The organism is Cobetia sp. 5-25-4-2, from assembly GCF_013374075.1.
Lineage (GTDB): Bacteria > Pseudomonadota > Gammaproteobacteria > Pseudomonadales > Halomonadaceae > Cobetia > Cobetia marina.
Window position 1 is genome coordinate 1 of sequence record NZ_BLWK01000006.1, and the last position, 115,343, is coordinate 115,343.

The 115,343-nt window shown below is 62.2% G+C and carries 85 protein-coding genes and 1 riboswitch (1 of these 86 running past the window's edge); of the genes, 44 read left to right on the forward strand and 41 right to left on the reverse strand.

Annotation, left to right across the window (positions count from 1 at the left end):
* The coding region (locus HXS65_RS12790; protein WP_176494055.1) for a VCBS domain-containing protein at nt 1-13,535 on the reverse strand (13,535 nt) is incomplete at its 3' end.
* Nucleotides 13,536-13,814: 279 nt separating this feature from the next.
* The gene (locus HXS65_RS12795; protein ID WP_077375822.1) at nt 13,815-14,255 is read right to left on the reverse strand and encodes a phosphotyrosine protein phosphatase; all 441 of its coding nucleotides are present in this window, start codon (nt 14,253-14,255) and stop codon (nt 13,815-13,817) included.
* Between the two features lie 345 nt (nt 14,256-14,600).
* Between HXS65_RS12795 and HXS65_RS12800 the strand changes: the two genes are divergently transcribed.
* Nucleotides 14,601-15,983 (forward strand): NAD-dependent succinate-semialdehyde dehydrogenase, encoded by a 1,383-nt coding sequence (locus tag HXS65_RS12800; protein WP_176494057.1) that lies wholly within the window; start codon nt 14,601-14,603, stop codon nt 15,981-15,983.
* 200 nt (nt 15,984-16,183) lie between these two features.
* On the opposite strand, the gene HXS65_RS12805 is transcribed toward HXS65_RS12800, so the two are convergent.
* Nucleotides 16,184-17,023 carry a cation diffusion facilitator family transporter gene (locus tag HXS65_RS12805; protein ID WP_255304508.1) on the reverse strand — a complete coding sequence of 280 codons (840 nt, stop codon included), beginning with the start codon at nt 17,021-17,023 and terminating at the stop codon, nt 16,184-16,186.
* A gap of 386 nt (nt 17,024-17,409) precedes the next feature.
* Here HXS65_RS12805 and HXS65_RS12810 point away from each other — a divergent pair, with 386 nt between their 5' ends.
* From HXS65_RS12810 to HXS65_RS12820, 3 genes are all read left to right on the forward strand, one after another.
* Nucleotides 17,410-18,339, forward strand: a complete 930-nt coding sequence (locus HXS65_RS12810; protein ID WP_084208522.1) for a DMT family transporter — start codon at nt 17,410-17,412, stop codon at nt 18,337-18,339.
* Between the two features lie 94 nt (nt 18,340-18,433).
* Nucleotides 18,434-19,540: an endonuclease/exonuclease/phosphatase family protein gene (locus HXS65_RS12815; RefSeq protein WP_077375811.1), complete on the forward strand. Its 1,107-nt coding sequence runs from the start codon at nt 18,434-18,436 to the stop codon at nt 19,538-19,540.
* Nucleotides 19,541-19,647: 107 nt separating this feature from the next.
* Nucleotides 19,648-20,223, forward strand: a complete 576-nt coding sequence (locus HXS65_RS12820; protein ID WP_308483186.1) for a DUF1456 family protein — start codon at nt 19,648-19,650, stop codon at nt 20,221-20,223.
* Nucleotides 20,224-20,330: 107 nt separating this feature from the next.
* Here the strand turns inward: HXS65_RS12820 and HXS65_RS12825 are convergent, their stop codons facing one another.
* Nucleotides 20,331-21,194, reverse strand: a complete 864-nt coding sequence (locus tag HXS65_RS12825) for a PA4780 family RIO1-like protein kinase (RefSeq protein WP_084208521.1) — start codon at nt 21,192-21,194, stop codon at nt 20,331-20,333.
* 150 nt (nt 21,195-21,344) lie between these two features.
* Nucleotides 21,345-22,415 (reverse strand): NAD(P)-dependent alcohol dehydrogenase, encoded by a 1,071-nt coding sequence (locus tag HXS65_RS12830; RefSeq protein WP_077375804.1) that lies wholly within the window; start codon nt 22,413-22,415, stop codon nt 21,345-21,347.
* Between the two features lie 18 nt (nt 22,416-22,433).
* Here HXS65_RS12830 and HXS65_RS17685 point away from each other — a divergent pair, with 18 nt between their 5' ends.
* Nucleotides 22,434-22,868 carry a hypothetical protein gene (locus tag HXS65_RS17685; RefSeq protein ID WP_255304509.1) on the forward strand — a complete coding sequence of 145 codons (435 nt, stop codon included), beginning with the start codon at nt 22,434-22,436 and terminating at the stop codon, nt 22,866-22,868.
* 418 nt (nt 22,869-23,286) lie between these two features.
* Nucleotides 23,287-23,781 carry an NYN domain-containing protein gene (locus HXS65_RS12840; RefSeq protein ID WP_255304510.1) on the forward strand — a complete coding sequence of 165 codons (495 nt, stop codon included), beginning with the start codon at nt 23,287-23,289 and terminating at the stop codon, nt 23,779-23,781.
* Nucleotides 23,782-23,931: 150 nt separating this feature from the next.
* On the opposite strand, the gene HXS65_RS12845 is transcribed toward HXS65_RS12840, so the two are convergent.
* Nucleotides 23,932-24,702, reverse strand: a complete 771-nt coding sequence (locus HXS65_RS12845; protein ID WP_176494060.1) for a UTRA domain-containing protein — start codon at nt 24,700-24,702, stop codon at nt 23,932-23,934.
* 574 nt (nt 24,703-25,276) lie between these two features.
* Here HXS65_RS12845 and HXS65_RS12850 point away from each other — a divergent pair.
* From HXS65_RS12850 to HXS65_RS12880, 7 genes are all read left to right on the forward strand, one after another.
* Nucleotides 25,277-26,365: an ABC transporter substrate-binding protein gene (locus tag HXS65_RS12850; RefSeq protein WP_240704327.1), complete on the forward strand. Its 1,089-nt coding sequence runs from the start codon at nt 25,277-25,279 to the stop codon at nt 26,363-26,365.
* A gap of 92 nt (nt 26,366-26,457) precedes the next feature.
* Nucleotides 26,458-27,282, forward strand: coding sequence for an alkaline phosphatase family protein (locus tag HXS65_RS12855; protein ID WP_176494061.1), 825 nt, complete (start codon nt 26,458-26,460; stop codon nt 27,280-27,282).
* Entirely contained in the window at nt 27,282-28,130 is an 849-nt protein-coding gene (locus tag HXS65_RS12860) for an ABC transporter permease subunit (RefSeq protein WP_176494211.1), read from the forward strand. The genes HXS65_RS12855 and HXS65_RS12860 overlap by 1 nt, the downstream gene beginning before the upstream one ends.
* On the forward strand, nt 28,114-29,079 hold the full coding sequence (locus tag HXS65_RS12865; RefSeq protein ID WP_218015083.1) for an ABC transporter permease: 966 nt from the start codon (nt 28,114-28,116) through the stop codon (nt 29,077-29,079). Before HXS65_RS12860 ends, HXS65_RS12865 begins: the two co-directional genes overlap by 17 nt.
* The gene (locus HXS65_RS12870) at nt 29,079-30,278 is read left to right on the forward strand and encodes an ABC transporter ATP-binding protein (protein ID WP_176494062.1); all 1,200 of its coding nucleotides are present in this window, start codon (nt 29,079-29,081) and stop codon (nt 30,276-30,278) included. The genes HXS65_RS12865 and HXS65_RS12870 overlap by 1 nt, the downstream gene beginning before the upstream one ends.
* Before the next feature lie 7 nt (nt 30,279-30,285).
* Nucleotides 30,286-30,987 (forward strand): HAD family phosphatase, encoded by a 702-nt coding sequence (locus tag HXS65_RS12875; RefSeq protein ID WP_176494063.1) that lies wholly within the window; start codon nt 30,286-30,288, stop codon nt 30,985-30,987.
* Between the two features lie 91 nt (nt 30,988-31,078).
* Nucleotides 31,079-32,371, forward strand: a complete 1,293-nt coding sequence (locus tag HXS65_RS12880; protein ID WP_176494064.1) for a GAK system CofD-like protein — start codon at nt 31,079-31,081, stop codon at nt 32,369-32,371.
* A 118-nt stretch (nt 32,372-32,489) separates the two neighbouring features.
* On the opposite strand, the gene chrA is transcribed toward HXS65_RS12880, so the two are convergent.
* From chrA to HXS65_RS12900, 4 genes are all read right to left on the reverse strand, one after another.
* The gene (gene chrA, locus HXS65_RS12885) at nt 32,490-33,785 is read right to left on the reverse strand and encodes a chromate efflux transporter (protein ID WP_176494065.1); all 1,296 of its coding nucleotides are present in this window, start codon (nt 33,783-33,785) and stop codon (nt 32,490-32,492) included.
* A gap of 105 nt (nt 33,786-33,890) precedes the next feature.
* Nucleotides 33,891-35,210: an organoarsenical effux MFS transporter ArsJ gene (gene arsJ, locus HXS65_RS12890; RefSeq protein WP_176494066.1), complete on the reverse strand. Its 1,320-nt coding sequence runs from the start codon at nt 35,208-35,210 to the stop codon at nt 33,891-33,893.
* Between the two features lies 1 nt (nt 35,211).
* Entirely contained in the window at nt 35,212-36,315 is a 1,104-nt protein-coding gene (locus HXS65_RS12895) for an ArsJ-associated glyceraldehyde-3-phosphate dehydrogenase (protein ID WP_176494067.1), read from the reverse strand.
* A 104-nt stretch (nt 36,316-36,419) separates the two neighbouring features.
* The gene (locus HXS65_RS12900) at nt 36,420-36,869 is read right to left on the reverse strand and encodes an ArsR family transcriptional regulator (RefSeq protein WP_176494068.1); all 450 of its coding nucleotides are present in this window, start codon (nt 36,867-36,869) and stop codon (nt 36,420-36,422) included.
* A 400-nt stretch (nt 36,870-37,269) separates the two neighbouring features.
* Here HXS65_RS12900 and trxA point away from each other — a divergent pair, with 400 nt between their 5' ends.
* The 6 genes from trxA to dkgB all read left to right on the forward strand — a co-directional run bounded on the left by trxA (nt 37,270) and on the right by dkgB (nt 43,387).
* On the forward strand, nt 37,270-37,593 hold the full coding sequence (gene trxA, locus HXS65_RS12905; protein WP_077375765.1) for a thioredoxin: 324 nt from the start codon (nt 37,270-37,272) through the stop codon (nt 37,591-37,593).
* Between the two features lie 192 nt (nt 37,594-37,785).
* The gene (locus tag HXS65_RS12910; protein WP_176494069.1) at nt 37,786-38,904 is read left to right on the forward strand and encodes an L-dopachrome tautomerase-related protein; all 1,119 of its coding nucleotides are present in this window, start codon (nt 37,786-37,788) and stop codon (nt 38,902-38,904) included.
* Nucleotides 38,905-39,116: 212 nt separating this feature from the next.
* Nucleotides 39,117-40,298 carry an MFS transporter gene (locus tag HXS65_RS12915; protein WP_024952175.1) on the forward strand — a complete coding sequence of 394 codons (1,182 nt, stop codon included), beginning with the start codon at nt 39,117-39,119 and terminating at the stop codon, nt 40,296-40,298.
* A 108-nt stretch (nt 40,299-40,406) separates the two neighbouring features.
* On the forward strand, nt 40,407-41,321 hold the full coding sequence (locus HXS65_RS12920) for a TIGR03571 family LLM class oxidoreductase (RefSeq protein WP_176494070.1): 915 nt from the start codon (nt 40,407-40,409) through the stop codon (nt 41,319-41,321).
* A gap of 73 nt (nt 41,322-41,394) precedes the next feature.
* Nucleotides 41,395-42,405 carry an alcohol dehydrogenase catalytic domain-containing protein gene (locus HXS65_RS12925; RefSeq protein WP_176494071.1) on the forward strand — a complete coding sequence of 337 codons (1,011 nt, stop codon included), beginning with the start codon at nt 41,395-41,397 and terminating at the stop codon, nt 42,403-42,405.
* A gap of 175 nt (nt 42,406-42,580) precedes the next feature.
* Complete coding sequence (dkgB, locus tag HXS65_RS12930; protein ID WP_141392489.1) at nt 42,581-43,387, forward strand: 2,5-didehydrogluconate reductase DkgB; 807 nt, start codon at nt 42,581-42,583, stop codon at nt 43,385-43,387.
* Between the two features lie 122 nt (nt 43,388-43,509).
* On the opposite strand, the gene cydC is transcribed toward dkgB, so the two are convergent.
* The 5 genes from cydC to HXS65_RS12955 form a co-directional block, all read right to left on the reverse strand.
* On the reverse strand, nt 43,510-45,225 hold the full coding sequence (cydC, locus tag HXS65_RS12935) for a thiol reductant ABC exporter subunit CydC (protein WP_176494072.1): 1,716 nt from the start codon (nt 45,223-45,225) through the stop codon (nt 43,510-43,512).
* On the reverse strand, nt 45,206-46,975 hold the full coding sequence (cydD, locus tag HXS65_RS12940) for a thiol reductant ABC exporter subunit CydD (RefSeq protein ID WP_176494212.1): 1,770 nt from the start codon (nt 46,973-46,975) through the stop codon (nt 45,206-45,208). The genes cydC and cydD overlap by 20 nt, the downstream gene beginning before the upstream one ends.
* The gene (gene cydB, locus HXS65_RS12945) at nt 46,968-47,966 is read right to left on the reverse strand and encodes a cytochrome d ubiquinol oxidase subunit II (protein ID WP_077375744.1); all 999 of its coding nucleotides are present in this window, start codon (nt 47,964-47,966) and stop codon (nt 46,968-46,970) included. Before cydB ends, cydD begins: the two co-directional genes overlap by 8 nt.
* Nucleotides 47,967-47,970: 4 nt before the next feature.
* Nucleotides 47,971-49,377: a cytochrome ubiquinol oxidase subunit I gene (locus tag HXS65_RS12950; protein WP_141392484.1), complete on the reverse strand. Its 1,407-nt coding sequence runs from the start codon at nt 49,375-49,377 to the stop codon at nt 47,971-47,973.
* 626 nt (nt 49,378-50,003) lie between these two features.
* Complete coding sequence (locus tag HXS65_RS12955) at nt 50,004-51,287, reverse strand: histidinol-phosphate transaminase (protein ID WP_255303278.1); 1,284 nt, start codon at nt 51,285-51,287, stop codon at nt 50,004-50,006.
* A gap of 598 nt (nt 51,288-51,885) precedes the next feature.
* Between HXS65_RS12955 and HXS65_RS12960 the strand changes: the two genes are divergently transcribed.
* The 5 genes from HXS65_RS12960 to HXS65_RS12980 all read left to right on the forward strand — a co-directional run bounded on the left by HXS65_RS12960 (nt 51,886) and on the right by HXS65_RS12980 (nt 58,291).
* A complete protein-coding gene (locus HXS65_RS12960) occupies nt 51,886-54,078 on the forward strand; it encodes a TonB-dependent siderophore receptor (protein WP_176494073.1) in 2,193 nt (730 codons plus the stop codon).
* A 161-nt stretch (nt 54,079-54,239) separates the two neighbouring features.
* Nucleotides 54,240-55,304 carry an iron-siderophore ABC transporter substrate-binding protein gene (locus HXS65_RS12965; RefSeq protein ID WP_255304512.1) on the forward strand — a complete coding sequence of 355 codons (1,065 nt, stop codon included), beginning with the start codon at nt 54,240-54,242 and terminating at the stop codon, nt 55,302-55,304.
* Nucleotides 55,264-56,316 carry an iron ABC transporter permease gene (locus HXS65_RS12970; RefSeq protein WP_176494214.1) on the forward strand — a complete coding sequence of 351 codons (1,053 nt, stop codon included), beginning with the start codon at nt 55,264-55,266 and terminating at the stop codon, nt 56,314-56,316. Before HXS65_RS12965 ends, HXS65_RS12970 begins: the two co-directional genes overlap by 41 nt.
* Nucleotides 56,313-57,470 carry an iron chelate uptake ABC transporter family permease subunit gene (locus HXS65_RS12975; RefSeq protein ID WP_255304514.1) on the forward strand — a complete coding sequence of 386 codons (1,158 nt, stop codon included), beginning with the start codon at nt 56,313-56,315 and terminating at the stop codon, nt 57,468-57,470. Before HXS65_RS12970 ends, HXS65_RS12975 begins: the two co-directional genes overlap by 4 nt.
* A complete protein-coding gene (locus HXS65_RS12980; protein ID WP_176494074.1) occupies nt 57,467-58,291 on the forward strand; it encodes an ABC transporter ATP-binding protein in 825 nt (274 codons plus the stop codon). Before HXS65_RS12975 ends, HXS65_RS12980 begins: the two co-directional genes overlap by 4 nt.
* Nucleotides 58,292-58,420: 129 nt before the next feature.
* Here HXS65_RS12980 and HXS65_RS12985 read toward each other — a convergent pair whose 3' ends face one another.
* On the reverse strand, nt 58,421-59,095 hold the full coding sequence (locus HXS65_RS12985) for a DUF6998 domain-containing protein (RefSeq protein ID WP_218015084.1): 675 nt from the start codon (nt 59,093-59,095) through the stop codon (nt 58,421-58,423).
* Between the two features lie 207 nt (nt 59,096-59,302).
* Nucleotides 59,303-60,097: a hypothetical protein gene (locus HXS65_RS12990; protein WP_176494076.1), complete on the reverse strand. Its 795-nt coding sequence runs from the start codon at nt 60,095-60,097 to the stop codon at nt 59,303-59,305.
* A gap of 309 nt (nt 60,098-60,406) precedes the next feature.
* Nucleotides 60,407-60,515, forward strand: a riboswitch (guanidine-I (ykkC/yxkD leader).
* A 53-nt stretch (nt 60,516-60,568) separates the two neighbouring features.
* On the opposite strand from HXS65_RS12990, the gene HXS65_RS12995 reads away from it, so the two are divergent.
* From HXS65_RS12995 to atzF, 7 genes are all read left to right on the forward strand, one after another.
* Nucleotides 60,569-61,726 carry a putative urea ABC transporter substrate-binding protein gene (locus HXS65_RS12995; RefSeq protein ID WP_218015085.1) on the forward strand — a complete coding sequence of 386 codons (1,158 nt, stop codon included), beginning with the start codon at nt 60,569-60,571 and terminating at the stop codon, nt 61,724-61,726.
* A gap of 109 nt (nt 61,727-61,835) precedes the next feature.
* Nucleotides 61,836-62,660, forward strand: coding sequence for an ABC transporter permease (locus HXS65_RS13000; RefSeq protein WP_077371317.1), 825 nt, complete (start codon nt 61,836-61,838; stop codon nt 62,658-62,660).
* Nucleotides 62,657-63,553 (forward strand): ABC transporter ATP-binding protein, encoded by an 897-nt coding sequence (locus HXS65_RS13005; protein WP_176494077.1) that lies wholly within the window; start codon nt 62,657-62,659, stop codon nt 63,551-63,553. Before HXS65_RS13000 ends, HXS65_RS13005 begins: the two co-directional genes overlap by 4 nt.
* Entirely contained in the window at nt 63,537-64,295 is a 759-nt protein-coding gene (locus HXS65_RS13010; protein WP_176494078.1) for an urea amidolyase associated protein UAAP1, read from the forward strand. Before HXS65_RS13005 ends, HXS65_RS13010 begins: the two co-directional genes overlap by 17 nt.
* 91 nt (nt 64,296-64,386) lie before the next feature.
* Nucleotides 64,387-65,097: an urea amidolyase associated protein UAAP2 gene (locus HXS65_RS13015; protein WP_176494079.1), complete on the forward strand. Its 711-nt coding sequence runs from the start codon at nt 64,387-64,389 to the stop codon at nt 65,095-65,097.
* A 194-nt stretch (nt 65,098-65,291) separates the two neighbouring features.
* Complete coding sequence (uca, locus tag HXS65_RS13020; RefSeq protein ID WP_176494080.1) at nt 65,292-69,113, forward strand: urea carboxylase; 3,822 nt, start codon at nt 65,292-65,294, stop codon at nt 69,111-69,113.
* Nucleotides 69,113-70,945, forward strand: a complete 1,833-nt coding sequence (atzF, locus tag HXS65_RS13025; protein ID WP_255304515.1) for an allophanate hydrolase — start codon at nt 69,113-69,115, stop codon at nt 70,943-70,945. Before uca ends, atzF begins: the two co-directional genes overlap by 1 nt.
* A 221-nt stretch (nt 70,946-71,166) precedes the next feature.
* On the opposite strand, the gene HXS65_RS13030 is transcribed toward atzF, so the two are convergent.
* Together HXS65_RS13030 and HXS65_RS13035 are read right to left on the reverse strand one after the other, a co-directional pair.
* Entirely contained in the window at nt 71,167-71,850 is a 684-nt protein-coding gene (locus HXS65_RS13030) for a type 1 glutamine amidotransferase domain-containing protein (protein WP_176494081.1), read from the reverse strand.
* 210 nt (nt 71,851-72,060) lie between these two features.
* Complete coding sequence (locus HXS65_RS13035; RefSeq protein ID WP_240704314.1) at nt 72,061-72,765, reverse strand: SDR family oxidoreductase; 705 nt, start codon at nt 72,763-72,765, stop codon at nt 72,061-72,063.
* 169 nt (nt 72,766-72,934) lie between these two features.
* Between HXS65_RS13035 and HXS65_RS13040 the strand changes: the two genes are divergently transcribed.
* Nucleotides 72,935-73,876, forward strand: coding sequence for a LysR substrate-binding domain-containing protein (locus HXS65_RS13040; RefSeq protein ID WP_176494082.1), 942 nt, complete (start codon nt 72,935-72,937; stop codon nt 73,874-73,876).
* Nucleotides 73,877-74,000: 124 nt separating this feature from the next.
* Here HXS65_RS13040 and HXS65_RS13045 read toward each other — a convergent pair whose 3' ends face one another.
* Nucleotides 74,001-76,193, reverse strand: a complete 2,193-nt coding sequence (locus HXS65_RS13045; RefSeq protein WP_176494083.1) for an OsmC domain/YcaO domain-containing protein — start codon at nt 76,191-76,193, stop codon at nt 74,001-74,003.
* A 345-nt stretch (nt 76,194-76,538) separates the two neighbouring features.
* Here HXS65_RS13045 and HXS65_RS13050 point away from each other — a divergent pair, with 345 nt between their 5' ends.
* From HXS65_RS13050 to HXS65_RS13060, 3 genes are all read left to right on the forward strand, one after another.
* The gene (locus HXS65_RS13050) at nt 76,539-76,778 is read left to right on the forward strand and encodes a hypothetical protein (protein ID WP_077371300.1); all 240 of its coding nucleotides are present in this window, start codon (nt 76,539-76,541) and stop codon (nt 76,776-76,778) included.
* A gap of 10 nt (nt 76,779-76,788) precedes the next feature.
* Nucleotides 76,789-78,315 (forward strand): sodium:solute symporter family protein, encoded by a 1,527-nt coding sequence (locus HXS65_RS13055; protein WP_176494084.1) that lies wholly within the window; start codon nt 76,789-76,791, stop codon nt 78,313-78,315.
* A 92-nt stretch (nt 78,316-78,407) separates the two neighbouring features.
* Nucleotides 78,408-79,826, forward strand: coding sequence for an amidase (locus HXS65_RS13060; protein WP_176494085.1), 1,419 nt, complete (start codon nt 78,408-78,410; stop codon nt 79,824-79,826).
* Nucleotides 79,827-80,033: 207 nt separating this feature from the next.
* On the opposite strand, the gene HXS65_RS13065 is transcribed toward HXS65_RS13060, so the two are convergent.
* Nucleotides 80,034-80,495 (reverse strand): DUF2846 domain-containing protein, encoded by a 462-nt coding sequence (locus HXS65_RS13065; protein ID WP_218015086.1) that lies wholly within the window; start codon nt 80,493-80,495, stop codon nt 80,034-80,036.
* A gap of 670 nt (nt 80,496-81,165) precedes the next feature.
* Between HXS65_RS13065 and HXS65_RS13070 the strand changes: the two genes are divergently transcribed.
* Nucleotides 81,166-81,750 (forward strand): NAD(P)H-dependent oxidoreductase, encoded by a 585-nt coding sequence (locus HXS65_RS13070; protein ID WP_176494087.1) that lies wholly within the window; start codon nt 81,166-81,168, stop codon nt 81,748-81,750.
* Nucleotides 81,751-81,911: 161 nt separating this feature from the next.
* On the opposite strand, the gene HXS65_RS13075 is transcribed toward HXS65_RS13070, so the two are convergent.
* The 4 genes from HXS65_RS13075 to HXS65_RS13090 all read right to left on the reverse strand — a co-directional run bounded on the left by HXS65_RS13075 (nt 81,912) and on the right by HXS65_RS13090 (nt 86,877).
* Nucleotides 81,912-83,921 carry a TonB-dependent receptor domain-containing protein gene (locus tag HXS65_RS13075; protein ID WP_176494088.1) on the reverse strand — a complete coding sequence of 670 codons (2,010 nt, stop codon included), beginning with the start codon at nt 83,919-83,921 and terminating at the stop codon, nt 81,912-81,914.
* Between the two features lie 173 nt (nt 83,922-84,094).
* Entirely contained in the window at nt 84,095-85,612 is a 1,518-nt protein-coding gene (locus tag HXS65_RS13080; protein WP_176494089.1) for a PepSY domain-containing protein, read from the reverse strand.
* Nucleotides 85,613-85,723: 111 nt separating this feature from the next.
* Nucleotides 85,724-86,197: a hypothetical protein gene (locus HXS65_RS13085; RefSeq protein ID WP_077371284.1), complete on the reverse strand. Its 474-nt coding sequence runs from the start codon at nt 86,195-86,197 to the stop codon at nt 85,724-85,726.
* Nucleotides 86,194-86,877, reverse strand: coding sequence for an SCO family protein (locus HXS65_RS13090; RefSeq protein ID WP_176494090.1), 684 nt, complete (start codon nt 86,875-86,877; stop codon nt 86,194-86,196). Before HXS65_RS13090 ends, HXS65_RS13085 begins: the two co-directional genes overlap by 4 nt.
* Before the next feature lie 255 nt (nt 86,878-87,132).
* On the opposite strand from HXS65_RS13090, the gene HXS65_RS13095 reads away from it, so the two are divergent.
* Nucleotides 87,133-87,555: a VOC family protein gene (locus tag HXS65_RS13095; protein ID WP_136939296.1), complete on the forward strand. Its 423-nt coding sequence runs from the start codon at nt 87,133-87,135 to the stop codon at nt 87,553-87,555.
* A gap of 67 nt (nt 87,556-87,622) precedes the next feature.
* Here the strand turns inward: HXS65_RS13095 and HXS65_RS13100 are convergent, their stop codons facing one another.
* From HXS65_RS13100 to HXS65_RS13140, 9 genes are all read right to left on the reverse strand, one after another.
* Nucleotides 87,623-88,789, reverse strand: coding sequence for a hypothetical protein (locus HXS65_RS13100; RefSeq protein WP_176494091.1), 1,167 nt, complete (start codon nt 88,787-88,789; stop codon nt 87,623-87,625).
* Nucleotides 88,790-88,839: 50 nt separating this feature from the next.
* Nucleotides 88,840-89,721, reverse strand: coding sequence for a type II secretion system F family protein (locus HXS65_RS13105; RefSeq protein ID WP_176494092.1), 882 nt, complete (start codon nt 89,719-89,721; stop codon nt 88,840-88,842).
* Nucleotides 89,718-90,581 (reverse strand): type II secretion system F family protein, encoded by an 864-nt coding sequence (locus HXS65_RS13110; protein ID WP_167592994.1) that lies wholly within the window; start codon nt 90,579-90,581, stop codon nt 89,718-89,720. Before HXS65_RS13110 ends, HXS65_RS13105 begins: the two co-directional genes overlap by 4 nt.
* Nucleotide 90,582: 1 nt before the next feature.
* Nucleotides 90,583-92,019, reverse strand: coding sequence for a CpaF family protein (locus tag HXS65_RS13115; protein ID WP_176494093.1), 1,437 nt, complete (start codon nt 92,017-92,019; stop codon nt 90,583-90,585).
* Nucleotides 92,016-92,783, reverse strand: coding sequence for a M48 family metallopeptidase (locus tag HXS65_RS13120; RefSeq protein ID WP_084208468.1), 768 nt, complete (start codon nt 92,781-92,783; stop codon nt 92,016-92,018). Before HXS65_RS13120 ends, HXS65_RS13115 begins: the two co-directional genes overlap by 4 nt.
* A gap of 10 nt (nt 92,784-92,793) precedes the next feature.
* The gene (locus HXS65_RS13125) at nt 92,794-94,776 is read right to left on the reverse strand and encodes a pilus assembly protein N-terminal domain-containing protein (protein ID WP_176494094.1); all 1,983 of its coding nucleotides are present in this window, start codon (nt 94,774-94,776) and stop codon (nt 92,794-92,796) included.
* Nucleotides 94,777-94,909: 133 nt separating this feature from the next.
* Entirely contained in the window at nt 94,910-95,656 is a 747-nt protein-coding gene (locus tag HXS65_RS13130) for an SAF domain-containing protein (protein ID WP_176494095.1), read from the reverse strand.
* A gap of 80 nt (nt 95,657-95,736) precedes the next feature.
* Entirely contained in the window at nt 95,737-96,117 is a 381-nt protein-coding gene (locus HXS65_RS13135) for a hypothetical protein (protein WP_084208465.1), read from the reverse strand.
* A 270-nt stretch (nt 96,118-96,387) separates the two neighbouring features.
* Complete coding sequence (locus HXS65_RS13140; protein WP_176494096.1) at nt 96,388-97,158, reverse strand: extensin family protein; 771 nt, start codon at nt 97,156-97,158, stop codon at nt 96,388-96,390.
* Between the two features lie 232 nt (nt 97,159-97,390).
* Between HXS65_RS13140 and HXS65_RS13145 the strand changes: the two genes are divergently transcribed.
* Nucleotides 97,391-98,401, forward strand: a complete 1,011-nt coding sequence (locus HXS65_RS13145; protein ID WP_176494097.1) for an LLM class flavin-dependent oxidoreductase — start codon at nt 97,391-97,393, stop codon at nt 98,399-98,401.
* 102 nt (nt 98,402-98,503) lie between these two features.
* On the opposite strand, the gene HXS65_RS13150 is transcribed toward HXS65_RS13145, so the two are convergent.
* The gene (locus tag HXS65_RS13150; RefSeq protein WP_077371258.1) at nt 98,504-100,135 is read right to left on the reverse strand and encodes a BCCT family transporter; all 1,632 of its coding nucleotides are present in this window, start codon (nt 100,133-100,135) and stop codon (nt 98,504-98,506) included.
* A gap of 375 nt (nt 100,136-100,510) precedes the next feature.
* Between HXS65_RS13150 and HXS65_RS13155 the strand changes: the two genes are divergently transcribed.
* Nucleotides 100,511-100,942, forward strand: a complete 432-nt coding sequence (locus tag HXS65_RS13155; RefSeq protein WP_255304516.1) for a hypothetical protein — start codon at nt 100,511-100,513, stop codon at nt 100,940-100,942.
* 269 nt (nt 100,943-101,211) lie between these two features.
* Here the strand turns inward: HXS65_RS13155 and HXS65_RS13160 are convergent, their stop codons facing one another.
* Together HXS65_RS13160 and HXS65_RS13165 are read right to left on the reverse strand one after the other, a co-directional pair.
* The gene (locus HXS65_RS13160; RefSeq protein ID WP_176494098.1) at nt 101,212-102,264 is read right to left on the reverse strand and encodes a capsular polysaccharide synthesis protein; all 1,053 of its coding nucleotides are present in this window, start codon (nt 102,262-102,264) and stop codon (nt 101,212-101,214) included.
* A 230-nt stretch (nt 102,265-102,494) separates the two neighbouring features.
* A complete protein-coding gene (locus HXS65_RS13165; RefSeq protein WP_176494099.1) occupies nt 102,495-103,223 on the reverse strand; it encodes an HAD family phosphatase in 729 nt (242 codons plus the stop codon).
* Nucleotides 103,224-103,485: 262 nt separating this feature from the next.
* Between HXS65_RS13165 and HXS65_RS13170 the strand changes: the two genes are divergently transcribed.
* Nucleotides 103,486-104,277, forward strand: coding sequence for an OBAP family protein (locus HXS65_RS13170; protein ID WP_176494100.1), 792 nt, complete (start codon nt 103,486-103,488; stop codon nt 104,275-104,277).
* Between the two features lie 161 nt (nt 104,278-104,438).
* On the opposite strand, the gene HXS65_RS13175 is transcribed toward HXS65_RS13170, so the two are convergent.
* Nucleotides 104,439-104,633, reverse strand: a complete 195-nt coding sequence (locus HXS65_RS13175) for a DUF3008 family protein (protein ID WP_077371330.1) — start codon at nt 104,631-104,633, stop codon at nt 104,439-104,441.
* Between the two features lie 275 nt (nt 104,634-104,908).
* On the opposite strand from HXS65_RS13175, the gene HXS65_RS13180 reads away from it, so the two are divergent.
* A complete protein-coding gene (locus HXS65_RS13180; RefSeq protein WP_176494101.1) occupies nt 104,909-106,357 on the forward strand; it encodes an amidase in 1,449 nt (482 codons plus the stop codon).
* A gap of 203 nt (nt 106,358-106,560) precedes the next feature.
* Here HXS65_RS13180 and HXS65_RS13185 read toward each other — a convergent pair whose 3' ends face one another.
* On the reverse strand, nt 106,561-108,393 hold the full coding sequence (locus HXS65_RS13185) for a dipeptidase (RefSeq protein ID WP_255304517.1): 1,833 nt from the start codon (nt 108,391-108,393) through the stop codon (nt 106,561-106,563).
* A gap of 267 nt (nt 108,394-108,660) precedes the next feature.
* The gene (locus HXS65_RS13190; protein ID WP_084208457.1) at nt 108,661-109,551 is read right to left on the reverse strand and encodes a LysR family transcriptional regulator; all 891 of its coding nucleotides are present in this window, start codon (nt 109,549-109,551) and stop codon (nt 108,661-108,663) included.
* Between the two features lie 134 nt (nt 109,552-109,685).
* Between HXS65_RS13190 and HXS65_RS13195 the strand changes: the two genes are divergently transcribed.
* The 3 genes from HXS65_RS13195 to HXS65_RS13205 all read left to right on the forward strand — a co-directional run bounded on the left by HXS65_RS13195 (nt 109,686) and on the right by HXS65_RS13205 (nt 114,200).
* Nucleotides 109,686-110,801, forward strand: a complete 1,116-nt coding sequence (locus tag HXS65_RS13195; RefSeq protein WP_218015087.1) for a 4-oxalomesaconate tautomerase — start codon at nt 109,686-109,688, stop codon at nt 110,799-110,801.
* Between the two features lie 206 nt (nt 110,802-111,007).
* Nucleotides 111,008-112,141 (forward strand): tripartite tricarboxylate transporter substrate binding protein, encoded by a 1,134-nt coding sequence (locus tag HXS65_RS13200; protein WP_077371246.1) that lies wholly within the window; start codon nt 111,008-111,010, stop codon nt 112,139-112,141.
* 79 nt (nt 112,142-112,220) lie between these two features.
* Nucleotides 112,221-114,200 (forward strand): tripartite tricarboxylate transporter permease, encoded by a 1,980-nt coding sequence (locus tag HXS65_RS13205; RefSeq protein ID WP_084208455.1) that lies wholly within the window; start codon nt 112,221-112,223, stop codon nt 114,198-114,200.
* A 131-nt stretch (nt 114,201-114,331) separates the two neighbouring features.
* Here HXS65_RS13205 and HXS65_RS13210 read toward each other — a convergent pair whose 3' ends face one another.
* Nucleotides 114,332-115,343, reverse strand: partial view of a helix-turn-helix transcriptional regulator gene (locus tag HXS65_RS13210; protein WP_176494102.1) — the 3' portion only. Its footprint extends 5 nt past the window's final position; the window shows 1,012 of its 1,017 coding nt (coding positions 6-1,017); its start codon lies beyond the right edge, outside the window; it ends in the stop codon at nt 114,332-114,334.

The window sequence follows — 115,343 nt, forward strand, 5'->3', positions numbered from 1 at the left end:
ACCTGCTCAGCGGTCACACCCTGGCTGTCGGTGACGACCACGGTGTAATCCAGCACCAGGCTCTCGCCGACGGCGAGATGATCGAAGGCTTCGCCAGCGACACTTGAGCTGTCGAAGGTCCAGTTCAGCGTGCCGTCGTTGCTGACACCATCGATGATGGCATCGGCGTCGACACTGAGCATGCTCAGCAGCTGATCGTTGCTCAAGCCATCAGTGTCACCAATGGCGGTCACGGCGGTGACGCTCGGCGTCACTTCGTCGGTGGTATCAAGATCGCTGACAGAGAGCGTGCCGGCGGTGGTCAGCGGTGCATCGGTTTCTGTCAGTGACTCGACCGCGCTGTCGTCGCCTTCGATGGCGATGACTGGCGCATCGTTGCTGCCATTGATGGTGATGCTGACAACCTGCTCGGCGGTCACACCCTGGCTGTCGGTGACGACCACGGTGTAGTCCAGCACCAGGCTCTCGCCGACGGCGAGGTGATCGAAGGCTTCACCGGCGACGCTTGAGCTGTCGAAGGTCCAGTTCAGCGTACCGTCGTTGCTGACACCATCGATGATGGCATCGGCGTCGACGGAGAGCATGCCCAGCAGCTCGGCATTGGTCAGGCCGTCGGTGTCACCGGTGGCGGTCACGGCGGTGACGCTCGGCGTCACGTCGTCGGTGGTATCAAGATCGCTGACAGAGAGCGTGCCGGCGGTGGTCAGCGGTGCATCGGTTTCTGTCAGTGACTCGCTCGCGCTGTCGTCGCCGTCGAGGGCGATGACTGGCGCATCGTTGCTGCCATTGATGGTGATGCTGACGACCTGCTCAGCGGTCTCGCCCTGGCTGTCGGTGACGACCACGGTGTAGTCCAGCACCAGGCTCTCGCCGACGGCGAGGTGATCGAAGGCTTCACCGGCGACGCTTGAGCTGTCGAAGGTCCAGTTCAGCGTACCGTCGTTGCTGACACCATCGATGATGGCATCGGCGTCGACGGAGAGCATGCCCAGCAGCTCGGCATTGGTCAGGCCGTCGGTGTCACCGGTGGCGGTCACGGCGGTGACGCTCGGCGTCACTTCGTCAGTGGTATCCAGATCACTGACGGAGAGCGTGCCGGCGGTGGTCAGGGTGGCGTCCGTCTCGGTCAGCGACTCAGCCGCACTGTCATCGCCTTCGATGGCGATGACCGGCGCATCGTTGCTGCCATTGATGGTGATGCTGATCAGCGCCGTGTCAAAGCCGCCTTGACCATCGGAAATCTGGTAAGTGAAGGTCTCGTTGAGGCTTTCTCCGACAGCCAGCGCCTGAACATCCGCGTTGGTGTTGTCGAGCGTGTAGGTATAGCTGCCGTCTTCAGCGACGGTGATGCTGCCATAAGTGCCAGTCACCTCAGTATCCACTGCGCTGGCAGTGCCGGTGTTGGCGCCTGCACCGATACCACTGACGATCAGAGCATCGCTGTCATTGCCACCATCCGTATCGGTATCCGGTTCCGCATCGGTCAGGACATTGCCGGTGGTAGTGCTGCTATCACCGGTTGCGATGCCCTCTTCGAGGTCCGCCACGTTGTCGTAGGCTTCCGGCGCGACATTGGCCACGGCCCAGGTAAAGGTCGTCGTGACAATGGCGCCATTCTCATCCGTCGCGGTCAGGGTGACGGTGTAGATGCCGTCAGCGTTGTCACCGCCGATGGAGGCATCCGGAGACAGCGTGCCGCTTATCTCGCCACTGGTCGGATCAATCGCGATACCGTCCGGCAGGTTGTCCGCAGAGAAGCTCAGCACGGCATCGTTGTCGACGTCAGTGAAGGCATCCGTGACGAAGAACGGCGTGATGGTATCGCCATCGTTGTCGCTCTGACCTGCCGGCTGTTCGTCAGTCACCAGCACCGGCGCATCGTTGGTGCCGGTGATGGTGATGGTCACGACCTGTTCGGCCGTCGCGCCCTGGCTATCGGTGACGACCACGGTGTAATCGAGTTCGAGCGTCTCGCCGACAGCGAGATGATCGAAGGCTTCACCTTCGACACTGCTGCTGTCGAACTCCCAGTTCAGCGTACCCTCGGTGCTGGCGTCACCGATGATGGCATCGGCATCAACAGAGAGCATGCTCAGCAGTTCAGCATTGCTCAGGCCATTGGTGTCACCGGTAGAAACGACAGAGGCGACGCTGGGGGTCACTTCATCGGTGGTATCGACATCACTGACCGACAAGGTGCCAGAGGCATTCAGAGTCGCATCGGTTTCCGTCAAGGAAGCGGATGCACTGTCATCCACATCAATGTCGATGACCGGGGCGTCGTTGGTGCTGTTGATGGTGATGGTGAGCAGCGCGGTATCAAAGCCGCCCTGGCCATCGGAGATCTGGTAAGTGAAGGTCTCGTTGAGGCTTTCCCCGACAGCTAGCGCCTGAACATCCGCGTCGGTGTTGTCCAGCGTGTAGGTGTAGCTGCCATCTTCTGCAATGGTGATGCTGCCGTAGGTGCCAGTCACCTCAGTGTCAACGGCACTCGCAGTCCCGGCGTTGGCGCCAGCACCGATACCACTGACGATCAGAGCATCACTGTCATTGCCGCCATCCGTGTCGGTATCCGGTTCCGCATCGGTCAGGACATTGCCGGTGGTGGTGCTGGTATCGCCAGTCGCGACGCCCTCTTCGAGGTCCGCCACATTGTCGTAGGCTTCCGGCGCGACGTTGGCCACAGACCAGGTGAAGGTCGTGGTGACGGTGGCGCCATTCTCATCCGTCGCGGTCAGGGTGACGGTGTAGCTGCCATCACCGTTGTCACCGCCGATAGAGGCATCCGCAGACAGCGTGCCGCTTATCTCGCCACTGGCCGGATCAATCGCGATTCCGTCCGGCAGGTTATCCGCAGAGAAGCTCAGGACAGCATCGTTGTCGACGTCAGTGAAGGCATCCGCCACGAAGAACGGCGTGATGGTATCGCCATCGTTGTCGCTCTGATTTACCGGCTGTTCATCCGCTACCAGCGCCGGCGCATCGTTGGTACCGGTGATGGTGATGGTCACGACCTGTTCGGCGGTCGCGCCCTGACTGTCGGTGACCACCACGGTGTAATCGAGCTCGAGCGTCTCACCGACAGCGAGATGATCGAAGGCTTCGCCCGCAGCACTGCTGCTGTCAAACGTCCAGGTGAGAGTACCGTCATTGCTGGCAGCATCGATGATCGCATCAGCATCCACGCTGAGCATGTCGAGCAACTCGGCATCGGTCAGATCATTGGTATCCCCGGTGGAGAGGACGGAGGCGACACTCGGAGTGACCTCATCGCTGGTATCGAGATCACTGACGGAAAGCGTGCCGGTCGCGTTCAGCGGTATGTCAGACTCGGTCAGTGCAGCGGAAACGGAGTCATCACCTTCGATGGCAATGATCGGTGCATCGTTGGTGCCATTGATGGTGATCGAGACGACCTGCTCGGCGGTCGCACCCTGGCTGTCAGTCACGAGGACGGTGTAATCCAGCACCAGGCTTTCGCCGACGGCGAGGTGATCGAAGGCTTCACCAGCGACGCTCGAGCTATCGAAGTCCCAATTCAGGGTGCCATCATTGCTGACGCCATCGATGATCGCATCGGCATCGACGGAGAGCATGCCCAGCAGCTCGGCATCGCTCAGGCCATCGACATCGCCGGTCGTGGCCACGGATTCGACAATCGGCGTGACGCTGTCCGAGGTATCCAGATCACTGACTGACAAGGTGCCAGACGTGGCGAGGGTATCGTCTGTCTCGGTCAGAGATTCCGCCGCGCTGTCATCACCTTCCAGCGCAATGACCGGGGCATCATTGGTGCCATTGATGGTGACAGTCAACAAGGCGGTATCGAAGCCACCCTGTCCATCAGATACCTGATAGGTGAAGGTCTCACTGAGCACCTGACCGACCGCGAGCGCTTGAACGTCCTCATCGGTGTTGTCGAGACTGTAGGTATAGGAGCCATCGTCCAGAATGACGACGGAGCCATAGTTGCCGGACACACTGTCACCCGCAGACGAGAACGCGGCCGGCACTGCACCGAAGGCGACACCACTGACGATCAGAGCATCATCATCGTTACCGCCATCACTGTCGGCCTCATCATTGGCACCGGCACCAGTCGCGCCCAGCACATTGCCGGTGACGTCGCTGGCATCGCTGCTGGCGACACCTTCATCAATGAAGGCAGCATCGTTCTCGGCGACAGGATCGACGTTGGCAACGGTCCAGGTCAGCGTGGTGCTGACATCTGCACCGAATTCATCCGTGGCGGTCAGCGTGATGGTGTAGACACCCTCCACACCGCCCTGAGAGGCATCGCTGGTCAGGGTGCCGCTGATTTCACCGGTAGCGGAGTCGATGGACAAGCCAGCCGGCAGCACATCAGCGCTGTAGGTCAACGTCGCGGTGGTATCGATGTCCGTGAAGGCGTCAGCCACCGTGAAGGGCGTGATGGCCTCACCGTCGACATTGGATTGATCTTCCGGCTGGTCATCCGGGTCCGCAGAGAGCACCGGCGCATCATTGCTGCCAGTGATGGTGATGGTGACAACCTGCTCGGCAGTCGCCCCTTCGCTGTCTGTCACCAACACGGTGTAATTCAGTACCAGCGTCTCACCTTCTCCCAGATAGTCGAAGGCTTCCGCATCAGCGCTGCTGCTGTCGAATGCCCAGTTGAGAGTGCCGTCATTGCTGGCACCGTCAATGATCGCATCAGCATCCACGCTGAGCATGGCAAGCAGCTCAGCATTGGTCAGGTCATTGGTATCACCGCTGGAGGCGACGGCCGTGACGCTCGGCGTCACTGTATCGCTGGTGTCCAGGTCGCTGACAGAAAGCGTACCCGTCGCACTCAGCGCAATATCTGACTCATCCAGCGCGGCGGTTGCGGCGTCATCCCCTTCGATGGCAATGACCGGCGCATCATTGGTGCCGTTGGTCGTAATGGTGAGCAGCGCGGTATCGAAGCCACCCTGGCCGTCAGAGATCTGATAGGTGAAGGTCTCGTTGAGGCTTTCGCCGACGGCCAGCGCCTGAACGTCCGCGTTGGTGTTGTCCAGGGTGTAGGTATAGCTGCCATCCTCGGCGATGGTGACGCTGCCGTAGGTGCCAGTGACTGCAGACCCCGCTGTCGTGTCAGTCCCGGCATTGGCGCCGGCGCCCACTGCGCTGACGATCAGCGTATCCGTGTCGTTGCCGCCATCGACATCCACATCGCCATTGGTGTCGCCATCGCTCAACACATTACCGGTGGTGGTGCTGGTATCACTGATGGCAACGCCTTCATCAAGCTCAGCAGTGTTGTCGAAGGCTTGCGGCGCGACGTTGGCCACGGCCCAGGTGAAGGTGGTGGTAACGGTGGCACCATTCTCGTCAGTGCCAGTCAACGTGACGGTGTAGATGCCATCATCATTGTCACCGCCGATCGAGGCATCCGGAGACAAGGTACCGCTGATCTCGCCGGTGGTCGGATCAATCTCGATACCGTCCGGCAAATTGGAGGCCGAGTAAGTCAGTACGGCATCGTTATCGATATCAGTGAAGGCATCGGAAACGGTGAACGGCGTGATGGCTTCACCATCATTGCCACTCTGATTCTCCGGCTGCTCACCCGCCACCAGCTGCGGTGCATCATTGCTGCCGGTGATGGTGATGGTCACGACCTGTTCGGCCGTCGCGCCTTCGCTGTCAGTCACCAGCACGGTGTAGGCGAGCTCAAGGGTCTCGCCGACGGCGAGGTAGTCGAAGGCGTCACCCCCGACACTGCTGCTATCGAATTCCCATGTCAGGGTGCCATCGTTGCTGCCGTCATCGATGATCGCATCCGCATCCACGCTGAGCATGCTCAGCAGCTCGGCATCGGTCAGATCATTGGTATCACCAGTGGAGGCAACCGATTCGACGCTCGGCGTCACTTCATCCGTGGTATCGAGATCACTCACCGAGAGAGTGCCGGACGTGCTCAGCGGCGCATCGCTTTCCGTCAATGCAGCGGAATCACTGTCGCCGTCCTCAAGGGCGATGACAGGCGCGTCATTGGTGCCGTTGATGGTGATGGTGATGTCTTGCTGGGCCGTCCCTCCCTGAGAGTCCTCCACCTCGACGGTGTAGGTCAGCACCAGACTTTCCCCTGCCGCCAGATGATCGAAGGCCTCCCCTTCGACGCTTGAGCTGTCGAAGCTCCAGCTGAGAGTGCCGTCATTGCTGGCAGCATCCACGAGGGTGCCTTCATCGACACTCAACATGCCCAGCAGATCAGTATTGTCGAGAGTATCCGTGTCACCTTCCGCAGTTACCGTGGTGACACTGGCAGTCACGGTATCAGCGGTATCGAGATCACTCACGGACAGGGTGCCGGAGGTCGCAAGCGATGCATCCGTTTCGGTCAACGATTCCGCTGCGCTGTCAGCACCTTCCACGGCAATTTCAGGAGCATCCTGAGCGCCGGTGACAGTGATGGTCAGGGTATTGCTGGATTCAGCGCCGTTGTCGTCACGCACGGTATAGGCAACGGTGGTGGTCGCAGCCTCACCCACGGCGAGATCATCGAAGTCGGTGCCCGGCGCAAAGACATAACTGCCATCTGCAGCGATGGCGACAGTGCCACCGCCCGTCATGGCGACAGCGGTGCCTATGCCAGAGCTAGACCCCGCGACCTGGCTGACAGTGCTGGTGGAGCCCGTATCGATATCGGTGTCATTGGCCAGCACGCCAGCGGCAGCCGCGACGCTCAGATCAGCGTTTTCTGCGGTCGTGCCAGTATCCGCCACAGCGACCGGTGCATCATTGACGCCGGTAATGGTGATGCTGACGGTGGTCTGGGTGACACCGTCCGCATTGGTGACCGTCAAAGTATCCGTCAGGGTGGCACCCAGGTTGAGCTGCTGGATGACAGACTGAGTATTGTCGGCACTGTAGGTCCAGTTGCCATCGGCATCGACAGTCAGTTCGCCGTAGGTGCCGGTCACGGTCTCAGCGCTGAACTTGTCTTCCCCGGTGTCGCCACCGGTGCCAGCATCCAGCGTGCCACTGGTGGTCAGCTCATCATCCGCTGACACATTGGTGTCTTCGGTGACATTGCCGGTGTCCAGGGTCAGCGTGGGAATGTCATCCACACCATTGACGGTCACGCTGACAGTGGCGGTAGAGACACCACCCTCGCCATCGCTGACCTGATAGGTAATGGTGGTGACGGCACTTTCACCTTCAGTGAGGCCATCAAAATCGGCGCCCGGATCAAAGCTCCAGGTGCCATCGGCGTTGACCGTGAAGGATCCACCGGTGCTGCCCGAGACAGCGCTGCCGACTCCGGCAGTGTTGCCATTCACCTGAGTGATGGTGAAGTCGGCAGTGGGCGTGTCCAGGTCGGTGTCGTTGTCGAGCAGACTGGTAGTATCAGCGGTGGACAGCGCGACGCCTTCATCGGTTGAGTCGGCATCCGCCACGGCTACCGGGTCGTCGTTGTTGTCGACGACTTTCAGATAGCCGGTCAGCGTATTGCTGGCCAGCGAGTCGCCGTCGATTTCGGCCAGTCCATCATTGTTGCCGTCATTGACGACCACGGTGTAGGCGCGTGTGTCGGTGTCGGGGTCATCGCTGGTGTTCTGGTAGGTCAGTGAATCGATCAATGCCGAGACCTGAGCTGCCGTGGTACCGGAGTCGAGCGTCACCGTCAGGGTGCCATCGACCAGTGACGTACTGGCAATGCCATCCAGAGAGTCATCGACGGAGAACACATCGGCATCCGTCGCCGCATCGATGCTGACCGTGATGGCGCCACCACCGAAGTTGTCGCCGACCAAGGCAGTATCGACATCCGAAAGCGACGCGCCTGATACCAACGCTACCTCGGCACTGCCAGTGCCTGCGCCATCATTCTCTGCAACAGAGATGGCAAAGGCTTGCGGCGCCGTGATGCCAGTGAGCACCGGTGCATCATTGATGGCATTGACGGTGGTGGTGAGCGTGGCGGCGGATGCGACATCCGACCAGATACCTTTCTGATCAAAAATGGAAACATCAACACGGGTTCCTGACGTCACAGCACCACTGCTATCGTCAGCCACGACATAATCGAGCCCTGTCGGCTCACCGTGATAATTCTCTATCGATACAAACCGCAGAGAGTCAGTGGGTGACAGAACAAGTGCATTGTCAGCGCTGACATCGGCCGGTAGATCAGCCCAGGTGACCCCGGTATCCGTGGAATACTGCCATGTGCCCTCACTCGCAACTGACGGGTTGGAGATGATCGCAACGCCGGCGAAATCATCGGCCTTACTACCGCCAGAAACCGCCTCATCGGTCTGATCATCAGCACTGTCATCATCGAAATTGTCCGCCATCAGATTGGCAACGGTGTCGCCTGCCGGATTGGGGGTATCTTCGTCGATGGATACCAGACCAACGCTGTCGAAGCGAGTGGTCGGGGCGTCGTTGGCCTCGATGACGCTGGTACCTATGGCAATTTGAACATCCGACCAGACGCCCGTCTGATCGCCCAGGTTACCGTTGGATTCACCAGCCAGATCTTTCAATTCGCCAGCGGAACCGCTGGTCTCGATGCTGGTATTACTGCCGTCACCAAGACGGACGGTCAACGAACCCGGTACGCCATTGAAGTCATCAGCCAGAACGAAGCGGATATCGGCATCTGCCGATACGATCATTGCACTGCTATCGGATAGCCCCGAGGGAATGTCGACCCATTCAGCATCGATGAATACCTGCCATGTGCCCTGATCACTGGTCGCAGTGTTGCCGGAAATGGCGACATAAGTCAGCAAGGTGGCTTCGCTGTCAGCCGTGAAACCATTTTCGTCGACTTGATCATCAGTCGCGTCATCGTACTGATCGACCAGCAGGGTATAGAGATCCGTTCCGGCGATCGCATCAGCTGCAGTATCTTCATCGACGGCAACGATGTATTCATCGGTACCATCGGCCACCGGTCGATCATTGACCGGCGTCACCGTGAGAGTGATGTCACGGCTCGCCTCCTCTGCACCGCCCTGTCCGGTATTGCCGGCATCATTGAGCACGATGCTGAGGGTATCCTCACCATAGAAGTCAGCTGCGGGGGTATAGACCTCGCTATCCAGTGAGGCCTGAAGCGATGCGACGGTACCCGTCAAGATGATGGTGTTGGTGCCATTGCTGAAGGTACCGTGATCCACGCTCAGCGTGAGCGTCAGGTTGTCAGCACCGAAATCATCAGAATCATCAAGGGTGACTCCGAGCGCTGACAGCGAGAGACTGCCGTCCTCGACCAGGGTGGTTGTACCGGTCGGGGCAGAGATGGTCGGTGCATCGTTGGTGCCAGAAACATTGACCGTTATGGCGGTGGAGATAGCAAAGGCATTGGCTAGAGCCAAGTTACCATTTCCATCATCACTGAACTCGACATCAAGTATCACTGACGTATCTGCATTCACTTCAGCGGCAGTCAATACGAGGTCATCAAGCGCGGCATTGATTTCGCTTAGCGTCCCCGTCAGGGTCACTTCACTGGTACCGTTGCCAGTGACTCCGACAGCATCCATATTCAAGGTGCCGCCGGTTTCACCCGTGGCGCCGCCCCGCACAGTCACTGTCACGGTCTGGCTATCAGTGAAGACTTCTTGACCGACATCATTGATGTCTGCGACGGAAAGGCCAGTGATAGTCAGGGGCTGACCATCATCCATCGTCTGCACCGGCGTAGTGGAGGTCAGTACCGGCTCATCATTGACGGCAGTGATGGTGATATCTGAGGTGGCGGCCGTGGTGAGTGCGGTGCTGTCACCATGAAGGTCGGTATCCGTCGCGGTGACGGTCAGCGTCACAGTGCCATTGTCATTGGCATCCGGCTGGTACTGGACGTTTGCCAAGGCGGTCGCGAGCTCTTCCTGAGTTCCCACCAGGGTGATGGTGTCAGTGCCATCGTTGCTGACAGTCGCATCACCCGCATCCGTGATCTGCAACGTGCCATTCGGGACGCTCAGCACGACGGTGATATCGGTATCGAAGCTGTCGGCGTCCGTCACCGTGATGGTGCCGATATCCTGATAGCCGCCGTCTTCGGTCACGGTCAATTCAGAAACATCAGACGGCATTGTCACGACCGGTGCGTCGTTCTCGGTGGATGCCCACAGCTCGACACTGGCCGTTGCCGTATTGAAGTCATCGCCGATGGCTTCGCCGCCTTCATTGTCAGGGCCACCGTTCGGACTGCCACTCTCAAGACGATCGTCCACTACGGCTTCGAGAGTCCAACGAGCGTCGGGGTCTGCTTCACCATTGAGAGTATCCAGAACCATCTGCACAGATAATGTCTCAAGGGAAGCCTGAACAGCCTCCAAGGTACCCTCAACCACCAAGGTATTGGCATCAGTGATGACAGTGGAATCGGTACCACTCGGCAAAGCCGTCAGTACAGCAGTGGTAAACGGGACAACAGCCCCACCTGCATCCTTGAGCGAGAGTGATACCTTGATGCCATCAGTCTCGCCAGCATCGATACCCAAATTGGAATCGGGATCCAGAACGTCGACATCACCGATGGTGAAGACATTTCCCAGATCAAGGGCAGACAGCGCCGTAGAGGGCGGGATCAAACGATCAGATGGCTGCGTCGAGGCGATCTCAGGCGAATCATTCAGTGGTGTAATCTCGATACTGAACGTCGCGACTTCCGTCGTCAGCGGCCCATCACTGACGGTAAAGGTGAAGTCGTCGGCGCGAGTTTCCCCGCCATCGTGCACATATTCCAGCAGACCATTGTCGATATCGGCCTGCGTGAAGGAGCTACCCACACGCAATATCTTGCCATTCAGCGTCAGATTGCCGTTTTCCGGCAGGCTCTTGATCACGAAGGTCGACTGACGCGTGGTGTTGTCGCTATCAACGGCTTGCAGCAGGCTGTTGTCGATGACAGAAGACTCACCTTCCCCCAAGGTCAGCACATTGTTGGCGGAGGTGGACGATTGATCGAGTGCATCGACGACGGTCTGATCCGCAGCATCGGAAGTGAGCGGGATCAACGGCGCATCATTGAAAGGCGTCACGGCAATGGTGACGTTGCCGATATTGGACACGACACTGGTGTCGAGTCCGTTGTCAGTCGGTGTAGAGGAGTTCGTCGCGAAGGGATCAGACGGCGCTGCCAGGTCATCCCGCACGATGAATGTAAAGCTGTCGTTCAGGGAGTCGACACTTTCACCACCATCGTGGACGTAACGCAATCCCCCTGACTGGCCATCCGCCTGTGCGGTCAGAATCGCCTGGGAGTACCAGACATCGGTGGAGGCTGCCTCCCAGCTGTCGCCATTCCAGACCTCGAGTGATCCTCCGCTCAGCTCGGTGCTGGTGATCTGGAACCAGAGGTCATCACTTTCACCCTCGCCGACCAGATCCTCCAGACTGCCATCCACATCCGACATCACCAGATTGGTGATACGAACGATGCCGTCCGTCGTATCGGTCTTCTCGAGCAGACTGACACTCGAGTTACCCACGACCGGCGCATCATTGACGGGTGTTGCGTCGATGGTGAAGACATCAGTAATGGGGTCGAGCGTGGCGGGATCCTTGTCGAGGTCCGTCGGCAGGAGGGTGAACGTGAAGCTGGACTCATGACCTTCGCTGCCATCGTGCAGGAAGGTGACCAGCCCGTTATCGATATCTTCCTGGGTGAAGCTGCCGAAGTCGGAAATCGCCTGACCATCCAGGAACAGCGTCCCGTTGGTCGGTATGTTCGTCACGGTGTAGACGATCTGGGTCGCAGGCAGCACGTAGCCGTCCAACTCGGCGCCATACTTGAGCATGGCGTCTGTGATGACCACCGCAGAGGAAGCAGGATCGGACGTGCTTTCGCTCACGGTGACGCCGGTATTGTTCACTTTTTCGGCGTAGATGGTCTCCTGTTGCTGCTCCCCGGAGCCACCGGCCACATTGTCAATCAGGAAATTCAGCGTGCCGACGGTCGGTGAATCCGTACCGCCCCAGGTCCCTGCGTCTCCTGCCTCTTCAAACGCCTTGAATTCGGAATCCACCAACGTGAAGGTGAAATCGTCCGCCGTGCCTCCAGTGCCATCCACGAGGGTCTGTTGATAGCGGACCTCGCCCGCCGTGACCTGCGCCTGCGAGAAGGTGCCACCCACCGGCAGCTTGACCCAGTCAGTCCCATTGAGAATCTGGATCTCACCAAAGCTCGGCAAGGTCTCGATCTTGTAGCTCAGCTGATCATCGGTGCTGTCAGGATCTATCGCGTTCAGGGCAGATGCATCGATCAATACCGCCTCGCCAGTGGCATCCAGCACCTCTGTGGTGGGCGTCAGCGTCGGGTCATCGTCATTCTCGAGAATGCTGATCTCGACGGTGCGGTCACTGGAAAGCTCATTTCCCGCCCCTTCGCCACCGCCGGCGTCGGTCACCCTGAGGGTGAAACTGGGCAAGTCATCAACGTCCGGTTCATCGCCATCATGGGCAAATGACAGGTACTGGAGCTTGTCCGCGGTAAAGCTGGCGGCATCGCTCGAAGGGCTGGAGATGATTTCATCCGCATCCGCGATACCGTCCTCGTCGAAATCCAGGTAGAGGGTGCCACGGTCCGCAAGATTGCCCAGGTCGGTGATCTCCACCGTGGCATTCTCGGCAGCATCGGCATGGCCGGACTCTTCATCGGTGTAGCTCAGGCCAAGCCGAGCATTTTCGCCCTCGAACTGCTGCGGGTCGCCCGTGATGGTCGGCGCGGCATTGTCAGGAATCAGCTCGATATTGAGAGAATTGGAGGCCTCACCACCCGCGCCATCCACCACCGTGATGGCGAAGCTGTCATTGTCCCCGACGGCGACATCGCCACCGGCATGGGTATAGACCAGCTTGCCGAGCTGGTCGGCATCGAAACTTGAACCAATCGCTACCGGCGAACCATTGAACGTCAGCGAGCCGCCCGACGGCAGGCTATCGATCTCGATGATCAGCTGGTCGGTGTCCTGCTCACCGCTGACGATATCCGGGTCACTCAGACCCAGCGCCTCGATGGAGAAGGTGAAACTCCCCGCTTCCGTGACCGTCGCTCCGCTGTCCCCGAATACCGGGTCATCGTTCACTGGCGTCAGAGTGACGACGAAATCGAGGCTGCCTCGGTCAGGATCCACGACGCCGTCCGTGGTTTCCGTGAGACTCAGGCTCAAGGTGATATCGTCGGTGTAATCCGCACCGGGAGTTACCAAGAGATTCGCGAGCTGAGCGGTGATCTCCTCAGCCGTGCCGGTCAACGTGGAGCTGCTGCCGCCATCATCGAAGGCTGCCCCGGCATCAGCCGCTGCCTGATCCAGATTCAGCGTCAGCGAGTACTCATCCGTGGCGTTGCCTTCATCGTCCACATTGCCACTGTCCGTGACACTCAGACTCGACAGACTGAAGCTCGAATCCTCCGTTCCCGACAGCGTGGCGCCATCGCCGGTGGCCTTCACCTGATCACCTTGACTATCGGCGCCCTCCGCAATGGTCACGGCGGCAGCGGCATCCAGCAATAGACGGGGCTCAAGAGCCTGGAGATCGAGTTCGCGCATGGATGGGCACCATTGTAAATTTGTGAAATTATCAGTTACACAAAGATACGTTATGCCTTGCGTCGAATGGAACGTAACAAAAATTCACGTTCCTTCCACGCTTGAGAATTCGATCCATTGAAACAGTCAAAATTTCAGGATCTTGGATCAAGAGGTACTCGCAGATCAGTCCCGTGGTGACTGTACCAACATGAAAAAGAGACTATGCGCATCGCACTTAGCCTCTCTCTAAAAACTATACAGGTCATCTTTTGGATTTCGACAAAAGCTGGACCTTGGTTACGACAGTTTCTTGACCCACAGCGCCGCAGCGTCCACGAGTTTCTGGTGCGCGTGCCGGAAGGCCTCTTCACTCTTGCGATAGGGATCCGGAATCTCTTCGCCCTGCCCCCCCGCCAGCCAGCGGCCGAACATCATCGTCTTGCCACTGACTTGCGGTGCCATCTGGTTGATGGCACGACGATGACCATCGCTCATGACCAGAATCAGATCCGCCGCCGTCAACATCTCGACCGATACCTGCCGCGCACGATGCCCATCAACCTCCAGACCGGACTCGAGAGCGAATCTAGCCGCCGTGGGTTCGACAGGATGATCGACCAATGCGCCCACACCCGCCGAGTGAACCGTCTTGCCCGGCAACGCTTGCTTCAGCAGTGCCTCACCGACCGGACTGCGACAGATATTGCCGGTACACACCACCAGAATATTGTTGAACACGCTGACTTCCTCTTCCTTGTGACGCTTACACTCATGTCGATGGCCCGGGGGGAGACGCTTTCCCGCGCCCGGACACCAGAGGGCCATTGTCGCATGCTGGCAGCCCGTGCGGCAGGCTTGCGAGGCTCGATGGACGCAGCCTGTGACGTTTCAAGGGGGAAGCGCGTGCTCGAATGGCAACACTGAGATGACGCCAGATCGATCACCTCGGCTCTTGAAGGTCAGCGGCGGCATCTCCAACTCTTGTCGTGTAGCCAATGAGGTGGCTGATCCAAGGTCGATGTCGCTCATGTGACATCCGCCGCTCGGCCACTCGCTGAACCAGCACCCAGATAGGGAGGCAAGATGAGCAACAAGACACTGACCGCGACCAATCCGGCCAATGACAAGGTTCTCAATGAATACGCCACGCTGAGCAAGGACGAGGTTCAGCAGAAACTGGAACAGACGCGCACTGCCTATCCGCAATATCGTCAGCTCTCGCTGGAAGAACGTGCGAAACGTCTGCACGCACTGGCAGACCTGATAGATCAGCGCCAGCAGGACATTGCCACCTTGATCGCCCATGAGATGGGCAAGCCGTATCAGCAGGGCATCAGCGAGACGCAGATCTCCTCCAGCATCGCGCGTTTCTACGCCGACAACCTGCCCACGTTGATGGAAACCGAGCAGCGCGACGTCGAGGGTGCCGTCAGAGCGAAGATCGTCAAGGACCCCATCGGCGCAGTGCTGGGCGTAATGCCGTGGAACTATCCGCTCTATCAGGTCATCCGCTTCGCGACCCCGGCACTGGCAGGTGGCAACGTCTGCCTGATGAAGCATGCCTCCAACGTCCCAGGTTGCGCTGAGCTGATCACCCAGCTGTTCCATGAGGCCGGTTTCGAAGATGGCATCTTCACCTGGCTGCCGGTGGGCTCCGAGATGATCGAAGACATCATCAATGATCCTGTCGTGCAGGGCGTGACCCTCACCGGCAGCGAAGAGGCAGGCCGCAAGGTCGCCGAGCAGGCCGGTGCGGCGCTCAAGCCCAGCGTGCTGGAACTGGGGGGTATCGATCCGTTGATCGTGCTGGATGACGCCGACATCGAGCGCGCGGTGGATCTCGCCATCGCCGGACGTTTCGACAATACCGGCCAGAGCTGTGCCGCCTCCAAGCGCTTGATCGTCGACAAGTCGATCGCCGAGGACTTCTCCAGACGTCTGATCGAGAAAGTGAAGGACATGCGCATGGATGACCCGCTCAACGAAGGGGTCGACATCGGTCCGATGTCACGCAAGGACCTGCGCGATGACCTGCATGATCAGGTGCAGCGTGCCATCAAGGCTGGCGCCAAGCTGGAATGCGGTGGCGAAATTCCGGATCGCGAGGGTGCCTGGTATCCGCCGACGGTGCTGACCAACGTCACCCAGGGCAATCCAGCCTTCAATAAAGAGCTGTTCGGCCCGGTCGCTTCCGTGGTGGTCGCGGAGAACGAGGCGCATGCCATCGAGCTCGCCAACGACTGCCCCTACGGTCTGGGCAGCACGGTGGTGGCCAAGGACGACGAGCGCGGCGAACGTGTCTCGCGTCAGCTGGAAGCCGGCATGAGCTTCGTCAATCGCCCGACCACGCCTTTCGCCCAACTGCCCTTCGGCGGTGTCAAAGGCAGCGGCTATGGTCGTGAGCAGAGCGAATATGGCTTCGGTGCCTTCATGAACATCCGCACCGTCTATGTCGCCAAGCACTGAGGTGACACGTCATCGATGTCCTTGAGCACTGAGCTCTCGAGGCATCGATGTCACGAGGTCAGGCAGCCCATGGGCTGCAATCAACAACGCCCCGCTTTTCAGCGGGGCGTCTTGCGTCAGAAGGCTCCCAGGCTCTGCACGAGCGCCGGCATCACTTGTCCTGTCTGCGTGCCGTCAGCCGTCTCCATCAACCGTCTCCATCAACGAGACACGCAGCCCTGCAGACAGGCTTCGCCTTCCAGCTGCACCGTGACGTGCGAGATCGCATGGGTATCGAGCAGATAGGCCTGGACCCGCTCAAGCACCTCGCCGGGAATGCCGGTATCGGCCACCACCACATGCAGGCTGGCAACCGGGGATTGAGGCGTCAGGCCCCACAGATGGAGATCATGCACACCATCCACTCCCTCCAGTGTCAGTAGACCCGCCTGGATTTTCTCGTGGTCAAGTTGCTCCGGCGTCCCTTCCAGCAAGGTATGCGCCGAGCGTTTCACCAGCGACCAGGCACCGCGCAGTATCAGTACCGCTGCGAGCATCGACAGCAACGGGTCGGCCTGATTCCAGCCGGTGGTCATGATGACCAGCGAGGCAATGATGGCCGCCACGGAACCCAGCAGGTCGCCCATGACATGCAGCAGGGCGCCGCGGAGATTGAGATTGTCCTGATCTCCCTTGTGCAATATCCAGAATGCCGCGATGTTGACGACAAGTCCGAGCACGGCAATCGCCAGCATCGGCCCTGCCAGCACCTCAGACGGCAGCCACAGGCGCTTGAGGGCAGCCATCACGATCGCGACCCCGATGACCAGCAATGTCAGGCCATTGACGAACGCGGCGAGCACCTGAAAACGCGCATAGCCGAAGGTCAGCTTGCGGGTCGCTGCGCGATGTCCGAGGCGAAACGCTCCCCACGCCAATGCCAGCGACACGGTATCACTGAGCATATGGCCGGCGTCCGCCAGCAAGGCCAGAGAGCCCGCCACCAGCCCGCCGACGACTTCCGCCAGCATGAACCCGCCGGTCAGCCACATCGCCAACATGACCCGCCTTTCGCTGTCAGCGGTCACCTCAGGTGCATGGTCATGATGTCCATGACCATGTGAATGGCCGTGTGAATGGCCATGGTGATGACCGTGTGAATGACCCTGCGCATGCACGTGTCCGGATTCATGCCCATGATCTTTCGATGTCGTGTCCTGCGACGATGTCGCCATCCAGCCTCCTGACCACCATTCCTGCATTCGTGAAAAGCCGCGAGATCGATCGCTGCAACGCTATCGATTCCCTCTGCATTAGGCTTATCCTGCCACGGAATTCAAGCTCCATTGTTGAATTTGCAAGTTCCGATATATGACAGCACCGCCTGTATCAGCTTGTTAGGATAGAGATCAGACATTCCCATGCCCAAAGGAACCGACGCCACCCCATGAGCACCACTACCGAGACGACGCCTTCCCGCTCGCCTTTCAAGGCCGATCTGTTGCTTCTGCTGGTCACCATCATCGCCGCCGCAGGCTGGATCTTCTCCAAGGAAGCCATGGCCGGGATGCCCCCGCTACTGTTCATCGGCAGCCGCTTCCTGCTGGCAGGCCTCATCCTGGCGATCTTCGACGCTCGCTCGCTGAGACAGCTCTCCACTACTCGCAAGCTGCGCGCCAGTGGAGTCGGCGTCCTGTTTGGCGGTGCCATGGCCTGCTGGTCATTGGGGGTGGCACTGTCCGAGCAGCTCGGCGTGATCGCGTTCATCAACAGTTTCGGGATTCTGATGGTACCGGTGCTCGCCCGCCTGCTGTTCAAGGACAGGCCGCCGATGAGCACCTGGATCGCCCTGCCCACCGCCCTGCTCGGTTTCGCGCTGTTGGGCATGGGACAACCCGGCGCTACGGAAAGCTTTCATATTGAACCGGCACAATGGCTCATCTTCGGGGCTGCCTGCCTGTTCGCCCTGGTGTTCAACTTCAATTCACGTCTGGTGCGCAATATCCCGGCCCTGCCGCTGACAGCCATCCAGCTGATGACCACCGGCGTCACCTGCCTGGTGCTGTCGGCCATCAGCGAAAGCTGGCCGGCCGGCATCAGTCTCGACATCCTGAGCTGGTTTCTGGCCAGCACTCTGATCGCCAGCACCCTGCGTTTCTTCCTGCAGATTTACGCACAGAGCCTGACTACGCCCAGCCATGCCTCGGTCATCCTGATGCTCGAAGCGGTCTGGGCGGCCCTGATGTCGGCGGCCTGGTTCGGAGAGCGCATGACCCTGATCCAGATGACAGGCTGCGGACTGATCTTCATGGCCCTGCTGATCAATCGCTGGCAATGGATCGCGCGTCTCTGGCGTCAGCGACGGGTTGCCTCGTGAGTAAAGCGTCCTGACTTGAGTGTCAGGCATGTCGCCACCATGTCTGACGCTTGAGCGTTTGATTTCCCGCCCCATTCCTGTCACCGGAGCCCCCATGATCCCCACGCTACTCGGCGTACTCACGCTGCTGATGGCAGCCTTCACCCTGCTGCCACTCACGCGCCTGCGGCATTGGTCCGTCCGCATCATGGACTTTCCCCGCCTGCAGCTGGCGGTACTCTGGGCGGCCCTGCTGGTGGCCGACCTTCTCGTCGGCGAGCTCTCGACAGGGCTGCGGCTGACGCTGGCTTTCATCGCACTGGCAGGGCTCATCTACCAGGCGCAATGGATCATTCCCTACACCCGGCTCGCCCGCTGTGAATCGGGCGTCGCGCAGCACAGTGATCCCGCACGTCATGTGCGTCTGTTGACCGCCAACGTGCTGACCAGCAACCACGATAGCGACGCCCTGCTGGCGATCGTCAGGCGCGAGCAACCCGACGTTCTCGTCACCCTGGAGTCCGATGGCTGGTGGGAAAGCCGCCTGGATGTCCTGGAGGGAGATGAGCCGGAGCATGGCTACCGGCATACGCTCAAGTGCCCGCTGGACAACCTCTACGGTATGCATGTCTATTCTCGTCTGCCCCTGCACGACGCCAGCATCGACTACCTGGTCGAAGATGACGTGCCCTCGATGCATGCCCATCTGGAGCTCAAGAGCGGCGATCGCATACGCGCTCATTTCCTGCATCCCGCACCGCCCAGCCCGACCGAAAACGAGGAGTCCAGTGAACGAGACGCGGAGCTTGTCATCGTGGCCAAGAGCGTGGCCGAGAGCGAGCAGCCCATCATCGTGACGGGAGATCTCAACGACGTGGCCTGGTCTCGCACCACACGACTGTTCCGCAAACTGTCCGGCCTGCTGGACCCACGCGTCGGCCGTGGCATGTTCAATACGTTCCATGCCAGCATTCCCTTGCTGCGCTGGCCGCTGGATCACCTCTTCCATAGCCGGCATTTCAGCGTGGTGCGCGTGGCTCGCATGGAAGCCTTCGGCTCCGATCATTTCCCGCTGCTGACGGAGCTGGCACTGACCCCGAACCAGAAGACGAATCACGTCGATGAAAGGCCCGAGCCTGACGCGGAGGATCACGCCGAAGCACGCGAGACCGCAGAAGACGAAGACGTCAGTCATCAGGATGTCCCGACGCCCGGGCGTTGATCACCGAAGGCGGCTAGCGGCTCTGCCTGCCGCCCTGACTCACGCCCTGTCTGCCACCCCGGCCGGGAAGCGCGCCGGGATGGAGCGGCACCCCACCCTGATCTGGTATGCTGCGCGCCATTGACGCCATGCATGGCGCGCCACGCAACTTCAAGACATCCTCAAAGACCGGACCCACGCCTGTGACCAACAACGACATCATCCGTCGCCTGCGCTACGCACTCAATCTCTCCGACAGCGACATGATCAACACCTTCGCCGCCGCCGACCACGAAGTCACCCGCGCCCAAGTCAGTGACTGGCTCAAGCGCGATGACGACGATGCCCAGCAGCGCATCAAGGACATCGATCTGGCCAGCTTCCTCAATGGCCTGATCAACGTGCGCCGGGGCAAGCGCGAGGGTGCTCAGCCCGCACCGGAAAAGCGTCTCGACAACAATCTGATCCTGCGCAAGCTCAAGATCGCCTTCGAGCTCAAGGACGATGACATGCTGGATCTGCTGGCGCTGGCCGGTTTCGAGATGATCACCAAGTCGGAACTGTCCGCCTTCTTCCGCAAGCCGGACCATCGCCACTACCGCGAATGCAAGGACCAGATCCTGCGCAATCTGCTCAAGGGCATCGAGCTGCGTCACCGTCGCCACGACCCGGAGACCGAGCAGCACGCCGTCGACCCCGCCTGAAGCCTCCGCTGGCCAGACACGACAACGCCGCTTCATCGTGAAGCGGCGTTGTCGTGTCTCAAGGCATCATCACCGGGCCTGATGTCCGGCGCCCACCCGTTCAGCATCTAATCATCATCGCCGTCTTCGGCACTCTTCAGACGCGCCTTGCGTTCCTGCTCCTCTTCCATGGCGGCCATGATGTTCTCGAGCAGCGCATCCACGTCCGGTGCCTCGGGGTCATCCTCGAAGAGACCCGTCAGCTCGACATCCGGGTCCATGTCACCGGCCTCGAACAATGCCCATATCTCATCAGCGTAGCGAGTCTGGGCAAGTTCCGGAGCGAACATCGCGTAGTAGGCAGTGATGTTGGCGACATCGCGCGCCAGCATGCTCTTGGCATTGTTGTTGGCCGCTGCGTCCACCGCCTGCGGAAGATCGATGATCACCGGGCCGTAGTCATCGACCAGCACATTGAACTCGGACAGATCCCCGTGCACCAGGCCGGCATGCAACATGCGAACGATATAATGCATCATCAAGGCGTGGTCTTCACGCGCCTGCTCCGCCGACATCGAGACATCATTGAGGCGCGGTGCCACATTGCCATCGTCGTCGGTGACCAGCTCCATCAGCAGTACACCGTCAAAGCAGCCGTATGGCTGAGGCACGCGCACACCGGCATCGGCCAGACGATAGAGGGCATCCACCTCGGCGTTCTGCCAGGCGGCTTCCTGCTGATCGCGTCCGAAACCGGAGCCCTTCTCCATCGCCCGCTGACGACGGCTGTTGCGTACCTTGCGGCCTTCCTGGTAGAGCACGGCCTGCTTGAAGCTGCGCTGGGCAGCATCCTTGTAGACCTTGGCGCAGCGAATCTCTTCTCCGCAGCGCACCACGTAGACCGAGGCTTCCTTGCCACTCATCAAGGGGCGAAGCACTTCATCGACCAGTCCGTCATCTATGAGCGGCTGGATTCTCTTTGGCGTTTTCATCGCGTTCTTATACGCGTTTTCGCCTCGATCGGGAATCACCCCATCACAATTTTGTGACATGACAGACGCGAAAGCCCCCAGCATCCAGAAGGATACCGGGGGCTTTTTTCATGCCACCACACCAGACCTGGCATGGTATGACGACAGGTGTCAGGCGTTCTTCAAGCTCTGCATGTCGATGACAAAGCGGTATTTCACCTTGCCCTGCTGCATGCGCTCCCACGCCTCGTTGATATTCTGGATGTCGATCATCTCGATATCGCAGGTGATGTCATGCTCGGCACAGTAATCGAGCACTTCCTGGGTCTCCGGCATGCCGCCGATCAGCGAGCCCGCCAGCACACGACGCTTCATGACCAGATTGCCGCCCTGCAGTGCGGGGTCTACCTCCTGCACCAGCCCGACGAGAATATGGGTACCGTCGTACTTCAGGGTATTGAGGTAGGGGTTGAGATCGTGCGGCACCGGTACCGTATCGAGCAGGAAATCGAAGGTTTCGGTCGCGGCGGCCATCTGCTCATCGTCGCTGGACACGATGACGTGATCGACGCCATTTTCGCGCGCTTCCGCTACCTTGGCTTCACTGCGCGTGAACAGGGTGACTTCACAGCCCATCGCCTTGGCGAACTTGATCCCCATGTGGCCCAGGCCACCCATGCCGATCACGCCGACCTTGTCGCCGGACTTCACGCCGTAGTGGCGCAGCGGAGAATAGGTCGTGACACCGGCACACAGCAGCGGCGCGGCCACCGCCGGGTCCAGCTTGTCAGGGATGGACACCACGAAGCGCTCGCTGACGACGATCCTGTCGGAATAGCCGCCTTGCGTGAGGCTGCCATCGTGGCGATCCGGGCTGCCGTAGGTCATGGTCATGCCCTCGAGGCAGTATTGCTCGAGCCCCTCGTGGCAGGCGCTGCACTCACGGCAGGAATCTACCATGCAACCGACACCGACCATGTCACCCACCTTGTACTGGCTGACATCATCGCCGACCTGGGTGACTCGCCCGACGATCTCGTGACCCGGCACGATGGGATACTGGGTGAAGCCCCAGTCATTGCGACCGACGTGCAGGTCCGAGTGACAGACACCGCAATACAGGATCTCGATGGCCACATCATCCGGGCGCGGCTGACGGCGCTCGAAATTCCATGGCGCCAGATCGGCGGAATCGGACTTGAGTGCGTAGCTTCGGGTGTTGCCGTCAAAGGTGTTCGCCATGCCAGCTCTCCTTGCATCATGAAAAGTATCAACGTGAAGAAGGAGATGTCGCCGCCTGGATCACTTTTCAACGCCCTGACTCCCTGTCTGCTGGCATCTCTGTGTTGGTGTGATCGCAACAGCGCCGCTGTCGTCTCACGACATCACGAACATATCACGCAGCGAAATCACCACTTCTTAATTACTTCTGACGCGATCAAGCAGGAAAAACGCAGTCGTGTTATCATGCTCTTCCACCCCTCACGTCTCGGAACGGAGTCCCGCATGGCCAACACTCGTACTGCTGCCAAGAAGAAAGCACCCGCTGCTGTTGAAACATCCGCCTCGCTGGAAGCCCAGATGCAAGCCTTCCTCGATCGTGGCGGCAAGGTTGAAGTGATTGAATCCGGCGTCAGCGGTCAGATCATCGGCCACAAGCCGACCAAGCCCTCCAATCCCGCTGCCGGCAACTGATGCTTCCATCAGGCCCAGACTCGGCCTGATCGTGGCAAGCTGTCAGAAGATCGCCAGCCGCTGCTCGCCATGATTGGCAGCGGCCGGTCTCTGCCCTCCTCTCGAGATGGCGCTACCTGGAACAGCTCTGCTTTCAACAGCTCTGCTTTCAACCGATAGCACCAGACAGGTCAGGGTAGACAGATCACAGCAGACAGGTCAGAGAAAGACAGATCCGCTCTCCTTGCATGGTGTCAGCAGCACAAGCACTCATCGTCGGAGCCAGGCGCAATGCCTGAGTCATCCCGCGACACCTGAACGACTCCCACGCCGCACGCGCCTCCAGTACCTGCCTGCTCTGCTTCAGGCACATCATTCAGCCTTCCGGTCCCTGTGACAGCCAATGTCGAACTCTCCCACGCCCGCAATCCAACCGTCCTTGCCGACATCCGACTCGCCCACGCGCCTCGCCGTCTTCATCGATGTCCAGAATATCTATTACACCACCCGCGACACCTTTGGCCGGCAATTCGATTACCGCCGACTGTGGGCCGAACTGGAATCCCTGGGCAGCATCACGCATGCCTACGCCTATGCGATTGACCGTGGTGACCCCAAGCAGCAGCAATTCCAGCAACGCCTGCGTGAGATAGGGTTCGAGGTCAAGCTCAAACCCTTCATCCAGCGAGGAGATGGCTCGGCCAAGGGTGACTGGGATGTCGGCATCACGATCGATGTGATGGAAGCCGCTCCCGACGTCGACGAGATCATCCTCGCCTCCGGCGATGGTGACTTCGCCCTGCTGCTGGAGCATGTCGCAGCGCGCCATGCCGTCACGACGCGTGTCTACGGCGTCGAGGCACTCACTGCCCTCGCCCTGATGCGCAGCGCTGATCACTTCCGCGAGATAGATGACACGCTGCTGATGCGCTGAGGGCTTGCCCCCACGATGCCCCACGGCCACATCACGCACGCCATTACCACAACGCCCGCAAGCCTTCCCGTCAGAGGAGGACTTGCGGGCGTTTTCGTCGAGTTGAAGGAAAGTCCCGGACACTGGTGGCGTATGTCGCCAGATTGCCCTCTAGCGTTGTGGTGCGGCGGATAACGTCAACTCGATGGCATCGTGACGCCAGTGTTCATCATCGCAGTCCACTGCACGGCCATTCTGATCGAAGTTGATCCGCGTGATGCGCTGCGCCGGGCTACCCGGTGCCGCATTCAGGGCGACGGCCGTCTCGGCGTCGAACACGCTGGAGGCCAGCTCGAAGCTCACGCGCCGGATGCGAATGGCGTACTGGTGAAGGTAGAGCGTCGTCAGCGAATGCGCCGAGAGATCGAAATCGAGAATGCCGGAGAAGCAGTCGCGTCGCAGGTGATGACAGACGTGCAGCACCCGCCGGCCATCGATGCGCCGCACTCGCGTGATGCGATAGACCCCGGCACCCCGTGCAATTCCCAGACGCTGGGCGATCACCTCATCAGCGGGAACTTCCTGAGCGGACAGCACCTCGGTGGAAGCGACCCGCTGCTGCGACTGCACCATCTCGTGAAAAGGCAGACATGCCAGCAGGTCATACCTGAGGCGCGGCGGCGAGACGAACCAGCCACGGCGGTTCTCGCGATAGATTCTCCCTTCCGCTTCCAGCTGCAGCAAGGCATCTCGCAAGGTGACTCGCGTGGTGCCGAACCGCTCGATCATCTCACGCTCGGACGGCAGACGCTGCGAGGCATGCAGCGGCGCTGCTTCAAGATGGTTCAGCAGCCTGCCCTTGAGCCCGGTGACGGGCAAATCCGCCGTGCGCGTCAGGGAAGTTGCGTCGTCACCTGTGGGCTCGATCGATAATGAAGGCATGCGAAGTTCCTGAAAGATAACGAAAGAGAGCGATTTCTGGCGAGTCACTTGCATGTCATCCAAGGTGTCCATCATGACAAGGCTCGAGAATCGCGATCGCTGTGGTCTAGTGTAGACGTCGCCAGGCGAGTCAGCCCACGCTCGCCGAGCACCATGACACAGGCATGACGATCCGGTGACAGCACAAGGCCATCCTGTGTGATGCGCGTGAGAATCCGAGGCGGATGCCTATCATCGGGACACGCTCTCATGCAGGGAATTGTCAGAAAATCAGCCGGCACCACGCAGCGTTGCGTCAAAACATGTACCGCTGATGGCTGATGGCTCATTGCCACGACACTGACATCACGACACTGACATAGTGACGACACGCGACTGTCACAACCGCTGCGTAAAGTCATGTCAGCCCCGAGACTGAACTAGACCACAGAAATTGAGGTGGCAGGTCTCGAGGAAGACTGCGCAGGACAAGAACCAGCTTTGACCCCATCTCGCCTGCCTGCTCGCCTCGGCGACTCGCTGGCCAGGAATGCACTCTCGCATCCGTTGATTACCCCGTCTGGGAGGATTGTCATTGAAGTCGTTCACCGCTACCTCGCCCCGTACCGCCGGCCTGATGGTCTCGGCCCTCATGGCCACCCTGCTGAGCAGCGCCTCCGTCAGTGCCGCTGAAGTGCCGGACGCACTGCTCAAGGCCGCCCAGGCAGAAGGCCGCGTCGACAGCGTCGGCATGCCGGACAGCTGGGCCAACTGGAAGGACACCTGGGCAGACCTCGAGTCGAAGTATTCCATCGCGCACAGCGATACCGACATGAGCTCCGCCGAGGAAGTCGCCAAGTTCAAGGCCGAAGGCGAGAACGCCACGGCAGATATCGGTGACGTGGGCTTCGCCTTCGGCCCCATCGCGGTCAAGCAGGGCGTGACTCAAGCCTACAAGCCGACCACCTGGGACGAGATCCCCGACTGGGCCAAGGATGAAGATGGTGAGTGGATGCTGGGCTACACCGGCACCATTTCCCTGATGATCAACAAGACACTCGTCAGTGAAGATCAGCGCCCCGCTTCCTTCGCGGATCTCGCCAATGGTGATTACAAGGTCTCCGTCGGCGCGGTCGGCAAGGCGTCCCAGGCCAACAACGCCATCCTGGCCGCAGCCTTCGCCAATGGCGGCAGCGAGTCAGACCTGACGCCGGGTCTGGAAGTGTTCGCCGAACTGGCCCGCCAGGGACGCCTGTCACTGGCCGAGCCGAGCATCGCCAACCTGGAGAAGGGCGAGGTGGAGGTCGCCCTGCTGTGGGACTTCAACGCGCTCAACTATCGCGATCAGATCAACCGCGACACCTTCGAGGTGGTCATCCCCTCGGATGCCTCCGTCACCTCGGGCTACGCCACCATCATCAACAAGCATGCCGCTCACCCGAACGCCGCCAAGCTGGCACGTGAGTACATCCTGTCAGATGCCGGCCAGCTGAACCTGGCGGCAGGTTACGCCCGCCCGATCCGTGCCGAGCACCTGACCCTGCCGGAAGACATCGCCGCCAAGCTGCTGCCCAACGAGCAGTACGCCAATGCCCGCCCGGTACAGGACTTCGCCGGCTGGGAAGCCAGTGCCCGACAGCTGCCGCGTCAGTGGCAGTCCCAGGTACTGATCCACCAGCAGTGACCCCCGGCCTCTGTCCAGAGCGGATAGAGCGCGCACCATCCTGACAGACGGCACCGTCCACACGGTGCCGTCTTGAGCTTCACGGAGTCTTCATGTCCCAGCGTGTCATTCTTGTCGTGCTCGATGGCCTCAACCATGCCGTGGGCCGGCATGCCATGGGCTATCTGAGCGCCCTGGTCGAGGCCGGTCGCGGGCAGTACCAGTCGCTGGAGTGCGAACTGCCAGCGATGTCGCGACCGCTCTATGAGTGCCTGTTGACCGGTGATCTGCCCGTCGACTCCGGCATCGTCAACAATGGCATCGTGCGACGCTCGCGTGGCGTGAGCCTGTTCGACCTCGCCAGTCAGCAGGGGCGACGCACCGCGGCAGCCGCCTATCACTGGGTCAGCGAACTCTACGTCGCCGCCCCCTTCGTGCCAGCCAGACACCGACTGCTCGACAATCCCGAATCCGCCATCCAGGCGGGCATCTTCTACTGGCAGGATCACTACCCGGACGACCACGTCTTCAGCGATGCCGAGATGCTGAGACTGCGTCACGACCCGGACTTCCTGCTGGTGCACAGCATGAACATCGATGACGCCGGCCATCGCCACGGCGGTGAGTCCGCGCAATATCGCAATGCGGCGCGTCATGCCGATGTCGCCTTGGCCGACTATCTGCCCTGCTGGCTGGAGGCCGGCTATCAGGTGATGGTCACCGCCGATCACGGCATGAACGCCGACCGCTCACATTCCGGCCTTCTCGAAGAAGAGCGCCGTGTGCCGCTCTGGACCTTCGGCAGCGCCTTCGCCCGCAGCCCCGCCCGCAACCTTCGCCAGCGCGAGCTCTGCGGCACCCTGGCGAGCGTGCTGGGGCTTGAGCACGACAAGGCCAGCAACACATCCCTGCTGGCAGACCCTGGAGGGGACGCGTGATGCCGACATTCCTCAGGCGAGTGCTGACCAGTCCCGCGATGTGGCTGCTGCCCTTCGCCATCCTTTTCTTCGCCTTCCAGATCGCCCCGCTGATCTGGGTGATGATCAGCGCCTTCAAGACCCCCGCAGGCTGGGGGCTGGCCAATTTTCAGGAAATCGCCACCTCCCCCTTCTTCCGCCAGGCCATCGGCCGCAGCCTCGAGATCTCGCTGATGTCCAGCGTGCTGGGACTGGCGATCGCCGCCGTGACCTGTCACAGCATGCACCGCTGCGGACCGGGCCTGACGCGCGCGATGATCGCCTTCACCAACATGACCAGCAATTTCGCCGGCGTGCCGCTGGCCTTCGCCTTCATCATCCTGATGGGGGCCAACGGCATGCTGACCTTGATGCTGGAGCGCCTGGGCATCATCGATGACTTCAATCTCTATTCACGCACCGGCCTGATCGTCATCTACACCTGGTTCCAGATCCCGCTGGGCATCCTGCTGCTCTACCCGGCCTTCAGCACGCTCAAGGGCGAGTGGCGCGAAGCCGCCAGCCTGCTCGGTGCCAACCGCCTGGCCTACTGGCAGCACATCGGCCTGCCCGTTCTCTGGCCGTCGCTGGCCGGCACGCTCACCGTACTGTTCGCCAATGCCATGGGCGCCTATGCCACCGTCTATGCGCTGGTGAACACCAGCTACAACCTGATGACCATCCGCATCGCCAATCTGGTCTCCGGCGACCTCTTCCTGCAGCCGGAACTGGCCAGCGCACTGGCGATGGTACTGGTGGTCATTCTCGTCATCGTCACGCTGATCCAGCAGTGGCTCATGCGCAGGAGCTACCATGTCACTTCCCGCTGAACTGCCGTATCGCCATGGCAAGCCGTTGCTGCCCAGCCTGATGGCGCGTCTACGCGGGCTCAATCCCTACAGCGTGGTGGTGGGCAGCGTCTTCACGCTGCTGGCACTGCCGCTGGTGGCCACGCTGTTCTACGCCCTTGCCACCCGGTGGGGCGCCAGCCTCACGCCCGATGGCCTGACGGTGAAGTGGTTTCTGGAGCTGTGGACCACCCCCCGCTTTCTCGCCGCATTCGGGCGCTCCCTGCTGGTCGCCGTCGGCGCCTTGATCCTGTCACTGCTGTTGATCGTGCCGGTGGTCTTCCTGGCCCATACCCGCTATCCGCGTCTGGATGGCTGGATGAATGGCCTGATCCTGCTGCCCTTCGCCGTGCCGCCCATCGTGTCCTCGGTCGGTCTGCTGCAGCTGTATGCCGGCGGACCACTACCGATCATCGGCACGCCCTGGATCCTGATTCCCACCTATTTCACCATCGTGCTGCCCTTCATGTACCGAGCGCTGGCCAACAGCCTGCGGGCACTGGATGTGGCATCGCTGATGGAAGCCGCCCAGTTGCTGGGCGCCAGCCCGCTGCAGGCCTTCTTCCAGGTGGTCCTGCCCAATATCCGGGTCGGCATCCAGATCGCCGTCTTCCTGGCCTTCTCGTTTCTGGCCGGTGAATTCGTGTTCGCCAACATGCTGGTCGGCACCCGTTTCGAGACGCTGCAGGTCTACCTGAACAACATTCGCGGGGCCAGCGGCCACTTCACCAGCGCGCTGGTCATCACGCTGTTCGTGTTCACCCTGATCCTGACCTGGCTGGGCAACCGCCAGCCCGCCGAGCAGGCGATGCCGGAAGATGACCCCGAGGAGGCGCTGGCCACCGCCATGACGGAAGGTCTGCCCGCCACGCCCGCGAAAGCTGGCCCTGCCGCCCCCCATTCCCGTACCGATTCACGAGGGCACCGCTGATGCTTGCCACCGATATCCCGCAGACCCACTCTCGCCACGACAGCGATGGCCTGCTGACCAGCGCGTTGCGTGAACAGGCCGCCGACCAGCAGTACCTGACGCTCAAGGGCCTGGCCAAGCGTTTCGGCAAGACGCGCGTGTTCTCCGACATCGATGCCGAGATCGCCCGTGGCGAGTTCATCACCCTGCTCGGGCCCTCTGGCTGCGGAAAATCCACCCTGCTGCGCGCCATTGCCGGGCTCAACGACGTGGACAGCGGCGAGATCATCGTCGATGGTCACGACATCACCCGTCTGCCGCCCCAGCGGCGCGGCATCGGCATGGTCTTCCAGCACTATGCGCTGTTCCCCAACATGCGCGTGGCGGACAACGTCGCCTTCGGCCTGCGCATGAAGAAGGTGCGCCCCGAGGAGCGCGAGCGCCGCGTCACGGAAGTGCTGCGACTGGTGGAGCTGACCGACCAGGCACAGCGCTATCCACATCAGCTGTCCGGTGGCCAGCGTCAACGCGTGGCACTGGCGCGCGCGCTGGTGGTCGAGCCCCAGATCCTGCTGCTCGATGAGCCGCTCTCGGCGCTGGATGCGCGCATCCGCCGTCATCTGCGCGATCAGATTCGCGACATCCAGAAGAGTCTCGGCCTCACCACCCTGTTCGTCACCCACGATCAGGAAGAGGCCTTGCTGCTCTCGGATCGCATCTTCCTGATGCATCAGGGCAGCATTCTCCAGCAGGGCAACGCAGCATCGCTCTACACCCGACCGGTAGACGCCACGGCCGCAGGCTTCATGGGCCATTACAATCTGATCGGCAGCGAGCTTGCCCGGCCCCTGCTCGGCTACCTGTGCGATAGCCCGCAGGTCGCATTGCGGCCGGAGGCGCTCTATCTGCAGCCGGATGAGATGACACGCCCCCTCCTCCCCGGGCACCTGGAGGCTGGCCTCGACTTCCCGCTCCAGCCATTGCCGGCCAATGTGGGGCCAGCGCTGCCCGGCGTCATCCTGCGCCATCAATTGCTGGGCAACATCGTGCGCTACGAGGTGGATTGTCAGGGACTGCGTCTCAACGTCGATGTGCTCAACCGCAGTGCCCGCCAGCTGCTGCCCGACCATCTGCGCGTGCAGGTGCATGCCGATCTCGACGAAGTCCAGGCGCTGGGCACGCACGACACTGGCGACAGGTCACGGGTGGCAAATGGATGAAATGCACATGAGTGAAGTGCCTGGGGGGGAAGTGCGCGGGCTGGCCATCTTCGATCTCGATGACACCCTGCTGGATGGCGACGCCACGGGACTGTGGACCGAGTGGCTGATCCAGCTGGGCTGGATCACGGACCCCGAGCGATACCGCGCCATCTGGACGCAACAGATGGCAGACTACGCCGCGGGCCGACTCGACATGGAAGCGCACCTGAGCCATCTGCTCTCCCCGCTGGCCGGTCGCACCGTCAGTGAAGTCGAGGCCGAGGTGGGCACTTTCCTCGATACCGAACTGCTGCCGCGCCTCTACCGTGAGGGTCGCGAGCGCATCGCCTGGCATCGTGATCAGGGCCATCAGGTCGTGATCATCTCGGCCTCGACAGCCCAGCTGGTGGCACCGCTGGCAGAGCGACTGGCATTGGATGCCGCGCTGGCGACTCGCCTGGAGGTCAAGGATGGCTGCTACACGGGACGCGCCCGGGGCATCCGTACCTTCCGCGATGGCAAGCTTGCGGCCTTGACGCACTGGCTGGCAGAGCATCTCGGCCCCGGTGGACACAACCTCCCCACCTGGGGCTATTCGGATTCACGCAATGATCTGGCGTTGCTGGAGTTCGTCGATCATCCGCATGCGGTCTGTGCCGACCCGACCCTGGAAGCCATCGCCACGCAGCGCCACTGGCCGCGCCTGCGTTGGCAAGGTTACGACTGAGGGACTGAGCGCTTTCACTCCCGAAACAGGCGACGACTGACGCAAAAAAAGGCACTCTATGCCCAAGACGAAAGGCAAAGGAAGCCGCAACATGGCAGAGGTCAGGGTCAGTCGGACCGCAAGGGTCCCGGATCCATTACGCGTCAGGCGTTATCACAAGGCACCGGAGGTCGGGCCCCGTGTGCTGTTCTTCAGCGGCGGCACGGCGCTGACGGGCATCTCGCGCACCCTGACGCGCTATACCCATCACAGCATCCATCTGGTGACGCCCTTCGATTCCGGTGGCAGCTCCGCCAAGCTGCGTGACGCCTTCTCGATGCCGGCCATCGGCGACCTTCGCTCACGCCTGATGGCGCTGGCCGATGACAGCGTGCTGGGGCACCCGGAGATCTACCGGTTGTTCACGCACCGTCTGCCTGCCGAAGCACGCCCGGAGATGCTGCAGGCCACTCTGCGGGAACTGGCGGCGGGCCGTCATCCGCTCAGCATGGCCGTGGCGGAGCCCATGCGCACGCTCATCTGTCATCAGCTGGGCTTTCTAATCGAGGCCATGCCGGCAGGCTTCGATCTGCGCGGCGCCAGCATCGGCAATCTGATCATCGCCGGCGGCTACCTGAACCATCATGAGCAGCTCGACCAGATCATCTTCCTGTTCTCCAAGCTGGTGCATGTACGCGGGACGGTGCGCGCCATCATCAATGCTGACTGCCATCTGGCCGTCACCCTGGAAGATGGGCGCAGAATCATCGGCCAGCACCAGATCACCGGCAAGGAAGTCGCGCCACTGGAGAGCCCGATCGCGCGCATCCAGCTGGTCGAGGCCAGCGCGAAGGCCAGTCCAAAAGCCAGTCCAAAGGCCAGTGCCAAGGACAATACGACGGACAGCACCACAGAGAGAGACACGCACAATGACGGCGGTGCCATCGTGCCCGTGCGGCCTGCGCTGCACCTCAACAACCGTCAGCTGATCGATTCCGCGGAACTGATCTGCTTTCCGCCGGGCAGTTTCTACTCCAGCGTCATCGCCAACCTGCTGCCCAGCGGGGTGGGACGCGCGATACTGGCCAACCCCTGTCCCAAGGTCTACATCCCCAACTGCAGTCCGGACCCGGAGCAGACCGGCAAGACACTCGAGCAACTGGTCGCGACCCTGATCGACACCCTGTGTGCGGACCTGGATGTCTCGCGCAACGACTGTCCCAACGAGCATCTGCTCAACATCGTGCTGCTGGACAGTCAGCGTGGCGACTACCCCGGCGGCGTCTCCGTCCCCGCGCTGGAGCGCATGGGGCTGACCGTGATCGACACTCGCCTGATCAGCGAGCAGAGCGCGCCCTACTACGACAACGAACTGCTGGTCACCGCCCTGCTGTCACTGGTGTGACGACCGCCACGCGCCGCCTGGCATGACAACCGCCTCGTATGAACAGAACGCCCCCGCCTGCCAACTTGCAGACGGGGGCGTTCGTTTTCCAGGCTGTGCTCTGAACGGAAGGCCAGGCTTACATCACCCCACGTACCGCCCCGAGAATCACCATCGCCAGCACCAGCTTCCAGGGTGCCAGCGCGAAGCGGGTCAGCGCGATGAAGGCCGCCAGCGCGATGACGACGTCCAGATGACTCAGCACACTGGTGGTCCACAAGGGGTCATACAACGCCATGCCCAGTACGCCGACGACCGCCGCATTGGCCCCCGCGAGCGCAGCGCGTGCTGCGGGCCGTGCACGCAGGCGCCCCCACAGGGGTGCCACGCCGATCAACAGCAGAATCCCCGGCAGGAAGAGACTCAACAGCGCAATGATGGCGCCGAGCACTGCCGAATCCCCGCCCACCTGGGCCATGCCCGCTCCCAGCCAGGCGGCGAAGGTGAACAGTGGCCCCGGCACCGCCTGCGCGGCCCCATAGCCGGTGAGAAAGGTATCGGCCGCGATACGCCCCGTCTCGACGGTGGAGGCCTCCAGCAGCGGCAGCACCACATGCCCGCCCCCGAATACCAGCGCCCCGGCACGGTAGAAGATCTCGACCAGACTGCCGGAGGCCAGCAGCGGCAGCGCGATCAACAGCGCGAAGAAGGTGATCAGACAGGCGCGAGCCAGGCGCGTCGAGACCGGCAGCGACAGCCCCGCTGCCCCCGCCTGCTGGCGAACAAGGGCCGCCTTGTCATCACGACACAGCAGGCTGCCAAGTAGCGCGCCCAGCGCAATCACTCCGACCTGCGTCCAGGCGACCTGCACCCAGGCGACCTGCGTCCAGGCGCTCTGCGCCAGCGCCAGGCCCAGCATGGCCAACAGCGCCAGCCCGGCGCGCCGTCGGTCCGGGCACAGCGTGCGCGCCATGCCCCAGATCGCCTGGGCAACGACCGCCACCGCCACCAGCTTCAAGGCGTGGATCACCCCGGAAGCCAGCGGTCCTTCGAGGCTGGCCGCCACCAGCGCCAATGCAAGCAGTGCCAGCGCAGACGGCAAGGTGAAGCCGACCCAGGCGAGCACCCCACCCATCACCCCGCCACCACGCACCATGCCCAGTGCAAAGCCGACCTGACTGCTGGCCGGCCCCGGCAGGAACTGGCACAGCGCGAGCAGCTCGGCGTAGGCCGCATCACTCAGCCAGCCGCGCCGGCGGACCAGCTCCGCATGGAAGTAGCCCAGGTGCGCGATCGGCCCGCCGAAGCTGGTCAGCCCCAGCGTGAGGAAGGTGAGCAGCACGTCCCGATATCGCTCGCGAGAGGATACGGCGGTCACACCGTCGGCCTCGTGCGGCGCCTGCCTGGTTGAAACACGATCGTGACTGGATGACATGTGGCGTCTCTGTAGAAGGTGGCGCTGGGTGCATGGACAGGCGTCGAGGGATCAGGAAGTGATCCCTCAGGCGACACCTTGCAAGGTACTCAGGTACTCAAGTACTCAGGTACTGCCGGCAGGCGAATCGGACGTTGCGTGTGACACCTGCGGCAAGGCAAGGGCCATCACGGCACTCGCCGCCACCAATCCGGCCGACCACCACAGGCAGGCTTCCAGCCCATAGGCCTGATAGAGCCAACCGGACAGCAAGGTGCCCAACAGACGCCCCATGGCATTGGCCATGTAATAGAAACCGACATCCATCGACACGCCTTCACTGCGCGCGAAGCGCACGATCAGATAGCTGTGCCAGCTGGAATTGACCGCAAAGACGGCCCCGAACACCAACAGGCCGATGATCAACCATTCCAGTGGCGCCAACCCCAACAGGATGGCACCACTGATATCGGCCGCCTGTGGCGCATCCAGCGGCAGGCTGGCCATCAGCGCCGGCAGCAGTGCCAGGCCGGCCGCCAGCGACACCGTGACCCAGCGGACGCCGGTGGCGCCGTTCAAGCGGCGTGAGAGCGGACCGGTGATGCGTGGCGCCTGGGTCTGGACACCGCCATAGCCGATCACCCAGGCGGCCATGAGTACGCCGACCGTCCAGAAATGCCAGCCATGCACCTCGGCCAGATACACCGGCAAGGCCACCACGAACCAGACGTCACGTGCCGAGAACAGGCACAGCCGAGCCGCCGAGAGCACATTGACCGCCCGCGAGGTCGAGAACATCTCACGGAATGCCGGCTTGCGACTGGCCTTGCTCTGCCCCAGTGATGCCGACAGCTTGCGCAGTGACAGCACCAGTACGCCTGCCAGCATCAGCCACATGGCCATGACGGTGCCCTGGAAGCCGATGAGACTGAGCGCCGCCCCGCCCAGGAAGAAGCCCAGTCCCTTGAGCGCATTCTTGGAGCCGGTGAGCAACGCGACCCAGCGATACAGCGCGCTCTGCGATTCCTCCACCGGCTGCCCCTTGGGTACCAGCACCTTGATGGCGCTCTTGGCGCTCATCTTGTTGAGGTCCTTGGCGATGCCGGACAGCGCCTGGGCGATCATCACCCAGATGACCGTCAGCATGGGTTCCGGCACCAGCAGCATGCCGAGCGCCACCAGCTGCATCGCAAGCCCCGCATTCATGGTGCGATTGAGGCCGAGCCGTGCCCCGAGCCAGCCGCCAACCAGATTGGTGACGACACCGAAGGCCTCGTAGAACAGGAACAGCATCGCCACGTCCAGCGCCGAATAGCCCAGCGAGTGGAAGTGCAGCACCACCAGCATGCGCAGCGCGCCATCGGTCAACGTGAAGGCCCAGTAGTTGCCGGTCACCAGCAGGTACTGGCGCACCTCATGGGGCAGCTCTCGCAAGCGGGCAAGCATGTCAGCGCTCCTGTGTGCTGGCGTCGGTCAGATCACCCAGGCCGACTTTCAGTGCCAGTTCCGCGGTGCGATTGGCGTAGCCCCATTCGTTGTCGTACCAGGCGTACAGCTTGAGCTGGGTCCCCGCGACCACCATGGTCGAGAGCGCATCGATGATGCTGGAGCGGGAATCGGTACGGAAATCGATCGACACCAGCGGGCGTGTCTCATACCCCAGCACCCCGGAAAGCTCGCCTTTTGCCGCAGTTTGCAGCGCCTGATTGACCTCCTCCACCGTCACTTCGCGATCGAGCTCGAACACCATGTCGGTGAGAGAGGCATTGGCCAGCGGCACGCGAATGGCGTGGCCGTTCAGGCGGCCTTCCAGCTCCGGGAAGATGGCGCTGATCGCCTTGGCGGAGCCGGTGGTCGTCGGAATCAGGCTCATGCCGCAGGCCCGCGCACGGCGCAGATCCTTGTGCGGCGCATCCAGAATCGTCTGGGTATTGGTGATGTCGTGCACGGTGGTCATGGAGCCATGGCGAATGCCGAACTGCGACTGGATCACCTTGATCACCGGCGCCAGGCAGTTGGTGGTACAGCTGGCCGCCGTCACGATGCGATGCGTCTGGGCATCATAGAGATGATCGTTCACGCCCATGACGATATTGAGTACGCCCGCTTCCTTGACCGGCGCGGAGACCACGACACGCGCCACGCCCTGTTCAAGATAGGCATTGAGCACCTCGGTGCTCTTCTTCTTGCCGGAGGCCTCGATCACCACATCGCAGCCCGACCAGTCGGTGTCACTGATCTCACGCTGGCTGGAGAACGTCGTGCGCTGACCATCGATGATGATGCTCTCATCGTCACTGGTGATTCCCGCGCCCGGCGTCCACTGGCCATGCACGGAATCGAATTCCAGCAGATGGGCGAAGGTCGCGGCATCGCCACCCGGGTCATTGATGCGCACCACGTCCAGCGCGACATCCTCGCGCAGCTTCCACAGCGCGCGCAGCGCAAGCCGGCCGATACGGCCGAAGCCATTGATGCCGATACGCAAAGGTGGCAGACCAGCGGGCAGCGTCAGTGAAGCGCTGTAGGACGGAGCATCATGAGCAGGCATCGTAATTTCCTCGTGAGGGTCAATGTGGGATCAGGGGTGTGACGTGTTTCAGGCGGGGGGCTGGGCAGACGCCTGCCTGCCTGCGATGGATATCGGCAGGCGCGTCAACTGGCGCAGCGCTCGGGACGATTGGGCATGGCCGCCAGCCACTGACGCCAGCGCGCCACCTCCTCCTGCTGTGCCTCGCAGGCCGCCATCAGGATCGCGTGTCGCCAGCCCTGCATGGCGGGGCTCAGCCGGTAATACACCCACTGGCCGCGTCGCTCGCTGCTCAGGAGTCCGCAGTCGCGCAGCTGTGCGAGATGGCGCGAGACCTTGGGCTGCGAGATGCCGGGGCGCTCTCCACCTGCGTGGGGCGTCTCGTGTGCCGGCATATCCTGCTCACGCCGCTCCAGCAGCCAGATCAGCTCGCAGACACACAATTCTCCTGTCTCGCTCAGCAATTGCATGATGGTCAAGCGGGTATCTTCGGCCAGACATTTGAATATCCCCAACGGGGTCAGGGAAGCGGCAGCGCCATCCTCCAGCGCCGCATCGCGACTTGACGACTTCATGACAGCTTCCTTGGGCAGAGTGCGAGAGACGCGAGATCGGTGACGATTCGACATATGGAAAATCATATATACGTTTTTCCATATATCAAGTGACATTCTCATGTCAGGCGCGTGACGGCGTGCATGTCTCACTGATGTCACACGCTGGCGTCACTCGCTGAGCTCGTTCGGTTTCAGAACGGAAGAGAAGAGAAGAGAAGAGAAGAGAAGACAGGCGGAAAATCCTCCTCGCCAGCGGTCGCCGCAAGCCCTCACTGTTGCTTGATCGGCACGCATATGTTTCTGCTGACATGAGAGAATGCGCTTGCGAACGAAAGTCCCGGGGCGTTAGTGTGTGCCCATCCGGCACGTGCGGTGCCAATCTGAATCACGCATCCTCAGGGGTGCACAGGAGAGTCAAATGGCTGATTTTGCGCAAGTGGTAGACAGCAACTACACCCAGGAAGTCATCGAGAGCGAGCAGCCGGTGCTGGTGAAGTTCTGGGCGCCGTGGTGCGGCCCGTGCAAGATGCTCGACCCGATCGTCGAATCCATCGCCGAAGAACAGGGTGACGCCCTCAAGGTCGTTGCCATCAATGTCGACGATGCACCGGATCTCGCCGCGCAGAACGGCGTCCGCGGTCTGCCGACCATCGCCCTGTTCAAGTCCGGCGAGAAGATCGAAGCCCTGACCGGCGTGCAGCCGAAGGAAAACTTCGATGCCATGATCGCGCGTCACGCCTGATCACATCAGCGCCGGGTCTTCCCGGCCTCGAAAACGCCCTCTCGCAGGGCGTTTTTTTTGGACAGCACTGTGACTTGCGTTACCCTACCTGTCTGATTTCATTGATAATTGTAGACGATGAAACATGCCGTCTCCCGAGACGAGACGCTGAATACGACCGTCACATCCGCCTCACCAGACAAGGAAGCATTGATGCACAACGCCGTCCGTTCGACCCGATATCTGGGCGTGTTCGCCCTGCTCTCAGGCCTGCTGACGGGCTGCGCCACCGGCCATTCCACCCTGCCCGCCACCACCTCATCCCTCAAACCCGGCCCGGCCTACGGTGAGATGCGTTCGGTGGCCGTGATGCAGATACGTCCCGGCAACGTCGCCGTGACACCCGCTGGACGAGTCTTCGCGACCATCCACCCGATGGATGGCGATCACGACGTGCAGCTGGTCGAGATCACCGGCCAGAACAGCTATCGTGCCTGGCCCTCACCCGCCCTCCAGACCCACGCCGGCCGCTACAGCGACGCCACCATCGACTCCCCGCTGGGCATCTATCAGGACGGCCAGGGAGGCCTTTGGATCACCGACATGGGCCTGCATCTGGGCAAGACCCGCCTGTGGGGCTTCGACATTGCCTCGGGCAAGTTGATCACCAAGCTGACCCTGCCCACTGATATCGCCCCTGAAGGCAGCTTCGTGCAGGACCTGGCAGTGGATCGCAGTCGCGGCGTGGCGTATCTGGCCGATATCGCCAACCCGGGCCTGATCACCGTCGATCTGGCCTCCGGCGAGGCGTCCCGATTCAGCCAACACGCCGCACTGCAAGCCGAGCCAGACGCCACCCTGAAGATCGATGGCCGTGACATCCCGTTCAATGGCAAGCCTGCCAAGGTGGGCGTCGACCCGATCACTTTGTCCGGCGATGGCGAGACGGTCTTCTTCGGTGCCATGACCGGCCACAGCTGGTACAGCGTCCCGGCCAGACTGCTGCGTGAAGATGCCGATCACGACACCATTGCCGCCGCCATCACGCGCGTCGGCGACAAGCCCATCTCGGACGGTGCGGATACCGCCGGGGGCATCCACTACTTCACCAACCTCAATCAGCATGGGCTGGATGTGCTGGGAGCCGACGGCAAACTGACGCCGCTGGTCCGCGACGAGCGCCTCGACTGGCCGGATGGCGTGCGCATGGCCGCTGACGGCTGGCTGTATGTCACCGTCAATCAGCTGGACAGCACGCCGCCCTTCGCAGGCGGAGAGGACGAGGGTCAGCCGCCCTACCATATCTACAAGGTCTGGCCGACGGACGACTGAGCCAGCAGCCTCTCGACACGACACCGCCCGTGCTCCTTCAGTGGAGTGCGGGCGTTGTCGTGTTGGTCCCCTGAACGGCGGAGGCCATGTCCACACGCGGATATTTTCAATAATCACAAAGGTCTTTTGCGAATCACTCCGTTTATCGCAAAACTCAACCACGGCAGACTGCACAGCATCCAAGACCCACCCATTGCTGATGGAGAACTGCCATGCCTCTTGCCCTGCTGGCGCTGACGTTGAGCGCCTTTGCCATCGGGACCACCGAATTCGTGATCGTCGGACTGGTGCCCACCATCGCTCAGGATCTGAGCGTCTCTCTGCCTTCCGCTGGCCTGCTGGTCAGCCTGTATGCCGTCGGTGTCGCCATCGGCGCCCCCGTGCTGACCGCCCTGACCGGCCGCTTCAATCGCAAGCTGGTGCTGCTGGGACTGATGGCGCTGTTCATCGCCGGCAACCTGCTGGCCTGGCAGGCACCCAGCTACAGCTCGCTGATCACGGCGCGCATCCTGACCGGCCTCGCCCACGGGGTGTTCTTCTCCATCGGCTCCACCATCGCGACAAGCCTGGTGAGCAAGGACAAGGAAGCCAGTGCGATCGCCATCATGTTCACCGGCCTGACCGTGGCACTGGTCACCGGCGTGCCGCTGGGCACCTGGATCGGTCAGCACTTCGGCTGGCGCGCCACCTTCCTGGTTGTCTCGGTGCTCGGCGTGCTGGCATTGATCGGCAGCGCCATCCTGGTGCCCAACAACCTCAAGAAGAACGTACCGGCCACCTTCGCCCAACAGCTCAAGGTGCTGACCCATCCGCGCCTGCTGCTGGTCTACCTGATCACCATTCTCGGCTACGGCGGCACCTTCACGGCCTTCACCTATCTGGCTCCGCTGCTGCAGGACGTCAGTGGCTTCAATGAAGGCGCCATCAGTCTGATCATGCTGGTCTACGGTGTCTCGGTGGCCATCGGCAACATCCAGGGCGGCAAGCTGGCTGACCGCATGGGCCCGATTCGCGCCCTGACCCTGATCTTCGGTGGCCTGATCGTCATCCTCGGCGTGCTGACCTTCACTGCCGCCAACCCGATCACGGCCGTGATCACCATCCTGATCTGGGGTGCCTTCGCCTTCGGCAACGTGCCGGGACTGCAGGTCTACGTCGTGCAGCAGGCCGAACGCTTCGTGCCGCAGGCCGTTGACGTGGCCTCCGGCCTCAACATCGCGGCCTTCAACATCGGTATCGCACTGGGCTCCATCGTCGGTGGCCAGGTGGTCTCCGGGATGGCACTGACCGACACCGCCTGGATCGGCGCGCTGATCGTCACCGCCGCCCTGCTGCTGACCCTGCTGGCCGGTCGCCTCGACAAGCGTCACGCGTCTTCCATCGCGACCGCCTGATCCGGCCCGCAGCCTACCGCCATCACGACGTGCCCTCGATTCCGACAGCTCAGCCTGCTGGCTCGGGGGCACCGTCGTCTACACACCTGCTTGCTGAAGGAGTCCACCATGATCTCCCCGACCCGCCCGCTGGATCGCCTCACCCAGGGCCCCCTGACCCTCGGCGTCGAACTGCCTCTGGACAATGACTGGGTGCGCACTGACAGAGCCCCCTCCACACCCTTCGGCGTCCCTGACATGCGCGCCCATGCCGAGCTGATCGGCCAGGTCGACAGACTCGGCTTCCGCGCCGCCTGGCTGCGTGACGTGCCACTGTTTGACCCCGCCTTCGGCGACGCCGGTCAGGTCTTCGAGCTGTTCACCTATCTGGGCTATCTGGCCAGTCACACTGACAACCTGCTGCTGGGCACCGCCGCCGCGGTGCTGCCGCTGCGCCAGCCGTGGCTGGTGAAAAAGGCCGCCGCCAGCGTGCAGGCCCTGAGCGAAGACCGCCTGCTGCTGGGCGTCGCCAGTGGCGACCGACCGGCGGAATACCCGCTGTTCGGTGAGGAGTTCTCCACCCGCGGTGCCGCCTTTCGCCATGCGGTGGACGTCATCAAGGGCCAGGCGGATGACGCCTTGCGCGACGGTCAGGCCATCCTGCCTGCCGCGACGCGTCCGCCGCTGTTGAGCGCCGGGCTCTCTCAGCAGACGCCCGAGTGGATCGGTCGCGAGATGGACGGCTGGCTGGCCTACCCGGGCACGCCACAGGATCACATCCGTCGTGTGGCGCTCTGGCGTCAGGTCGCCGGCGACAAGCCCTACGTCAGTTTCATCCACCTCAATCTGGAAGACGACCCTCACGCCCCGGTGCGTCGTCATCGCTTCGGGTTGTCGAGTGGCCGCCTTGCCCTCATGGAAGAACTGTCAGCCATGCAGGATGCCGGAGTGAATCACATCGGCTTCCATCTGCGCCGCAATCGCCGCCCGCTCACGGAAACCCTCGAGGAACTGGGCCGTGAGGTGCTGCCGCACTTTTCATGAGGGCTGACGGGTCGCACTGCCCTGCCCCCGCCATGGCGGAAAGGATTCACCATTCACGCTTGAAGGAGATCCCATGTCAGATTCCACGGAAACCACCACCCCGCAAGACATCCGTCACGGCACCACCCATGCGCCCGCCTGGGTATGGCAGGGGCCGGGAGAGCCTGAGGCGCTTGAGCAGACAGAGGTGGACATCGGCGCACCGGGAGACGACGAGGTACTGGTCGCCACGCGTGCCATCGGCCTCAATCCCGTCGACTGGAAGTTCATGGCGATGGACAGCGAGCTGTGGCAAGCCGGTCAGATTCCCGGGGTCGATGCCTCGGGTGAGGTGATCGCCTGCGGCGCGAATGTCACCCACGTCTCCCCGGGAGATCGCATCGCGGTCCACACCACCCTGGCGGGGCCGGGTACCTTCAGCAAGCGTCTGCGCGTACCGGCGCGGGCCGTGATGCGCCTGCCCGTTACCCTGGGCTTCAATGACGCCGCCGCCTTCCCCTGCCCGGCGCTGACCGCATGGCTCGCCATCGAGAAGCTGCCCGTCAAGGCCGGGCGACGCCTGCTGATCACCGGTGCCTCCGGCAGCGTGGGCCGCTGGCTGATCCAGCTGGCCCGACAGCGCGACTTCCACGTCATCGCCGTCGCCTCCGAGAAGCGCCACGCGGACCTCAAGGCGCTGGGCGCCGACGAGACCCTGACGGACGCCGAGCAGCTGGACGCCCCGGTCTACGCCGTGATCGATACCGTCAATGGGGATCACGCCCGCAAGATGACCCGCCACCTGGGGGCCAACGGCCATATCGTCTGTATCCAGGACCGTCTGGAGCAGGCGGCCGCGCCGGCCTTCGATCGCGCCATCTCGCAACACGAAGTCGCACTCGGGGCACTGCACTGGGCGGGTGACGATGAGGACTGGGCACGCCTGGTCGCGGCGGGGGAAGGTCTGCTCGAAGCGATCGCCGATGGCACCCTGAACCAGCCGGCGCCCTGCATCGAATCATTCACGGCGCTGCCAGCCTGCCTTGCCGAGCTGAAGCGTGGCGAACGCCGAGCGCTGAAATTCGTGATCACGGCCAACGAATGAGCGGAAAGGCAGAAGGCACGCGGCCTGGGTGCGATTGTTGCGACAGTGGCACAGGACTGATGCAGCGCCGCGTGGTTGTCATGTCGCTGATCAAGCCCCAGTCATGAGGGGAACACACATGGATACGCGCCCTTCACTGCACCAGACATCGGGCGCGCTCAACAGGAGTTATTGCATGTCGACTACCCTACCGAATCCCGGCTTTGGCACCTTCCGTCTCGAGGGCGAGACGCTGCGTGACAGCCTGAATACCGCACTGGACACCGGCTATCGCCACATCGATACCGCCCAGTTCTATGGCAACGAAGCGGAAGTCGGGCAAATCATCGCCGACAGCAAGGTGCCGCGCGAAGAGCTCTTCATCACCACCAAGATCTGGCACGACCGCCTGGTGCCGGGTGACATGGAGAAGAGTGTCGAGGAGAGCCTGGAACGCCTGCAGACCGATCACGTCGACCTGCTGCTCATCCATTGGCCGTCGCCGAACGATGAAGTGCCGATGGAAGATTACCTGCCGGTACTGGCCAAGCTGAAGGCAGCGGGCAAGGCACGCCACATCGGGGTGTCCAACTTCACCTGCGAACAACTGGAACGTGCCGTGGGCATCGTGGGGCGTGACGAGCTGCTCACCAACCAGGTCGAGGTCCACCCGTTCCTGCAAAACCGCAAGGTGATCGACAAGTGCCACGAGCTGGGCATCGAAGTCACTGCCTTCATGCCGCTGGCAGTCGGCAAGGTGATGGACGATGACACCCTCAAGGCCATCGCCGAACGTCATGACGCCAGCCCGGCGCAGATCGCCCTGGCATGGCTCAAGATGCAGGACATCGTCACCTTCCCCTCCTCCACCAAGGCGAAGAACATCAAGAGCAACTTCGAGGCGTTCTCCATGTCACTGACCGGTGAAGACATGGCGAAGATCGCCGAGCTGGATCGCGGTGAGCGCATCGCCAACCCGGACTTCGCCCCTGACTGGGACTGATGCCCCTCAGGCCTGTGCCTGATGCCGCGTCAGATAAATGAAAAGGCCTCCCTCGGGAGGCCTTTTGCGTTGCTGTCCAAGGATACTGGCCGACAGACTTCGACGCCGCGGCCGGCAATCTCTCAATCCTTTAGCCGCCAGACCCGAGTGATGCTCTGCGTACCGGGACGCGGCGATGCCAGGTCATGCTCATGCAGCAGATAGATCACCGTACGCGCCTTGAACCAGCCCTCCAGACGCTGTGCCATGCGCTGTGCCGTGCGCGCATCCAGCCCGGAGAAGGGTTCATCCAGAATCAGCAGCCCCGGATCCGTCAGTACCAGGCGCGCCAGCCCCAGGCGCCGCGCCTGCCCGCCCGAGACCTGCCGACCGCCCTCACCCACTCGGGTGGCGAGGCCCTGGGGCAATTGCGCCACCCATTCGGCGAGATCCACCGCCTCCAGTGCCTGCCAGACATCCTCATCACTGGCCTGACGCGCACCCAGCCGCAGGTTGTCGGCAAGGCTGGCATCCAGCAATTCCACCTGTTGGGTCAGGCATCCCACGGCATGGGCCAGTGACTCGGGCGAGCAGGCGTCGATGGGCTGTCCGTTGAGCGTGATGCTGCCGCTCTGCAGCCGGGTCTGGCCAGTCAGCAAGGCCGCCAGCGTGGACTTGCCGGAGCCGGAAGCACCGCAGATGGCCATCTGGGTGCCGGGGGTGATCTCGAGGGTCATCTCGTCAAGCGCCTCGAACCAGGCACCGGGATAGCGCCACGACACCTGCTGGATCTGCACCTGCACGGCACCGCTGGCCAGGGTCTGCCGACCTTCCAGCGGCCGCGTGGCGGAGGACAGCTCATTGAGTCGCTCGGCAGCGCCCAGGGTAGCACCGGCCTGAGTGAAGGCCGCCGGCAATCCCGCCAGCCCCTCACTCAAGGCCATGGCCGCCAGCGGCAGCATGACCATCACCGCCGGTGTCAGTCGCTCATCCGTCATTCCCTGCATGGCGGACGCCAGCAACAGCAACCACGACAGACCGATCACCAGACTGGCCAGGCCATTGCCGATGGCCGTGATCACCGCCAGTCGCCACTGATCTCTCAACAGGCAGGTCTCGATCTCATCCAGGCGCTGACGGGCACTGCCCAGCGCCGCATAGGCCTCAAGCTCCGCCTGACCACGCAACGTCTCCATCAGCGCCGAACGCAACGACTCCAATGTCGTGACGCGCCGCCGACTGGCCACCAGCCCCCAGCGCGCCTGCCCCAGCGTCAGCCAGGCCCAGCCCAGCACCAGGAACCCCGCCAGCCACGCCGCCGTTGCCGGCAGCCAGACAGCGACCAGCGCCACCAGCACCGCGATCAGGCCCAGCGCCATCAGTGGCGGAGCCGCCAGACGCAGGTAGAGCGCATCCAGAGTGTCGATATCCGCGGTGAGGCGATTGAGCCAGTCACTGGAACGCCGCGCCGCCACCCGCGCGGGGTCCATCGTCACCAGTGCGGCGAAGGCAGTGCCGCGCAGGCTGGCCAGCAGACGCAGGATGGTGTCGTGGTTGTAGAGCCGTTCCAGATAGCGCGACACGGTGCGCGAGACGGCGAACAGCCGAATGCCGCTGCCCGGGGTGTAGACATCCAGCGTCATGCCCGCACCGGCGGCCAGCGCAGCCCCCGTCAGGGCGGAGGCGGTGATGAACCAGCCGGAGACCGCCAGCAGGCCGAGCGCCGAACAGGCCGTCAGCATCATCAGCACCACGCCGAGTATCAGACGGCGACGGTATTGATCATGCAGGCGCCACCAGGGGGCCAGACGCGTGAGCGCCTCGCGCAGAGTCATGCCGTCAGTCTCGGGATGCGTCACGCTCGTCCTCCTGTTGGCTCGTCGCCGTGGCTGTCATTGGCAGGATTCGCCCCTCCTCGAGCACCAGATGGCGCGTCGCCATGGCGATCAGCGCCGGATGGTGGGTCGCGATCACCAGTGTCCGCCCTTGAGCGCTCAGCCACTCGAAGCCCGCGATCAGATAACGTTCCGTCTCGGCATCCAGACTGGCGGTGGGCTCATCGAGCAGCACCAGCGAGGCATCGCTCAGAAACACCCGCGCCAGCGCCAGCCGCTGTGCCTGCCCACCGGACAGCCCGCGCCCGCCTTCGCCGAGCGGTGTCGCGATGCCTTGCGGCAAGGCGGCAAGCTCGGCCTTGAGCCCTGCGCGCTCAAGCGCGGTGATGATCTCGGCGTCACTGGCCTGCGGCGCGGTGATACGCAGATTGTCGGCGAGACTGCCCTGCATCAGCAGCGGACGTTGATCCATCCAGGCCAGACGCGTGACGGGAGCTAGCTGACGCTGGCCGCTGTCCGGTGCGACGAATCCGGCCATCACCTGCAGCAGCGTCGACTTGCCCGCCCCGGAGGCCCCGTTGACGACCAGCACCTCGCCCTGCCTCAGCGCCAGCTCCAGCGGACCCAGTACCTGCCCGCGCTCGGGGTGGCTCAGACAGACATCCGTCAGACACATCAGCTCGCCCGTCGCGTCTGGACGGGTATCGGCGTGGCGAGGCGGCGCCATGTCGGCAGCCTCGAGAATCTCCATCAGCGTCTCGGAGGCGGCCAGCGCCGAGGCGCGATCATGGTAGAACTGCGACAGGGTTCTCAGCGGCTGGAAGAACTCGGGGGCCAGCAGCAGGATCACCAGCGCGCTGAAGAGGGTCAGCTCATCGGCTGGCCCGATGGGAATGTCACCAAGCAGGCCGAAGCCGATGTAGATGGCGACCACGGCGATGGACACCGAGGCAAAGAACTCCAGCACCGCGGATGACAGGAAGGCGAGCCGCAAGGTGCGCAGGCTGCGCTTGCGGTAGTCATCGGCCACCAGCGTCACCTCGCGGGTCGCCAGCTCCCCCAGCCCGAACAGGCGCAGGGTGGTGATGGCGCGCACGCGATCCACGAAGTGGCGCGACAGCCGCGCGACCGCCTGGAACTGGTCACGATTGAGCGACTCGGCCCCCATGCCGACCAGCGCCATGAACAGCGGTATCAGTGGCGCGGTCAGCGCCAGCAGGATGGCCGCCAGCCAGTCCAGACTGACCACGATGGCCAGAATCAGCAGCGGCGTGATCACCACCAGACGCATCTGCACATGAAAGCGCGCGAAGTAGCCTTCCAGGGCCTCCACCTGCTCCACCCAGCGCTGGGCGAGATCGGCGCTGTGATACTGGGCGGCGCGCACCGGCCCCAGCGTCTCGAGTGCCGTCAGTACCTCGCCACGAATGGCCTGTCGCAGTCGCTGGCTGGCACGCTGGGCCAGCAGCTCCTGACCACCACTCGCCAATACCCGCGCGCCCAGCAACCCCAGCAGGCCGACGAAGGGCCACCACAGCGCCCCCAATGACTCGGGATGCTCGATGGCTTCGGTGATCACCCAGGCCGTCAGTACCAGCTGGGCGACCGTCAGGATACCCGCCACGATCCCGGACAAGGCCGCAAACCCGAGCAGGCGACGCTCTCGCGTCGCCTGCTGTCGGAGCCATCTGCCTGCCTGGCGTCGTTCCCGGGTGCCCCGGTCAGGCGTGACCCGGTCAGCCTTGCCGACCGGGGCCTTGAGTGACTCAGTGATAGCCGACCCCCTGTACCTTGCCGCGGAACACCCAATAGCTCCAGGCGGTGTAGCCCAGCACCATCGGAATGACGAACAGCACGCCCAGCAGCAGGAACAGCTGCGACTCCGGCGCGGAGGCCGCGTCCCACAGGGTGATGTCCGGCGGCACCAGATACGGCCACTTGCTGAAGATCAGCCCCAGATAGGTGAACAGGAACAGTCCCAGCGTCGCGACGAAGGGCTGCCCTTCTTGACGCTTGTTGACCGCCCGCCAGATCAGCGCCGCACAGCACAGCGCCAGCACCGGGAAGACCCAGAACACGCCCAGATGGTCGAACCAGCGTTCCCGCACATACTCATCCACGAACGGGGTGTAGAGGCTGATGACCGCGAAGCCCACCAGTACGGCGATCAGCAGCTTCGGCGTGATGCGATAGGCCCATTCCTGTACCTCACCCTCGCTCTTCATGATGGTCCAGGTGGCGCCCAGCAGCGCATACCCCGCCACCAGCGCAAGTCCGGTGATCACGGTGAACGGTGACAGCCAGTCGAAGGCGCCGCCCACGTAGACATGCCCTTCGGTGGCGAAGCCCTGGATGTAGGCGCCGACCACCACGCCCTGACAGAAGGTCGCCAGGAAGGAGCCGCCACTGAAGGCGATGTTCCACCAGTGACGATTGCGCGAGGACTTGAAGCGGAACTCGAAGGCGATCCCCCGGAAGATCAGCCCCGCCAGCATCAGGAAGACCCCCAGATACAGCGCCGGCAGCAGGATGGTGTAGACCGCCGGGAAGGCCGCCAGCAGCCCGGCCCCGCCCAGCACCAGCCAGGTCTCGTTGCCGTCCCAGATGGGCGCGACCGAGTTCATCATCACGTCACGGGCATGCTCATCGGGTGCGAAGGGGTACAGGATGCCCACCCCCAGATCGAAGCCATCCATCAGGATGTACATCATGACGCCGAAGCCGATGATCAGCGCCCAGATCATTGTCAGATTGATCATTTCCATCAGCTCAACTCCTTACCGTGCGGCTGGCATCATCGTCCAGACTCTCGTGCGCGGCGGACAGCGGGCGCATCGCGGTCTCGACATCGTCATGGGGCAGTTCCGGTTGCATGCCACCACGGATGACGCGGGTCAGGTAGTAACTGCCGGTCACGAAGACCACCAGATAGACCAGGAAATAGCCGATCAGCGTGGTAAGCACCATCCAGCCAGTGAGTGACGGCGTGACGGCCTCCTGCTGGGTCATCATCTCGTAGACCAGCCACGGCGAGCGCCCGGCCTCGGTCACGAACCACCCCGCCAGCACGGCGAAGAACGGCGCGATGGACATCAGACGCAACGTCTGCAGGAAGGGGCGCGAGCGATAGAGTTTGCCATCGCGGCGCAGGAAGACACCGATGAAGGCCACGGCGATCATCAAGAGCCCCATCGCCACCATCACGCGGAACGACCAGAACACGAACCACACCGGCGGCTGCTTGTCAGGTGCGACCTCCTTGAGCCCCGGCACCACGCCATCGGGGTCGTGGGTCAGGATCAGACTGGCCAGCTTCGGGATCGCGATCTCGAAGTGGTTCATCTGCGCCTCCTTGTCCGGCCAGGCGAACAGCAGGAGCGGCGCGCCCGACTGGGTCTCCCAGTTGCCTTCCATCGCGGCGACCTTGGTCGGCTGATGCTCCAGCGTGTTGATGCCGTGCATGTCACCCACCACCGCCTGCGCCGGTGCCAGCACCAGCAGCAGCCACATGCACATGGACAGCGCACGCTTGTTGGCGTCGACATCGCGCCCGATCAGCAGATACCAGGCACTCACCCCCGCCACCACGAAGCCACCGGTCAGGAAGGAGGCGATCGCCATGTGGGCGAAGCGATACGGCAGGGAGGCATTGAAGATGGCAGCGGCCCAATCCTTGACGAAGAAGTGGCCGTCCACCATCTCCACTCCCGCCGGTGTCTGCATCCAGCTGTTGGTGGAGAGAATCCAGAAGGCGGAGATGAAGGTGCCCAGCGCCACCATCAGGGCCGCGAACAGATGGACCCCTTCCGGCACCTTGCCACGCCCGAACAGCAGCACGCCGAGGAAGCCTGCCTCAAGGAAGAACGCCGTCACCACCTCATAGCTGAGCATCGGCCCGATGAAGTTGGAGCTGGCATAACTGAAGTTGCTCCAGTTGGTGCCGAACTGGAAGGCCATCACGATGCCCGAGACCACCCCCATGGCGAACACGACGGCGAACACCTTCACCCAGAAGGCGGCAAGTCGGTCCCAGGCGGCATTGCCGGTCTTGTAATAAAGACCGTGCAACAAGGCGACATAGGAAGCCAATCCGATGGTGAACACCGGAAAGACGGCGTGGAATGACACGACAAATCCGAACTGTATTCGCGACAGGATCACGGGATCCAGTTCCATGGGCAACTCCTCACGATAACGATCATCAGGATGGCTGGGCATGTTCCTTCTGGCGGGAACTTGTCCGACAGCGGTTTCAAGTTGTTGACGCATCGAGGGCGGAAAGATCTCTCGGAGATATCCCACATCGAAAGAGAAATGATCCGGCACTCACGAGGTCATGAGTCCAAGCATAGAAGTCTGGCAGGTCGGTGTCGCATAGCATGTTGTCGCAGGACAAATTGCCGCAGCGACCCGATGCCCCATATAGAAAAACTCAATAGGACGGTCTTCTCGCAATATTTGACCATGAACATTGCCTCAGGCGGCAAGCTCTCCTTGATCGCTCATCGCCATGATGAGCGCCTGCAGGCCTTCACGACTTGATCCATATCAAGCGCTGAGTTGAATCAGCGCAAGTGGGAATGTTGTGGGAATAATCTGGGATGTGAAAGCAAGTACAAGAGCGAATAACGGCGAAGCGCCTTGCGACAGAGAAACGGGGTCAAGATAATGAGGAGGTTTAGAACAGAGAAGCAGGTCACGCGAGAACCGAGCGAACCATACCGAACACATCGAGACACCTGATTGCCGGGGTGTCTCGATGCATGCCGGTTTCTGCTGGCTTCAGCAAGAGCCGATGCGGATCACACCACGCCTTTCGCCTTCATCTCGCGCAACACGGCTGACACGTAGTGCATTTCCGCCGGGGTGCCCAGCGACATGCGACACCAGCCGTCTGCCGGCGGGAAGGCACGGCCGATCAACACATGACGCGCCTTCATGTCCGCCTGGAACTCCTTGAGCGGCCTGGAAATGCGGTGGAAGACGAAGTTGGTCTGACTGGGCAGATACTCCCAGCCCAGCTCATCGAGCGTCGCGGTGAAGATGGCACGCGCTTCGTCGTTGCTCTGCTTGCTGTGGGCCAGAAACTCCGGTGACTGCATCGAGGCCGTCGCCGCCATGACCCCGGGGTAGGACAATGTCATGGCGTCATCTTCCACGTAATGCGAGACATGCTCGAGACGCTCGGCATCGCCCACCGCATAGCCGACCCGCAGTCCCGCCATGGCGTGGATCTTGGAGAAGGTCTTGAGCACCAGCACGTTCTTCGCGCCCCCCGCCACCAGACTGTCCGCGGAGCGGAAGGCCGGGTCATTGACGAATTCGGCATAGGCCTCATCGATGATGAACAACGTGTCGGAGCGGCTGGCATTGACCCAGGCGTAGAGCGCATCGCTGGAGATGATGGTCGAGGTCGGGTTGTTGGGATTCACCAGATAGACGATGGACGGGCCGGCGTGGTCCGCCACAGCCTGCTGCATGTCGGAGAGCTTGAACGACCAGTCCTCACGCGAGGATGGCACCTTGTTGATCGCCAGATCATAGAAGCCGGCGTACAAGGCACCATCGCCGTAGGTGAGTTCCGGGATGACCAGCTGAGTGTCCGGGGTCGCATGCGCCAGCACGCTGGCCCGAATCGCATCCGATGAGCCCGGCGTGAACAGCACGCTTTCAGGGGTCACCTTGTGATGCGTCGCCACCAGTGACTGCAACTTGCCCATGTGGGCGAAGGGATAACGATTGGAATGCGCGATGGACGCCGAGGCCGCACGCTGCGCCGAGGGGGCCATGCCGAGGGCATTCTCGTTGTAGTTGAGTCGCACCGGCGCCTTGGCCGAAGGCGTGAGCGTGGCCGCCGTCGCGGGGGCCTCCTTGGCGAAGGCCTGCGGAATGCCGGGGAGGAACTGTCCGAGGGCCGCGCCGGCAAGCGCTGCGCCACTCATGCCCAAAAAGCCGCGCCGTGAGGGAGACGCCGGCCGCGCCTTGCGCGCCGTCTCGCCGGCGCCCTGCCCTGTCATGCCTTGCTCATGAAGGCTCTGCTGTGGCCCAACCGCCTCTGCTACCACCGCCTCTGAAACGTCAGTCATGTCATGTCCTTGTCGTTATATTTATTGATACTTTATGAGCAAAACCAACATATAAGACTTTCGTAAGCCTCACAATCCATCACGCGGTTGCGCCGCCGTAACCCGATGCCCCGCTTCTCGCAACGCCGCCAGGGGCCACTGCCGGCGGGCACGTCTTACCCTTGCCCCTTTTCCCTTGCCCGTTATCAGCGAGCCGCTTTTCGCCGGCCGCTTTTCGCCGGCCCTTCCCTCGCACTTCTCTTCAGTACCTATCCAGCACCTCTCCAGCGCCTCTCTCCAGCACCTCTCCAGCGACTTTCTTCAATGCCTCCCTTCAGTTCTTCTCAGCAGTTCTTCTCAGCAGTTCTTCTCAGCAGTTCTTCTCAGCAGTTCTTCTCAGCAGTTCTTCTCAGCAGTTCTTCTCAACAGTTCTTCTAAGCAGTTCTTCTCAGCAATTCTTCTCACCAACGCCGGCAGCATGGGCATCGACGTGCGAAAAGTTCCTCGATTCGTGCAAAGTCTGGCGCTGCGCAAAGGTTTTCTGGCATTTCGCAAAACATCGGCCGCCCCTCACAGTGAATAATAATCATTCTTATAAAAGCACTCAGGGAACGCCAACGTGTCACATCCATCCGCGACATCTGCACTGCCACTGTCACGACTGACCCTCGCCATCGCGCTGGCTAGCGCTGCATCTCCCAGCCTGGTGTCGGCTGACGAGACGCGTGAGCTGCAAGCCATGACCATCGTCGGTGAAGCGCAGACCTCCACCACCGAGTTGACCCGTGACTACACGGTCGGCGCCAGCACCCGCGCCAATGGCCTGACGCTGTCACCGCGCGAGACACCGCAGTCGATCAGCTTCCTGACCCGCCAGCAGATGGAGGATGAGGCGCTCACCAGCACCACGGAAGCCGTCAACCGCCTGCCGGGGGTGTCCTCCAATCGTCTCGATGGCACGCGCACCAACTTCCAGTCGCGCGGCTACTCGATCCGCAATTTCCAGTTCGATGGTCAGCAGAGCAACACCAGCAGCTTCTGGCCCTTCGGTGACGCCGAGTGGGACACCGCCATCTATGATCGCGTCGAGGTGATTCGCGGGGCCACCGGCCTGATGACCGGGGTGGGCGACCCCTCCGCCACCGTCAACTTCGTACGCAAGAAGCCGCTGAAGGAAGCCGCCGCCAGCGTGACGGGCGCCGTGGGCAGCTGGGACCGCCGCCGTGGGGTGGTGGATGTCAGCACACCGCTGGATGACGCCGGCAAGGTCGGCGTGCGCTTCGTGGCCGCCAAGGACCGCTCAGAAAGCTTCATGGATGACGTGGAGAATGACCGCGAGACCCTCTACGGCGTGATCGCCGCGGAACTGACACCGGATACCGAACTGAATGTCGGCATCGAATACCAGCGCTACGACCAGGACGGCGCCTATCTGGGCGTGCCGCTCTACTACACCGACGGCTCGCGGACCGATTTCGATCAGTCAGTCGCCAACAATACCGAGTGGGCCCACTTCTTCACCGAGAACACGCGTGGCTTCGCGGACCTGACCCACTACTTCGCCAATGGCTGGAAGGCGACCGCCGCCTACAGCCACGGCGACGCCAATTACGGGCTGACCTACAACTACCGTGGCGGTTACGTCGACCGTGACAACGGCATCCTCTACTACGACACCAACCGCCAGGTGCCCACCAGCTCCTATCTGCTGGACTACCGCGGAGACCGGACCCAGAAGAACCTCAACCTGAGCGCCGAAGGTCCCTTCGAGCTGTTCGGTCGCGAGCATCAGCTGGGCTTCGGCTACATGCAGCTGAAGGAAGAGTACGAGATCTGGAGTCGCACTCCGGCGAGCAGCGTGCCGGCGCTGGGCAGCTTCACCGATCGTGACGACCCGGCGCTGGCCGAACCCGAATGGGGCGAGTGGGGCCTGAGCGATGACACCGAGACCAAGCAGGAAGGCTTCTACGCCGTCACGCGTTTCTCGCTGGCAGACCCCGTGCATCTGATCCTCGGTGCCCGCCTGACGGATTGGGAGATCGACCAGGACTATCGCGGTGAGCGCAGCTATGAGTACAACGACGAGTTCACGCCCTATGCCGGCCTGATCGTCGATATCACCGACAACCTCACCGCCTACACGAGCTACACGCAGATCTTCAACACCCAGAGTGAGCGCGCCCCCGATGGCGCCCTGCTCGATCCGCTGGAAGGCACCAGCTATGAAGCGGGCCTGAAGGCCGAGCTGTTCAATGATCGCGCTGACGTGTCCTTCGCCGTCTTCCGCAGCGAGCAGGACAATCTGGCCGTCGAGATCCCCGGCGTCTATGTCGCGGGCACCACCGATCAGGCCTACACCGAATCCGACGGCGCGGTGGTGGAAGGATTCGAGCTGGAAGTGGCCGGTGAAGTCGCCCCGGGCATCAACCTCTCCGCCAGCTACGCGCTGGTGGATGCCGAGGATTCCGATGGCACCCAGCTCAATACCAGCTATCCACGCCAGCAGGCCAAGGTCTACGCCACCTGGCAGCTGCCCGGTGACTGGTCACGCCTGACCCTGGGTGCCGGCGGCACCTGGCAGGGCGACACCTATCGTGACGCCGATACCCCGACCGGCACCGCCAAGGTCGGTCAGGGCGATGTCTTCCTGGCCAACGCCATGGCGCGCTATCGCATCAATGACCACTTCAGTACCCAGCTCAACGTCTCCAACCTCTTCGATGAGGAGTACTACACCCAGCAAGGCTTCTACAGCCAGTACCTCTATGGTGCGCCGCGCAGTGCCCTGCTGAGCATGACCTACGACTTCTGAGGACAGGCGCGTCATTTCTCATGGCCAGCCTTTCCGATGGCCAGCCTTTCCTCTGGACAGCCTTTCCTCTGGACAGCCTTTCCTCTGGACAGCCTTTCCTCTGGACAGCCCCTCAGGTGCAGGGGCTGTCATCCGCGACCCGATTGAAAAAGGATTCTCCCTTGCGACTCACACGACTTTCCTGCGCCATTGGCCTGGCCATCATGGCCGCCAGTCTCGTGCCTGCCGCCCAGGCACAGGCATCAGCGACGTCTCACGCTGACACCCCCTCCACGGCATCCGCGTCTGACGCCTCACCAGCGGCAGGGCACGCCCAGCACTACCCGATCACCCTCCAGCACGCCTTCGGCACGACGATCATCGAGGAAAAGCCGCAGCGCATCGCCACCGTCGCCTGGGCCAATCAAGAGGTGCCGCTGGCACTCGGCGTGGTACCGGTGGGCTTTCCGCGCCAGGCCTTCGGGGATGACGACGATGACGGCATGATGCCGTGGGTCAAGGCGCGCCTGGAGGAACTTGACGCCGGCGAGTACACGCTGTTCGACGAGGGCGATGGCATCGATTTCGAAGCGGTGGCCGCCAGCCAGCCGGACGTCATCCTGGCGGCCTATTCCGGCATGAGCGAGGCCGACTATCAGACACTGAGCAAGATCGCGCCGGTGGTGGCACGTCCGGGGCCGCGCTGGTCCTCCAGCTGGCGCGACATGATCCGCCACGACAGTGCCGGCATGGGCATGGCCACCGAGGGTGAGGCGCTGATCGAGCGTCTCGAGGCCCGGATCGCCGAGAACATCGCGGATCATCCCGAGATCCAGGGCAAGTCGATCATCGTGATCAGCCACATCGACCCCACCAATCTGAGCCGCATCGCCTTCTACAACGACAACGATGCCCGAGTGCGCTTCTTCCACGAGCTGGGCATGGTCTCGCCGCCATTCGTCAGCGAGACCGCCGTCGAGGGTCGCTTTGCCGGTCAGATCAGCGCCGAGCGCCTCGATGAGCTGGCCGATGTCGATATCGTGCTGACCTACGGTGGCCAGCCGCTGATCGACCGCCTCAACGAGCATCTGCTGACCTCCCGCCTGCCCGCCATCCAGCAGGACGCCGTGGTGCTGCTGGAGAACGGCCCGATGGGCACTGCCGCCAACCCCACACCTCTCTCGATTCCCTGGGTACTTGACGACTATGTTGACCAGCTGTCCGTCGCCGCCCGCAAGGGCGAGTGATCTCACGCCGCTGTCGGCCAGCCGTCAGCGGCGCTGGCTGGGCACCCTGCTGCTATTGCTGGCGCTGTGTGCAAGCCTCGCCCTGTCGGTGGCCTTCGGTGCGCGGGTGACCCACTGGGCCGACATCACGGGGCTGCTGGACGGCTCGCTGGATTCGATGGCCGAGGCCGCCGTGGCCAGCCGCCTGCCGCGCACCCTGCTGGCCATGCTGGCCGGGGCGGCGCTGGGCGTGTCGGGCGCCGTGATGCAGGGCCTGACCCGCAACCCGCTGGCAGACCCGGGGCTGCTTGGCGTCAATGCCGGAGCGGCGCTCGCCGTGGTGATCGGCATCGCCTGGTTCGGCATCCAGCAGGCCAGCGACTATCTGTGGCTGGCCATTCTCGGGGCGGGACTGAGCGCCGTGGTGGTCTATCTGATCGCCAGCCTCGGGCGTGGCGGGGCGACCCCGCTGCGCCTGGCACTCGCCGGGGCCGTCATCTCGGCGGCGCTGAGCTCTCTGAGCACGGCCATCATATTGCCGCGCGCCGACATCGGCGGGCTGATCCAGTCCTGGTTGATCGGCGGTGTCGGCGGCGCGACCTGGGCACAGATCACCCCGGCGCTGCCCTTCCTGCTCAGCGGCCTGCTGATCTGCGGGGTCTCGGCGCGCCGACTCAACCTGCTGGCGCTCGGCGATGACATGGCCAGCGGGCTGGGCGAACGCGTGGCGCGGGTGCGGGTGATGGCGGCACTGGGCGCGATTCTGCTATGTGGTGGCATCACCGCGGTATGTGGCCCCATCGCCTTCGTCGGGCTGGTGGTGCCGCATGTCTGTCGCCTGATGGTGGGCAGCGATTACCGCTGGATTCTGCCGCTCTCGGCGCTGGCCGGCGCCCTGCTGCTGACCTCGGCGGACATTCTCGGACGTCTGATCGCACGCCCCGCCGAACTGGACGTGGGCATCATGACGGCGCTGGTCGGCGCACCGTTCTTCATCTGGATCGTCCGTCGCCACAAGGTGAAATCACTGTGAGCCCTCTCCTGCCTGACGCCTCGTCTGCGACGCATCCCACCTCGCGTGCCACCCTGACGCACCTGCGGCGTGCCCGAAAGCGCCAGCGCCGCCTCACGCTCTGGGGATTGCTGGCCGTGGTGCTCGCCGTCTTCAGCCTAGTCCTGATGCAGGGACAGCGCTTCATTCCCCCACTCACGGTGCTTCAGGTACTGCTGGGCGAGAACGTGCCGGGGGCCAGCTTCATCATCACCGAGCTGCGCCTGCCGCGTGCGCTGGTCGCGATTCTCGCGGGCTGCTGCTTCGGACTGGGCGGCGCCGCCTTCCAGGCCATGCTGCGCAATCCGCTGGCCAGTCCGGACATCATCGGCATCAGTGCCGGCGCCAGCACGGCGGCGGTATTCGCCATCGTGATGCTGTCGCTGAGCGGCACGCTGGTGTCATTGCTGGCGATTGCCGCCTCGCTTGGCGTGGCGCTGCTGATCTACACCCTCTCCTGGCGCAAGGGGGTGGCCGGGGCACGGCTGATACTGGTCGGTATCGGACTGGGCGCCATGCTGCAGAGCATCACCGCCTATCTGCTGACGCAGGCGCCCAGCTGGTCATTGCAGGAAGCGCTGCGCTGGATGACCGGCAGCCTCAACAGCATCACCCTGAGTCAGCTACCACCACTTGCCGTGGCACTGGGCCTGCTGGGCAGCTTGCTGCTGATGATGAGTCGGCATCTGGACGTCATGCGCATGGGCGATGACATGGCCAGCGGTCTCGGCGTACGGCTCTCGCTCACGCGCTTCATCATCATTCTCTCGGCGGTCGGGCTGGTCGCCTGCGCCACGGCGGTGGTCGGCCCGGTGGCCTTCGTCGCCTTCGTCAGCGGGCCCATCGCGACGCGCCTGTTCCGGCGACGCGGCTCCATGCTGATCCCGGCCGCCCTGATCGGGGCATTGTTGATGCTGGTCGCCGACTTCATCGGCCAGTTCCTGCTGCCTGCGCGCTATCCGGTGGGCGTGGTGACAGGCGTGCTGGGCGCACCGGTGCTGCTGTTGCTGCTGATGCGGGAACATCAGGGGCCCGGCCCCTCAGGGCGCAGACAACGACGCGGCAGACAGCCGACGCCGCCATCTTCCTCCTTTGCCCCTCACCGCCCGTCATCTCAGCGAGTCGTTTCCTCATGACCCACCCTTCCCTATGCGTGAATGGCCTGACGGCAGGCTATGCCGAACGACCGGTGCTCGAGTCGATAGACCTCGACATCGCTCCGGGCGAGATCACCGTGATCGTCGGCGCCAATGCCTGCGGCAAATCCACCCTGCTGCGCACGCTCTCGCGCCTGCTGCCTCCCTCGCGGGGCGAGGTGCTGCTGGATGGCAAGTCGATCCACCGCCTGCCGGCACGCCAACTGGCCCGCCAACTAGGGCTGCTGTCCCAGTCACCGATCGCCCCGGAAGGCATCACGGTGCTGGATCTTGTCAGCCGCGGGCGGCATCCGCATCAAGGGTTGTTCCAGCGCTGGACGCGTGACGATGACACCGCGGTGCTGGCAGCCCTCAACGCCACCGACACCGCCGCACTCGCCGAACGCGCGGTGGATGAACTCTCCGGCGGCCAGCGTCAGCGTGTCTGGATTGCCATGGCGCTCGCCCAGCAGACGGACATTCTGCTGCTGGATGAGCCCACCACCTTCCTCGACATCAATCATCAGGTGGAAGTGCTCGACCTGCTGACGGACCTCAACCACGCTCGCGGCACCACCATCGTGATGGTGCTGCATGAACTGAACCTGGCCGCACGTTACGCGGATGTGCTGATCGCCATGTCAGACGGCCAGATTCATGCCAGCGGCCCGCCCGAGCAGATACTCACACGCGAGATGGTCAAGGAGGTGTTCGGGCTGGAAAGCCACATCACCCCGGACCCCGTCACCGGCAAGCCGATGATGGTGCCCGTCGGGCGTCATGGGATGAAAGCCGCAAGGAACGAAGCCATGTCGAGCTGATCACGCTGTTGGATAGGCCAGAGCACATTCAATGCAACACAGTCCACATGAGACATCAGAATCGATATCACTGAACAAGGGGCCGCCATGGCCCCTTGTTCAGCGCTTCATATGATGACTCTCTCGCGACTAGATATGCGACGACTCACTCAGACTCTTGATAACCAGACTACCCAGCTGACGGGTGTTGTGCGGATTGCCGTTGCCATTGACCAGCGGCAGATTCAGTTGTCTTGCCAATTCACGCAGCACTGGCTGAACAGGGCTCACTGCCTGCATCCCCTGACCATCATCGCGCTCGACTTCGATGCTGCCGTTCTCAAGTTCGCGAACAAGACAAGATGCGAACATGACTTCACGCACGGCTTTCAGCTCGCTGCGTGGCTTCGTAGTCTTGGCCAGTCGAGACAACGAGATGCTCTGTTTGCCTGCGCGTTCCGGTGACATCAACGACCTTGCCTCTTCCACTGTGGCATCCAGCAACTTCTCGATCTGCATCTCTTCCGTATTGATACGCAGGATGATGATGCGCTCCACTTCCTCCAGCGAGCGGGGATTGAAAGCAACATGGCCTCCACCGCCCATCATCGCAGTGGTCTTGACCGAGATTCGCTCACCGTCACCGCTTACCACGTCATAGCCACGCTGGTTCACCTCGGTCGCCATCTGACCATTGGTGATCAATGCAGCGTAAAGTTCACCAATGCGTCCGCAAAGATGACGTAGCTCGGTCGGCGGCACGTCCCAGCTCAGTTCTCGCTCGAACCAGGCCATCGCCTCACCCAAGGATTGGATGATCTGCATCTGTGAAAGTGCCATACATACCTACCAAGTAAAGTTAATACAGGATGACATATAATTCATACATTAACTTTCTATAAAACAAGAACTGCCAAGCAAAACCAAGCAATAAATACACGCATGCTTTGCCATGCAAACCCATTACTATCAATAGCTTACTTAAAGCACTAACATCAAAGATAAAAGTTGACCTTGAATCTTAAAGCGACATTAAGTGACGCTATTTATTGTGACACTCTTAACTCGACCTACTTCATCAAGTATGGCGACTCCATCAATTAATATTTTACCACCTTTATCATTAAAAGCGTCATCCATTGACTTGGTTATCTTAAACTTCTCGTCTTGATCAATATTACTATTTGTATTAAACGAAACTACTCTTTCTTCTCGGTCGAGATAAATCTTCCCGTAGCCAGTCAAAATGTTAAATTTAGTTACATTACAAGGTTCAAGAACAAGGGATTCTCTACGATCCTTAGATAAATAGGCTAGTGTTTCTAGATCCATCCTCACGATAGGGCCTTTAGGTCTCTCAATATTAATATAAACATCACTATTATTTCTAATTGGCCTATGCATATCTATGAGGGGCCCCCGCAAACTATCTTCAAATCTATCCACAGTCGGTTCTATTCGCTTACACATTCTCTTTACGTAAGGTGTTTCTGGCGCAACATTCTTACCCATCGCCTTATTTAGCGAATATTTAATAAAATCATAAACTGCGGCGGCAGCAACACTATAACCTATGTTTGCTACAACAGGATTATCAAGAACTATTATTATCTCATCTACAAAGCTACCCTTTTTGGCTGCCCGACGATATAATTTGGCTCCCTTTAGTGCGGTTGCTCTATGAATGACCTCTTCATTTGCAAGCATATGAATTGATATAGCTATGACTCGACAGAAACCAATTAATGAAGTAGTACCATCGTATAACTCACTTAAGCCATCATCGAAAACACCACCCTCATATCTAGACCGCAACTTAATTTCCAAATCAATCTCCTCGCTGCCTATCAGTATAAAAATCAGTATCTCGCATAACTCTATATGAACTTCACTTATCACGAATCATAAGCAAAATCTAACCTAGCATATATATCATATCATCCCGTATAAAAACTCACCGTGGTGCAAAATTTTAGCGGGCTCACCATAACAGTGCATTCCTCATTAGATAAATTTTTCTCTGAATAGACTAATGTCATGTATACCATTGTTTTTAAAAGAAAAAACTTGCTAGGCACGCTTCCTGCTAGACACTCACCGAGGCACCGATAGGCATACAACAATCGAAAATCTACACCAATGGAGCGCTAGGGTTCCGGTGACTGGCTGATAGCCGTCACGACTGGTCCGAGAGCACTCGACCTCCAAGCTGGGGGTTACACGGCGGGACAAAAGCCCGGGAGACGCAACGCCTGAAAAGGTCGGCGCCTCTCACTTTTTCCGCCGGAGATAACGACAATGACCCAGCCCACTCGCCTTTCCCCGTCTACGACTTACCTCTCGGATGCTTGCGCTCAGGCGCCATCCGCTGCTGTCGCATCTGATTCCCCGGCGGCATCCGCCGTATCCAGCAAGACCTCCAGACGTGCTGCGCTGGCCGGCGCCCTGCTGCTTGGCGCATCGCTGAGCCCACAGGCCATGGCGCAGGATTCCTTCAGCGTATGCTGGTCGGTGTATGCCGGCTGGATGCCGTGGGAATACGCGGATACCCAGGGCATCGTCGACAAGTGGGCCAAGAAGTACGACATCAATATCGATGTGGTACAGGTCAACGATTACGTCGAGTCCATCAATCAGTACACCTCCGGCAATGTCGATGGCTGCGCCATGACCAACATGGACGCCCTCACCCTCCCCGCCGCCAGCAGTGTCGATTCCACCGCGCTGATTCTGGGCGACTACTCCGATGGCAATGATGGCGTGATGGTACGCGACGGCGATTCCATCGAGTCCCTGAAGGGGCGTGAGGTCAATCTGGTGCAGTTCAGTGTCTCCCACTACCTGCTGGCACGTGCGCTGGACAGCGTCGGCATGAGCGAGCGCGATCTCACCACCACCAATACCGGCGATGCCGACATCGTGGCGCTGGCCAGCAACACCGATACCCAGGCGGTGGTGACCTGGAACCCCCAGCTGGCCACGCTCAAGGACATGCCCGGCTACACCGAAGTCTTCAATTCCAGTGACATCCCCGGCGAGATTCTCGACCTGATGGTCGTCAATACCCAGACCCTGAAGGACAACCCGGACTTCGGCCACGCGCTGGTCGGCGCCTGGTATGAGGTGATGGAGAAGATGAAGGCCGGTGACGAAGCCGCGCTCTCCCAGATGGCCGATGCCGCCGGCACCGACCTCGCCGGCTATCAGGCCCAGCTGGCCGCGACCCACATGTACTACACCCCCGCCGAGGCCGTGGCCGCCTTCAATGCGCCGAGCCTCAAGGACACCATGCAGCACATCGCCGACTTCAGCTTCGCGCAGGGGCTGCTGGGCGAAGGCGCGCCGGATGCCGGCTTCATCGGCATCGAGACGCCTGCCGGCGTCGTCGGCGATGAAGGCAACGTGATGCTGCGCTTCGACCCGAGCTATACCGCCGCACTGGCCGACAGCCAGTAACGCCACGCGGTGGATGCCGCACACCAGCCGCAGGAAAGCTGTCTCTGTGGCTGGTGAACCGACCGCCTCCCTCGACCGCACCTCTCGTTCGCACCCGTGGAGCCCGCGCATGAAACGCCTGATCAATCTGACACCCTCCCGTGGTGGCCGCTGGCTGCTCGGTGGCCTGCCCTTCGCGCTGCTGGCCATCCTCTACATCGTGCAGTCCAACCAGCGACTGCTCGACAACCCCAACGACCGCCTGCTGCCGTCCTTCGCGTCCATGGGCGAGTCCTTCGCCAAGCTGGCCACCGAGGTCAACGTGCGCACCGGCGATCTGCCGCTGTGGACCGACACCTTCGCCAGCCTCGAACGCCTGCTGGCCGGCGTGCTGATCAGTGCGCTGATCGGCCTGAGCGTCGGCCTGCTCACCGGCGGCCTGCCGCTGCTGCGCGCCAAGCTGTCCCCGCTGATCACCGTGCTGTCCCTGATTCCGCCGATGGCGATCCTGCCGATCCTGTTCATCGCCTTCGGGACGGGTGAGTTGGCCAAGATCGCGCTGATCGTCATCGGCATCACGCCCTTCCTGATTCGCGACCTGCAGAATCAGGCCCTGCGCCTGCCCGATGAGCAGCTGATCAAGGCCCAGACCCTGGGCGCCAGCTCCTGGCAGGTGCTGACCCGCGTGCTGCTGCCCCAGCTGACCCCGCGCCTTCTGAGCGCCACGCGTCTGGCACTCGGCAGCGCCTGGCTGTTCCTGATCGCCGCGGAAGCCATCGCCGCCCAGGACGGCCTCGGCTATCGCATCTTCCTGGTGCGCCGCTATCTGGCGATGGACGTCATCCTGCCCTACGTGGCCTGGATCACGCTGCTGGCCTTTCTGCTCGACCGTCTGCTGGTGCTCGTCTCGACCCGCGCCTTCCCCTGGTACCACGCTGAGGAGAGCCAATCATGAGCCTGATCCACGCCAAGGGTCTCGAGAAGCATTACGGCCAGCAGGTCGTGCTGGAACGCATGAACCTGACCGTCGAGGCCGGGGAATTCATTACCCTGGTCGGCGCCTCCGGTTGCGGCAAGACCACCTTCCTCAAGCTGCTGCTGGGCACCGAGGGCGTCTCGCGCGGTGAGCTGCTGCTGGACGGCAAGCCCATCCCCGGCGAGCCGGGCCCGGACCGCGGCATCGTCTTTCAGAAGTATTCCGTCTTCCCGCATCTCACGGTGCTCGGCAACGTGATCATGGCCGAGGAACTGGCGCGCGCCCCGCTGACCGGCAAGCTGTTCGGGGCCAAGCGTCGCGAGGCACGCGTCGCCGCCGAGAAACGCCTGGAAGAAGTCGGCCTGTCCCACGCGCTGGACAAGTACCCGCATGAGCTGTCCGGCGGCATGCAGCAGCGCCTCGCCATCGCCCAGGCGCTGATGATGAAGCCGCGCATCCTCTTGCTGGATGAGCCCTTCGGCGCACTGGACCCGGGCATCCGCAAGGACATGCATCAGCTCATCCTGCGCCTGTGGGAAGAGCAGCAACTGACCATCTTCATGATCACCCACGACCTCAAGGAAGCGTTCGAGCTGGGCTCGCGCGTCTGGGTGTTCGACAAGGTGCGTGTCGACCCGCAGGCCCCGCAGGCCTATGGCTCGACCATCACCTACGACCTGCCCACCGAGCGCAGCAAGGCCAAGGCGTCGTCTCAGCAGCCGGGCGCTCACCAGCCGGGCTCTGTCCAGACGGGCGCTGTCCAGACGGGCGCTGACCAGCCGACGCTCGCGCACGAAACGCTGACGACGCCAGCCCACTCCGTTTCCCAAGCCACTCTCACCGGAGGCCAAATCAATGAACATACCGCTTGATGCCGCGACCACCGCCCGCGCCAGCTTCACCGCGAAGTATCAGACCCATCTGCCCGGCGGCCATCACTGGTCGATGCGCATGCCGCGTGGCAGCGCACTCAAGCTGACCGCCCGCGAGGCCAACGCCAATGTCGGTCTGGTGATGTACAACCCGCTGGATCTGCTTGAGCGCCTCAATCTGCCGGACACCCTCAAGGGTCAGCACACCTTTCGCCTCACCGAAGGGCACTGCCTGTATTCCGACATGGGCCGCATCTTCGCCTCCATCATCCAGGATGATCTCGGCTGGCATGACAGCGCCAGCGGCAACCTGATGGAGCAGCACTTCGCCGCCAAGGGCTGGCACAAGAAGGCTTACCAGCAGGCCTTCAATGACTTCACGCCCACCGGTCACGACAGCCTGCTGATCGAGATGGCCAAGTACGGCCTGAGCGAGCGCGACCTGTGCGCCAACCTCAACCTGTTCTCCCGCGTGCGCGCCGATGAAGACGCCAACCTGCACTACGTCACCGACCACTGCGCCGCCGGCGACAGCGTCACCCTGCGCTTCGAGATGGACACCCTCGTCCTGCTGCACACCTGTCCGCATCCGCTGGACCCCGCCGAGGAATATCCGCTGCGCGGCGTGGACATGACCTTCGGCACCGCGACACCGATGGATGAGCACGACGCCTGCTATCTGTCGCGCCCCGAGAATGCCCGCGCCTACGCCAACAATCAGCTCTATCACCTGGCGGGCTGAGGCGCCCCCCGACAGCAGACGGACGCCACGCCGACGGGCCTAGTGGCAACTGGAAACGACGCCCTCGATGACAAGGACAAAGGACAATCCCATGTGCACCTCGACGCTTGAACACCCCCATGCCCACACCCCGGCCACGACGGACGACGCCCCGCTGAGCTACGCAGACCCGGCACAGCAGCCGCGCGAGCTTGAGCGCACCGTCGAGGCCGGCGATCACTTCATCGGGCTGGTGCGCGCTGGTCAGCACCTGCGCATCACTGACTTGCACGGCAATCAGGCCGCCGACACCCTGTTCTTCTCGGCCGACGACACCGCCGAGCGCTACAGCGCGATGGACACCGTGCGCGAGCAGGGCAAGGTCTACCTGACCACCGGCAGCGTGCTGTATTCCACCCGTGGCCGTGCGCTGCTGACCATCACCGGCGATACCTGTGGCCGTCATGACACCCTGGGCGGCGCCTGTTCCAGCGAGTCCAACACCGTGCGTTACGACCTGGAGAAGCGCCACATGCACTCCTGTCGTGACAACTGGATGCTGGCCATCGCCCGCTACCCGAAGTACGACCTGACCAAGCGCGACATCGGCCACAACATCAACTTCTTCATGAACGTGCCGGTCACCGCCGATGGCGGCCTGAGCTTCGAGGACGGCCTGTCCGCCCCGGGCAAGTACGTCGAGATGGTCGCCGAACGTGACGTCTACGTGCTGCTCTCCAACTGCCCGCAGCTCAACAACCCCTGCAACGGCTTCGACCCGACACCGGTCGCCATCCGCATCAGCGACTCGCCACTGAGCTGAACCGCTGAGCTGAACCGCCGAGCTGACAGCGACGCTTTCGAACACGCATACGACAAGAAACGGCCGAGCCACCCCTGACGATGTCATCTATCTTGCATCACTCGTCAACCCCCAAGGCTCTGCCCGGCTACCGGACGACCGGCAGCTCACAGTTTGAAGGCGGGACGACCCGCCGCCGGAAGGATGACTCCGTCATGTTCCATAAGGTCCTGATTGCCAACCGTGGCGCCATCGCCACCCGAATCCAGCGCACGCTGCGTGCCCTCGGTGTCCAGAGCGTCGCCGTCTACGCAGAAGCCGATCGTGAATCCCCCTTCGTGCGCGAGGCCGATGACGCCTACAGCCTCGGCGAAGGTGCCGCCGCCGACACCTATCTCGACATCGACAAGCTGATCACCATCGCCCGCGAGAGTGGCGCCCAGGCCGTGCACCCGGGCTACGGTTTCCTGTCCGAGAACACCCGCTTCATCCAGGCCTGTGACGCCGCCGGCCTGGTCTTCCTCGGCCCGACCGTCGAGCAGATCCACGCCTTCGGCCTCAAGCACGAGGCGCGCACCATCGCCGAGAACGCCGGCGTGCCGTTGGTACCCGGTACCGGCCTGCTGGACAACGTCGAGAGCGCACTGAGCGAGGCCGCCCGTATCGGCTATCCGGTGATGCTCAAGTCCACCGCCGGCGGCGGCGGCATCGGCATGCAGGTGTGTGAGGATGACGCCTCCCTCAGTCGCGCCTTCGATTCGGTCAAGGGCCTGGGCGAGCGCAACTTCGGTGATGGTGGCGTCTTCCTCGAGGCGTACATCGCCCGCGCCCGTCACCTGGAAGTGCAGCTGTTCGGGGATGGCGAAGGCACGGTAATCGCGCTGGGCGAGCGCGACTGCTCCAGTCAGCGCCGCCACCAGAAGGTCATCGAGGAATGCCCGGCACCTAACCTGCCCGAGCGCGTTCGCGACGACATGATCGCCACCGCCATCCGCCTGGGCGAAGCCGTCAATTACCGCAGCGCCGGTACCGTCGAATTCATCTATGACGCCGAGCGTCAGGCCTTCTACTTCCTGGAGGTCAACACGCGCCTGCAGGTCGAGCACGGTGTCACGGAGCTTGTGTGGGGCGTGGACATCGTCGCCTGGATGCTCAAGCTGGGCGCCGGTGAGCTGGACGATCTCGCAACGCTGGCCGCACCGCTGTCCCCCAAGGGTCACGCCATGCAGGCACGCGTCTATGCCGAGAATCCGCAGCACGATTTCCGCCCTTCCAGCGGCCTGCTCACCGAGGTGGAGTTCGCCAATGACGCCGTGACCGCCGCCCTCGCCGATGACAGCCAGCTGCGGGTGGATCACTCCATCGAGGCCGGCTTCGAGGTCCCCGCGTGGTTCGACCCGATGCTGGCCAAGGTGATGGTGCACGCCCCGACCCGCGAGCAGGCACGCGGCGATCTCTCCAGGGCACTGGCCGCCTCTCGCCTCTACGGCATCGAGACCAACCGCCAGTGGCTGTCGCACCTGCTGGAAGACCCGCGCTTCTGCAATGTCGAGATCTACACCCGCTGGCTGGAAGGTCTCGAGTGGGCCGCACCGACCTTTGAAGTGATCGTCCCCGGTACCCTGACCACCGTGCAGGACATGCCGGGTCGCCAGGGGCACTGGGATGTGGGCGTGCCGCCCTCCGGCCCCTTCGATGACTACGCCTTCCGTCTCGGCAATGCGCTGCTGGGCAACGCGGCCGATGCCGCAGGTCTCGAGATCACCCTCAATGGCCCGACGCTGCACTTCCACCGCGCCACGCGCGTGGTGCTGGCCGGTGCGCCGCTGCCCGCCACGCTGTCCGTTTCAGCACCTGTAGCCGGCTCCGATGACACCGCGTCTCACGATCTTGCCCTGTGGCAGGTGCATGAGATCGCCGCTGGCAGCACCCTGAGCCTGGGCAAGGTCGCTGCCGGCGCGCGCAGCTATCTGCTGATCGCCGGGGGCATCGACTGCCCGCAGTATCTGGGCTCGCGCGCGACCTTCACCTTGGGCCAGTTCGGCGGCCATGCCGGACGTGCCCTGCGCAGTGGCGACACCCTGCCGCTGGCTGATCTCGCCGAGTGCCCCCAGCCCGCCCTGACCCGGCTGCCCGAGGCGCTGATCCCGCAGGGCGCTAGCATTATCGATAATGCGCAAGGCAAGACCTCAGGTCGCGAATGGCAGATCGCCGTGCTCTACGGCCCGCACGGTGCGCCTGACTTCTTCACCGAAGACGACATCAGCACCTTCTTCGGCCACCGCTGGGAGGTGCACTACAACTCCAGCCGTACCGGCGTGCGTCTGATCGGCCCGCGTCCGCAGTGGGCGCGTGCCGACGGCGGCGAGGCCGGTCTGCATCCCTCCAATATCCACGACAACGCCTACGCCTTCGGCACCATCGACTTCACCGGCGACATGCCAGTCATCCTCGGCCCGGACGGCCCGTCGCTGGGCGGTTTCGTGTGTCCGGCCACCGTGGTGCGCGCGGAACGCTGGAAGCTGGGCCAGCTGGCCGCCGGTGACCGCATCCGTTTCGTCGCGCTGACTCTGGAGGAAGCTCGCGCCATCGAGGTGCAGCAGGACGCCGTGATCGCCGCCCTCGCCAGTGGCAAGCTCGACGCACTGGAGTCACCTCTGGCGGCGACCAGCACCACGCTGAGCGCCATCGCCGAGCAACGTCCGCGTCCGGACGACTCCCCAGTACTCAAGCGCCTGAGCGCCGAGCAAGGCGGCGAGCAGATCGTCTATCGCCGCGCCGGGGATGACTTCCTGCTGATCGAATTCGGCCAGATGGAGCTGGATATCGCGCTGCGCTTCCGCGCCCACGCCTGGATGCTGTGGCTCAAGGAGCATCCGCTGCCCGGCCTGATGGAGATGACACCGGGCATCCGCTCGCTGCAGCTGCATTACGACCCGCGCAAGCTTGCCCTCGCCACGCTGATGACCCACCTCGAACAGGCGGAAGTCGCGCTCAAGGATGTCGAGGACATCGAGATCGAGGCGCGCACCGTGCACCTGCCGCTGTCCTGGGATGACCCGGCGTGTCAGCAGGCCATCGACAAGTACCAGCGCTCGGTGCGCCCGGACGCCCCCTGGTGCCCGAGCAACCTGGAATTCATTCGCCGCATCAATGGCCTCGCCGATGAGGCGGCGGTGCGCGAGACGGTACTCAACGCCCGCTATCTGGTGATGGGCCTCGGCGATGTCTATCTCGGCGCGCCGGTGGCCACCCCGCTGGACCCGCGCCAGCGCCTGGTGACCACCAAGTACAACCCGGCACGCACCTGGACCGCGGAGAACTCGGTGGGCATCGGCGGCGCCTATCTGTGCGTCTATGGTATGGAAGGTCCGGGCGGCTATCAGTTCGTCGGCCGCACGCTGCAGATGTGGAATCGCTATCGCCGCACCGAACACTTCACCAGCCCGTGGCTGCTGCGCGTGTTCGATCAACTGCGCTTCCACCCGGTCAGCCATGAGGCGCTTGAGCAGATCCGTCGTGATCACCCTCAGGGGCGTTACGACCTGAAGATCGAGAAGACCCGCTTCCGCCTCGCCGATTATCAGGCGCAGATCGCCGAGCATCAGGCCGAGACCGATGCCTTCCGTGAACGCCGTCAGGCCGCCTTCCAGCAGGAAATCGACGACTGGCATGCACGCGGCCAGTTCACCTTCGAGGATCAGATCAACGAGGTGCAGGAAGCCGACAGCCTGAGCGATGACGAGCTGGGCATCGAGACGCCGGTCACCGGCAGCCTGTGGAAGCTGGAGGTCGCCGAGGGCGATCTCGTCGAGGCCGGCCAGGTGGTGGCGCTGGTCGAGTCGATGAAGATGGAAGTCGAGATTCGCACCCATACCGCAGGCCGTGTCGTTCGCCTGCCGATCAAGGAAGGCAGCGGCGTCGCCCCCGGCCAGCCGCTGATCGTGCTGTCGACCGCCGTGGAAGCCACTGATCCAGCTGATGCCAGCGCACCAGACAACGCCCAATCGACCCTGTCCTCCGAGGAGACGCTGTGATGATGACCCATACCCCGCACAACCTGAGCATCACGGCGCTGAGCAAGGCCTATCAGGCCGGAGAGCTGACGCCACGCCAGCTGGTGAATGAACTGCTGGCCGCGCAGCCCGAACAAGACGCCGCCTGGATCACCCGCCTGAGCGCAGATCAGCTGGAACCCTATCTGGCGCGTCTGGACGACGTGGCGCCCGAGTCACTGCCGCTCTACGGCATCCCCTTCGCGATCAAGGACAACATCGATCTCGCCGGCGTGACCACTACCGCCGGTTGCCCGGAATTCGCCTACACGCCAGACGATGACGCCTTCGTGGTCAAGCAGCTGATCGCGGTCGGTGCCATCCCGATGGGCAAGACCAATCTGGATCAGTTCGCCACCGGTCTGGTCGGCGAGCGCGCCCTGGCGGTGTACGGTACCCCGGCGAATGCCTTCGACCCCGCCTATGTGCCGGGCGGCTCCAGCAGTGGCTCCGCCGTCGTCACCGCCCAGGGGCAGGTCAGCTTCGCGCTGGGCACGGACACGGCGGGCTCCGGGCGTGTGCCGGCCTGTTTCAACAATCTGGTGGGCGTGAAGCCGACCCTCGGCCTGCTCAGCGCGGGCGGTGTGGTGCCGGCCTGCGCCACCCTGGATACCATCTCGATCTTCGCACTCGGCTGCGATGATGCCGCGCGGGTGTTGTCCGTCACCGCACAGTTCGATGCCGACAACCGCTGGGCGCGCGAGCACGACTTCGCCGTGCATGGCCAGACCTACGGCCTCCTGCCGGATCTCGCCGGCCTGCGCATCGGCGTGCCGCCGCGTACCCAGTGGCATACCGATGCCGATTACAGCGGCTACATGGAAGCGGCGATGCGTCAGTGCAAGGCATCAGGGGCCGAGCTGGTCGAGCTGGATTGCAGCCCGCTGCTGGCCGCCGCGCGCCTGCTGTATGAAGGCCCGTGGGTGGCGGAGCGCTATCACGCGGTGCGCGAGCTGATCGAGCGCAACCCCGAGGCACTGCATCCTGTCACGCGCGAGATCACCCTCGGCGGCGCCACGCCGCTGGCCGTGGATGCCTTCGATGCCCGCTATCAGCTGGCCGAATACCGCCGTCAGGCCGATGCCCTGCTCGCGCAGGTGGACGTGATGCTGGCCCCGACCACGCCGCGTCTGCCGACCAAGGCGGAGCTGGCCGAGGCACCGATCGCGGTCAATTCGGAACTGGGCACCTGGACCAACTTCATGAACCTGCTGGATCTGAGCGCACTGGCCGTACCGGTCGGCTTCAATAGCCAAGGCCTGCCCGGCGGTGTGACGCTGTTCGCGCCCGCCTTTGAAGACCTGCAACTGCTGAGCATCGCGCGGCTGCTCGAGAAGGAATTCTCGCTGCCACTGGGGGCCAGCGCCGTTGCCCGTCCCCAGGCACGCCTCGCCGACAGCGATCTGCCGATGGCGAAGAATGGCCGGCTCGAGATCGCGGTCTGCGGTGCGCATCTCACTGACATGCCGCTCAATCACCAGCTCACCCAGCGCGATGCCCGCCTGGTCGCCCGTACTCACAGCGCCCCCCGCTACCGCCTCTATCAACTGGATGACGCCACACCCGCCAAACCGGCCATGCTGCGCGCGCCAGAGGGCGGCACCAGCATCGCGCTGGAAGTCTGGTCACTGCCCATCGCCAGTGTCGGCAGCTTCCTCGCCGGCATCCCCTTCCCGTTGGGACTGGGCCAGATCGAACTCGAGGACGGCCGCTGGGTCGCGGGCTTCATCTGCTCGGTCACCGCTGACAGCGGCGTGCCGATGACGGACATCAGCGAGTACGGCGGCTGGAAGGCGTGGATGGAGCGCGGGTGATCCGCACTCGCTGACAACCTCTCGTCGAAGCTGGATGCCAGACACGCAAAAGCCGCTACCGGATGACCGGTAGCGGCTTTTTTCATGCACTCGTCAGATCAGGCAGCGCCCGAATCATGAAGCACCTGTTGCTCGAGGTGTCTGTCTCTCGAAGTACTTGTGTCTCGCAGTGCTTGTGTCTCGCAGTGCTTGTGTCCCGAAGTGCTTGTCGCTCAGGGCGCTTATTGCTCGAGGCTCTTGAGCAGCAGTTCCGCGACGCCTTCAGAGGACATCGGGTTCTGACCGGTAATGATCAGCCCATCCTGGATGGCGTAGGAGGTGAAGTCGTCCTTCTTCTCATAGATGCCGCCCTTCTGCTGCAGCGCCTCTTCCACCAGGAACGGCACGACGTCAGTGAGGCCGACACCCTCTTCTTCGCCGTTGGTGAAACCGGTGACATGCACGCCATCCACGAAGGGAGTGCCATCCGGCTTGCGGGCATTCAGCAGCACGGCCGGGGCGTGGCAGACAGAGCTGACCGGCTTGCCGGCCGCGTGGAACTGCTCGATCAGACGGATGGAATCGGCGTCGTTGGTCAGATCCCACAGCGGGCCGTGGCCACCCGGGTAGAAGATGGCATCGAAGTCCTCGACCTTCATGTCTGCCAGTACGGCGGTGGTGGCGAGGTCCTGCTGAGCGGCAGTGTCCTTGTCGAAGCGGCGAGTGGCATCCGTCTGGAAGTCCTCGCCCTGGCTTGCCGGGTCCAGCGGCGGCTGACCGCCCTTGGGAGACGCGAGTGTCACCTCGACACCGGCATCCTTCAGCAGGTAGTAGGGAGCCGCCAGCTCTTCCAGCCAGAAGCCTGTCTTCTTGCCCGTGTCACCCAGCGTATCGTGGGATGTCACTACCACCAGAACCTTGCTCATGATGCTCTCCTTTACGCGCGGGATAGCCCGCAACGGTCACTTCACGAAATTTGTCGGCGAGGTGATGCTCGCCCTGTGTGGAATCAAGCTTACGGCTCACGTCACCATCGTCATAATCGATAGTCCAGATAGCCACTATCGCTCATACAAATAGCTGTCCTGCGAAAGCGTGCTCAGCGAAGGCGGAAGCCCGCTGTCGAGCGAACCGGCTCACCAGGTCGGCACCAGGTGCACTTCGCGGATATTGGCACGCGGTGAGGCACTGATGGCGTAGAGCACGGCATCCGCCACATCCTGCGGGTCCAGCTTGTCCGGCTTGGGCTCATCGAAGAAGGCGGTGTTGACCATGCCCGGCGTGATGGTGGTGCAGCGGCCTTGCCATTCGGCCATTTCCATCGCCAGATTCTGGCCGAAACCGTAGGCGAACCACTTGCTGGCGCTGTAGATGGAGCCCGCATGATTGGCGCGCCCGGCCACGGAACTGGTAAGGATGAAGTGGCCCTTGCGCTCTCTCAGATGCGGCAGGGTCGCGTGGGCGGTCCACAGCAGCGCATTGATGTTGATGTCGACGACTCGCTTCCACTCCTCGGGATCGCCGTTCTCGGTGCCAGCCTGGCTGACGCCGGTACCGGCATTGGCGAACGCCACATCCAGATGGCCATGATGGGCGACGGCCTGTTCGACGACCTTGGCGAGCTGATCGTAGTCCGTCGCATCCGCGGCGATCGCCAGCACCTTGTCGCTGCCCAGCTCCTCGACAAGCGCATCGAGCCGCTCCTTGCGGCGGGCGGTCACGACGACCTTGTGCCCGGCCTTCACCAGAGTGCGCGCGGTGGCTTCACCGATACCGCTGGAGGCACCGGTGATCAGAATGATCTTTTGCCCTTCGGCTTGCATCTGCTTCACATCACTCATGGATCGCTCCTGTGGGTCGCATTGATCTCTCGCCGTGTCCTTGAGACCACCCTACCGCCTGAGCCTCCCATCGTGATAATCGATAGTCCGGATAGCTGCTATCATCCAGACAAATAGTGCTCACTCGCCCGAGTGCAGCCGAGACACTCCGCCTGCTCTGGTAGTCATCATGAAGCTCAATTACGACCTCAACCTCCTGCGCACCTTTCATGCGCTGTATCTCGAGCAGAACGTCACGCGCGCCGGCGAGCGTCTGCACCTGAGTCAGCCCTCGGTGAGCGCGGCGCTGTCGAAACTGCGCGAACTGTTCAATGACCCGCTGTTCATTCGTAATCGCCAGCGCATGCGCCCCACCGAGAAGGCCGACCATCTGTTCCCGACCATCGAGGCGGCGCTGACCGACCTCGATGGCCTGATCAACAGCGAGCGGCACTTCGACCACACCACCGAGAGCCGTCATTTCGAGATCGCCGCCAACGACTACTTCGAGGTGCTGATCCTGCCGCAACTGGCGACGATCCTGCGTGAGCAGGCCCCCGGCATCACGCTGCAGGTACGCAGACTGTCACAGGACATGAGCGAGGCTGGCGTGATGAGCGGCACGACGGATCTCGCCTTCGGGCGTCAGGTCGACCCGCCCGAGAATCTGGTGGTGCGTGAGGTGATCACCGAAGGCATCGACTGCCTGGTGGGCAATGGCCATCCCCTGCTGGAGCGGCTGGATGGCGAGGGCCGCATGACCAAGGCGGATTTCGAGCACCACGCCCATGTGCTGGTTCAACCGCATGCCCGCCTGAAAAGCGGCATCTTCAAGCAGCTTGAGGGTCAGGGGCTGAAGCGCGAGGTAGCGCTGGCCGTCACCTACTTCATGGCCGTGCCTTCCCTGCTGGAACGCTCGCCGTTGATCGCGAGCCTGCCCACCGGGCTATGCCAGCATTTCTGTCGTCAGTTCGCCGTCACCCTCGTGCCGCCACCCGTGGCCTTCGCCTCCTTCCCCTTCCATCTGAGCTGGCATCGCCGCTATCAGAAGGACCCGGCGCACCGCTGGATCAGGGAGCAGATCATCGCGTGTTGTCAGCGTCTGGCAGAGGATCAGAAGGTGCTGTCCTGAGCCACTGGTACGCATACGCAAGCCCCCGGAAACGAAAACGGCCCCTCACCATCCAGTGAGGGGCCGTTCTTTTCATGCCACAGGTCATGCCACAGGTCATGCCACAGGATTCAGCAGGCGAGCATCAGGCCTGCTCGGCCGCCAAGGCAGCACGATGGGCGTGCAGCTTCTGGTAGCTTTCGATCAGACGCAGGTGGCGATCCAACCCTTCCAGCTGCATGTTGGTGGGCTCCAGACCATGGAAGCGCACCTCACCCTGCACGGAGCCGACCACGGCAGCGATGGTGTCTTCACCGAACATGCGGCGGAAGTTGTAGAGGTAGTCCTCAAGCTCCAGCTCATCGTCGAGGGTGATCTCCAGCACCGCCTTCATGGCCTGATAATAGAGGCCGCGCACGACGGTGTTGTCGTTGTACTGCAGGAACATCTCGACACGATCCAGCGCGTCCTCGTGCTGACCCAGCGCGAGATTGATCATCAGTTTCAGCTCGAGAATCGTCAGCTGGCCCCAGATGGTGTTCTCGTCGAACTCGATGCCGATCAGCGTCTTGATGTCCATGTGCTCATCAAGCTGGCTCTCTTCGAGACGCTCGCCCAGGTCCGCCAGCTGATCGTCATCGAGACGATGCAGATTGAGGATGTCCTCGCGGTAATCCAGCGCCATGTTGGTGTTGTCCCACACCAGGTCCTCGACTGGATAGACCTCGGAATAGCCCGGCACCAGGATACGACACACCGGCGCGCCGAGGTCCTCGTGCACCGCCATGTACGATTCCTTGCCGATCTCATCGAGGATACCGAACAGGTTGGCGACCTCTTCTTCATTGCTGCCGGAGAAGTCCCACTCGACGAACTCGATGTCGGTCTTCGAGCTGAAGAAACGCCAGGAGACGAGACCTGATGAGTCGATGAAGTGCTCGACGAAGTTGTTCGGCTCGGACACGGCCAGCGAGTTGAAGGTGGGCGGCATGAAGTCGTTGAGCCCCTCGAAGCTGCGGCCTTGCATCAGCTCGGTCAGGCTGCGCTCGATGGCAACCTCAAAGCTCGGATGCGCGCCGAAGGAGGCGAAGACACCGCCGGTCTTCGGGTTCATCAAGGTCACGCAGGCCACCGGGAACTGGCCGCCCAGCGAGGCGTCCTTGACCAGAATCGGGAAGCCCTGGGCTTCCAGTGCCTCGATGCCCTCGACGATTTCCGGGTACTTGGCCAGCACCTCCTGCGGCACGTCCGGCAGGGTCAGTTCCTGCTCGAGAATCTCGCGCTTCACGGCACGCTCGAAGATCTCGGACAGGCACTGCACCTGGGCTTCCGGCAAGGTGTTGCCGGCGCTCATGCCGTTGCTGAGGTACAGGTTCTCGATCAGGTTGGACGGGAAATAGATCGTCTCGCCATCCGAGCGACGAGTGAACGGCAGAGACACGATGCCACGATCCGCACGCCCGGAATTGGTGTCGATCAGATTGGAGCCACCCAGCTCGCCGTCCGGATTGAAGATCTCCAGGCAGTAATCGTCCAGCACGCCTTCCGGGATCTCGTCGTTCGGGCCCGGCTGGAACCACTTCTCGTTCGGGTAATGCACGAAATCGCTGTCAGCGATGGCTTCGCCGAAGAACTGGTCGTTGTAGAAGAAGTTGCAGCTCAGACGCTCGATGAACTCGCCCAGCGCCGAGCACAGCGCGCTCTCCTTGGTCGAGCCCTTGCCGTTGGTGAAGCACATCGGCGAGGCGGCATCACGAATGTGCAGCGACCAGACGTGGGGCACGATGTTGCGCCAGGAGGCGATCTCGATCTTCATGCCGAGATCATTCAGAAGGCCCGTCATGTTGGCGATGGTCTGCTCCAGCGGCAGGTCCTTGCCCTCGATCCAGGTGCTCTGTCCTTCCGGCGGCTCCGCCATCAGCAGGGCCTGGGCGTCCTCGTCGAGGTTGTCGACCGTCTCGATCTCGAAGCCCGGGCCGGTCTGGACGACCTTCTTCACCGTGCAACGCTCGATGGAGCGCAGGATGCCCTGGCGATCCTTGTCGGACAGCTCTTCCGGCAGCTCCACCTGGATCTTGAAGATCTGGTTGTAGCGGTTTTCCGGGTCGACGATGTTGTTCTGCGACAGGCGGATGTTCTCGGTCGGGATGTTGCGCGCCACACAGTACACCTTCACGAAGTACGCCGCGCACAGCGCCGAGGACGCCAGGAAGTAGTCGAACGGGCTCGGCGCCGACCCATCGCCCTTGTAGCGGATGGGCTGATCGGTGATGACCGTGAAGTCGTCGAATTTCGCCTCGAGCCTCAGGTTGTCGAGAAAGTTGACCTTGATTTCCATGAACGATGCACCGCTGTGAAGAGTATGGGCGCCAGCACGCCGGAGGCGGCTACGCGATGGGCGCCATTATCCAGATTTTGGGGGCCTGCGTCGCGGGTGAGACGAAAAGCGGAAGACTTGCGCCCTCCTGCTGTCGCCAGCCGCTGAGGGAGGCCGGCGGATCTTCTTCACTTCCTGAAACATCCGGTGCAATCGCCGCCACTTTCTTGACGGTACGGGGATTGTCACCTATTGGTTAATTTATACGCATAAATACAATAATTGATGCATTGCCATGTTCCGCCCCCTGTCGTTGTCCACGACAGGTCACAACACCCCCCACCAACCACAATAAAGGGGTATGCAATGATGAAGCGCTTCACGACCCGCAAGGTCGCCATCTACGGCAGCATGCTGTTCGGGTTTTTCATGCTCGAGAGCCCGATGATCCTGATGGCCAACAAGATCGAGCCCATGGTGATGGGTATCCCGTTCTTCCTCGTCTGGAACCTGGTGTGGTGGGGCTTCCTGACCGCCGTGTTCCTGTATGCCTACCTGACCAACTGGGGTAGCGCCAAGGCCCCTTCCACCGGCGGCAAGCGCTGAGGAGCTCATCATGACGGGAAGTATCTTGATCATCGCGGCCTTCATGATCATCCCCTTGATCGTCGGGCTCGTGTCCGCGCGAAAGTCCCAGACGACAAGTGAAGATTTCTTCGTTCAAGGGCGGGCCATGGGCAGCATTGCCGTGTTCTTCACGGTGGCGGCCACCTGGTGGAGCGCCTTTGCCTTCCTCGGTTCCAACGCCACCTTCTATACCAGTGGCCCCATCTATCTCACCGCGCTGGCGTGGAACCTGCTCTTCGGCTTCATGTACTACTGGGTGGGCAAGCGTGTCTGGTATCTCGGCAAGCGCTTCGACTACCTGACGCCGTCAGACCTGATGGGCGACTTCTACAACAGTGAAGCGCTGAGAATTCTCGTCGCCGTCATCACGCTGATCTTCACCGTGCCGTATCTGCAGATCCAGCTGACCGGCGGTGCCTACCTGATCGAGGTCGCCTCCGGTGGCGTCGTGCCCTTCTGGTTGGCCGCGCTGCTGTTCTACTTCATCATCATCGTCTATGTGTGGGTCGGCGGGATCCGCGCCATCGCCTGGACCGATGTGATCTACGGGGCGCTGCTGTTCTTCGGCATGATGTATGCGGGCTATTACATCGCCGGCCAGGCAGGTGGCCCGACCAGCATGTTCGCGCAGCTTGCCAGCGACTCGCCCGCGCACCTGACCCTGCCGGGGCCGAATGGCAACATGGGCTACTCCATGTGGTTCTCGCTATTCGTGATCGTCGCCATCGGCGCCTTCATGGGCCCCCAGATCTGGCTGCGCATGTATTCGGTGAAAAGCGGCAAGCTGTTCGGCTTGATGCCCTTCCTGCTGGGGCTCGCCGCCTTCGCCTACTTCGGCTCGGTACTGACGGGCTATACCGGGGTACTGCTGGAGCCGGGCCTGGAGAATGCTGACCAGATTCTGCCCGTCATGCTGATGAACTATGCGCCGTACCTGCTGGCCTCGCTAATCATGGCGGCTGGCGCGGCAGCGGCGATGTCCACGGCCAACTCCCAGATCCATGCGGTATCGACCGTCGTCACCATGGATATCTACAAGCGCTACGTGAACCCGCAGGCGAATCAGGAACGCATCGTCCATATCGGGCGCCTGTCCCTGGTGGGCTTCTCTCTCGCGGCCTACATCCTGGCCCTGACCGTTCCGGGACTGCTGGTCACCATCGGCATCGCGGCACTGGCGGGTACCGCTCAGCTGATCGTGCCGACACTGGGCGCCATCACCTGGCGCAAGGCCCACCCGCAAGCGGCCTTCTGGGGCCTGAGCCTGGGCATCGTGACCGTCCTGTGGCTGTCCTACGGCGCCAGTGTCAGCAACCCGCTTGGCCTGCATGCCGGCATCTGGGGCCTGATTCTCAATGCGTCAGCCTTCGTGATCCTCAGCCTCGCCCTGCAGCGCAAGGATGCCGAGGTGGTGGAACGCTTCGCCCAGGCGCGTCGGGATTACACCGCCGAGTATCACCCGGAGCAGCTGGAAGACGCCGAGGCTGGTCCATCTCGGGTGATCGAAGCCCTCTGACCAGAACAAAGGGCCTGCATCACGCAGGCCCTTTTCGTTTCCAAGCGCATTCAGCCACTCGATTGATTGCTACCCAATGGACAGGATCGGCCATGAACCCAGTCTCTACTCCCACGCAATTATCTGAATTGACAGCGATTGATGCCCTGGCACTGTTTCGACGAGGCGAGCTCTCCCCCGTCGAGCTGACCCGAGACTGCCTGAAACGTATCGACACGCTCAACCCCAAGATCAATGCGTTCGTGCACATCGCCCATGATGGGGCAATGAAGGCGGCGAAAGACGCCGAAGCCCGCTGGATGAAGGGCACACCCTGCGGCCCACTGTGTGGCGTGCCGACCACCTTGAAGGACCTCACGCTGTCGCGCGGCATGCCGACCCGGTACGGCTCCGCCACCACATCCCCGGATGGAGGCAGTGATGTCGATGCCCCGGTGGCTGCGAGTCTTCGCAAGGCAGGTGCCGTGTTTCTCGGCAAGACAGCCTCACCGGAGTACGGCTGGAAGGGAGTGACGGACAACCCGCTGCACGGCGTGACACGCAATCCCTGGAATACCGCGCTGACCTCCGGGGGATCCTCGGGTGGAGCTGGAGCAGCGGCCGCGCTCAACCTGGGCATGCTCCATCAGGGCAGTGATGCAGGTGGCTCGATCCGCATTCCCTGCAGCTTTACCGGCACCTTCGGCCTGAAACCCACGTTTGGCTGGATTCCCCAGTGGCCGACCAGTGCCATGTCGACCCTCTCACACCTGGGACCGATGACGCGCACGGCCTCCGATAGCCTCCTGATGCTCGAGAGCATGGCGCAGCCCGATAGCCGAGATGGTCTGCTTGGCGATCCGGACAGCCTCAGAATGGACACCCGAGCGCCAGTCTCGCTGCAAGGCTGGAAGATTGCCTACAGCCCGACCCTGGGTTATGTGGAAGTCGCGCCAGACATACGCAAGCGAGTGGATAACGCCGTCGCTCAGCTGTCCCGACTGGGCGCGGAGGTCATCGAGATAGATCCGGGCTTCTCCTGCCCGCTGGAGACCTTCAATACCTTGTGGTTCGCGGGTGCCACCCAGGTGCTCGAGAAGATGACCGACAGCCAGCGAGATCAGATGGATCCGGGCTTGCTGGACATTGCAGCGCGCGGGAGCAACATTTCCTTGTCGCAATATCTGGCGGCAAGACGAGAGCGAACTGCGCTTTGCGCACACATGCAATCCTTCCACGAGCAATGGGACCTGCTGATCACTCCTACACTGCCCATCTCACCTTTCACTGCCGGCCACAACGTACCGCCGGAGGGGAGATATCACGACTGGATGGAATGGACCCCCTTCAGCTACCCCTTCAACCTCACTCAACAACCCGCAGCCTCCCTCCCCTGTGGGCTGGATGATCAGGGACTGCCTGTCGGCCTGCACATTGTCGGAGGAAAATTCCAGGACATGAAGGTGATGCATGCCGCCAGGTTGCTGGAGGAGATGCTTCCTGAACTTGTCTATCCCAAGCTCTCGCAATGAAACGGTCATGAGAAAGGCAACGCATAAAAAACGGCACTGTCATCGACAGTGCCGTTTTGGTAACCATTCTCATATTCTTTGGAGATTGGCCCTATAATCAAAATCATCCACCTGATTTAACGTCATTTATACGCACAACATATACAAACCCAAGTGCTCTACAGACTAAATCTACTAACGTAATACTACCTGTATAACAAAAATGGTCTAGCTGCAGTTACCTTTGACAGCCATATCCAGACTACTCACTTCCAGCATACCTTTATCAGCATCTACCAAGCGTAAATTAGCACCACCGACAAACATACCAACTTTCATGTACTGCTCTATATAGTAATTTGCACCAGGTTGAACGGCCAAGCTCAAGGCGTTGGGAGAAAACTCAGACTCAGTTGATATTTTATAGTTTTCGCCACCTTTCACTTGCTCATAGAAGAAGATGCCAGGAGCTGTTTCTCCGACACAATCACCATCGATCCAAATATCTTTCTTGATGGCAGCACCGAACATTGAGTCTCGCCGATAAATATAGATACCTGCCATACCTTCGTTTGGCATCCCAAATTTCTTGGCTTCTGTAGAATCTTCTATAGGTGTCATATTGACAGACGCACACCCTGTCATTACCGATAAAAAAACAGCTGTACTCGCGTATTTCAATAGCTTCACGATATATTTCCTTTGGTTTATTTTCTTATATTTTGACAGGCATATGAAAATTATCATGAAGAATTGAAAAATACAAAAAGTTTCATATATAACTTAAGGATGATAGAAGCACACTAACTATAGGATCTATCCTATGGGTTACAATGCATATTTCCTGAGCCACGGAAAACAGCCTGTCATCGACAGTGCCTTTTTCACATCTAATGCAATCTCATTGGAGCTTGCCGATCATCAGATCACAATGTAGCCACCATCGACCAGCAGGTCCTTGCCATTGGCCGTGGCCACTTATTCGGCGGCCAGGAGCAGGATGGAAGCGAAGATTTCGCTCGGCTGTTCGAGACGATGCGTCGCATGAGCGCCAATCTAAAATATTGTCTCGAGAGCGTACACACTCTCTTGATGACAAGTTACTTTCGTACGCTGCTCAGGGCTGCAAACAGTGCTCTCGAGCAGCCACTTCTAATCAGAAAAAAGAGCTAGTTCTTCTCCAGATCAGTATCGGCCATCAGAGATCCACGTGTTGCCGATTCTCATGGCATAAGACGATGCATCCGGATTGTTGCACCTAGAGCAAAGGTGTTTTACATCAGCGCCGCTTTATCAATGACTTGCGAACGCTCATGCTGCGCTCCATTGCTGAAAAGCCAACAGTTCTGGAGTACCTGGCATGAAGATACTATTGATCAACGGCGGCAAGGCCTTTGCCCATTCCAATGGCGAGCTCAATGCGACCCTGCATGAGCTGGCACGCGGTGAGCTGGCCGAGCTGGGCCATGAGGTGCGCGAAACCGTCATCGTGGAAGGCTTTGACGCCAGGGCGGAGGTGGAGAAACAGCTGTGGGCGGACCTGATCATCTATCAGACCCCGGGTTGGTGGATGGGCCTGCCGTGGACCGTGAAGCAGTATCTCGATGATGTCCTGACAGAAGGCCATGGTGCCTTGTATGCCAGCGATGGCCGTCACCGCACCAACCCGACCCAGGGCTACGGCACGGGTGGCTTGATGCAGGGCCGCAGCTACATGCTGTCACTGACCTGGAATGCACCCCTCGAAGCCTTTGATGAAGCGGGCAACTTCTTCGAAGGCAAAGGCATCGACGCCGTCTACTATCCCGTGCACAAGGCGATGGAATTCCTGGGCATGTCGGCACTTCCGACCTATCTGGCCACTGATGTGATCAAGAATCCCGATCTGGAGGCCTACACGCGGGCCTATCGTGAGCATCTGCGCGAGCATATCGGCCGCGCCTGAAGGCTCAAAGGAGAACCCACCAGCGCTGAGAGCCATCAAGCTGTAACTTGCCTTGAACAAGAAGCCCGCCATCGGTCATGTTTGACGACCGATGGCGGGCTTCTCGCACTCTTGCGGATAACGACCAGCGTCCAGCGCTCACTGTTGCAGTGACACTGACCTCAGAAACTCCAGCGGGCATACGTCCAGAAGATCCGCCCGGGCTCATTGACGCGCACGTCGTCCTGCAACGGATCATCGTAGAAGCGATTGACGTGGTAGGCGTAGGCCTTGTCGAACAGGTTAGAGATGCCGGCGCTCAGCTCGATGGTGTCAGTGACACGATAGCCCCCTTCCAGCCCGACGATGCCGAAACCTGCCGTCTTCTGTTCGCTGTCGGAGATGCGTGATTGGCGTGCTGCCGCATCGAGACGTGCACCGGCCCACCAGGCATCGGCGTCATAGCGTGTCGCCAGATAGCCATTGAACGGTGCCACCTGGGACAACGGCGTGCCATCGCTCAGGTTGGTGCCGTGGGTGGCGGCAACGCCTGCCGAATGCCGCCAGCCATGCTGCTGCCAGCTGGCCTCGAGCTCGAGACCATAGATCTCGGCTTCGACATTGTCATAGGTGGTCAGCGAGTCCCCTTCGGTCAGCTCGATCCAGTCATGCACCCGGTTGTAGTAGGTGTCCGCCGAATAACGCCAGGCGCCCTGCCTGACCGCCACCCCCAGTTCGAGCTGCTGATGGATCTCGGGCTCAAGCTCGGGATTGCCCAGCCAACCGTCAGTCTCGGACTGGCGGTTGTAATAACGCTCGGTGGCGGTGGGGAAGCGCACGCTGCGACTGAGCGCCGCGTAGCCTTTCACCTCATCGTTGACGCGATGCTCCAGGCGCGCCAGCGCACTGAATTCCCCATCCCGCTGACTGGCCTCGACATCCTCTCCGTACTGATCCCGCCAGGCGGAGATGGCCGAGGCATTGCTGCCCACCACCTCATCGGCATCTCGCGCATCGCTTAGGGAGACGTCATAGCGCGCGCCAGTCACCAGACGATTGTCCTGATCCAGCGTGGTATCCAGCTCGGCAAATACGCCACCGCGCGTGCGCACGACATCCGGCCAGGTCTGACTGTCCGAGAGGCTGTCCAGCGACATGCCCATCCGGGAGTCGGCGTTGCTTTCCAGACGCTCGGCGTCAGCGCCCAATGTCAGTGTCGCGTCACGCCCGGCGACGGTCAGTGGGATATCACCCTGGGTGCTGGCATACCAGGTCTCGGTGGTCGCGCTGGAGAACATGGCCATGTCGCTCATGTCCATGTCTGAGCTCATGTCCATGCTGGAACTCATGTCCATGCTGGAACTCATGTCCATGCTCGATCTGGAATCGTCAACGTCACGCAGGGTGACGTTGTCCATGTCGTGCACGACGCGAGCATGGTTGATCTGCGATTCGGTATGCGAGAAAGGCCCGACGTTGTCGATGGTCAGCTTGAGGTACTGGCGGTCCATGTCACTGCGTGGCGCATCCATGGTGGGATAGAGCGCATCGTCGATCCTGACGACAGCGACCCCCGCTTCGATGGCGACATCCTCGGTGGCGAAGGCGCCGACACGGACACTGCCATTGTCGCTACGATAGGCACCAGACTGGGTATCGCCATTGCCGTCCTCATAGTTGTTGCGCTCGGAATGCTCGACGTCCAGCGCAGCCCAGACATCGCCCTGCTTGGCGGTCAGCGACAGCGTCTCGCTGGTGGCATCGTCATTGCTGCGCCAGCCGGCCCCCAAGGTGCCATGCACGCCGTCATCGTTGGTGCGTGATGGCGTGTGACGCGTCACCTCGACGGTGCCTGCGGCAAAGCTGGGACCACGACTGACGCTCTGCGCGCCCTTGTAGAGGGTGAGATCCGACTGACTGCCGGTGGTCGCATAGCCCAGCGTGGTGTCCATGCCGCCGGGGCAGGCCGGATAGAGCGGCGCCCCATCGACCTCCTGAATCAGGCGTTCACCGCCCTGCGCCCGAAAGATGGCCGAGACACCATGACTGCCCAGACGAGAGCCACTGACGCCGTTGACCTCACGCAACTGCTCACCGATATCCAGATTGCCCTTGGCATGCCCCTGGCTTGACTCGACGATGGGGCTGGCCATGGGTGCCTCGGCCTCGACATGCACCAGAGGCAGTTGCAAGACGGAGCTCTTCTCGGCGTGGACGCCAAATGAGGCACTGCTCGCCAATACCGCCGCGACCGTCACTGGCAGACGCCGACGACTGGGCAGACCGCTCATTACCTGCGCGAGCGGAGAAGACGGAAGTGATGAAAAGACGGTTGAGGGAAGTGATGGGAAGACGGATGACGGCTTCATGCGCTGGCCTCCGCCGCATCGTGGTGACGAGAGGCACTGACACGAATCCACAGCCAATCGAGCAGGCCCATCACGATCAGCGAGAGGCCGACCAGCGGGAAGATCACCCCGATGATCATCATCAGGCCCCAGACACCGGCGATACGCTTGCGCTCCCTGGGCAGCGGCGGGATACCGATACCGCCCACCGGACGACGCTTCCACCACATCACGCCTGCCCCGACGCTCATCATCACCATCGCGAGACACGCCATCAGCAGAATCAGCTGATTGATCAGGCCGTACTGCTGCCCCAGATGCACATTGATGCCCCACTCCAGCGCCCGTCCCAGCGGCCCGTAGTCGGCGTAATGCATGTCGAGCAGCACATCGCCGGAGTAGCGATCCACATGCACGACCTGCTGGCGCTCCAGCGCATCCGGATACACGGAGCCGGTATAGACGCCCTGAGCGGTGCTCGGCAGATTGATGGCATAGCCCGGCGCCAGGCCCTCGCGAGCGAAGATGCGTTCTGCCTCGTCGAGACCGATATCGGCGTGGGCAATCGCCGCAGCGCTCAGTGGCACAGCCGCTTTCACCGGCGCGGAACTTGCGCCAGAGCCGCCGTGACCGGCGTGCTCACCCTCGTCGACAATGGGATCAGCGGCGTCACCCGGCAAGGAAGATAACGGGATAACGGCTTGTTCAAGCGACCAGCTGGTCAATTCCTGATCCACCAGGCGGGCATCCGACATCGGCGTGTTCACGCGCACGCCATCGGGGTACCCATAGTTATGCCCATTGGCCAACTCGTTGACCTTGGCCCCCCAGACCATCGACCACGGCATGCCGGTCACGGCGAGAAACACGATGAAGCCGGCCGCGATGATGCCACACACGGCGTGCAGGTCCCGCCACCACAGCCGGCGCGCCGGCGTGGTCCGCAGCGTGACCACACCCCCTTTCTGGCCCCGCGGCCACCACAGATATAGCCCGCTGAACACGAGCAGGATCGACCACCCGGCAGCGATCTCCAGCGCCGCGTTACCGATCGGCCCCGTGATCGCGAGGCTATGCAGACGACGTACCGTCCACATGATGCTGTCGCGGTAGGCCATCTGCCCCTGGACTTCGCCGCTGTAAGGATTGACGTAGACGGCCTGCTTGCCACTGCCATCGGCTGCCACGATATCGACTTCCGTGGTCAGGTCACGGGCGGGAGATGGCACGACGCGCACCGGCGTGCCCGGAAGACTCGCGAGCGCCTGATCCACCTGCTCGCTCAACGGCAGGCTTGTCACTGCCGGATTCTGAGCACTCTGCGTGACGGGCGTGTTGACCTTCATCAGGTCGGAATGGACGAATTGATCGATGCCATCGCGGAACAGGTACAGGCCTCCCGTCACGGAAAGCAGTACCAGAAACGGCAGCACCAACAGGCCGGCATAGAAATGCCAGCGCCATACTGCCCGGTAGATATCGCTGAACCCCCGCCCGGCGCGGCTGGCGGTTCCAGTGTCTGTAGCGGTCTTCATTGCACAAATTACCCATCAGCAGGCGCCCCACGTGCGACGGATCCAGGGTCCGTCGGTCAACGCGCGGTCACCGAACATGGTCTGGAGCCGTCACGACGGCCCCGGAAGCGTTCACGCAAACACTGATGGGAAAGGAGGTGCCCGTCCGGGAGGACGTAGATGGACACCGATCTCCCGTCGGGAGACCGGCAATGGGCGAGGCGTGGCGTCTCGCCCGAGGACTGCCAGCATCAGTACCAGCACGGCGGCGATCAATGCCAGCGTGAAGGCGGCCATGCTGGCCAATGGGCAATCCGAGGCGGCAGAACTGTGGGTGATCTGCGCCTGGGAGCCACTCTCGCGTGCCGCGCGAGTGATCCAGTCGCTGTCCCCGCTGACCCAATGCCCGGCACCGGGACTCTCGAAGACAGCGTGATCATTCACCATCACCACACGTGGCGCCGCCAGTGGCATCACCAGCATCGCGGCCAGCGCCAGCAACATCACGAAGACGGCGTGGCCATTGGCCGCCGTCAGGCGTGACAGTGCACGGTGGAAGGAGACGGACTCATCTCGAGTCTGGCGCGAGCATGGAGCCGACATCATGAGGCCGACTCCGCTGGCACATCATGCCCCGCGCCCTGATCTATCGAGTCGTGCACCGAGTCATGCACCGAGTCGAGCAGCTGTTCGATGCGATCGGCCAGCTGGGCCGGCGTCTGACTGAGCGGCAAGGTATCGCGCAGTCGGCCCTGATCATCGAGGACGAGAATCGCCACGCTGTGGTCGATCATGTAGTCGTCAGCAGGATGAGCGGCTGGACCGTGCTCGCGCACATGAAACTGGAGGCCCAATCGCTGCGTCAGGGTCTTGAGACTCTGCTCATCGTCCGGGGCCGTGCGAAGGCCTGTCACCGGCAGGTGGAAGGCGGAAAGATAGCGCGAGAGAACAGGCAGGGTGTCGCGGGCGGGGTCCAGGGTCAGGAACAGCGGGTGCAACCTGTGTTGATCCTGAAGGTCCAGGCGCTGCCAGACCATCTGCAGACGCGCCAGAGATAGCGGACAGATGTCCGGGCAATGGGTGAAGCCGGGGATCAACAGGCTCAGATGCCCGGATTCATCACCGGCCAGCGTGCCGGGAGTCAAGGTGCCGCGCGTTGAAGACAGTTCCAGCGTCGTCGGCCAGGCCTCGCGCGGTTGATGGGAGGCATTGAACCCCATCACCAGCACGATCAACATGATAGCGAGAGCACTGAGCCCCATGAGGGCCAGTTTGCGCAGCGACATGAAAGCCCCGGAAGCATGGCAATGAGCGTCACCGCACGATGCGGTGCGCCTGGACGATGGGTCCTGACTCTGTCAGTTGCACGGATGCTAACGGTTCAGTCGCGAGATGCGACAAATGCGACAAGTTGCCACGCCACGCTCGGTGCACGCTGCGATAGCGACAAGCCATCATGACCATCATCAGATTCAAAGTGCGTCGCCCACGGACTGCCACGACACTAGGCTCATTCCCTCCCTCTTGTCATGAGGTCCCCCATGATTCAACGCCTGTCCCTGCACCCAGCCATTCTGGAGGTGCGCGATCTGGAAGCCGCCTGCCGCTTCTTCCAGGAGACTCTCGCCCTGCCCACATTGCTGCGCAACGCGACCAGCGCGACGCTCGAACTACATCACGCACCCGATGGGCAGACCAGCGTCCTGTTGTTGCAGTTGAGCGCAGAGCAACCGGACAGCCGCAAATTGACCCTGGAGGTGGATCGCGATGACTTCCCCCACGTCAGGTACCTGCTGCAGGCCCACGGTGCACACTTGATGGAAAGCCACGGCAGCAGCGCCCCGGGCTGTGCCTGGCAGGTCCTGGACTGTGTGTTGCCTGATGGGCATCGCCTGCGCGTGGTCAGCATCAACCCCGAGCGCTGCGCGCCGATGATCAGCCGAGGTGTCAAGAACGCGCAGTGAAAGACGCGCAGTGAAAGACGCGCAGTGAAAGACACGAAATAAAAAGACACGCCGATGGCTCATGCCGCTAGCGCCCTTCTCCATCCGGCGAGGTTCTGAACCAGACATTGCCTGCGCTGCCTGGTGACCGCAACTGGAAGGGCGCTGCCAGTCCTTCGAGCGCATTGTCGGAGGGATTCTCGGCAGAAGGCACGCTTTCCGCCAGCTGGAAGCCCCCTTCCGCGGAGCATTCAAGCGTGCCGGGGAGCAGGTTCGTCACCTCCTGCAGCAAGGGCTCGATCAGTCCCAGGTCAGTGGTAGCTCGCAATAGATCGAACAGCGAACGTACCAGTGCGGTCACCAGGTCACCGTCCTCCTGAAGCTGCGTCCCCACGGGACAGTACAAGGTTCCCACCTCCACTTCTGGAACACAGACTCCCAGCAGACTACAGGTGGGCAATGCATTCACCGTGCCCAGGGTCGCATCCACCAACGCATCCACCGGGCCGAGGTAATTGGTGAGAATGTCATCCTGCGCGACGGTCCCGGGGGGTGGCGTGCACAGGTCGAGCACCCCGGTGCTCAACAGACAGCTGGTATCCGCCGGCGGATTCTGTTGCTCTTCCAGCGTGAACGTCTCGCAAGGCGTCCCCGCGATCACCTTCTGCGATATCCAGCGCGACTGCACGTCCCTGCCGCTGAAAGGACATTGCTGGGGTGTTCCGCGATAGAGAAATCCCGGCAAGGCGGCAGGTTCGCCAGGGCCGATGGCATAGACAGGTCCGCCCTGCAGCGCATGCAGATAGCTGACACTGCCGGCATTCACATCACCGGCGATATCACGGCTGTCGGTCGCTTCATCACTGGCGGACTTGAGACAAGGGTCACCACTGCAGTTGGCAGTGGCGTAATAGAGTGGCTCACGACTGGAGAAGCGGTCATCCCGTATCCCGATCAAGGCGCGACTGACCATGGGAGGCTGGCTGCGATCGAAATACAGAATGCGCGGGGCGTCATGCTCATCGACATCGAAGACCTCGCCCAGCGCGCGCCCGTTGGCATCCTCGACCACCAGCTCGCGTGACTGCTGAGTCATGTAATGCTTGAACAGGGCATCCCGTATCGCCGCCAGCCCGACCAGCGAGCCGATGATCAGGATCGAGGTGATCAGGATCAGCTCGATGGTGATGATGAAACCGCCCTGTCTGCCAGGCGAACGGCATGCGTGAGTGACCGACCTCTTATCTGCCGCCATGTGCTTTCCCCCGAGATGATTGTGCTGGCGAGGCTGTCGGCCTCGCCGCATTACCACAGCTCTCTCATCAGGATCAGAACCTCCTGAACGCGCAGACTGGCCGGAAAGATCACCAGCACGAAGAACAAGGGGCCGCCGACGAGCAACATCGGAAACAGCGCCTTGACGCTGCGTTGCTGCATCGCCTTGCGCTGGCGCTCGCTCTGTTGGCGCGCCAGCTGGGCGGCAAAGGCTTCCAGCACATCATGCAAGGGGTTGCCCATCCGGTTGCCCGCCACCAGCAACATGGCGAACTGGTGCAATTCGCGGCTGCCAGTGCGCCTGGAAATTCGCGAGGCAGCTTCCTTGAGCGACAACCCGCCTTCCAGTTCTGCACTGAACAGTTCGAGCTCGAAGGCCAGCGGATGGGCCGGCGGCAGTGCCTGACGAGCAGCCTCCCGCAACGATGCGGCCAGCGACAGGCCATGGCGCTGATACGCCAGCGAGACGGCCAGCAGATGGCCCAGCGCCGCGGCGATGCGTGTCTGGCGTTCACGCCGACGCTGCCCCAGCCACAGATGCGGCAGGAGGATTCCCATCAGCAGGCCCGCCAGACCGCCAAGCCCCGTACCCGTCACGCGCAGGACCAGCAAGCCCAGCAGAACGGGTAACAACATCTGGAATACCCACCACCAGATCACGCGGCGCGACTCCAGCCCGGCCTGACGCATGTGCCGTCGTGGCGTGAGTGAGCGGCCTTGTCGGATGTCGTCGGGATTGCGCAACAGCTCCTGCAGCACCTGCGCGATGCCGCTCTGCTCCAGACGAACCCTGAAGGTGCTCTGCAGGGCCAGATACAGCGCCAGCAGCGCGCCCAGCACACACAGGATGATGATGTCCGGCAGGTAGGCGTCGGGGAGCGACCATGACGGCAGCGAGGCAAGGCCATTCATGGCTGCTTCCTCATCATGTGACGCAGCCAGGCAAAGCCCAGAATCTGGCAGCACACGGCGCCCAGCAACAGCACGCTGCCCAGCGGGTGCTCCAGCAGCAATCTTAGCCAGTCCGGCTCCTTCCAGAGAATGAAGGGCACGATGGCGTAGGGAAGCAAGGCGATCACCAGCAGGGAGTAGCGCGCGCCGGACAGTTCGGTACGCAGCTGACGGCGCATCTGGTAACGCTCATGCAGCGTGGGCAGCAGAGAGGGCAGCAGGCTTGCGAAGCTCATGCCACGCCGCTCGGCGCTGATCATCGCCGCCGTGAACAGCCTGACGCTCTCGCAGGGGTAGAGGCGCAGCATCCGCTCGCAGGCCTCGTTCAGTGACAGCCCCATGTCCAGCCGATAGACAAGCTGCATCAGTTCGCGGCGTGAGGCCTTGAGGGACGATGCCCCCGCCAGGCGCAGCCCGTTGCGCAGGTTGTCTCCCAGCTTCAGGCTCGCTTCCAACATGTCCAGCGCCTGGATCAGATCCCCCTCGAAGCGGAAGATGCGCCGACTGGCGAATTCATGCAGCAGGAAGCCGACCAGCAACAGGCTCGTCATCAATGCCAGTGAGGCAAGCAACAGGTTGCCGGGGAACCAGCCGAGGAAGATCACGAAGATCATCACGCTGCTTCCCCACACGCCCGCCACGAACAGCACCGGCCGCATGCTGATGTCCAGCAACGCCAGCAGACGCTCGAGACGTGGCATCTCTCGGCGGTGCATCAGCCCGAGCGTGGTATCCGCGCCCATGAAACGCTGCGCCCTGATCATGCTGATGATCAACCACAGGGCAGACAGCGCGATGCAGACCAGCAGCAGGATCAGCATGTCAGTTCCCCTGCGGTGACGGGCCCTGGCACCAGCCATCCCTGACACCGCTTGCCAGGGAGGCCCCGCGCGATGCCAGATGCGCGAGGAAGGCATCCAGCACCTCCGGGTCGGCCTGATAGGCGTCTTCATCACATGCCTCACCGGCCGGCATGCCTGCACGACGCTGCAACAGCTCACGAGGTCGCGCCTCACCCAGCCAGGCCAGGCTGGCAAGCTGACGGTGGCCATCGGCATCGCGCTCGAGATGCACGATCAGCGCCCCGCTCAGACGCACCATCTCCTCGATCACCTGACGGTCCGGATGAGCACTGCTCATCAAGGCCAGTGCCAGCATGCGCACCGGCACATCCAGCGCACCATTGGCATGCAGGGTGGTCAGGCTGCCGTCATGCCCCACCGTCATGGCCTGCAGCATCTCGAAGACTTCACCACCACGTGCCTCGCCGACGATGATGCGGTCCGCGCGCATCCTCAATGCCGCGCGCAGAAGCTCCCCCAGCCCCTGGGGGCGCGGCGTGTCTCCGGCGACGGGATAGCTTTCCAGCCTGACGACATGCGGATGCTGCAGATCCAGCTCGGCGCACTCCTCCACGCTCACCAGCCGCTCGCGCGCATTGATGTAACCGGCCAGATGGTTGAGCAAGGAGGTCTTGCCGGCCCCGGCACCGCCACTGATGACGATATTGAGCCGAGCGATCACGGCCGCTTCCAGCAACGCCAGCAGGCCCGGACTCAAAAATCCGCTGTCCACGAGCCTCGCCCCGGTGAGATGGTGCCGACGGAACCGGCGAATCGAGACGAGGATGCCATCGGGGGTCAGGGGTGCGCAGACCGCATGCAGACGACTGCCATCGGCCAGACGTGCATCCACGATGGGGTTTGAGGCATCCAGGTGCTTGCCGAGCGGCGCGATCAGGCGCGCGACGAAGCGCTGCAGATGCGCCTCGTCATCGAAACTGAGTGAGGTGGCCTCCAGTCGCCCGCCGCGATCCACCCAGATCTCATCAGCGCCATTGACGAGGATGTCACTGACGCTCTCATCACTCATCAACTCGGTGAGCGGACCGAAACCACAGAGATCATTGGTCAGACTGGCCAGCAGTCGCTCGCGGCTGGGCCCATCGAGCTGGATCTGGTACTCCTCGCAGAGCACGGTGAGCGAGGAGGCCAGACGCTGCTGCACCCCTTCCATGGCAGTCTGATGATCCCCCTCCAGGTCACCCTGGCGAGTCGCAAGGCGACGATAACGCACGGCCTGTCCCTGCTCATCGGCCAGACGCGTGACCAGTACGCGCTTGAGACGATCCATGATCTCAGGCGCGATCAAGACACGTGTTTCAGCAACTGAGACCTCCTCCACTTCGCTCACCGCGAGGCGTTCAGCATCCTGTGAGGACGCTCGACCACGTCGCATGCGTGACAGTGCGCCGTTCATGAGGAAATCCTCATCCCACCAGCCGCTGCCTTCAGGGCATCGCCCCGACAGTGCCCTGCCGTCGCCAGGCGCAGCAGATGGGCACGTGCCGGTTGATGGTCCTGCCTGCGGGCCAGACTGGCATCGAACTGACGGCAGGCGTTCGCCAGATGCCCCTGCGCCTCATTGATCAAGCCACGGTGATACTCCACCCGCCAGGCCGGCGCCCCGAGACGCGAGGCCAGCGTCAACTGCTGCTCGGCATCGTCATAACGCCCCTCGACATAGCCCACCGCCGCCAGCCCTTCATAGAGACCGGCATAATTCGGGTGCAGCAACATGCCTCGTTCGAGCACGTTGCGCGCCAGGGTCGTGTTGCCCTCTTCCAGCGCCAACTGACTGCGCAGCACGAAGGCCTCCGGCGGGTGCGAGGGCCCGATGCTCATCTGATCGAGGAAGAACTGGGCCTTGTCTCCACGTCCCGCCGCATGACTCAGCAAGGCATTGAAGTACAGGACTTCGGGATTGCGCGGGTACTCGACGTGCAGCCGCTCCGCTTCCCGCAGCAGGCGCTGACAATCCACCATCGGGCTCGCCACATCCTCAAGCTCCAGACAGGTTCGGCCCTGCACCATCAACTGCTGATAGCGCTCGTTGAGGTACTCGAGGCGATCTCCGGCATCCGGGCGAGACTCCCGCATGCTGTCGATGGAGCCACAGCCGGCCAACCACCCCACCATCACGCCCAGTACCCCAAGACGACACACGGATTCACGAATGTTCATGACGGACTCCTCAACGCGAAGATGGCAGACGACTCAGCGGCATGTCGGCAAGACGGCTGGCACCATCCGGGAAACTCCACTGGGCGACTTCATTGATCGGCTCCCGTATCAAGGTGGGGGTCACGATGATGACCAGCTCCTTGTCGACATCGGAACGATTGAAGGAGCGTGTCATCCAGCCGAGCAGCGGGACGTCACTGGCGCCGGGCACGCGGTCTTCCTGGCCACTCATGTCACGCGAGACCAGTCCGCCCAGAATCAGCGGCTGCCCGTCGCGCAGGCGCGTGGTGGTGCGCAGGCTGCGCACATTGAAGGCGGTACTGTTGAGTTCGGAGCCGGTGCTGTCGGCAATCTGCTGAGTCAGCAGGGTGTCCGGCGTCGAGATGGTAGGCAGCACATCCAGCGTGATGCGATCATTTTCATCGACCAGAGCACGCACGCTGAGCTGGACCCCGAACGACTTGAAGTCAGTCCCGCTGAACACCCCGTTGGTGTTGGCGCCCAGGGTGTCATCCTGGCCCACGCCGGAGGGCGCGAAGGCGGACGGGACCGGAATCTCGCCGCCGACCTGGAAGACCGAGCTCTCGCCGGCCAGTACCGTCAAGGTCGGACGCGACAGCGTGCGCGAGATGCCTTCGTTCTCCATCAGGCTGAACAGCAGGTCAAAGGCGATGTCACTGCCGCCGATCTGCAGGTTGTTGATCAGGGTGCCATCCAGAATCTGCAGGGCATTCTCGAGCCCCGAGGCACCGGCGGCGCCGGTCTCGCCCAGCGCCAGCGGACCACTGGCGTTGTAGCCGTTGGTCATGATGCTCAGGTCCGGACGCCAGGCCTTCATGCGCGAGCGATTGACCTCATGCATCTGGATCGCCACCCGTACCTGCGGCACGTCACGGACCTCGATCATCGAGATGAGGCGCCCGCCCGCGATGGAAAGCACCTTGGAGCGGGCGATGTTGTTGCGGATGTTGTTGCTCAGGCTGCCGCCACCACCGACACCACTGCTGGAGGTGATCGAGCCTCCGTAGCCCCCGGCGCGAGCGTTGTCCCCCATCAGCGCCCCGGACTCATCCGCCAGCACATCGATCCCCGCATCACCACCGGCCAGCGGACTGCCCCCGACGACACGGGCTGCCACGTTCAGAATCCGCGTCAACGCCACCTGATCACGCACCTCCCCTTCCAGCAGGAAGGTATCGAAGAGATCATTGGGCATCTCACCGAATTGCAGCCGCCTGACCGTGACCTCCTCTCCCCCCAGCGACGCGATGGCCTCCTTGAGCTTGTCGGCAATCGGCTTGGGCTTCTGGGTCACCTTGATGAGGTTGATGACCGGGCTTGCCATGCTGGTGCTCATGCCCATCGTCGGTGCTCCTGCCTGCAGCCCCATGGCGGCGGCAGGCTGGGCGGCGCCACGCTGACCGGAGAGCAGGTAATCCATCGCGGCCTGCTGGGCGGCCTGGCGATAGTCTGCCGTGGGCACCTTGCCGCGCATCACCAGTACAGGCCTGTCCGGGGCGGAATGAATGGAGATGGAGGGGTGAATCTCGCGCAACGCACTGCCCAGGACACTCAGATCCGGGCTCACGCTGAACAGAAAGGATTCGTTGCTGCCATCGGCGTACCACACCATCACCGTGGTACGACCGACTTCCTTGCCCAGCATCAGGACTTCACGGCCGCCGATCACCTCGACCTCGATGATGCTCTGCTTGCCGACGGCAATGCGTTCGATGTCCTTGCCGAAGGCCAATCGCGCGTGCGTCCACTGCACCAGGGTGCGCGAACGGGAACTGCCGCTGCTGTAGGCCGTATCCACATTGATGAGCCCGGCGGCGGGGAGATCACTGCCGGCCAAGGCCGGCTTTCCCACGGCAAGGGGAGCATTGTCCATCTCGGCCGCAATGACGAGGTGACTTGTGCCGGCACTGAAAAGTGCCAGGCACAACAGGAGACGAGGGGTCTCGGGAAGAAGAGTGGAAAGCTTGTTCATGGGCGCTCCGGGGTAAGGCTGATCTCGAGGATCACGCCGAGACCGCTGATCCAAGAAAGACGTTTTCGGTATTCCTTTCACGAATCGTCGGGCATCAGATGAGGAAAAGGCCCTGTCTCCACCAGCGGAAATCCTACAGCGTTATGTCCACGCTTCGACGCTGCAATCCCTGGAAGATCTCGATTTGACGCGTCTGAACGGCAGGTGCGATTGGCAAGCGATGTTTGACCTCCTTGCCATGCAATACCAATGACACTCTTTCCTGGGCGCCCAGACTTGCAAGCCGGAAGATATCCTCAGGAAGAGCCGCGATGACCAGGCCGGATGTCTGACTGGAAGACTTGCCGATGGCCTGGGGTGACAGCGATGACAGGGGGCCACTCTCCACCGGAGAAGGCTGCGGATTGTTCATGGTACCCATCAGGCGAACCTGCTGTGCGATGACACGGACTCGCCCGTTCAGGCTACCGATGACATCGAAGGTATCACTGGGTTTTATCTGTGAGACGGGGAAGGAATGACTCGCCATGGGGAGCGAGAAAAGTACTCTGTCCTCAGGAATGTAGTGCGAGAGACTTTGACGTTTCACCGGCTGGAGATCCTGAGGCTGGATGACATCCCCCGGCAGACGATTGCGCGTCATGACCTTGCCGATTGCCATGCTCATGTCCTGCAACCCTCCTGCCACATCCTTCATCATCTTGAGTTCCAGCATCTGAGGGGTGACGATCTGACCCCGAGCGATGAGATCGTTGGCCACCAGCACCTCTTCAGCCCCCACACGCTCGTACTGTCGATACCCCAACAGGCTTGCCATCGAGGTGGATATCAGGAAAACGACCATGGCGATCGTCGTGCTGCCATTGAGACGAATGTTCATGGCATCCTCCGATATTCAGTTATGGCATGGCGGGCGGGCCGGGCATCCTGACGCTGATACCCGACCCGTGACGATGTCGATTACGGAGTGAAGCTGCTGGCACTTGCCGCATCATCCGCAGCGCCACCCGTACTTGGCCCGGAGCCATTTGCAGCGCCGGACTCGGTGAAGTCGACCGCCACGAAATCAAAAGTGACTTCGTCACCGGCATTGGTATCGGTACTGTCAATGAAGCCCGAACCTTCCAGGAATGCCGTACCTTCCGCGTTGACCAGACCATCAAATGCATAGGATTGATCCAGCTGCCCGATCGCCTCCGCGACATCCTCCATTTCCGCCGTCAATGAATCTCGCATGGTGACAAGTCCTACCACCATGCCGATGACCATCACCGAGAGAATCAACACCAACTCGGTCGTCATCACGAAACCTGCCTGGGACTTCTTGGTTGTCTTTTTCATCTGAGAATCTCCAGTGAGGATATCTGCGTCAGCGTCGCTTTCCTGCCCGACAATTCGTGGCCACCGTCAGACTGTCATCTACATCGTCTGCCCACGCCATGAAGACTAATGGATTCAGAGAGTTTCAACTGCAAACCAATGTGTCGCGCCATGTCACACCGGAAATGGCGTAGCCATCAGGCATGAAAAAGGCACTGTGCGAGTCGCATCAGTGCCTTTTTCGATCAATGTTGGCCGGCTTGGAAAGCGCCGCTCAGACGCCGTGAGGAATCACCGGCAGAATCGCCAGCCCCGTGTGCCGAGATGGAAATGATCCCGATGTGCCGCGTTGTAATCTGGCCCCAGCACGGTGCCGAAGCTCTCGCAGGCAGCGTCCTGCACGGCGCGCAGGAAACGCCCCGGGGCATCCTCATCCTCTGGTGCCGTCCAGTCGCGTGGCAGGCGGACCTGACGCCCATCCGCCAGCGTGAAGCCTGAGACATCCAGCGCATCTGCGGTGGCATGCTCACTGCGACGTGCGTTCTCCCGCCCATAGATGTTGCGACAGGCATAGCTCCCCAGATGGGTCACCTGCGTCACCCTACTCCCCATCACCTCCTGCGCCGCCGTCTGCAGGCCATGGCGCTCGAAACGCAACCAGCTCACGGCCAATGGACAGCTGGCGATGAAGGACTGGTTGAAGCGAACGCCCTGTCCCTTGCCCGTGTCCCCGGGCACGGCATGCATGCGCACGCTGTTGATGAGCCCACAGCCACTGTCACTAGGGCGATCTGGCAGAAAGGTCACCCGTTGCGGGGCTTCCCGCTCGAGAAAGGCGCGACAGGCGGCCGGGTCATCGTCGAGTCGTGAGAGCTTCCAGCCGGTCAGCATGCCGGGCGGGTCGGCCAGCTGCAGAGGCGTCCACGGCAGATGATGCGCGGGTATCCAGCGTGACAGCACGAGGATGTCCCGCTGAAGCGCGACGCCCAGCAGGATGACTGCCAGGCAGATCAGCGTGACCCACCGGCCCTTGCGTCCTGCCTTGCGTTGCGGTCTATCCATGACATGTCTCCTCTTCGTGGCTCGAGTCCCTCGTCGCCGTGCTCGGCTCCCGGCATGCCCGAGACATCTCCCATGCATGCCATATCAGAAACAGTGAAATGAAGGATGAGGCGCTGCCAGACACTCGCCTGTCCACTATGCTGGGCGCAATCCAGCAGAGCGGTCAGACGCACCCTGATGGGCCGCGATTCTCTGGCTGTTTCTGCACGGCAACGCGATTTCAGGAGCGAACATGACGACAGCATCCACCTCACGACTGGGCAGGATACCGCTCTCGGTGCTGGACCTTGCCCCCATCCGAGACACCGGCAGTGTTGCCGAAACCTTCCACAATAGCGTCAGCCTCGCCCAGCATGTCGAAGCGCTGGGCTTTCATCGCCTGTGGCTGGCAGAGCATCACAACATCGATGGGATCGCCAGTGCCGCGACATCAGTGCTGATCGGCCATGTCGCCGGCAAGACATCACGTCTGAGAGTCGGCTCCGGCGGCATCATGCTGCCCAACCATCCCCCTCTGGTGGTGGCCGAGCAGTTCGGTACCCTGGCCACGCTCTATCCTGACCGCATCGACCTGGGACTCGGGCGAGCGCCGGGCTCCGACGGCATCACCATGCAGGCGATGCGCCGCGATCCCTCCGCCGGCGTGCACGACTTCCCTCAGCGGCTGGCCGAGCTTGAGCAGTACCTGGGCGAGGCTTCCCCCGCTCAGCGCGTCAAGGCCATGCCGGGTCAGGGCACGCATGTGCCCCTGTGGCTGTTGGGGTCGAGTGATTTCAGTGCACGCCTGGCGGCCGAGAAGGGACTGCCCTTCGCCTTCGCCGGCCAGTTCGCGCCCGGCTACATGCTGGAGGCCATCCGGCTCTATCGTGAGAACTTCACGCCCTCCGAGGTGCTGGACGCGCCCTACGTGATGCTCGGCCTGCCGTTGATCGCCGCCGAGAGCGATGAACGCGCCCACTTCCTGGCCAGCACCCAGCAACAGAAGTTCCTCAACCTGATCCGCGGTGAGAGCACGCGCGCCTTGCCACCCCGCGAGACGCTGGACTGGTCAGCGCGTGAGGAAGCCATGGTCGGCCAGAATCTTGCAGCCGCCATCATCGGTGGGCCTGAGCGCATTCACCGCGAACTCGAGCACTTGCTGGAAGTGACGCAGGCGGACGAATTGATGTTCAACTCGGACTTCTATGACCACGCGGACCGTCTGAAGAGCTACGAGATACTGGCCGAGGTCGCCAGGCGTTGACCGAAAGGGGATTTCCCCACCACGCCCCACCCTCCTGCCCCACGCAAGACGCCGCCCACATGACATGTGAGCGGCGTCTTGCTGTCAGAGCACAGGCTCGGCTCAATGATGATCGCGCGGATTCACTCGGCGATTCTTGACGTCCGGCGCACGACGGATGCGGTCTTCCTCGGCCAGGCTATCAGCCTCGAAGACATCCGCACCGACCGGTGTCTCGCCATGACGGCGATAGAGCTGGCTGAGCATCTGGCGGCGGTCTGCACGCAGCTCCTTCACCAGCACCACGATCATTCCGTAAAGAATGAAGGTGAAGGGCAAGGCCGAGAGGACAGAGGCCGACTGCAGGCCCTTGAGACCGCCCGTCGAGATCAGCGTCAGACAGATGGCCGCGATCAGCACGCCCCAGACCACACGCTTGTAGAGCGGCGGGTTGATCGAGCCGGCGTCCGTCATCTGCGCCACGATATAGGAAGCCGAATCCGCCGACGTCACCAGGAACACGAAGATCAGCAATATCGCGACAACGGACAGCACATTGCTGAAGGGCATCAGATCGAACATCTCGAACAGCGCGGACGTGATGTTGGCATCCGTTGCGGCAGCCAGTCCGACATCCCCGCCCAGCTCCATGTTGAGCGCCGCGCCACCGAAGACACCGATCCACAGACAGGCCAGCAGCGGCGGCACGATCAGCACGCCCACCACATATTCCTTGATGGTACGTCCCCGCGAGACACGCGCCACGAAGGTGCCGACGAAGGGTGACCAGGCGATGACCCATGCCCAGTAGAAGACGGTCCAGGAACTGTTCCAGTCATTGCCGTCATAGGGCGACATGCGCAGACTCATGCCGATGAAGTTCTGCAGATAATCGCCGATCCCCAGCGTGATCGTCTTGAGGATATCCAGCGTCGGCCCGGTGAACAGCACATAGAGCATCAGCGCGATGCAGATGCTCATGTTGAGGTTGGACAGCCGCTTGATGCCCTTGTCGAGCCCGGACCAGGTCGAGGCCATGTAGGCACAGAACATCACCCCCATGATGATGAACTGCCACTGCCAGCTCTCCTCCACTCCGAAGACGAAGTGCAGACCACCATTCATCTGCAACACACCAAGCCCCAGCGACGTCGCGACCCCCATCACGGTGGCCACCACCGCGAAGACATCCAAAACTGGCCCGTAGCGGCGCACCTTGGGGTGCTTGGCCGTCACGGACGACAGCACCGAGGAGACCAGCCCCGCCTGCCCTTTCCTGAACTGGAAATAGGCGATGATCAGCCCGACGACCGAGAAGGCGGCCCACTGATGGACGCCCCAGTTGAAGAAGGCATATTGGATGGCGTAGCGCGCGGACTCAGGCGTCTCCCCCGGCATGTCACCGAAGGGAGGCTTCAGATAGTGCTGCATGGGCTCTGCCATGCCGTAGAACACCAGCCCGACCCCGAACCCCGCCGCCAACAGCATGCTGACCCAGGAAAAGAAGCTGTAGGAAGGCCGACAATCCTGCGGCCCGAGGCGGATCTTGCCGTATTTGCTCAGCGCGAGGCTGACCAGAAAGATCACGAAACCAAAGACGGAAATCAGATAGAACCAGCCGAACATGCTGGTCACGGCGCCAAGCGCCTGATCAGCCAATTCACCGAAACGGGTGGGGAATCCTGCCCCCAACGCGACCAGACCCAGAATGATGATGACTGACGCGCTGAATACGCGCTTTCCTCCAGATGTCATATATCGCTACTCCCTGTTAGCTGTGACAGCGGTGAGGTGGATCGCGCACCAGCGAGAAACGAGTAGCGCTATCGCCAACGAATATTCGCAGTGCCTTGTAGACATGACTCTGATTCCCCAGAACTTCAAGGGCTAGCGACGGAAAACTTGCGTCTGGCCGGCGCTGGGTGCGCCAAGGGGCAGGCAGATGACGGGTATCATCCTGATATCGGAAAGCGGTGTGAGAATTCATGGCAGGCGAAGCTTGCCAGATGATGCCTGACAGGCAGCTCCTGACAGGCAGCTCCCGACAGGCATTGGCGAGCACGCCGAAAGACTTCTACATTACTTGTACACAAGTGATAGAAAGATGACCTGCCACGGAGAGAATCCCCGATGCCTGTTCAAGCCTCCACCTCGCGCCACACGGCGAATACCGAGACTGCCACCCTCCCTACAACGCCCCCTGACACGCTGCATGTCAGCTCACTTGCCGAGCGGCAGGCTGAGGCCAGCATGACGCTCGACTCCCTGTCGCGCGCCCTGCAACAGGGCATGGTGCCGGTCGTCGAGGTCATGTCATTGGATGGCATCTACAAGGTGCGCATTCACCACTGCCACGGCATTTCCGATCTGACTCGCCTTGATGGCAAGGCCCTGTGGTTCAAGGGCACGGGAGAGATACGCGATCTGATGAGATCGCGGGGCATCAGTCACGGCGTGCTGACCTGGGCGGATCAGTGGGGGGATGAGATGATCGGCATGGTGTCGCGCTCCCTCACTCAGGAGGAATTGCTGGCCTGGGGAACGCGGATCTGCTTTCGCTAGCGATGACACGCCCAACGCCTCACAGGCTCTGTGGGGCTCTCCGGCAAGCACGCCCTTCTGCCACCAGCTCCTGCTGTCAGCTCCCACTGCTACGTCCCACGACAAGACAGGCCCCCGGAGAGACTCCGGGGGCCTGTCTTGTCGTCTTGCTTTCTCGCGTCACTCTCGCGTCACGCTTGCATCACCCTCGCGTCACCCTCCCGCCGACGCCGCTGACCTCCCCTGTCGACACCCAAGGATAGACACCGAGGGTTGGACACTGGCCAGGCTCAAACCTCGGCCGCTTCTGGCGCAGTCTCGGGATGCCTTTCCAGCAGCGCCAGCAGGTGGGCCTTGCGTGCCTTGAACAACTCACGGTGCTCATAGTCTCGCTTGTAGGTTTGCTTGGAGACCACGGCCGTCTCGAACACCTCGAACGGTGCACCATTGCTGGCGAAGCGGTTGTCCAGCGCCATGAACGCCTCGATCAGAGAGGGCGTGTAGTACTGACGCAGGCTCTCGTTGAAGAAGTAGCCCACCGAGAAATACGGCATGAAACCGTGGCGCTCGGCGTCCCGAACGAAATCGGCATACAGCAGCGTGGGATGCTGACGTCCGATCCCCAGCTTCGCGTGGTTCTTGGCACGATTGGACACGAACACGGCCGTCTGGCGTGGCTGGAACAGATGCTCCACGAACAGTGCCAGAACCCGCGTGACCACCGGGGACCCTTGCCGGGCAGCAATGAACCAGGCTTCCACGGGCCGGCTGGGCGCCTTGTGCTGACGGAAGGTGAAGACGCCATGTCTGGCGGTGGCGCCGGGCAACCATGTCTCGAGCGGCGCCAGGCAGAACGTCGTGGCATCCGCCCAGATGCCACCGAAGCGACTCAACAGATAGAGTCTGAGAACATCCGTCTTCATCGCCATCGACAGCCTGACGGTGGATAGCTCGAACGCCGCCATGAGGTCCACGCCCAGCACCTGCTCGAGATTGTCAGCGTTCAACAGGCGCACTTCGTGGTCCGGATTCTGTCTCTGCCAGGATGCCACGCTCAACTGCACCACTTCCGGCGCCTCTTGTAGCGGGGCATGCCAATACATCCAGATGATCTTCTCGACGCCCTGCTGCTCTTCGCTCGCCTGATGTCCGCTCGTCTGGCATTCGCACGCGGCGCGCAGATGCTCAAGCGCCGCAGAGGCTTGCTGATGCCGAGGGGTGCCGGGCTCAAGCTGGTCAATGCCGTAATGGGCGTCGTAACGACGACTGAACCAGGGGACACGCTTGCGCAGCCAATAGCCCTTGTTTTCAAAGGTATCACTGGCAATGAAGGCGTTGATCATCACGATTTCCGAAAGACGAAGAGGTAGCTCCAGAAGCCACGAGGGAGCGATGAATGGACAGGACTGCCGGCATCTCGACACGCGACGATGTCAGGCACAGCGGCTTGCGGCGCTGTGGCGACACCCTTGTGACGCTTTTTCGATGACGGCACTCCCGCGATGTTACAACAGCCAGCCAGTGCCGTCCTGCGGGTTCATGATGTCAGTCGTTCACCTCGGACGGCATCGTGTCATGCCGGCTCCTGCACCTGGTGGCCGGCCTCCCGGCAGCGTTCGGGGAATTCCTCCCAATGCTTGATGAGCTGCCAGGCGCCGGTATCCCGCAGCACCTCGGCGTGGCCCGGCGGAATGTGGCTGGCCCCCAGATGCCCCACGACCTTGAGACCCGCAGCCACGGCTGCCTGCATCCCAGTGCGGCTATCCTCCACCACCAGGCATTCCTCGGCGGAACGCCCCAGCGTCTTGAGGGCGAGCAGATAGAGGTCGGGCGCCGGCTTGGGGTTGATGACGTCATCGGAGGTGAAGATCGGCAGTTCGCGGTCGCCATTGGCCGCGGCGATCTCGTCCAGAATGCCACGCAGTCCCGAGCTCTCGAGGTTGATCTTCATGCGTGAGGCGGAGCTGTTGGACACCACCGCCAGAGGCAGGCGCTGATCGCGAATCCACTCGAGCGTCTTCACCACGCCCGGCATGGCCTCGAGGCCATTGGCGAGACGCTGATCCACCTCCAGACGAACCTGCTCCAGGGCATCGGCCGGCAGGCGATGCTGACTGCGGCCTTCCAGGTCCACCAGGATGTCGCGCGTCATCATCCCCAGGCAGCGATCCAGCTCATGCTCGATCTGCTCGCTCGTGCCGAGATCCGGCAGCCACAGCGGCAGCTTCTCCTTGAGCACGCCGTCGGCAATGATCTCGCTATCGACCAGGACTCCATCACAATCAAATATCAGCTGTTTCATTCAATCTCCAGGCAATCAAAGGGAGGTGCATGGCATCGGCCTGTCACCCGAGGGGGCTTGTCAGGGCAACGATGACGCCATGACAGTCATCATTTCCCTCATTCATGAGGGCGGAGGCGACACAAGGCAATCCTTGAGCACGAATTGCCGTGTTTCGAACGTCACCATCGCGCATCCCTTGACCTCGCCAAGCAAGATGCACTGCAATGAGAAGGTGTGACAGGGATTCTCACTTACTCGAGACGACCACGCAGGAGGAAGTATGCATCATCGTACGTCCACCCCATGCCATCACGCCTCACACTCCACGCGCGGCTTCGGCACTGGCCTGCTCGCTGGTGCGGCCGCGGCGACCGCCTTCTTTCTGGGACGCCGTCTCAACCGTGCTCGCAAGGTCAGCAGCGGCCATCCGCTCAAGCACCAGGTGCTGGACGCGGCCTCGCAGGTCATGCAACGCAAGTACCCGATGGAAGCGATGAGCACCTACCTCAACGGTTTCCATCACTACGCCGATGACATGGGCCGCCAGGTGGAAGCCAGTCATTTCTGCATCCATCTGGAACATGATCTCCACCAGTGCGTCATCTTCGATTCCAACCGCAGCGACGCACGTCTGATCGGGATCGAGTACATCATCAGCGCCGAACGTTACGAGCGACTCCCCGAAGAAGAGAAGCCGCTCTGGCACAGCCATCACTATGAGGTGAAGTCCGGCATCCTGGTGGCTCCGGGCATCCCGGAACTGGCCGAGCGCAGTTACTTCGAGGATCTGGTCACGACCTACGGCAAGACCTTCCACACCTGGCAGATCGACCGCGACGACTTCCCCTACGGGATTCCGCAACTGATGATGGCCTTCACCCGTGACGGCCAGATCGACGAGGAGCTGATGAAGCGCCGCGATGAACGCCTGGGCATCAGCACCGAGGAGCGGCGCAGCAAGCGTGCGGATATCGCGATGCCCAAGGTCAGTCCGAAGGCCAATGGCGGCCCGACACCGCCTGACAGCGAGTCGCATCAGCCGCCTCGCGAGAGCCTGGACGACCAGCGCTGACCCTCTCTCGACAGCGAATGACGCGACTCATGACAGCACTCATGACAGGGCGCCCGGCAATTGCCGGGCGCCCTGTCATCTAAGCAAACCACTCGGGGTGGCTTCTTCTCGGCACCACCTCGATCGTGGCGGTCGTGCTGGTTGTCGCTCTGGTCGTCGTGCTAATCGTCGCTCTGGTTGTCGTGCCGCGGTTTTCCCTCGCGTGAGGTGGAGGCCATCTTCTCGAGTTCCTCCTCGCTCATGGAGTCGTACATCGAACGCGCAGCGCCCTCCAGCTCGCTCGCCTTCTGCTCTCCCCGGCGCGCGGCCAACGCCGCTCCTGCTGCCATCTGCTGTGCCCTGGACTTGGCTGGCATGACTCTCCTCCCGTCACTCTGGATGACTTTCATGCGCCATGATCGGCGCCAGCGAGCCTGACGCGGTGGCTCGCTGTCATGCTCATTCACCGCCATGCGGCTCTCCCGCGAGCTTTTCAAGCCTCGACAAGCCTTGAGTTTCTCCCCGCTGACCCAAGGCCATGAACAACAGACCACGTCTTGTCTGCGATGCGCCAGCCACAGCGTACCGCTCATCCATGCAAGCGCCATATGCCATCCATCGATAGGCCCCGTTCACCCGCAGGAGAGCCGCCATGCCCGACGCCGAATTCCCCCTCGACCTGACGCCACATTCCGCCCAGGATGACCTGACCACCCTGGACGCCGAGCAGCTGTCGCGCGGCTATCAACGTGGCCAGTTCGACCCTCTGCAAGTGACACAGGCAATGCTCGCCCGTATCGAGCGACTCAATCCGGCGGTCAACGCCTACGTGCATGTCGCACATGACACGGCGCTGGAGGCGGCGCATCACGCCAGACAGCGCTGGCAGGCGGGCAAGCCCCTGAGCCCGCTCGATGGCATCCCGACCTCGCTGAAGGATCTCACCGATGTCGCCGGCATGCCGGCGCGCGAGGGCTCGCTCACCACGGTAGCCACGCCCTGTCAGCAGGACGCCCCTCCGGTGCGGCGCCTGCGCGAGGCAGGCGCGATTCTGCTGGGCAAGACCAATACCCCCGAGTTCGGCTGGAAGGCCGTCACCGACAATCGCGTGCATGGCGCCACCGGCAATGCCTGGAATACCGCGCTGACCCCGGGCGGCTCTTCAGGGGGTGCGGCCACCGCCGCCGCCCTGAACCTGGGAGTCCTGCATCAGGGCGGGGATTCCGGCGGGTCAATTCGCATTCCCGCCGCCTTCAGTGGTGTCTTCGGCTTCAAGCCCACCTTCGGCTGGACAGCCCAGTGGCCTCCCGCCCAGGCCGCGTCCCTGTCCAGTATCGGGCCGCTCACCCGCAGCCCGCGCGACGCCGCCGCCATGCTCAATGTCATCGGCCGTCATGATCCACAGGACCCCTACGCCACCCGCGGACAACCCGAGGATTGGGGCGTGGAGATCGGTACGCCACTGACAGGACTGCGAATCGCCTACTCCCCGCGCCTCGGGCAGGCCGATGTCGACCCCGAGATCGCCAGTCGGGTAGCACGCGCCGCAGAGCGTCTGGCGGGGCTTGGCGCCGAGATCGTGGAGGTCGATCCCCCCATCGACTCAAGCCTCGAGATGTTTCGCAAGATCTGGTTCACCGCGTCGCTAGGGGTCTGGGAAGGCTGCGATGCCCGCCAGCGCGAACAGCTCGACCCCGGCCTGGTCGAGAATGCCATGCGTGCCCGCGACTGGACCTCGCTTGAGTTGTTCGAGGCCTTCGAGGCCAGGCACCGGCTCACCCAACAGCTTGAGCGCTTCCATCAGGACTACCCTCTGCTGCTGACGCCAAGCGTCGCCGTCCTCCCCTTCGCACTGAATCATCAGGTGCCGCCCGCCAGCCAATGGCACGACTGGGAGGAATGGACGCCGTTCTCGTACCCCTTCAATCTGAGCGGCCAACCCGCCGCCTCGGTCCCCTGCGGATTCACCTCGCAGGGGCTGCCGGTCGGCTTTCAGCTGGCAGGCGCCAGGCACGCTGACGTCCATCTCCTGAAAGCAGCCACCGCCTATATGGACGCCTACCCGACCGCGCACCCCGCCGAGCCCTACCGCCCGAAGTGAGATCGCGCGGCCGCACTGGCTGACCGGCGACCTTCACAGACGACAACGCCCGCCACTGCCCCTTCATCAGGGGCGGTGGCGGGCGTTGGCATGTGATGCCTGTCACCCAGGCAAGAGGCAATTTCCGGGGCTATTCAAAAGTCTATTTCAATACGCCATGCAAAAGGCGATTCACATGACGGCGGCCCCGCGAACTCACCCGATTACTTGAGCGAATCCTGATTGCCGATGCGGGCCATCATCTCGGTGAACATCTGGATGTCCAGCAGCAGATTGTCGACACGCTTGAACTCTTCAGAGGTATGCCCGGTATAGGTCTCGCCCGGCATCGACGGCCCGAAGTTGATCGCATTGGGCAGCAGCTTGGCGGTCGTGCTCCCCGCCGAGGAACGCGGTTCGGCATCGAGTCCCGTGGTATCGCCGAAGATGTTGAGCAGCGTCTGGAGCCAGGCACCGCTGGGGTCACGCAGCATCCAGTCGCGAATCTCGACGTTCAGCGCCACGTCCATGCCCTGCTCCTTGGCATAGGCTGTGAGCTTTTCCTTGATCACCTGGCTGAGTTCCTCAGGCGACTTCTCGCCCGCCGGAGCCCGCACGTTGACCGCGACACGCAGCGCGTCGTCCTCCTTCTCCAGATAGGTCGGCGTCACCTTGAGCGGCCCCATGAAATCATGGGAGTAGGCAATGCCCAGCAGCTTGCCATGATAATCCAGCCCGTAATTGTCATTCAGGTAGTGCACGGCATCTTCATAGGCACTGTCCTGGAAATCGATACCGGAGGTGGCCAGCAGTCCCGCCAGCCGTGTCACCGGATTCACGCCATTGGCCGGTGCCGATGAGTGGGCCGACTTGCCCGTCACCGTGACGATGACATCCTCGCCCTTCACTTCACTGGCGACGCTGAAATCCTTGCCGTGCTCGTTGACGTAACGGCTGCCAAGCGCTTCCAGCTTGTGGTTGAGCGCCTTGGCGCCCGCGGCATCACTGGCGTGCAGGGTGGCGACGGAGCGCTCGGGAATCTGGTTGGTCGCAAGTCCCCCCTTGAAGGAAGTGATCGCCGGCAGGGCATCCGCCGCCTGCCCCGTCTGTGTCTCGCGTGCCAGCGGGAAGCGCGCATCGATGGTGCCGAAGCCATTCTCGGCAGTGATTGCCGGATAGCCGCTGTCCAGCACGATGTTGTATTCGGGCAGCGCGTTGTGCGCCTTGTAATAGGCGAAGCCCTCACCGCCGGTCTCTTCCGTCGTCTCGATCATCAGACGAATGGTGCGCTTGACCGGCACCGCATTCTCCTTGAGAGACTTCATGGCATACAGCGCCGCGGCGATGGAGGCCTTGTCATCCTCGGTGCCACGCCCGTACAGCTTGCCATCGATCTCGGTGACCTCGAACGGATCCAGGTGGGTGCCATCCTCAAGCGTCCAGCCCTCCTGGTCCGCCGGCACCACATCCCCGTGGGTGAGAATGCCGAACACATCCTCCCCCGTCCCCTTGAGCTCCACCTCGAAGACCCGGTCATCCACGTTGCGGAACGTCAAGCCGAATGCCTCGGCCTTGTCCTTGATCAACTCACCGAAACGCGAGATCTCGGGGTTTTCATGCTGGGGTTTCTCACCGACCTTGAAGGTCGGGATCGCGACCATTTCCTTGAGCAGCTCCTGGACGTCATCGCCATACTGCAGTCGGTTGTAGACCCCCAGCAGGCGATAGACGTTGACGAAGTCATCCCCCTCCAGCGACTCGCCGGCCAGATAGTGGTCAATGGCACCGGAAACCGCGCTGTCTTCCTGATTGCGTTCCGCGACCTGCTTGAGGAAACCGTTGAAGTCTGCCGCCAGTGTCTCCTGCCCCTGCTCGACCAGACTGGCCAGCTGCTCATGCTTGAGCGTGTGCTCGCCCTGCGGCGCGCGCTTGCCAGTGTCATCGGCTGCCATCGGCTCATCTGCGCTGACAGGCAGCGCGCTGCCAAGCCCGAGCGCCAGGCCCAGCGCAAGGGCTGTCTGACGGGAGGTGGCGTGAGTGGCTATTCGGGTACTCATGGGCATGTGCATCCTTGTATTGGGCAGGTATCCACGTCATCAATGGCCTGACGGCAGGAGGTGGGAGCAAGCCCCTCACCGACCTGCGCCATCAGGCGGATCCCGCAACATCGAGACGCTGTCATCGGCCACGCCGTCGAACATGCTGGCCGTGACCTGTTCCTTTAGTGAAACACAAAAAACTTATACATAAACACCTCATATATTGAGCCCGATCTGGCCAGCCCCTGCACACCTGACACTCATGGGCCCTTCCCTTGCGTGTGGTCAGTTCCAGCGCTTGAGCAGAATCTCGATGAACAGCTCCGCGATCGGTGACAGCGACTCACCGCGACGCCGCAACAGGCCAATGGTGCGATCAATGCGTGGCTCGGGCAGCTCACGCTGACACAGCACCTCGTGCTCCGGCCCGGGCATCGCCATCGACGGCAGGATGGCGACGCCAAGCCCGCTCTCGACCAGCCCCAGCGAGGTCGAGAGATGCTGGACCTCGTAGAAGCCGTCCAGATGCAATCCGGCGGACAGCAGGGTGTTGTCGAGCAGAATGCGGTTGCCGCTGTCACGCGAGACGGTGATCAGGCGCACATCATCCAGATCGCTCCACTCGACGCGCTTTTTCTGTGCAAGCGGATGGTCGCGACGCAGTGCCAACACGAAGGGATCACGATAGATGGAGGTGAAATCCACTGCCGGATGGTGGGCACTGACCATGTTGATACCAAAGTCTGCCTCCCCCGAGACCACCCTTTCGACCCCTTCATTGGCACTGACATCCAGGATGCGAATCCGGATGCCGGGGTAGGCGGTGTTGAACTCGCGCACCACGCTGGGCAGGAAGTAGAAGGCTGCCGTGGGCAGGCAGGCGATGGTCAGCACCCCCTTGCGGTGGGTGGCCAGCTCGCGAACGCCCACCAGAGAGGATTCGTAATCTTCGAGCAACTTGCGGGCTTTTGGCAGGAAATCACGTCCAATTGGCGTCAGTCGGCTTCTCCGCGTCGTGCGCTCCAGCACTTTTGCACCGAGCACTTCCTCCAGTTTCTGGATACGGCGCGACAGGGCCGGCTGCGAGATGTGCAGTCGCTCCGCCGCTTCATTGAAGGAATGATTCTCGGCCACTTCGACAAATGCCGACAGATCCAGAAACTCCAATCTATGCATGCAACTATCCTATTGATTCATTATTCGGATTAATGCGCGTAATGGTGACAGTATAGTTTTTATTTGCATTTGATGCATAGATCATCGGCTGTGATGCTTCAGAAAGGCGCAAACAGACAGGAGCGCGTTCCAACATGATGCATTCACTTCCTTGCATGATCCTACGTGGCGGTACCTCTCGGGGCCCCTTCCTGCGTCTGGATCACCTCCCCGCCGATGACGACGGCCGTCGCGAAGTCCTGCGCCAGGTCATGGGCTCCGGCCACGCATTGCAGATCGATGGGCTGGGCGGCGGCAATTCGTTGACCAGCAAGGTCGCCCTTGTCGGCCCCTCCACGCATCCTGAAGCGGATATCGACTATCTGTTCGCCCAGGTCGATGTGGAAGGCGACAAGGTCGATTTCTCGCCGAACTGCGGCAACATGCTGGCCGCGGTCGGCCCCTATGCCATCGAGACCGGCATGATCCCGGCAAAGGGTGACCTGACCCGTCTGCGGATTCACAACCTCAACACCCGCACCCTGATCGACAGCCAGGTCCCGACACCCGATGGTCGCGTCGCCTACCAGGGCGACACGCGCATCAGTGGTGTGCCCGGCGCCGGCAGTGCCATCAAGCTGGGCTTTCTGGGCGCTGTCGGTGCCAAGACCGGCAAGCTGCTGCCCAGCGGTCAGGTCATCGACGTGATCGAGGACGTGGAGGTGACCTGCCTCGACTCCGCCACGCCGGTGGTACTGATCGAAGCGGCAAGTCTGGGCTGGGCAGGCAACGAAGCGCCGGCCGAGATGGACGCCAACCGTGACGCGATGGCACGCCTCGAGAAGATTCGCCTCAAGGCGGGGGAATTGATGGGCATGGGCGACGTCAGTGACTCGGTGCTGCCCAAGCCGGTGATTCTCTCCGCTCCGCGCACCGAGGGCGGCACCCTGTGCGCACGCTACTTCGTGCCGCACCGCTGCCATGGCGCGCTGGCCGTCACGGGGGCCATCACGCTGGCCGTCGCGACCAGTCTCCCCGGCACTCTGGCCAACCGCGTGGCGCTGGCCGCCGGCACCCTGACACCGGGGACTCTGGCGGAGAAGGTGAAGCTCGAACACCCGGCCGGGTTCCTGGACGTCGAGGTCGAACACGCCGATGACGACCCGATGACCCCCAGCCGTGTGTCCCTGCTGCGCACGGCACGCAAGATCATGAATGGCGAGGTGTTCTTGAACCTCCCGGACTCGCTGGAAATGCCTGAACGCGCCTGAGCGCAGTCCGCGCGCGTGCAGGATCGCCAGGCTTTCACGATCGCATGCGACTCAGCGCCGACAGCGCCTCGACAAGCGTGACGAAAGTACTGCAGAAGATTGATTTACAATGCATTTGATTGAAATGAAATGACCTCTCTGCGCCGCCATGCAGTTAGCGCATCACTGATTGACAACGCATTCCAACAATAATCAGGAGTCAGACCATGTCCCTCATCGTGTCTACGCCCAAACGCCATGCCCTCAAGCGCCATGCCCGCACCACCGCCCTGGCCGTCATGCTGCCCGTCATGGGCCTGCTGCCGCTGTCTTCCGCCGTGCACGCCGCGGCGGAAGTCCCTGACACCCTGACCTGGACCGTGCCCTTCGGGGTCGGGGGCGGCACCGATGTCTGGGCACGCTTCATGTCCAACTGGGTGACCAGGGACCTGCCGGGCAACCCGGCTGTCGTCATCGACAACGTGCCGGGGGGCGGTTCCATCACCGGCGTCAACCTGTTCAGCAAGCGTGCCGGCGATGACGGCGACGAGATGGTCGTCACCTCGGCCTCTACCCAGTATCCGGCCATGCTGCGCGACCGCCGCGTGCGTTACGACTATGCCGACTGGGAACCGATCCTCGCCGCCCCGACAGGCGGTGTCGTCTATGCCTCAAGCTCGCTGGGCAAGGACAGCGCCAGTGCGCTCAAGGCCCTCGCCTCCCAGACGGTGAAGTTCGCCGGCCAGAACCCGACCGGGCTCGAGATGCCGGTGCTGATGGCGTTCGATCTGCTCGACTTCCAGGTTGATCCGGTCTTCGGCATGAAGAGCCGTGGTGAAGGTCGCCTGGCCTTCGAGCGTGGCGAAGTCGCCCTCGATTTCCAGACCACCTCCGCCTACAGGAGCAACGTCACGCCGCTGGTCGACGCCGGCCAGGCCGTGCCGCTGTTCAGCCTCGGCGTGATGGATGACGAAGGCCACATCGAGCGCGACCCGTCCTTCCCGGACCTGCCGACCTTCTCCGAGCTGTATCTGGCGCAGGAAGGCCATTCACGCGATGACGAGGCCTATCAGATCTTCCACAAGTTCTTCGCCTCCGGTTACGCCATGCAGAAGATGCTGCTGGTGCCGAAGGGTGTCGATCCAGCACTGCTGGAGCAATACCGTCAGGCGGCACGTGACATGGCCAAGGACCCCGAGTTCCTCAAGGAAGCGGCGGTGAAGGTCGGTCCTTATGGCCTGATGGTCGGCAAGGCCGCAGCGGCGCAGTTGCAAGACGCCATGCAACTGAGCGAAACCCAGCACGAATGGGTCAAGCACTGGCTGATGGAACGACACGGTATTCGCCTGCAATCTCGTTGAAGCCCGCTGACGCTCTCCAGCGCCATGACGCTGGAGAGCGCAAGAAGCACCAGAGAAGAACAAGAGGTTGAGCAACGCCATGATCGACACCCTCCTGTCCAGCATTGGACACGTCTTCACGCTGACGCATCTGCTGTTCATGATGATCGGCATCTTCGTCGGCCTGCTGGTCGGCATCATCCCCGGCCTGGGCGGCATCGCCGGCATGGCGCTACTGCTGCCCTTCCTCTACGGGCTCGACCCCGGTTATGCACTGGGCATGCTGATGGGCATGGTCGCGGTCATCCCGACCGGCGATACCTTCGCCTCGGTGCTGATGGGCATTCCCGGTTCCAGCGCGTCACAGGCCACGGTGCTTGATGGCTTCCCGCTGGCCAAGAAAGGCCAGGCGGCGCGTGCGCTGACCAGTGCCTTCCTGTCCTCCCTGTGTGGGGGCGTGATCGGTGCCATCATCCTGACCGGCTTCATCCTCGTCGCACGCCCCCTCGTACTGGCCTTCTCGTCAGCAGAGCTGTTCGTGTTGACGCTGCTGGGTCTGACGATGGTGGCGGTGCTGTCCGGCAAGAACCTGTTCAAGGGCACGGCGGCCTGTGGTCTTGGCCTGCTGGTCGGTGCCATCGGTGCCGCGCCGGCGACCGGCGAGTACCGCATGAATCTGGATATCGATTACCTCTACGACGGGGTGCCGCTGATCGTGCTGGGCCTGGGCATCTTCGCCCTGCCGGAGATCGTCGAGCTGCTGCTGGGACGTGGCAGCATCGCCAAGGACGGCAACACCGACCTGGGCAAGGGCTGGTCTGCCGGCATCAAGGATGTGGTCAAGAACAGGTGGCTGGTCGCGCGCTGCGCCGGGATCGGCAGCCTGATCGGCACCATTCCGGGTCTGGCGGGTTCCGTGGTCGACTGGATCACCTACGGCTTCGCGGTCAAGACCGCCAAGGACCCGAGCCAGTTCGGCAAGGGTGACATCCGCGGCGTCATCGCGCCGGAGTCCGCCAACAATGCCTGTGCCTGTGGCGCCATGGTGCCGACCCTGCTGTTCGGGGTGCCGGGCTCCGGGACGGCCGCCGTCTTCCTGGGGGGCCTGCTGCTGCTGGGTCTGGAGCCGGGCGTGTCGATGATCACCACAAATCTGGACATGACCTACACCATCATCTGGTCTTTGGCGCTGGCCAATATCCTGGGCGCGGGCCTGTGTCTAATGCTGGCGCGTCCGGTCGCGCAGCTGACACGTGTGCCCTTCGCCATTCTGGCGCCGGCCATCACCGTGCTGATCCTGTTCGCCGCCTATCAGGCCAGCCGCTCGCTGGGTGACTGGGCCGCGCTGGGCATGATCGGCATGCTGGGCGTGCTGTTCAAGACGGCAGGCTGGTCGCGTCCGGCCTTCCTGATCGGCTTCGTGCTGGCACCGGGTGCCGAGAACTACTTCTATCAGAGCATGCAGTTCCACGGCGCCGAAGCCTTCCTGCGTCCGGGCGTGCTGATCATCCTCGGCCTGATCCTGCTGGCCTTCTTCCTGCCGGTGATCCGCAAGGCGATCATGCGTCGTCGCCAGACCCATGAAGTGGTCGAGACCGCGCCGTCCCCGGAAGAGGATGTGCTGGAATCACGCGGTTTCGGTGGCGTCGACTTCCTGCTGCTGGGCCTGATGGGGCTCGCCGGCCTCTGGGCGCTCTACGACGTCAAGGATTTGATGCCACTCGGCAAGGCCTTCCCGACCCTGGCCGCCTTCATCACGCTGGTCTCGGTGATTGCCGTGGTCTTCAACGGCTGGCGTCGCGGCATGATTCGCGTCCAGCAACCGGCCTTCAAGGCAGTGGGTGTGGTACTCGGCTTCTTCGTGCTGATCGGCGTCAGCGCGCTGCTGGGCTTCGTCTCCACCGCCGTGCTGTTCTGCCTGGGCTTCCAGCTCATCGTCGCACGCAAGTCAGCGGCGTTCGCGGGACTCTTCGCCCTGGGCGTCGCGGTCTTCCTGCTCGGGATGCAGGCGGCCATGAATCTGCACTATCCGACGGGATTGCTGGATGACGTGGTACTGCCGATGATCCCCTTCCTGTAAGGCCTCTCGCGCCCAGACAGCCACGCAACGCAGCGCAAGAGATACCAGGCAACGACAAGAGAACGGGCACCCTGAGGGTGCCCGTTCTCTTTTCACGCCCGACCATGACGGAGGCTGACGGTCAGCAGTGCTCAGTCAGCCCGCTGCGGCCGAGCCCGCACAGCCTGGGGCGAGAGCCCGAAATGACGCCGGTAGGCCGTCGCGAAGTTGCAGGCATGCGCATAGCCGACACGATGCGCCACCTGCTGCACACTCATGCCCTGCAACAAGGCCTGACGTGCGCGCTGCATGCGACATTCGCGCTGATACTGGCTCAGCGAGCAACCATAGGTCTCGCGAAACTTCTGGCGCAGACTCGACGCGCTCATGCAGGCAAGCCGCGCCAGTTCCGGCAAGGCATGCTGACGCTCCGGCGCCATCTTCAACCGCTGACGCACCGCCTCGAGATGCCGGCACGTACTGCTGGATGTCTCCGGGTACCCCGGCGTCAGCCTCTCGTGAGCCCGTTTCTCTCGTCGATTGGCGTTCAGGGCTCGGCCGTCAGCGCCCCTGTCACGAGCGACCCGATCCTCGGACACCTGACCGGCATGACACTGCCGCGCATGCCGGCGACGCAAGGCACCTCCCAGCAATTGCAGGCCCAGCCCTTGCCATTCCAGCAGACAGCATGTCTCACGAGTGTGCTCTGCACCGTCGAGGCGCTGCGCCAGACATTCCGCCAGCTGCTGACGAAGGCCTGACCCCGGCCGCCACCGGCGAGGCTGAGCCGGCCAGGGGGGCGAATGCAGATCCCACTCGGCAAAGCGCTGCAGGATGTTGTCGGACTGCTGACGTTCATCCTCGATATGCAGCACCACACACCGCAGCCGCCCGGGGAAGTATCCGACGTTCAGAGCATGCGGGGAACCCACCATCGGGGCACGAAAGGCGCCGCCTTCTCCCCGGGTGACATCGATCTGGACTCGCGCCTCTTCCGCGACCTTCTCGCTTGCACTCGACAAGGGCTCAGGACACGGGCACGTGGCAGTTGGCGTCGCTGCCATGCCCGACAGCCTCAGCGTGCCTTCCAGTATCAGGCAGACATAGAGTCCTTCATGGAAGGGATGCACTTCCTGATAGCCGTCACGGATCGTCAGATCACAC

Coding starts and splice junctions, on each gene's coding strand:
- HXS65_RS12800 (WP_176494057.1), top strand. CDS start 14,601: ATGAGCAACAAGACACTGACCGCGACCAATCCGGCCAATGACAAGGTT.
- HXS65_RS12805 (WP_255304508.1), bottom strand. CDS start 17,023: ATGTTGGCGATGTGGCTGACCGGCGGGTTCATGCTGGCGGAAGTCGTC.
- HXS65_RS12810 (WP_084208522.1), top strand. CDS start 17,410: ATGAGCACCACTACCGAGACGACGCCTTCCCGCTCGCCTTTCAAGGCC.
- HXS65_RS12815 (WP_077375811.1), top strand. CDS start 18,434: ATGATCCCCACGCTACTCGGCGTACTCACGCTGCTGATGGCAGCCTTC.
- HXS65_RS12820 (WP_308483186.1), top strand. CDS start 19,648: ATGCTGCGCGCCATTGACGCCATGCATGGCGCGCCACGCAACTTCAAG.
- HXS65_RS12825 (WP_084208521.1), bottom strand. CDS start 21,194: ATGAAAACGCCAAAGAGAATCCAGCCGCTCATAGATGACGGACTGGTC.
- HXS65_RS12830 (WP_077375804.1), bottom strand. CDS start 22,415: ATGGCGAACACCTTTGACGGCAACACCCGAAGCTACGCACTCAAGTCC.
- HXS65_RS17685 (WP_255304509.1), top strand. CDS start 22,434: ATGAAAAGTATCAACGTGAAGAAGGAGATGTCGCCGCCTGGATCACTT.
- HXS65_RS12845 (WP_176494060.1), bottom strand. CDS start 24,702: ATGCCTTCATTATCGATCGAGCCCACAGGTGACGACGCAACTTCCCTG.
- HXS65_RS12855 (WP_176494061.1), top strand. CDS start 26,458: ATGTCCCAGCGTGTCATTCTTGTCGTGCTCGATGGCCTCAACCATGCC.
- HXS65_RS12860 (WP_176494211.1), top strand. CDS start 27,282: ATGCCGACATTCCTCAGGCGAGTGCTGACCAGTCCCGCGATGTGGCTG.
- HXS65_RS12865 (WP_218015083.1), top strand. CDS start 28,114: ATGTCACTTCCCGCTGAACTGCCGTATCGCCATGGCAAGCCGTTGCTG.
- HXS65_RS12870 (WP_176494062.1), top strand. CDS start 29,079: ATGCTTGCCACCGATATCCCGCAGACCCACTCTCGCCACGACAGCGAT.
- HXS65_RS12875 (WP_176494063.1), top strand. CDS start 30,286: ATGAGTGAAGTGCCTGGGGGGGAAGTGCGCGGGCTGGCCATCTTCGAT.
- HXS65_RS12880 (WP_176494064.1), top strand. CDS start 31,079: ATGGCAGAGGTCAGGGTCAGTCGGACCGCAAGGGTCCCGGATCCATTA.
- chrA (WP_176494065.1), bottom strand. CDS start 33,785: ATGTCATCCAGTCACGATCGTGTTTCAACCAGGCAGGCGCCGCACGAG.
- arsJ (WP_176494066.1), bottom strand. CDS start 35,210: ATGCTTGCCCGCTTGCGAGAGCTGCCCCATGAGGTGCGCCAGTACCTG.
- HXS65_RS12895 (WP_176494067.1), bottom strand. CDS start 36,315: ATGCCTGCTCATGATGCTCCGTCCTACAGCGCTTCACTGACGCTGCCC.
- HXS65_RS12900 (WP_176494068.1), bottom strand. CDS start 36,869: ATGAAGTCGTCAAGTCGCGATGCGGCGCTGGAGGATGGCGCTGCCGCT.
- trxA (WP_077375765.1), top strand. CDS start 37,270: ATGGCTGATTTTGCGCAAGTGGTAGACAGCAACTACACCCAGGAAGTC.
- HXS65_RS12910 (WP_176494069.1), top strand. CDS start 37,786: ATGCACAACGCCGTCCGTTCGACCCGATATCTGGGCGTGTTCGCCCTG.
- HXS65_RS12915 (WP_024952175.1), top strand. CDS start 39,117: ATGCCTCTTGCCCTGCTGGCGCTGACGTTGAGCGCCTTTGCCATCGGG.
- HXS65_RS12920 (WP_176494070.1), top strand. CDS start 40,407: ATGATCTCCCCGACCCGCCCGCTGGATCGCCTCACCCAGGGCCCCCTG.
- HXS65_RS12925 (WP_176494071.1), top strand. CDS start 41,395: ATGTCAGATTCCACGGAAACCACCACCCCGCAAGACATCCGTCACGGC.
- dkgB (WP_141392489.1), top strand. CDS start 42,581: ATGTCGACTACCCTACCGAATCCCGGCTTTGGCACCTTCCGTCTCGAG.
- cydB (WP_077375744.1), bottom strand. CDS start 47,966: ATGGAAATGATCAATCTGACAATGATCTGGGCGCTGATCATCGGCTTC.
- HXS65_RS12950 (WP_141392484.1), bottom strand. CDS start 49,377: ATGGAACTGGATCCCGTGATCCTGTCGCGAATACAGTTCGGATTTGTC.
- HXS65_RS12955 (WP_255303278.1), bottom strand. CDS start 51,287: ATGACTGACGTTTCAGAGGCGGTGGTAGCAGAGGCGGTTGGGCCACAG.
- HXS65_RS12970 (WP_176494214.1), top strand. CDS start 55,264: ATGTTGACCAGCTGTCCGTCGCCGCCCGCAAGGGCGAGTGATCTCACG.
- HXS65_RS12980 (WP_176494074.1), top strand. CDS start 57,467: ATGACCCACCCTTCCCTATGCGTGAATGGCCTGACGGCAGGCTATGCC.
- HXS65_RS12985 (WP_218015084.1), bottom strand. CDS start 59,095: ATGCAGATCATCCAATCCTTGGGTGAGGCGATGGCCTGGTTCGAGCGA.
- HXS65_RS12995 (WP_218015085.1), top strand. CDS start 60,569: ATGACCCAGCCCACTCGCCTTTCCCCGTCTACGACTTACCTCTCGGAT.
- HXS65_RS13000 (WP_077371317.1), top strand. CDS start 61,836: ATGAAACGCCTGATCAATCTGACACCCTCCCGTGGTGGCCGCTGGCTG.
- HXS65_RS13005 (WP_176494077.1), top strand. CDS start 62,657: ATGAGCCTGATCCACGCCAAGGGTCTCGAGAAGCATTACGGCCAGCAG.
- HXS65_RS13010 (WP_176494078.1), top strand. CDS start 63,537: ATGAACATACCGCTTGATGCCGCGACCACCGCCCGCGCCAGCTTCACC.
- HXS65_RS13015 (WP_176494079.1), top strand. CDS start 64,387: ATGTGCACCTCGACGCTTGAACACCCCCATGCCCACACCCCGGCCACG.
- uca (WP_176494080.1), top strand. CDS start 65,292: ATGTTCCATAAGGTCCTGATTGCCAACCGTGGCGCCATCGCCACCCGA.
- atzF (WP_255304515.1), top strand. CDS start 69,113: ATGATGACCCATACCCCGCACAACCTGAGCATCACGGCGCTGAGCAAG.
- HXS65_RS13030 (WP_176494081.1), bottom strand. CDS start 71,850: ATGAGCAAGGTTCTGGTGGTAGTGACATCCCACGATACGCTGGGTGAC.
- HXS65_RS13035 (WP_240704314.1), bottom strand. CDS start 72,765: ATGAGTGATGTGAAGCAGATGCAAGCCGAAGGGCAAAAGATCATTCTG.
- HXS65_RS13040 (WP_176494082.1), top strand. CDS start 72,935: ATGAAGCTCAATTACGACCTCAACCTCCTGCGCACCTTTCATGCGCTG.
- HXS65_RS13045 (WP_176494083.1), bottom strand. CDS start 76,193: ATGGAAATCAAGGTCAACTTTCTCGACAACCTGAGGCTCGAGGCGAAA.
- HXS65_RS13050 (WP_077371300.1), top strand. CDS start 76,539: ATGATGAAGCGCTTCACGACCCGCAAGGTCGCCATCTACGGCAGCATG.
- HXS65_RS13055 (WP_176494084.1), top strand. CDS start 76,789: ATGACGGGAAGTATCTTGATCATCGCGGCCTTCATGATCATCCCCTTG.
- HXS65_RS13060 (WP_176494085.1), top strand. CDS start 78,408: ATGAACCCAGTCTCTACTCCCACGCAATTATCTGAATTGACAGCGATT.
- HXS65_RS13070 (WP_176494087.1), top strand. CDS start 81,166: ATGAAGATACTATTGATCAACGGCGGCAAGGCCTTTGCCCATTCCAAT.
- HXS65_RS13080 (WP_176494089.1), bottom strand. CDS start 85,612: ATGAAGACCGCTACAGACACTGGAACCGCCAGCCGCGCCGGGCGGGGG.
- HXS65_RS13085 (WP_077371284.1), bottom strand. CDS start 86,197: ATGATGTCGGCTCCATGCTCGCGCCAGACTCGAGATGAGTCCGTCTCC.
- HXS65_RS13090 (WP_176494090.1), bottom strand. CDS start 86,877: ATGTCGCTGCGCAAACTGGCCCTCATGGGGCTCAGTGCTCTCGCTATC.
- HXS65_RS13095 (WP_136939296.1), top strand. CDS start 87,133: ATGATTCAACGCCTGTCCCTGCACCCAGCCATTCTGGAGGTGCGCGAT.
- HXS65_RS13100 (WP_176494091.1), bottom strand. CDS start 88,789: ATGGCGGCAGATAAGAGGTCGGTCACTCACGCATGCCGTTCGCCTGGC.
- HXS65_RS13105 (WP_176494092.1), bottom strand. CDS start 89,721: ATGAATGGCCTTGCCTCGCTGCCGTCATGGTCGCTCCCCGACGCCTAC.
- HXS65_RS13110 (WP_167592994.1), bottom strand. CDS start 90,581: ATGCTGATCCTGCTGCTGGTCTGCATCGCGCTGTCTGCCCTGTGGTTG.
- HXS65_RS13115 (WP_176494093.1), bottom strand. CDS start 92,019: ATGAACGGCGCACTGTCACGCATGCGACGTGGTCGAGCGTCCTCACAG.
- HXS65_RS13120 (WP_084208468.1), bottom strand. CDS start 92,783: ATGAACATTCGTGAATCCGTGTGTCGTCTTGGGGTACTGGGCGTGATG.
- HXS65_RS13125 (WP_176494094.1), bottom strand. CDS start 94,776: ATGAACAAGCTTTCCACTCTTCTTCCCGAGACCCCTCGTCTCCTGTTG.
- HXS65_RS13130 (WP_176494095.1), bottom strand. CDS start 95,656: ATGAACATTCGTCTCAATGGCAGCACGACGATCGCCATGGTCGTTTTC.
- HXS65_RS13135 (WP_084208465.1), bottom strand. CDS start 96,117: ATGAAAAAGACAACCAAGAAGTCCCAGGCAGGTTTCGTGATGACGACC.
- HXS65_RS13140 (WP_176494096.1), bottom strand. CDS start 97,158: ATGGATAGACCGCAACGCAAGGCAGGACGCAAGGGCCGGTGGGTCACG.
- HXS65_RS13145 (WP_176494097.1), top strand. CDS start 97,391: ATGACGACAGCATCCACCTCACGACTGGGCAGGATACCGCTCTCGGTG.
- HXS65_RS13150 (WP_077371258.1), bottom strand. CDS start 100,135: ATGACATCTGGAGGAAAGCGCGTATTCAGCGCGTCAGTCATCATCATT.
- HXS65_RS13155 (WP_255304516.1), top strand. CDS start 100,511: ATGCCTGTTCAAGCCTCCACCTCGCGCCACACGGCGAATACCGAGACT.
- HXS65_RS13160 (WP_176494098.1), bottom strand. CDS start 102,264: ATGATCAACGCCTTCATTGCCAGTGATACCTTTGAAAACAAGGGCTAT.
- HXS65_RS13165 (WP_176494099.1), bottom strand. CDS start 103,223: ATGAAACAGCTGATATTTGATTGTGATGGAGTCCTGGTCGATAGCGAG.
- HXS65_RS13170 (WP_176494100.1), top strand. CDS start 103,486: ATGCATCATCGTACGTCCACCCCATGCCATCACGCCTCACACTCCACG.
- HXS65_RS13175 (WP_077371330.1), bottom strand. CDS start 104,633: ATGCCAGCCAAGTCCAGGGCACAGCAGATGGCAGCAGGAGCGGCGTTG.
- HXS65_RS13180 (WP_176494101.1), top strand. CDS start 104,909: ATGCCCGACGCCGAATTCCCCCTCGACCTGACGCCACATTCCGCCCAG.
- HXS65_RS13185 (WP_255304517.1), bottom strand. CDS start 108,393: ATGAGTACCCGAATAGCCACTCACGCCACCTCCCGTCAGACAGCCCTT.
- HXS65_RS13190 (WP_084208457.1), bottom strand. CDS start 109,551: ATGCATAGATTGGAGTTTCTGGATCTGTCGGCATTTGTCGAAGTGGCC.
- HXS65_RS13195 (WP_218015087.1), top strand. CDS start 109,686: ATGATGCATTCACTTCCTTGCATGATCCTACGTGGCGGTACCTCTCGG.
- HXS65_RS13200 (WP_077371246.1), top strand. CDS start 111,008: ATGTCCCTCATCGTGTCTACGCCCAAACGCCATGCCCTCAAGCGCCAT.
- HXS65_RS13205 (WP_084208455.1), top strand. CDS start 112,221: ATGATCGACACCCTCCTGTCCAGCATTGGACACGTCTTCACGCTGACG.